The sequence below is a fragment of the Salmonella sp. SAL04196 genome (genome assembly GCF_046550835.1).
GTDB classification, from domain to species: domain Bacteria; phylum Pseudomonadota; class Gammaproteobacteria; order Enterobacterales; family Enterobacteriaceae; genus Salmonella; species Salmonella enterica.
Window position 1 is genome coordinate 403,152 of sequence record NZ_JBGDXE010000003.1, and the last position, 115,343, is coordinate 518,494.

A 115,343-nucleotide genomic window follows, 5' to 3' on the forward strand; every position below is an offset into this window, starting at 1 on the left:
GAACTTCGAATTGCTGTATGCGCGTCGGGAGATGCTGCCGCTGGTGAGTACGCATCGCACCCGTATATTTGAAGCCATTATGGCCGGAAAACCAGAAGAAGCGCGTGAAGCGTCACACCGCCATCTGGCGTTTATCGAAGAGATTATGCTGGACAGAAGCCGTGAGGAGAGCCGTCGTGAACGTGCTTTACGCCGTCTGGAACAGCGCAAGAATTAGTTTTTTCTGGCAGAACGTTAACCAGAAGATGTTGTGAATAACGCGCAAAAATGTGCGCGGCAACTAAACGCAGAACCTGTCTTATTAAGCTTTCTGACGAAAGTTTAATGGGACAGGTTCCAGATAACTCAACGTATTAGATAGATAAGGAATACCCCCATGTCAGAACGTTTCCCAAATGACGTGGATCCGATCGAAACTCGCGACTGGCTACAGGCGATCGAATCGGTCATCCGTGAAGAAGGTGTTGAGCGCGCTCAGTATCTGATTGACCAACTGCTTTCTGAAGCTCGCAAAGGCGGCGTGAAAGTCGCGGCAGGCGCAGGGGCCAGTAATTACATCAACACTATTGCCGTTGAAGACGAACCGGAATACCCGGGCAATCTGGAGCTGGAACGTCGCATTCGTTCTGCTATCCGCTGGAACGCCATCATGACCGTGCTGCGTGCGTCTAAAAAAGACCTTGAGTTGGGCGGCCACATGGCGTCCTTCCAGTCTTCCGCCACGATCTATGATGTCTGTTTCAACCATTTCTTCCGTGCGCGCAACGAACAGGATGGCGGCGACCTGGTTTACTTCCAGGGCCACATCTCTCCGGGCATCTACGCTCGCGCGTTCCTGGAAGGTCGTCTGACCCAGGAACAGATGGATAACTTCCGTCAGGAAGTTCACGGCAATGGCCTCTCTTCCTATCCGCACCCGAAACTGATGCCGGAATTCTGGCAGTTCCCGACCGTCTCTATGGGGCTGGGCCCAATCGGTGCTATCTACCAGGCGAAATTCCTGAAATATCTGGAACACCGTGGCCTGAAAGATACCTCTAAACAGACCGTTTACGCCTTCCTCGGCGACGGCGAGATGGATGAGCCGGAATCCAAAGGCGCGATCACCATCGCCACCCGTGAAAAACTGGACAACCTGGTCTTTGTTATCAACTGTAACCTGCAGCGTCTTGACGGCCCGGTCACCGGTAACGGCAAGATTGTTAACGAACTGGAAGGCATCTTTGCAGGTGCTGGCTGGAACGTTATCAAAGTCATGTGGGGCGGTCGTTGGGATGAACTGCTGCGTAAAGACACCAGCGGTAAACTGATCCAGCTGATGAACGAAACCGTTGACGGCGACTACCAGACCTTCAAATCCAAAGACGGCGCTTACGTACGTGAGCACTTCTTCGGTAAATATCCGGAAACCGCAGCCCTGGTGGCCGACTGGACCGATGACCAGATTTGGGCGCTGAACCGTGGTGGTCACGATCCGAAGAAAGTCTACGCGGCACTGAAAAAAGCGCAGGAAACCAAAGGCAAAGCGACGGTAATCCTGGCCCATACCATTAAAGGTTACGGCATGGGCGACACCGCGGAAGGTAAAAACATCGCTCACCAGGTTAAGAAAATGAACATGGACGGCGTGCGTTACGTCCGCGATCGTTTCAACGTGCCGGTTGCCGATGCTGATCTCGAAAAACTGCCGTACATTACCTTCCCGGAGGGTTCTGAAGAACACAAATACCTGCATGAACGTCGTCAGGCGCTGCATGGCTACCTGCCAAGCCGTCAGCCGAACTTCACCGAGAAGTTAGAGCTGCCTCAACTTTCAGATTTCGGCGCGCTGCTGGAAGAGCAAAGCAAAGAGATTTCCACCACTATCGCTTTCGTGCGTGCTCTGAACGTGATGCTGAAGAACAAGTCGATCAAAGATCGCCTGGTACCGATTATCGCCGACGAAGCGCGTACTTTCGGTATGGAAGGTCTGTTCCGTCAGATTGGTATTTACAGCCCGAATGGTCAGCAGTACACCCCGCAGGACCGTGAGCAGGTTGCTTACTACAAAGAAGACGAGAAAGGCCAGATTCTGCAGGAAGGGATCAACGAGCTGGGCGCAGGCGCATCCTGGCTGGCTGCGGCGACCTCTTACAGCACCAACGATCTGCCGATGATCCCGTTCTACATCTACTACTCCATGTTCGGGTTCCAGCGTATCGGCGACCTGTGCTGGCAGGCTGGCGACCAGCAGGCTCGCGGCTTCCTGATCGGCGGGACTTCCGGTCGTACAACGCTGAACGGCGAAGGTCTGCAGCACGAAGATGGTCACAGCCACATTCAGTCGCTGACTATCCCGAACTGTATCTCTTACGACCCGGCTTACGCTTACGAAGTGGCTGTCATCATGCATGATGGTCTGGAGCGTATGTACGGTGAGAAACAAGAGAACGTTTACTACTACATCACCACGCTGAACGAAAACTACCACATGCCGGCCATGCCAGCAGGTGCCGAGGAAGGTATCCGTAAAGGTATCTACAAACTCGAAACCCTCGAAGGTAGCAAAGGTAAAGTTCAGCTGCTGGGCTCCGGTTCTATCCTGCGTCACGTGCGTGAAGCGGCACAGATCCTGGCGAACGACTACGGCGTAGGTTCTGACGTGTACAGCGTAACCTCCTTCACCGAACTGGCGCGTGATGGTCAGGATTGTGAGCGCTGGAACATGCTGCACCCGCTGGAAACCCCGCGCGTACCGTACATCGCTCAGGTGATGAACGACGCTCCGGCTGTAGCATCTACTGACTATATGAAACTGTTCGCCGAGCAGGTTCGTACTTACGTACCGGCTGACGACTATCGCGTACTGGGTACGGATGGCTTCGGTCGTTCCGACAGCCGTGAGAACCTGCGTCACCACTTCGAAGTTGATGCTTCTTATGTGGTTGTTGCAGCGCTGGGCGAACTGGCTAAACGTGGCGAAATCGACAAGAAAGTGGTAGCGGATGCGATTACCAAATTCAACATCGATGCAGATAAAGTTAACCCGCGTCTGGCGTAAGAGGTAAAAGAATAATGGCTATCGAAATCAAAGTACCGGACATCGGGACAGATGAAGTTGAAATCACCGAGATTCTGGTCAAAGTGGGCGACAAAGTGGAAGCTGAACAGTCGCTGATCACCGTAGAAGGCGACAAAGCCTCTATGGAAGTCCCGTCTCCGCAGGCTGGCGTCGTGAAAGAGATCAAAGTCTCTGTCGGCGACAAAACCGAGACCGGTGCACTTATCATGATTTTCGATTCCGCCGACGGTGCAGCTGACGCTGCACCTGCTAAGGCAGAAGAGAAGAAAGAAGCGGCGCCGGCAGCAGCACCTGCTGCGGCAGCGGCGAAAGACGTTCACGTTCCGGATATCGGCAGTGACGAAGTTGAAGTGACTGAAGTGATGGTGAAAGTGGGCGACACCGTTGAAGCTGAACAGTCGCTGATCACCGTCGAAGGTGACAAGGCCTCTATGGAAGTGCCGGCGCCGTTCGCGGGCACCGTGAAAGAGATCAAAGTGAACACCGGTGATAAAGTGTCTACCGGCTCACTGATTATGGTCTTCGAAGTGGCGGGCGCAGCGCCTGCCGCAGCACCAGCGAAAGCGGAGGCCGCTCCGGCTGCGGCTGCTCCAGCAGCAGCGACGGGCGTGAAAGACGTTAACGTACCGGACATCGGCGGCGACGAAGTTGAAGTCACCGAAGTGATGGTCAAAGTCGGCGATAAAGTTGCCGCTGAACAGTCGCTGATCACCGTGGAAGGCGACAAAGCCTCCATGGAAGTGCCTGCGCCGTTCGCGGGCACCGTGAAAGAAATCAAAATCAGCACCGGCGATAAAGTGAAAACCGGTTCTCTGATTATGGTCTTCGAAGTAGAAGGCGCAGCGCCTGCGGCCGCTCCGGCTAAACAGGAAGCGGCGGCGCCGGCTCCGGCGGCGAAATCTGAGAAGCCTGCTGCCCCGGCTGCCAAAGCGGAAGGCAAGTCTGAGTTCGCTGAAAACGACGCTTACGTTCACGCTACCCCGCTGATTCGCCGCCTGGCGCGCGAGTTTGGCGTCAACCTGGCGAAAGTGAAAGGCACCGGTCGTAAAGGTCGTATTCTGCGCGAAGACGTTCAGGCGTACGTGAAAGATGCTATCAAACGCGCGGAAGCTGCGCCGGCTGCTGCGGGCGGCGGTATCCCGGGTATGCTGCCGTGGCCGAAAGTGGACTTCAGCAAGTTTGGTGAAGTTGAAGAAGTGGAACTGGGCCGTATCCAGAAAATCTCTGGCGCGAACCTGAGCCGTAACTGGGTGATGATCCCGCACGTTACGCACTTCGACAAAACCGATATCACCGATCTGGAAGCGTTCCGTAAACAGCAGAACGCCGAAGCTGAGAAGCGCAAACTGGATGTGAAATACACGCCAGTGGTCTTCATCATGAAAGCGGTTGCCGCTGCTCTGGAACAGATGCCGCGCTTCAACAGCTCTCTGTCCGAAGACGGTCAGCGTCTGACCCTGAAAAAATACATCAACATCGGCGTGGCGGTTGATACCCCGAATGGCCTGGTGGTTCCGGTCTTTAAAGACGTGAATAAGAAGAGCGTGACCGAGCTGTCTCGTGAACTGACCACCATCTCCAAAAAAGCGCGTGATGGTAAGCTGACCGCTGGCGAAATGCAGGGTGGTTGCTTCACTATCTCCAGCATCGGCGGCCTGGGAACTACCCACTTTGCGCCGATTGTCAACGCGCCGGAAGTGGCTATCCTCGGCGTTTCTAAGTCGGCGATGGAACCGGTGTGGAATGGGAAAGAGTTTGTGCCGCGTCTGATGATGCCTATCTCTCTTTCTTTCGACCACCGTGTGATCGATGGTGCTGATGGTGCGCGTTTCATTACCATTATCAACAATATGTTGTCTGACATTCGCCGTCTGGTGATGTAAGCGAAAAAGCCGGCCCGACGGCCGGCTTTTTTTTGATAATCTCATGGAGTTTGTGAGGTTATTAGCGAAAGCGATAATTCGTGATCCGTTTGTTGTTTCAAAATTGTTAACAATTTTGTAAGATACGGGCGGATAGAACGACCCGGTGGATGATGGGCGATCAAGTACCCCGGACCGCCGGATACAAATAAAGAGGTCATGATGAGTACTGAAATCAAAACTCAGGTCGTGGTACTTGGGGCGGGCCCGGCAGGCTATTCTGCCGCTTTCCGTTGCGCTGATTTAGGTCTGGAAACCGTAATTGTAGAACGTTACAGCACCCTTGGCGGTGTTTGTCTGAACGTCGGCTGTATCCCTTCTAAAGCGCTGCTGCACGTAGCAAAAGTTATCGAAGAAGCCAAAGCGCTGGCTGAACACGGTATCGTCTTCGGTGAGCCGAAAACCGATATCGACAAGATTCGTACCTGGAAAGAGAAAGTGATCACGCAGCTGACCGGCGGTCTGGCGGGTATGGCCAAAGGCCGTAAGGTGAAAGTGGTCAACGGTCTGGGTAAATTCACCGGGGCGAACACCCTGGAAGTTGAAGGCGAAAACGGCAAAACCGTGATCAACTTCGACAACGCGATCATCGCGGCAGGTTCTCGTCCGATCCAATTACCGTTTATTCCGCATGAAGACCCGCGCGTATGGGATTCTACCGACGCTCTGGAACTGAAAGAAGTGCCGAAGCGTATGCTGGTCATGGGCGGCGGTATCATCGGTCTGGAAATGGGTACCGTATACCACGCGCTGGGTTCAGAGATTGACGTGGTTGAAATGTTCGATCAGGTTATCCCGGCGGCTGATAAAGACATCGTTAAAGTCTTCACCAAGCGCATCAGCAAGAAATTCAACCTGATGCTGGAAACCAAAGTAACTGCCGTTGAAGCGAAAGAAGACGGTATCTACGTTTCGATGGAAGGCAAAAAAGCCCCGGCTGAAGCGCAGCGCTATGATGCGGTTCTGGTGGCGATCGGTCGTGTGCCGAACGGTAAAAACCTCGACGCGGGCAAAGCAGGCGTGGAAGTTGACGACCGTGGCTTTATCCGCGTCGACAAACAGCTGCGCACCAACGTGCCGCACATCTTCGCTATCGGCGATATCGTCGGTCAGCCGATGCTGGCGCATAAAGGCGTTCACGAAGGCCACGTTGCCGCTGAAGTTATCGCCGGGAAGAAACACTACTTCGATCCGAAGGTTATCCCGTCTATCGCGTACACCGAGCCAGAAGTGGCATGGGTTGGCCTGACCGAGAAAGAAGCGAAAGAAAAAGGCATCAGCTATGAAACCGCCACCTTCCCGTGGGCAGCTTCTGGCCGTGCTATCGCTTCTGACTGCGCAGACGGTATGACCAAACTGATTTTCGACAAAGAATCTCACCGCGTGATCGGCGGGGCGATTGTCGGCACCAACGGCGGCGAGCTGCTGGGTGAAATCGGTCTGGCGATCGAAATGGGCTGTGACGCGGAAGACATCGCGCTGACCATTCATGCGCACCCGACTCTGCATGAGTCCGTGGGCCTGGCGGCGGAAATCTTCGAAGGTAGCATTACTGACCTGCCGAACCCGAAAGCGAAGAAGAAATAATCTTCTGTAGGTGGCAATGCGCCATTCGACACAGAAAAGCGGCTTTACAGCCGCTTTTTTTATGCATGGCAAATCAGATGTGTCAAATGATGGCGAAGGATAACGAAACCGCAAAATTTATCTTTTCCGCAGCAGTGCGCTTTTCAAACCTTATGCCGTCGGTAGTGCCTTTGTCAGTCATTTTCGACCAACTAATTGTTTCATAAGAAATACCTCTCCTTACTTTGTCATCACCCTGAAATTAGTAACGCTATAAAATAATAGCGAGCTAATTATGAGGTTTGATATATGAAACTTTTTCTGACAACAGCAGCGCTAACCGCGACGTTGATCTCCGGCATGGCATTTGCCAGCGATCCCGTCATCCCCTGGGCGACTAACAGCGGCGGTACGGAAAGTACGCATATTGCGGCAATGGGCGAGGATTTGAATGCGCAGCATCAGCAGATCACCCACACGCATGAAGGCGTATGGGCGGCCAATTCCGGCAGCATTCAGGCTGATGAAGCCGCGCTGACCAGCAACAAGCCGCCGGTACAAGGCCACCCGGAATTAATGCCGCATCAGGGCTAATGATCATGGCCTGGCGATAACGCCAGGCGCTTACGGGTTATTCGGCGACCTGCCACTGCGCGTCTGGCGCAAAACGCGTGATAGCCTGAACTTTACTCTCCGTCTCTTTGCCTAAATCCGCCTGATAAATACGATCGTCCTGGTTGACCATAAAACTCATCACCCCGGTTTCGCCGTAATGCATCGGCCAGGCCAGAAGCGCCGCGCCGTGACCGTCGTTATCGCTGATAATACGGAAATGGTAGCCGTGGTAACCCTCATCTGGCGCTGCGGGGCTAAAGTTTGGGCCTAAGGGACTGGGGGCGTCGCCTGCTTTGGTTGGCCAGTACAGGCCATCTTTTTGGCCTTCGCTACTGATTATCCTGTGCGCCCAGCGATGGTTTTGTAAGTAATAGTCCTGCTGCGCATCAACGTAAGCATGCATAGCCTGTAAGGTAGAAAGTTCATTTCGCCCAATAGTACGGGTGAGGATCTCATTCCCGGCTGCCGCCATATCAAAGCGCCAGCCGCCAGCCTCTTTCACCATGGGCACCGGGAGCTGCCAGTCTTCTCGTCCGACATTCAGGTGCGCCGTATTGTCTTTTTGTACAATGCGATGGCCTTCGCGCCAGTCACGGTTGAAGCGGGCCACGGCCTCGGGATCGGCGCCTTCCGGCGGCAGAAATTGCCGCCAGTCATCGCCCAGTAGCGCGGTAAGCTGCGTTTCGTTTTTTCCGGCTACCGCCGCGGCGAAGGCGCTGGCGGCCGCTTCCGGGGAGGGGAACCGTTCCTGCGCGTAGCCCAGCAAGGGTAACGACAGTAACAGAGCGCTTAACATAACCTTTTTCATTATCTGCTCCGGTTAACGGCGATGAAATTCATGATGTTCAGAAAAATGTTCCCGCGCGGCGGCGTGTTGCTCGGTGTTTAAGTGGCTGCCGCGACGGCTTTCCAGGCCGCGTAGCTGTTGCGATTGCCATGACGGCGATCGACTGTCGTTCCCGCTAAACACATTGGCGTGCATATTCTGGCGAAATGCCTGACGCTGCTGCGGCGTAGAGGATGCGATCCGCTGATGCGCCGCGTTACGCTGTTGCTGCGATAAGGGATGCTGCTGCGTCTGGGATTTCAGCGTCGCGCTATGCTGCTGCGCCGTCTGTCGACGCGCGCTGTCATACTGATTGTCATAACCGCGATAATTATTACGCCGGGCTATCTGATTTAATTGTTGTGAGGCCGCTTTACGCTGGGCATCGCGGGTGCCTGGCGCTGGCAAAGAAGCGTTCGCTGTATGGCTGCGCTGTTGGAATTGCGTCATGGCCGTCTGGCGCTGACTGTCGCGAGACACTGGCGCTTGCTGCGTTGCGCTTAACCCGCCGCTAACATTGGTGGGATGGAACCGTTGCGCAACGGTATTATTCGGATAGGGGACGCCATTGCGCCAGGCGGGATTATGCTGCCAGCCCATCGTTTGGCCCGGCAGGTTTTGCCCGGATATCCGGTTGAAATTATTGACATTGATATTGATATTATCGCCATTGTGTTGATAACCGTTACCACCATGATGGTAATCATCATCATGATGGTCGTCGTCATGGTGGTGATGATCGTCGTCATCCCAGTCTATGCTGCTGAACAACGCATAGGTGGTGGCGACGCCCAGACTATAACCAAAACCTTTAACAAAACTATCGGCAAACTGCTGTCCCGGAGGGGGCGGTAAATACACCGGCGGATAAGCGGTATTGGGCCAGGCGCCATACACCGTCGCGGGGTTATAGTTCGGCACGTACACCACCTGCGGATTCGCGGGTTCAATTTTGATGACGGTCGACGGTGTCGCTGGCGTACTGGCGGATGTGGTGGTTGTCGTCGTGACGGCGCTAGAAGCGCTGGACTTCGGCACGCTGGTGACGGTTTGCTGCGGCGTTGATTTTAGCGAACCGGTTTGTTGAGCGAGCAGACGCAACCTTTGCACCGCATCCATCACATCCTGTGGCTGGGCTAAGAACGCATCGCCCAGGTTTTGCACCCATTGCGGATTCTCGCCCATAAGCGCCATCAACTGGGGAAAGGCGACCAGCGATTTGACGCTGGGATCCCACGGTTGGCTGGCCACCGCCTGAATAGCGGCATCGCCCTGCAGCGTGGGGTTATCTCGCGACCACTGGACGGCCTGAACCACGTTCGCCGGGTAGGTGGAGGCCATGAGCACCTGCGAAAGCAGGGCATCGGGATAAAGCGCGACAGGCGCGACCCATTGATCGATTTGCGCAGTGGTAAAGGTCGTTTTCGCGACAGGCGCGGGCACAGCGGTCTGCGTTGGCTCAGGGGCGGGAGCCGCCGCCTGCGCGGGCGCTTCGGGAGCGCGGCTTTTAACATACAGTACGCCCGAAGCGGCAAATAACCCGGCACTGCAGACAAGGGCAATGAGATGGGGTTTAAAGGGCAACGTCATTTTATCTCTCCCGATTCCAGAGAATCGCTATGGTCATTATGCCTGCCGCCGACGGGGTGCAGTTTCGCGTGAGTATAAAGGGACGATAGTTTAATTTTTAGCTAATGTTGGGATCGATAACGTTACGTGACGATCAAAGCACGAAATGAGGTAAGCATTTATGGCTGTAGCTCCCGTCTCAGTAGAGCATTAGACCATCCTTAACGATTCAGCCACTTTTTTATGTTGCTTTTTTGTAAACAGATTAACACTTAAAGAAAATCCTGTTATTGTGCCTTATGCGGTACCGGGCATTTACCCTACTAACTACTGTCTCACAGGAGCGTGAAGAGAATCGCCCATCAACAAAAGCGCCGCATTATGACAATGAGAGCGAGGAGATATCGTCGTGCTAGAAGAATACCGTAAGCACGTAGCTGAGCGTGCTGCCCAGGGGATTGTGCCAAAACCTTTAGACGCAACCCAAATGGCTGCGCTTGTCGAGCTGCTGAAGACCCCGCCTGTGGGCGAAGAAGAATTCCTGTTAGACCTGTTGATCAACCGCGTTCCTCCTGGCGTAGATGAAGCCGCTTATGTTAAAGCCGGTTTTCTCGCTGCTGTCGCGAAAGGCGACACCACCTCCCCGCTGGTCTCCCCAGAAAAAGCCATTGAACTGCTGGGCACCATGCAGGGTGGTTACAACATTCATCCGCTGATTGATGCGCTGGACGATGCGAAACTGGCGCCGATTGCGGCCAAAGCGCTGTCCCACACCCTGCTGATGTTCGATAACTTCTACGACGTAGAAGAGAAAGCCAAAGCGGGCAACGAATATGCCAAACAGGTGATGCAATCCTGGGCCGACGCCGAATGGTTCCTGAGCCGTCCGCCGCTGGCGGAAAAAATCACCGTCACTGTTTTCAAAGTGACCGGCGAAACGAATACCGACGATCTCTCTCCGGCGCCGGATGCGTGGTCGAGACCGGATATCCCGTTACATGCGCAGGCGATGCTGAAAAACGCCCGTGAAGGCATTGAGCCGGATCAGCCAGGCGTTGTTGGCCCCATCAAACAAATCGAAGCATTGCAGAAAAAAGGCTACCCGCTGGCCTACGTGGGTGACGTGGTGGGCACCGGTTCTTCCCGTAAATCCGCGACCAACTCCGTGCTGTGGTTCATGGGCGATGACATCCCGAACGTGCCGAACAAGCGCGGCGGCGGTCTGTGCCTCGGCGGCAAAATTGCGCCTATCTTCTTTAACACTATGGAAGATGCGGGCGCACTGCCGATTGAAGTTGACGTTTCTAACCTGAATATGGGCGATGTGATTGACGTCTACCCGTACAAAGGCGAAGTGCGCAACCACGAAACCGACGAGCTACTGGCAACCTTCGAACTGAAAACCGACGTGCTGATCGACGAAGTGCGTGCCGGTGGCCGTATTCCGCTGATCATCGGCCGTGGCCTGACCACCAAAGCGCGTGAAGCGCTGGGTCTGCCGCACTCTGATGTATTCCGTCAGGCAAAAGACGTGGCGGAAAGCAGCCGTGGCTTCTCGCTGGCGCAGAAAATGGTCGGTCGCGCCTGCGGCGTGAAAGGTATCCGTCCGGGCGCATACTGCGAACCGAAAATGACCTCCGTCGGTTCTCAGGATACTACTGGCCCGATGACCCGCGATGAGCTGAAAGACCTGGCCTGTCTGGGATTCTCCGCCGATCTGGTCATGCAGTCGTTCTGTCACACCGCAGCCTATCCGAAGCCGGTTGACGTCACCACGCACCACACGCTGCCGGACTTCATTATGAACCGTGGCGGTGTCTCTCTGCGTCCGGGCGATGGCGTTATCCACTCCTGGCTGAACCGTATGCTGCTGCCGGACACCGTGGGGACCGGCGGTGACTCCCATACCCGTTTCCCGATTGGTATCTCTTTCCCGGCGGGATCTGGCCTGGTGGCGTTTGCCGCCGCGACCGGCGTGATGCCGCTGGATATGCCGGAATCCGTGCTGGTGCGCTTCAAAGGCAAAATGCAGCCGGGCATCACCCTGCGCGATCTGGTACACGCCATTCCGCTGTACGCCATCAAACAGGGCCTGCTGACCGTTGAGAAGAAAGGCAAGAAAAACATCTTCTCTGGCCGCATTCTGGAAATTGAAGGTCTGCCGGATCTGAAAGTTGAGCAGGCATTTGAGCTGACCGATGCGTCCGCCGAGCGTTCCGCGGCAGGCTGTACCATCAAGCTGAACAAAGAGCCGATCATTGAATACCTGACCTCCAACATCGTCCTGCTGAAGTGGATGATTGCGGAAGGCTACGGCGACCGTCGTACGCTGGAACGTCGTATTCAGGGTATGGAAAAATGGCTGGCGGACCCGCAACTGCTGGAAGCCGATGCCGACGCGGAATACGCGGCAGTGATCGACATCGATCTGGCGGATATCAAAGAGCCAATCCTGTGTGCGCCGAACGATCCGGACGACGCGCGTCTGCTGTCTGACGTGCAGGGCGAGAAGATCGACGAAGTGTTCATCGGCTCCTGCATGACCAACATCGGCCACTTCCGTGCCGCCGGTAAGCTGCTGGATAACCATAAAGGCCAGTTGCCAACCCGCCTGTGGGTAGCGCCGCCAACCCGTATGGACGCCGCGCAGCTCACCGAAGAAGGTTACTACAGTGTGTTCGGTAAGAGCGGTGCGCGTATTGAGATCCCTGGTTGTTCCCTGTGTATGGGTAACCAGGCGCGTGTGGCTGACGGTGCGACGGTGGTCTCTACCTCTACCCGTAACTTCCCGAACCGTTTAGGTACCGGTGCGAACGTCTTCCTGGCTTCTGCGGAGCTGGCGGCGGTGGCGGCGCTGATCGGCAAACTGCCGACGCCGGAAGAGTACCAGACCTTTGTGGCGCAGGTGGATAAGACGGCGGTGGATACTTACCGTTACCTGAACTTCGACCAGCTCTCTCAGTACACTGAGAAAGCGGACGGCGTGATTTTCCAGACTGCGGTTTAATTTGCCTGACGGGGTCAGGCTTACCATGCCTACGCCTCTTATTGCCCGGTGGCGGCTACGCTTACCGGGCCTACAACACCCATCGCAACTGCGGTGGGTTTTTATTTTCATTCCGCCTGCTGTTCCCGCTTTTTTTCTTCTCCGCTGCTGCGATAATGACTGTAAGGGCTTTGCAGAGGAAAACAATTATGGATTACGAATTTCTGCGCGACGTTACCGGAGGGGTAAAAGTACGAATGTCGATGGGCCACGAGGTGGTCGGTCACTGGTTTAATGAAGAGGTTAAAGACAATCTCTCGCTACTGGATGAAGTAGAACAAGCCGCGCGTACGGTCAAAGGCAGCGAACGCTCCTGGCAACGAGCAGGGCATGAATACACGATCTGGATGGACGGCGAAGAGGTGATGATTCGCGCCAATCAGCTGGATTTTTCCGGCGATGAGATGGAAGAGGGGATGAGTTATTACGATGAAGAGAGTTTATCCCTGTGCGGCATGGAGGATTTTCTGCGGGTCGTCGCCGCGTATCGGGAATTCGTCAGTAAAGCCTGACCCTCTCTTCGTTATTGTCCCGCAACGCCAGTCGACGGACAGTTGGGGGCGTAGTGGAAACGAAATCACCACACATTCCAGCCGGGAGTATCCCGGCTTTTTTATTGCAGAATGATTTTTTGATTTTTATTAATCATTTTAAAACTGTGATCTGACGCGTTTGTGATCTTAATTTGATTGAATATAATCGTTATGATTTTATTCAATCACAACAAGCAACAGGCGGTAAGACCATGAACATCAAAAAAGCAATAGAGCGCGTACCCGGCGGCATGATGGTCGTACCGCTCGTTATTGGCGCAGTCATTAACACCTTCGCTCCACAGGCGCTTGATATCGGCGGTTTTACCACCGCCTTATTTAAAAACGGCGCGGCGCCGCTGATTGGCGCTTTTCTGCTGTGTATGGGAGCCGGTATCAGTGTGAAAGCCGCACCCCAGGCGCTATTGCAGGGCGGGACGATTACGCTCACTAAGTTGCTTGTCGCCATCGGGATTGGCCTGGGCGTGGAGCATCTTTTCGGCGCGGAGGGTATTTTTGGCCTGAGCGGCGTGGCGATTATCGCGGCGATGAGCAATTCGAATGGCGGACTTTATGCTGCGCTGGTAGGTGAGTTCGGCAATGAGCGCGACGTCGGCGCTATCTCTATTTTGTCTCTTAATGATGGCCCTTTCTTTACGATGATTGCGCTGGGCGCGGCAGGGATGGCGAACATTCCCATTATGGCGCTGGTGGCGGTGCTGGTTCCGTTGGTTGTCGGCATGATCCTCGGCAATCTTGATCCTCATATGCGCGATTTTTTGACCAAAGGCGGCCCGCTGCTCATTCCTTTCTTTGCTTTTGCGCTGGGGGCGGGCATCAACCTGGAAATGTTACTGCAAGGCGGACTTGCCGGAATTCTGCTCGGCGTGCTGACAACGTTTGTTGGCGGTTTCTTTAATATCCGCGCAGATCGTCTGGTTGGCGGAACTGGCATTGCCGGGGCGGCGGCCTCCAGCACCGCGGGTAATGCCGTTGCGACGCCGCTGGCTATTGCGCAGGCCGACCCTTCGCTCGCCGAGGTGGCCGCTGCTGCCGCTCCGCTGATTGCCGCCTCGGTGATCACCACGGCAATCCTGACGCCAGTGTTGACCTCCTGGGTTGCGAAAAAACAGGCGCGTCAGGCTTCTTTGGAGAAAAACGCATGAAAATGATAGTCATCGCCGACGATTTTACCGGATCGAATGATACCGGCGTCCAGTTGGCGAAGAAGGGGGCGAGAACGGAAGTCATGTTGAGCGCGTCGCAAAAACCGTCCCGCCGCGCCGATGTGTTAGTCATTAACACCGAAAGCCGGGCGATGCCCGCAGATCAGGCGGCATCTGCCGTTTATGCCGCGCTTTCCCCGTGGTGTGAGACATCGCCAGCGCCGCTGGTGTACAAAAAAATCGACTCTACATTTCGCGGCAATATCGGAGCCGAAGTGACGGCGGCTATGCGCGCCAGTCAGCGAAAACTGGCCGTTATCGCCGCCGCGATCCCTGCGGCTGGACGCACGACGCTTGAAGGAAAATGTCTGGTTAATGGCGTCCCGTTACTGGAAACCGAATTTGCCAGCGATCCGAAAACGCCCATTGTCTCTTCCCGTATTGCCGAGATAGTGGCGTTGCAAAGTGAGATCCCTGTGTATGAAGTCTTTTTGCAGGATGTTCGACGCGGTGGGTTAAGCGCCTTACTTACGGCTTATGCGGCTGAGGGCGAAGGGATTATCGTCGTGGATGCGGTGGAAGAGCGGGACCTGACGTTGATTGCGCAAGCAGCGTGTGAACAACCGTCGATGCCGCTGCTCGTCGGCGCCGCTGGTCTGGCGAATGCGTTGCCGGTTGAACTTTTTATGCAAGACCGGCAGCGGCTGCCGGTACTGGTGGTGGCCGGTTCGATGAGCGAAGCCACGCGACGTCAGGTGGATAATGCGCTGTGCCGGGGACGTGCGGAGGTCGTGGATATCGATGCCGCGCGCATGGTGTCGGATCGCGCGGAGCAGGAAATCGCGTCTGTCGTAGAGCAGGCCTGCGCGCTGTTAAGTCAGCATCGACATACGATTTTACGCACCAGCCGTCGCGCAGAAGATCGACAGTTAATCGACGCGTTGTGCGAAAAATCCGCGATGAGCCGTCAGCAATTGGGCGAGCGACTGAGCCAGCGGCTTGGCGTCGTCACGTTAAACATTATCGGGCAGGCGCGGATTGGCGGGCTGTTTCTGACCGGCGGCGATATCGCTACCGCCGTCGCCGGCGCACTTGGCGCTGAAGGTTATCGCATTCAGAGCGAGGTGGCGCCCTGTATTCCCTGTGGAACGTTTGTAAACAGCGAAATTGACGATCTGCCGGTCATTACCAAAGCGGGCGGATTCGGTTCAGACAGTACGTTGTGTGACGCGCTTTATTATATTGAGGAGATGTATTGTGGAGACTAAAACCGTTGCCATTACTATGGGCGATCCCGCGGGCATTGGGCCGGAAATTATTGTTAAAGCGCTAAGCGAAGACGGTCTCAACGGCGCGCCGCTGGTGGTTATTGGATGCCTCGCAACGTTGAAACGTTTACAGGCGAAGGGCATCACGCCGAACGTCGAGTTACGGGCCATTGAACGGGTTGCCGAAGCGCGTTTTGCGCCCGGCATCATTCATGTGATTGATGAGCCGCTGGCGCAGCCGGAGGCGCTGGAGGCCGGGAAAGTTCAGGCGCAGGCGGGGGATTTAGCGTATCGCTGCGTGAAGCGCGCCACCGAGTTAGCGTTACGGGGCGACGTACAGGCTATCGCTACCGCGCCGCTGAATAAAGAGGCGCTGCACCTGGCAGGGCACAACTATCCGGGCCATACCGAGCTGCTTGCGACCCTGACCCATAGCCGTGATTACGCGATGGTACTTTACACCGATAAACTAAAAGTGATTCACGTTTCAACGCATATCGCGCTGCGAAAATTCCTTGATACGTTAAGTACCACGCGTGTCGAAACGGTGATTGGTATTGCTGATACTTTCCTCAAGCGTGTGGGTTACGTTAAACCGCGTATCGCCGTGGCAGGCGTGAATCCTCATGCGGGCGAGAATGGCCTGTTTGGCGATGAAGAGACGCGTATCCTGACGCCAGCCATTACCGATGCCCGCGCAAAAGGTATGGACGTTTATGGGCCATGCCCGCCGGATACTGTATTTCTCCAGGCTTATGAGGGGCAATATGATATGGTGGTGGCGATGTATCATGACCAGGGGCATATCCCGTTGAAATTGCTTGGATTTTATGATGGTGTGAATATCACCGCGGGGCTGCCATTTATTCGGACCTCTGCCGATCATGGCACCGCATTTGATATCGCCTGGACGGGAAAAGCAAAATCTGAGAGCATGGCCGTATCGATCAAACTGGCAATGCAACTGGCATAATTCCCTGTTATGAAAGGACAACACCGTCTGGATCTCATTGTGGCGTATCTGAAAAACCATACGCTGGTTACGGTAGAACAGCTGGTTGAGGCGGTTGACGCATCACCAGCCACTATCCGTCGCGATTTGATCAAGCTGGATGAGCAGGGTGTGATCAGCCGTAGTCATGGCGGCGTGGCGCTGCGGCGTTTTGAACCCGCCCAGCCCACCACCAATGAAAAACAACTGCGATCGCCCGCTGAAAAACGGGCGATCGCACGCGTTGCCGCATCGCTGGTGAATGCTGGCGATGCCGTCGTGCTGGATGCCGGTACGACAATGATGGAGCTGGCGAAATGCTTAACCCATCTTCCGCTGCGGGTCATCACCGTCGATCTGCATATTGCGCTGTTTTTAGCTGAGTTCCGGCAAATTGAAGTGACGATTGTCGGCGGTCGTATCGATGACAGCAGTCAGTCCTGTATCGGTGAGCATGGGCGTAAGCTGTTGCGCAGCGTTTATCCGAACATCGCGTTTATGAGCTGTAATTCATGGGGGGTAAAAACGGGCGTGACGACCCCAACGGAAGATAAGGCCGGGCTTAAACAGGAGATTATTGCTAATGCGCAGCGCAAAGTGTTGCTGGCGGACAGCAGTAAGTATGGCGTGCATTCGCTCTTTAATGTGGTGCCGCTTGAGCGCTTTAATGATGTGATTACCGACGTCAATCTGCCGCCGTCAGCGCAGGTTGAACTGAAAGGGCGCGCTTTTGCGCTAACGCTGGTGCAGCCGGAGTGACAGCGCCGTCAGGCGCTGCCAGTGGTGAATCAGACCGCAGAAATATTGCGGCCGTAGTAAATCTCGCGCATCTCTTTCCACAGCGCGGCGGTGATCTCCTGGCGTTCGGTTTCAGTGAGATCTTCCGGTTTGGTGTGAAACATGTAGTGCTTAAGATCGAACTCTTTAAGCAGCATCTTGGTATGGAAAATATTTTCCTGATACACATTTACGTCCACCATGTCATACAGCGACTTCATATCTTCCGACATAAAATTCTGAATAGAATTAATCTCATGATCGATAAAGTGCTTCATACCGTTGACGTCGCGGGTAAAGCCGCGCACGCGGTAATCGATGGTGACAATATCGGACTCTAACTGGTGGATCAGGTAATTGAGCGCTTTTAGCGGTGAAATCACCCCGCAGGTTGACACTTCGATGTCGGCGCGAAAGGTGCAAAGCCCGCCTTCCGGATGGCTTTCCGGATAGGTATGCACACAGATATGGCTCTTATCGAGGTGCGCCACCACGGTTTCCGGCAGCGGGCCGGGATGTTCGGTTTGATCGATAAGTTTCGGGTCGATCGGCTCTTCGCTCACCAGAATCGTGACGCTGGCGCCCTGGGGTTCATAATCCTGACGGGCGATGTTCAGGATGTTCGCGCCGATAATGGAGCATGTCTCCGACAGGATCTCGGTCAGTCGGTTGGCGTTATAGAGTTCATCGATATAGGCGATATAGCCATCGCGCTCTTCTGCGGTTTTGGCGTAGCAGATATCGTAAATACAAAAACTCAGGCTTTTCGTCAGATTGTTAAAGCCATGCAGTTTCAGCTTTTTCAATTTTTATCACCTCCTTAACGTCACTGTGCGGACAGTGCGTCATGTAGATATTGCGGTAGCGCAAATGCAGCGGCATGAATAGCCGGGTTGTAATAGCGACATTTGAGGCCGGCGGCATGAAAACGCGCCTGAATAATTTCGCTCGACAGGTGACGAAGAGCGTCGTTGTCCGTCGCCCAGGCGAAGGTCATGATGCCGCCGTAATAGGTCGGAATCGCCGCCTGGTAGAAGCCGACATCGCTGAAGTAATGACTCAGCTTGCGGTGGCTGTCGAGCGCTTCATCCTGTTGCAGGAAGCACACGCCGTTCTGGGCGACAAAAATGCCGCCCGGATTCAGGCAACGCTTACAGCCTTCATAAAAGGCGGAGGTAAACAGGCTTTCGCCGGGGCCTATCGGATCGGTACAGTCGGAAATGATCACATCAAAGGTCTGATGGGTCTGATTGACGAAATTCACGCCGTCGTCGATTACCAGCGTAAAGCGCGGATCGTCGTAGCTGCCGGCATTGTGGTTGGGTAAATACTGGCGGCAAAACGAGACTACGCCAGCGTCTATCTCCACCATGGTGATGGTTTCGACGTTTTTATGCCGGGTAACTTCACGTAGCATTGCGCCGTCGCCGCCGCCGATAATCAGAACGTGTTTCGCATGACCGTGCGCCAGCAGCGGGACGTGGGTCATCATTTCATGATAAATAAACTCGTCGCGTTCGGTGGTCTGTACCACGCCGTCCAGCGCCATCACGCGGCCAAAAGCGGCGTTTTCAAAGATGATTAAATCCTGGTGATCGGTTTTTTCATGATACAGAACGTTGTCTACGGCAAAGTATTGACCAAACTGGTCGTGTAGCGTTTCATGCCACATCGTATTTTCGGCCATTGGCTGATACCTCCATTGTTAACACCCGTAAAAAAAGGGCGCAACATCATAGCTAACAATGACCGTGGATGCACGGTCATTATTTCAGCAATAGGATCGCGGAGGATTATTTAACGTAGGCTAACAGGCTCAGAGAATCGCGGGCCAGAGCTTTGCATTTTTTAGCGACCGGAATACCGATGCCGCTAAGATCGCGGTAGCTGTCTTCGCCCAACGATTTCATATCGAAGGTGTCGTAGTTACTCAGGTCCCACTGATTTTGCTGGGCGAAAAAGACCAGCGCACGGCGAATCTGACTGTTGGGTAAATTTTGGTAACCACAGTCATTTTTCAGAAAAACGAAAACCGCCGTTAAATCGGCCATATCTTCAGCTTCGGATTCAGTAAGCGCATAGCTATTTGCGCATAAGGCCATCAGGCTGCCAAACAACACGGGTCTGAAAAACGTCTTCATTGCTTCTACCACGGCATCAGGGAAAGTCAACGTTAGCATACTGAGAACGTAGCGACGACTTTTATTATCAGGATTGGTCGCGGCGTTTTCATTCTTATTGTATTGCTGTCAGGAATGGTAAAGACGTGTTGCTGGCTTGACCTTCCCGTTAGGGCAGGGTCTAAGCTTAGACACCCGCCTGTTCATTATAAGGAAATGATTATGTTACGCCGTGATTTCTTAAAATATTCAGTGGCGCTGGGGGTTGCATCAGCGCTGCCGCTGTGGAGCCGCGCCGCTTTTGCCGCCGAACGTCCCGCGTTGCCTATTCCTGACCTGTTAACGGCAGATGCGAGCAACCGTATGCAGTTAATTGTTAAAGCCGGACAGTCGACATTCGCCGGTAAGAACGCGACAACCTGGGGCTACAACGGTAATTTGCTGGGGCCAGCGGTACAGCTTCACAAAGGAAAAAGTGTGACCGTTGATATCCATAACCAACTGGCCGAAGACACGACGCTTCACTGGCATGGTCTGGAGATTCCGGGCATCGTCGACGGCGGCCCGCAGGGGATTATTCCCGCAGGCGGAACCCGCACGGTGACGTTTACACCGGAGCAACGCGCCGCGACCTGCTGGATTCATCCGCATAAACACGGCAAAACCGGGCGCCAGGTGGCGATGGGCCTTGCTGGACTGGTGCTGATTGAAGATGACGAGATTCGCAAATTGCGCCTGCCGAAACAGTGGGGCATCGATGATGTGCCGGTGATCATTCAGGACAAACGCTTCTCCGCCGATGGTCAGATTGATTATCAACTGGATATTATGACCGCCGCCGTCGGCTGGTTTGGCGATACGCTGCTGACCAATGGCGCTATCTATCCGCAGCATTCTGCGCCGAAAGGCTGGCTACGTCTGCGCTTGCTAAATGGCTGTAATGCGCGTTCGCTGAATATCGCCGCCAGCGATAATCGTCCGCTTTATGTGATCGCCAGCGACGGCGGCCTGCTGGCGGAGCCGGTGAAAGTCACCGAACTGCCGTTATTAATGGGCGAGCGTTTTGAAGTGCTGGTGGATATCAGCGACGGGAAAGCCTTTGATCTGGTGACGCTGCCGGTCAGCCAGATGGGAATGGCGATCGCTCCGTTTGATAAACCGCATCCGGTGATGCGTATCCAGCCGCTGCGGATTACCGCCTCCGGTACGCTGCCGGATACGTTGACGACGATGCCTGCGTTGCCGTCGCTGGAAGGGCTAACGGTGCGCAACCTGAAACTGTCGATGGACCCGCGTCTTGATATGATGGGGATGCAAATGCTGATGAAGAAATATGGCGCTCAGGCGATGAGCGGTATGGATCATGACAGCATGAACGCGCATATGCAGGGCGGCAATATGGGGCATGGCGAGATGGATCATGGCAACATGGATCACAGCGGGATGAATCATGGCGCGATGGGCAATATGAATCACGGCGGAAAATTCGACTTCCATAACGCTAACTTTATCAACGGCCAGGTCTTCGATATGAACAAACCGATGTTCGCGGCGCAAAAAGGCCGACATGAACGTTGGGTGATTTCCGGCGTGGGCGACATGATGCTGCATCCTTTCCATATTCACGGCACGCAGTTCCGTATTCTGTCAGAGAACGGCAAAGCTCCAGCGGCGCACAGAACGGGCTGGAAGGATACGGTACGCGTTGAGGGCGGTATCAGTGAAGTGCTGGTCAAGTTCGATCACGACGCGCCGAAGGAACATGCCTATATGGCGCACTGTCATCTGTTAGAACATGAAGATACGGGAATGATGTTAGGATTTACGGTCTAATCGCTGTCTCCGACGCAGGCCGGGTAAGGCGAAGCCGCCACCCGGCATAATGCCCGGCATACGCCGGGCATTAATGGTTATTTCGCGTCGTCAGGCAAAGCATAGGCGACGATATAGTCGCCCATCTTCGTACCAAACGAACCGTGGCCTCCGGCAGAAACGACCACATACTGCTTACCGTTTACCTCATAGGTCATCGGCGTTGCCTGGCCTCCGGCGGGTAAACGTCCCTGCCACAGTTTTTCTCCGTTGCTCATGTTATAAGCGCGCAGGTAGTTGTCGGCGGTCGCGGCGATAAACAGCACGTTACCGGCGGTTGAGATTGGCCCGCCGAGCATGGGCATCCCCATGTTGAACGGCACCGGAACCGGCATCGGGAACGGCATACTGTCGCGCGGCGTCCCTATACGTTTCTTCCACACGATTTCATTGGTCTTCAGATCCAACGCGGAAATATAGCCCCAGGCCGGTTGTTTACACGGCAGGCCAAACGGCGAAAGGAACGGATTCAGCGTGACACCGAATGGTACGCCGTACTGTGGCTGAATACCTGCTTCTGTACCGGTACCTTTCGCGTCTTTCGGCGGCTCCATCGGATTACCCGGGCCGCGTGGGATCAGCTTCGAGACAAACGGCAGCGCCATCGGGTTAGCGATAGCGACCTGACGGTCTGGATCGACGGAAATACCGCCCCATTCAAACATCCCCAGGTTGCCAGGGAATACCAATGTCCCCTGCTCGGACGGCGGGGTGAAGATACCTTCATAGCGCAACTGGTGGAACATAACGCGGCACACCAGTTGGTCGAACATGGTCGCGCCCCACATATCCGCGCCGGAGAGATCTTTTTTCGGGCGGAAGGTTAAATCAGAGAACGGCTGAGTTTTGGCGACGTAATCGCCTTTTGCCGCGCCTTGTGGGACCGGTTTTTCCGGAGCGGGCACGACCAGCTCGCCATTACGTCTGTCGAGCACAAAGATATTACCGGTTTTCGCTGGCGCATAGATAACCGGAACGGTGGTACCGTTAACGGTGATATCCGCCAGCGTCGGCTGTGCCGGCAGGTCCATATCCCACAGATCGTGATGGACGGTCTGATAACTCCAGGCCAGTTTCCCGGTGGTGGCATTCAGCGCCAGGATGGAGCTGGCATAACGTTCCTGCTCCGGCGTGCGGTTACCGCCCCAGATATCCGGCGTGGTCACGCCCATCGGCAGATAGACCAGATCCAGTTTCGCATCATAGGCGGCAGGCGCCCAGGAGTTCGGCGAGTTAAAGGTAAAAGCGTGCTCATCGGCTGGAATCGCGTTCGGATCTTTCGCCCCCGGATCGAAGGCCCACAGTAGCTTACCGGTATTAACGTCAAAACCACGGATAACGCCGGACGTTTCGCGGGTAGAGAAGTTATCCGTGACCGAACCGGCAATGACGATCGTTTTATCGGTGATAATCGGCGGCGACGTCGGTTCATACAGTCCCGGCGTGGTGTCCGGCATATTGGTTTGCAGATTCAGGACGCCTTTATTGGCGAAGGTTTCACACAGCTTGCCGGTTTCGGCATTCACCGCGAAAAGGCGACCGTCATTGACCGGGAGGATAATGCGGCGCGGACAGTCGGCGATGACCTCCGGCGAGGCGGTATCCGCTTTGGCCTCATGATAAGAGACGCCGCGGCAGGTCACATGCTGGAAAGACGAATCGGTCTTCAACTGAGGATCAAAATGCCACTTCTCTTTACCGCTGGCGGCGTCCAGCGCGAACAGACGCTGGTGAGCTGTACACAGATAAAGCGTATCGCCGACTTTAATCGGGGTCACTTCGTTGGTGATTTCGCCCGGATCGTTGGGTTGTTTCAGATCGCCGGTGCGGAAGACCCACGCTTCTTTCAGTTGGTGAACGTTATCCGCAGTGATCTGTTTCAGCGGCGAATAGCGTTGGCCTTCCTGATTACGTCCATAGGCCGGCCAGTCTTCGTCGGCGATCGACGAGCTTGTTGCGACGGGCGTGGCGTCGGCGCGAAGCGTTCCGTTGATCTCCTGCGGGTCGTTGAAGCCAGCCCAGGTCAGAATGCCGCCGCTAATCAGCAGCGCCACGACCAGTGCCGCTACTGCGCCGCTGGAAGGAACCACCAGCCGATGCCAGACAAACGGCAATATTAGCCAGATGCCGAAAAACACCAGGATATCGCTACGCGGCGTGAGCGCCCAGAAGTCGAACCCGACTTCCCACACGCCCCAAATCATTGTCGCCAGCAGCAAGGCGGCATACAGCCACAGCGCGGCACGTTTACTGCGCCATAGCAATCCGGCCACAACCAGCATCACGAGGCCCGCGATGGGGTAGTACCAGGAACCGCCAATAGCAACCAGCCAGACACCTCCGATAAGAAGATACAGCCCACAAAGCGCTGCAAAGAGGGCCGTCAGCGTCACGAGTAATCGTGGCGATCGTGCGTTATTTTCTGCCATAAAAAGACACCATCCCAAATTGTTAATTTTTTAGTAGCAATTAAGTATAGGAATTAACATGTGTGATCGTCATCACAAAATGAGCTTTCTTATCAAATGCCGCGAATGAATACGTTTGCTGTTATACTGCGTGCCTTGCGCGTCAATGCGGCGTTATTAGTCACCGGCATTGAGTGATTTGTCTTTAAATCATATGGTTATAAATATGAAACATACTGTTGAAGTCATGATCCCCGAAGCGGAGATCAAAGCACGTATTGCCGAGCTGGGTCGTCAGATTACCGAACGTTATAAAGACAGCGGCAGTGAAATGGTGCTGGTAGGTCTGTTGCGTGGCTCATTTATGTTTATGGCGGACCTGTGCCGTGAAGTCCAGGTTCCTCATGAAGTCGATTTTATGACCGCCTCCAGTTATGGTAGCGGCATGTCCACCACCCGCGACGTGAAAATCCTCAAAGATCTGGATGAGGATATTCGCGGTAAAGACGTGCTGATTGTCGAAGACATTATTGATTCCGGTAATACGCTGTCGAAGGTCCGTGAAATCCTGGGCCTGCGCGAGCCGAAATCGCTGGCGATTTGTACGCTGCTGGATAAACCTTCTCGCCGCGAAGTGGACGTGCCGGTTGAGTTCGTTGGCTTTTCGATTCCGGACGAATTTGTAGTCGGTTACGGTATCGACTACGCCCAGCGTTATCGCCATCTACCGTATGTTGGTAAAGTGGTGCTGCTGGACGAGTAAGCGCAGAAATGCCGGATGGCGTCGCTAAAGCGACTTATCCGGCCTATAGCTAATGGCTTATTGGTGGGGAATGTATTTCAGACTTAGGGCAGAGATACCCTTATGATAGCCGTTCTCCAGCGTTTTTTTGTTGGTGGCGGTGACGTCAAGATCGCGCAGCAGGCCATCATTGATACTGTACGCCCAGCCGTGAATGGTCACATTCTGCCCGCGTTTCCACGCTGACTGCATAATGGTGGAATGCCCCAGGTTATAGACCTGCTCCATGACGTTCAATTCATAGAGCGCGTCCAGACGTTGCTCTTCGGGCATTTTTCCCAACAGCGAGCTATGTTTAAGCCAGATGTCGCGGATATGCAGCAACCAGTTATTAATCAAGCCCAGCTCAGGGTTTTCTACCGCAGCCTTGATACCGCCGCAACCGGAGTGGCCGCAAATGATAATATGCTCAACTTCCAGAACATCTACCGCATACTGAACCACGGAGAGACAGTTCAGATCGGTGTGAATAACCAGGTTAGCCACATTACGGTGAACAAACAATTCGCCCGGTTCAAGCCCGGTTAAACGCTCTGCGGGAACGCGGCTGTCGGAACATCCAATCCATAGAAAGCGCGGTTTTTGCGCTTGCGCCAGTTTCTCAAAAAATCCGGGGTCCTCTTCCACCAGCATTTTTGACCATAGTGCATTGTTGCTGATGAGTGTATCTATGTCTTTCATGGAAGTTAACGACCTGTAACCAAATAAGTGCGTTGGGCTAATATAGGGCAACTCCGTAGTTATTTAAACCATATATAAAGTGTAAGAACGTAAAGTAAGTGAGAATTTATGACCATTGCGCTGGAACTTCAACAACTTAAAAAAACCTATCCCGGCGGCGTTCAGGCGCTGCGCGGCATAGATTTGCAGGTCGAAGCGGGGGATTTTTACGCGCTTCTGGGGCCAAATGGAGCAGGGAAATCGACCACCATCGGTATTATCAGCTCATTGGTTAATAAAACGTCCGGGCGCGTTAACGTTTTTGGTTACGACCTGGAAAAAGACGTGGTTAACGCCAAGCGACAGCTTGGACTGGTGCCACAGGAGTTTAACTTTAACCCGTTTGAAACGGTGCAGCAGATCGTAGTGAATCAGGCCGGTTATTACGGCGTGGAACATAAAGAGGCGGTTTTACGTAGCGAAAAGTATTTAAAACAGCTCGATCTGTGGGAAAAGCGTAGTGAACGCGCGCGGATGCTGTCCGGTGGGATGAAACGCCGCCTGATGATCGCCCGCGCATTGATGCATGAACCTAAGCTATTGATTCTCGACGAGCCGACGGCGGGCGTCGATATTGAATTGCGTCGCTCGATGTGGGGATTCCTGAAAGACTTAAACGCCAAAGGCACCACGATTATTCTCACCACCCACTATCTGGAAGAGGCGGAAATGCTGTGCCGCAATATCGGTATTATTCAGCACGGTGAGCTGGTGGAAAATACCTCCATGAAAAATCTGCTTTCAAAGCTGAAATCGGAGACGTTTATTCTGGATTTAGCGCCAAAAAGCCCGCTGCCTAAGCTTGCGGGTTATCAATATCGTCTGGTGGATACCTCGACTCTGGAGGTTGAAGTGTTGCGCGAGCAGGGGGTTAACAGCGTTTTTAGCCAACTGAGCGAGCAGGGGGTTCAGGTATTAAGTATGCGTAATAAAGCCAACCGTCTGGAAGAACTGTTTGTGTCGCTGGTGCATGAAAAACAAGGAGATCGCGCATGATGCAGCTTTACTGGGTTGCCCTTAAAAGCATCTGGGCGAAAGAGATCCACCGCTTTATGCGGATCTGGGTGCAAACGCTAGTGCCGCCTGTCATCACGATGACGCTCTATTTTATTATTTTCGGTAACCTGATCGGTTCGCGCATCGGCGAAATGCATGGTTTTAGCTATATGCAATTTATTGTGCCGGGCCTGATTATGATGGCGGTTATTACTAACTCCTACGCGAATGTCGCGTCGTCATTTTTTAGCGCCAAGTTTCAGCGCAATATTGAGGAACTGCTGGTCGCGCCGGTACCAACGCACGTGATTATCGCCGGATTTGTCGGCGGCGGCGTGGCGCGCGGGCTGTGCGTGGGGATTCTGGTGACGGCGATTTCGCTCTTTTTTGTGCCTTTCCAGGTGCATTCCTGGGTATTTGTCGCGCTAACGCTGATTCTGACCGCGATTCTGTTCTCGCTGGCCGGACTGCTGAACGCCGTGTTTGCGAAAACCTTTGACGATATCAGCCTGATCCCGACCTTTGTGCTGACGCCGCTGACCTACCTCGGTGGGGTATTTTACTCGCTGACGCTGCTGCCGCCGTTCTGGCAAGGGTTGTCGCACCTGAACCCGATCGTCTACATGATCAGCGGCTTCCGCTACGGCTTCCTGGGCATCCATGATGTGCCGCTGGTCACCACATTTGGCGTACTGGTGATCTTTATCGCCGCTTTCTACCTGCTGTGCTGGTCGCTGATCCAGCGTGGGCGCGGTTTGCGCAGTTAAGTGTTGACAGGGGAGATGGGGCGTTGGGTTGCACTTCGCTTCACCCCATCTACGGGGCCGTAATATCAATGGGTTACGGGTCTGTAGGGGGAGGCTTGCTGAAACCCAACGCTTCTCTCAGCGAATCTGAATCTCCAGCGTGGCGGTAGCCTGGTATTCTCCGGTGTGGGGAACATGTCCGGTGGTATTGACCGGCGCGGCGGTGAACTCGGTGCTGCCTCTACCGTCGGCGTAATCTTCAATCGGCAATTCGGCGCTGCCGCCGGGAACGATGGTCTTATCGTATTTATCGGAAATCCGTATCCCTAAATTCTCATTGTCGGTTTTCAGGTATTCCGGGTTGTGCGGATCGGTTTCTCCATTCAATGACATTGACAGGTTGGTGCCGTCCGCCACGTTGCTACAGGTAAAGTTTACCTGAGTGGTGACGTGCGAGTTCTGCGGACTGTCGCCGAGGTGACGAATATCTTTGCCCTCAATATCCGGCAGCCTGACCTCGATAACCTGCCCGGCGTTGATGGAACAGGACTGCGGCACGGTAATGGTCCCGGACATGGTGACGTGCGCGATAGGGGGAACGGAGGGGGGAATATTATCTCCACTGCTGCCCGGCGTTTTTGATAAATAGAGATTCATGATCGTTGTTTGCGGGATCGAGATTTCTCCGACCAAAGGATGAGTAATATAAATCCTTACCGTGCCTTTATTGCCCGCCGTCATTGATTTCATTTCTGCATCGCCACAGCCGCCTGCGGAGGCATCATTATTGCTGATTGAGGAAAACGGGACGGGAATATATTCGCCAAGCTTCCCGGCTATATACGCTTCGGTACCAATTTCCAGTTTGCCTGCCACGAGGACATAGTAATCCATATGTCCGTAGTATCGCGTCTCGCTGTGCGTGCCTTTCTGTGTCAGATCGCCGGTGGTCGCAGTGAAATAGTTGTACCCGCGATAATCACTGTTATCGCAGTCGCATTTAGCCGAATATTCTCCGCCTGCTGACCAGTGCTCTTCAACGATGGTTCCCGTCTGGTTCCCATCCGTATCGGTAATGGTTTGATTAAAACTAAAAGGAAAATCATGCGTGCCGCTGGTTGGTTGACACCAGCCGCTTCCGTTGCCCATCGTTCCGTCTGCCAGCGCATGGCCTGAAAATAGCGACAACGCCAGCAGCATCCATAAATTCTTCATTGTGTTCCTCACTGGCAGACGGCGTTCGCCATCACTATGCCGTTCATATTTTTGCTGATATCCAGACGGTAATCCGCGCGGCAAGAGGCGCTTCCCCAGTTCACCAGGAGCAGGCCCTCTTCCGGCAGGCCGCTGAGGAAGACCTGGCCTTTATCGCCGACGATACTGGCCAGGTTCGCATCCTGCCCATCGACGCTTGCCGTCGCGCCAAAGGGCACGGGCTCGCCATTGCTGCGCGTCAGCGTTAACAGCGCGCGATAGCCCTTATGCGTGTCATACGCCGCGCGCACCACCGCATTACGCGTCGGGTAGACAGTCTGGTTGTTGAGTGGAATATCCACGTTGTCGGCAAACGTGCTGCTGTCGAGCGAGATATCGTAGCGATAATACGGAGTGACGTTGGGGATCACCGTATAACCCCGGAAGTCGGTGGCGACGCCGGTCTGGTTTTCAACCGAAACGCCGCTGGCACCGGGCGCTTTAATTAAAATCGCCGCGCCGGTAATTGGCTGGCTCAGGGTAATACCGTTTTCGTGCGCCAGAATGCCGCCGCTGATGCCGTAGCTGACCTGTTGGCTATCTGGCGACTGATTGTAACCGGCGTTGAGGTTGGCATAAGTGCCTTTGTAGCTGGCGTTTACCCCGCCGGAATCACCGTCTTGTGTGCTGTGGCTCTGCTGTAACGACCAGTTCAGGTTTCTGTCACGCAGCGCGGTGCCGCTAAGGGTGGTGCTGTTCACCGTAGCATCGTGCTTACGCGTGTTCAGCATATAGCTGGCGTATAGCCTGGAATCGAACACCGTAAACGGAACATGCAGCGACAGCGTGAACAGCCGATCGTTCTGGTTATAACGATCGTCGTCGTTATCATCATCGTCATTATCCGATCGGTACTGGTAGGTGTTTTTGTTATAGCTGTAGCTTAACGTATAGCTCACCGGGCCCCAGCTATTGTTGTAGTTGGCGCTCAGAGATTCCATCTGCTGCGCGCTGTGCCAGTAATCTTCTTTTACCCAACTTAGCGTTAAGGAACCGAGCGTATCGCTAATTTGCTGGTTGACTGAAGCTTCAAAACGATTATGGCGCTTGCCGTAGTTATCATAAAAATCGTCGTCCGGGTTGATCACCTCGCTCAGCGAATTGTAGTTTTCGCTGGCGTAACGATAGCCGGCCAGCGAAAACGTGGTGCCCGTACTGACGACGCCCTTGCTGTAGCGGACGCGCCAGGATTGCCCGGCTTCTTTGCGGCCATCGTCAAATTTGGCGTGCGACCAGATACCGTCCAGGGAAATGGCCCCCAGCATCTGCATATTTTGCCCGACGCCGAAGGCGACGGACTGGTATTTATCGCCGGCAATCTGGCTGCCGCCGTACAGCGTGATACCCCACGGCAGGCCGTACAGCAGGGTCGCCTGGCCGAAGTCGTCCAGCGTGTGGTTGTCGTAATCACGATATTTACCCACGGTCACGCTGTATTTTGCCCGTCCGGTGCGCTGCAGAATCGGCAGCGAAGAGTAGGGCACGATAAAATGCTGTTCGCTACCGTCGGCTTCTTTTACCGTCACGTCGTAGTCGCCGTTGCTACCGGTGGGAAACATATCGTTGATTTCAAATTCGCCCGGCGAAACGGCAGTTTGATAGGCGATATAACCGTTTTGCCGCACGATAACCTGCGCGTTTGAACGGGCGATGCCGCGAATCGTCGGGGCGTAACCACGCTGGCTGTTGGGCTGCATTTGATCGTCAGAGGTGAGCTGGAGGCCGCGAAAAGGTACGCTGTCGAACACGTCGGATGGCGTATTGCTGTCTCCGGCGGTGAACTGGCTTTTCAGCGCGATAATGTCGCGCTGTAAATAGTTATAAACGCTGTTCCAGCTACCGCTCTCGCCGTTATTTGCGCTCCAGTTACTGTAGTTGCGAAAACGCCACGGCCCGAGGTTAAAACCCGGCTGGAGAGCGAGATACTTCGATTCCGCATCGTCGGAATCCTCACTGGAACCGTACTCTTTATAGCCGCTGAAACTGTAGTTCAGCATTAGCGCGGTAATTCCCTCCTGCCACTTTTCCGGCGGCACGTAGCCGCGCGCGTTGTTGGCGATGTAGAGTTGAGGGATGCTTATCGATAATGCCTGTTGCTGAAAATCAAACTGCTGGCTGGCACCGGGGATAGCGCTGAGATCGACGCAGCTTTTTTCACTCTCCAGCGTTGGAAAAAGGTCGGTTTTGACGCCGCTATCTTTTAGTTCCTGAAGCCGTAAACAGCCCTGTAATGCCTGTTGACCGTCACTGAGCGTCGTGAGTTGAAAATCAACGTTTCGCGCGCCGATTTCTGTTTTGTTGATAATGATAGTGACGTAATAGGTGCCAGGAAGTTGGCTTTTGTCGTTATCAAATGTCGACAGATCGACGCTTGTGCGATTCGCCTGCCCATGGTGTTCAATAAATGCCGGATTGAAATAGTCGCGCGCCCATGCAACATGTGCGAACGTGCTGCCCAGCGCGATACACACAGCGCAGCGCGATAAATAAAATCCCCTGTGTTGCCCTTTGCGCATCGGCACTCTCATCCCTGTCACTCTTCTCAAGGCGTTTGTTTATGTTCGGGGCCAGTACCGCCAAAATCGTTGATGATAGACCAGGCGATCGGGCCGCTGGCGGCGGCAGGCAGCGTGTACTGCGCGTTGCCGAAAGGCGCCACATAGCGCGGGGCTTTTACTTTTTGACTGCCAACGGAAAGGGTGGCGAAGTTCATATAATAGGGCGTGGGGTTCTTCACGGTGAGCGTGCGACCCTGACGCGACCACGTTAACCGATCGGCAACCTCTTCTGGCTTTTGGGTTAACGCTTTTGGCCGGTAAATCAGCTTAAATTCCGCTTTAACGGCCAGCATGAGCGTATTGTGCTTATTGTCCGGATTGCTGCTGGGAATCGATTTAATATCCAGCCAGTACAGCGACTCGCGATCTTCCGGCAAATTGCCGCCGGTACGGATAATTCGCAGTACGTTCTTTTGCCCGCCATTAAGGCGAAAAAGCGGCGGGGTGACCATAAACGGCGCATCGCCGATCGCCCCGGTTTCGCTGATCGATTGCGCCCAGGACTGAATTAAATAGGGAACGTTGTCGCTATTGCTTATCGATATGGATGCATCTTTGGCATCGCCGTGAAAAATAACCCGCGTTGTGCCGATGTTTATCCCTGCGGCATGCGCCAGCGAACCGCACAACAGGCAACAAAGCAACCCTGCTTTAGCCAATGAATTCATTGATGACCTCAATAAATAAATGGGCCAGCCGACGCTGGCCGCCAGGATCAGTTATATTGCAGATAGAATGTTGCGCTTGCATCGACATTTCCCGACCCAACGGGAACCGCGGTGGCGATATAGCGGGCGGTGAAAGGCATTGAGAGTGTCGTCACCCCCTCTTCTGTAGGGAGCGCGACTGCGGAAGACCATGCCTGAAGATCGTTAAAGGTCACTGGCGTACTGTCACCCGTTTTATCAAGAATTTGCACGCCAATATTCTGAGCATCAGCCTCATTTTTCAGGATGGTCGCATCGGTTCCGTCGAGCGTACCTTCAAAGCGCGCCTGTACATTGCTGTAGATGTTTGCGTCGCAGTTTTCGAGATCGATGGTGAAGCCTTTATCCCCTGCCGTTTGCCCTGCGGCAGTAAAAAGAGAGGCAAATTCGTTCTGTAATGTTACCTCTATTAATACTGAATCCGTTTTTACCGTACAGGCGTTTTGCTGAATGAGGCCGGTGATATGTACGGTGCCGTCTTTAGCGGCGTCTGCCAGCGCGGCGGGGGAGAGGGTGATGGCAGCCAGTGCCACAGCGAGTGTTTTTAAGGTGAGTTTCATTATCTTTGATCCTTTAAGATATTATAAATATTGACATAGTAGCAATATTTATTGTGTGGAAAGTTATTGTTCTTTTTATTCCCGAATGAGTAAATATGATGTTCGATGATTTTTGCGGCGCGAAGAAAAATTCAGAATACATAAATATAAAATATTTATAATATATATTTTATTGATTGTTTCGGTGGATATTTATTTAAGAATTGCCGTGATTATACTTTCAATGGGCCAGATTCTATGAAGGCTGCGAACATTTTTAAAAATAATGCAAATTTTTTTGAATAAAAAATGATCGTGGTCATAGAGTGTTGTTGGCCAAAAAAACATGCTGACATGCTGGATTGGAGCTCAATGGAGGAGAAGTTATGCTGGGATGGGTGATTACCTGCCATGACGATCGCGCACAGGATATGCTTGATCGCCTGGAGAGAAAAAATGGTCCGCTGGCGCAATGCCGGGCGGTCAATTTTTGGCGCGGCGTGAGCTCAAACATGTTGAGCCGTATGATGTGTGATGCCCTCCATGCCACCGACTCCGGTGAAGGCGTGATATTTTTAACCGACATTTCCGGCGCGGCGCCTTATCGTGTAGCGTCGCTGATGAGCCATAAACATTCTCAATGTGAAGTTATTTCAGGTGTCAGCTATTCATTGATAGAGGAAATGCTTCCTTTGCGAGAGTCGATGAGCAGTTCAGCATTTCGCGACCAGATTGTCGCGCTTGGCGCGCCGGATGTCACCAGTCTCTGGCATCAGCAGCAGAAAAACCCGCCTTTTGTATTGCTACATGATTTGTATGAGTTTTGATCAATACCATTGACGACGCTTTTGCTACAATAACGGCGTTTTTTCGCCTCGGTTATGATATATGGTTATGCGCGTTGTTCTTATCTTGCTGTTCTTTTTCTCCGGTAATGTGTTGGCTGCCTTGCCCGCTCGTTATATGCAAACGACGAAAGACGCCGCCATCTGGTCGCAGATTGGCGATAAAATGGTGACCGTAGGGAATATCCGCGCCGGACAAATTCTTTCCGTAACGCCTGTTGCGGCTGATTATTATGCCTTTAAATTCGGCTTCGGCGAGGGGTTTATCGATAAAGACCATCTGGAACCTGTGCAGGGAAAACAAAAAGTGGAAGATGGCCTGGGCGATCTTAACAAGCCGCTCAGCAATCAGAATCTGGTGACCTGGAAGGACACGCCGGTGTATAACGCGCCGGACATCAGTAGCGCCCCGTTTGGCGTATTGGTGGACAACTTGCGTTACCCCATTATTAGTAAGCTGAAAGGCAGGCTACATCAAACCTGGTATCAGATCCGTATTGGCGACAGGCTGGCTTATGTCAGCGCCATGGATGCGCAGGAAGACAACGGCATTCCGATTTTGACCTATCATCACATCTTACGTGATGAAGAGAATACCCGTTTTCGCCATACGTCCACCACGACTTCGGTTCGGGCATTCAGCAACCAAATGACCTGGCTTCGCGATCGCGGCTATGCCACGTTGACGATGTACCAACTGGAGGATTACATCCATAACCGCGCGAATTTCCCGGCGCGCGCGGTGGCTATCACCTTTGATGATGGCCTTAAATCGGTGAGTCGCTATGCGTATCCGGTATTAAAGCAGTACGATATGAAAGCGACGGCATTTATTATTTCATCGCGTATTAAGCGCCATCCGCAAAAATGGAATCCCAGGTCGCTGCAATTTATGAGCGTGTCCGAATTGCGCAAGATAAGCGATGTTTTTGATTTTCAGTCGCATACTCACTTTTTACATCGGGTAGATGGGCATCGTCGTCCGATTTTATATAGCCGCAGCTACCATAATATTCTGTTTGATTTTGAACGTTCGCGGCGGGCGCTCGCACAGTTTACTCCGCACGTATTTTATCTTTCTTATCCCTTTGGCGGCTATAACGCGACCGCGATCAAAGCAGCAAAAGACGCCGGTTTCCATCTGGCGGTCACCACGGTGAGAGGGAAGGTGAAGCCGGGAGATAATCCGATGCTGCTCAAAAGGCTGTATATTTTACGCACGGATTCGCTGGAAACCATGTCGCGGCTGATCAGCAACCAGCCGCAGGGGTAAGGACTATCAGGCAACCTGGACCGGAATGGCTTTCGCGGTACGCTTCATTTCGTTGTCGCCTTCAAAGTAGGCCACTTTCGGCCGCCATGTCCGGGCTTCTTCATCAGACATGGTGACGAAGCTGGCGATAATCACAATGTCGCCAACCTCAGCGCAGTGCGCCGCCGCGCCGTTCACCGAGATGATTCTGGAGCCGCGTTCAGCCGCAATCGCATAGGTTGAGAAACGTTTCCCATTGGTCACGTTCCAGATATCAATCGCTTCGTTTTCCAGAATACCGGAGGCATCGAGGAAATCCTGGTCAATGGCACAGGAACCTTCGTAGTGCAGGTCCGCCTGCGTGACTTTTACGCGGTGGAGCTTGCCTTGCAGCATGGTGCGAATCATAACATCTATACCCTGTCGTTTATCTTGACTAAGCAGGCGCTTGTGGCCTGCTTTGGAAATTCTCAGGCAGTATTGCCCGATTTTTAACCCCTGTCTACTGGGCTAATGTAACGCTTTGATTATCGATCAGACGCGCCTGACCCAGCCAGGCGGCGGCCAGAATCACGGCGCGTTTGCTGGTTTCCGTCAGTTCCAGCAGCGTGTCGGCATCACGGATTTGAATGTCGTCGGCACGGAAGCCTTTTTCATTCAATTCCTGTTCGGCAATGGCAATAATCTCTTGCAGCTCACGATTACCCGCAATCAGTTTTTCAGCGATGCTATTCATCACGTTGTGTAGACCTGGCGCAATTTTGCGCTGCTCTGCGGTCAGATAACTGTTACGTGAGCTGAGCGCCAGGCCGTCTTTGGCGCGGATAATCGGCACGCCGACGATCTCAATGTCATAACTCATATCCGCCACCATTTTGCGAATCAGCGCCAGTTGCTGGAAATCTTTCTCGCCAAAGCAGGCGATATCCGGCTGGATCAGGTTGAACAGCTTGCTGACGATGGTCGAGACGCCGCGGAAGTGGCCCGGACGGCTGGCGCCTTCCAGCATGGTGGAGAGGCCGGGAACATCAACGTACGTCTGGCCTTCCAGCCCCTGCGGGTAAATTTCCTCAACGGCTGGCGCAAAGACATAATCGACTTTGCGCTTGTTCAGCTTTTCACAGTCTTCCTGCAGCGTGCGCGGATAACGCACCAGATCGTCCGGCCGGTCAAACTGCATCGGATTGACGAAAATGCTGACGAACACCACATCAGCCCGGGCTTTTGCCTCATCGACCAGCTTCATATGACCGTCGTGCAGATTGCCCATGGTGGGAACCAGTGCGACGCGTTTGCCTTCCTGACGCAGACGACGGATATGCTGGCGCAGCAGCGGCAGGGTTTCAATGATTAGCACAACAAGACTCCTTGAGTTGCCTGATGATCCTGCCCGATGGCGCTGCGCTTATCAGGCCTACATCCGTTGAGGATCTGTAGGCCGGATAAGACGCGTCGCGTCGCCATCCGGCACGGTTAGAAAAATTAGTGAAAGCTGTGTTCTTCGCCCGGATAAACGCCGGACTCTACTTCAGCTATATACTGCCGTACAGCTGCGCGCATGTCGCCCGTTTCGGCAAGGAAATTTTTCGCAAATTTAGGGATATGGCCGCCGGTGATGCCGAACGCGTCGTGCATTACCAGGATCTGCCCGTCGGTAACGTTGCCCGCGCCGATGCCGATCACCGGAATCGACAGTGCTTCCGTGACGCGCTTCGCCAGTTCAACCGGCACGCATTCCAGCACCAGCAGCTGTGCGCCCGCCGCTTCTAAGGCCAGCGCGTCATCCAGCAGCACTTGTCCAGCGTCGCCGCGCCCCTGAATTTTATAGCCGCCGAAGATATTCACCGACTGCGGCGTCAGCCCAAGATGGCCGCACACCGGTACGGCGCGTTCGGTGAGCATTTTCACCGTATCAACCAGCCAGGCGCCGCCTTCGATCTTGACCATATTGGCCCCGGCGCGCATCACGATGGCCGCGTTTTCAAACGCCTGTTCCGGCGTGGCATAAGCCATAAACGGCAGGTCGGAGAGCAGCAGGCAGTTCGGCGCGCCACGGCGAACGGCGCGGGTATGGTAGGCGATATCTTCCACGGTGACCGGCAGGGTGGAGTCGTGCCCCTGAATTGTCATGCCCAGGGAATCGCCCACCAGCATCACGTTGATGCCTTCATCGGCGAACAGTTTGGCAAAGCTATAGTCGTAGGCGGTGATTGTCGCGAAGCGCTTCTTTTCCTGTTTGCATTTTTGCAGCAGTGAGATAGTGGTGGGTTTGCTCATAACCTCTCCGGCCATAATATTGATGAATAGAATGGCCGCATTGTAGGGGAATGATCGAAGAAAGTGTTAGCGCTTTGTGGGAAAGGAAAAAACCGGCAGAGGAGGTCTGCCGGAATAAACATCAGGGATAAGTAATGGTGAATTTACCCGTAGCTTTGAATTTTCCTGGGGTTATCGCTTTGTTACCATCCTGTTTCAGGGTCGCCTGGAAATTCATTACCTGCTCAGCATTCCCAATTTCGCTATTTTCGTAATCCGGGGAATTAGTAAAAGAATAAATAGAACTGCTGATGTTTGGCTTAAGTAAGGTCCAGTCAGCAGGGCTGTTTGGATTTTTCTCCCCTTCGATCATAACACCAATGCCACCAGCCGCTTCACTGCCGGTAAGTGTATTACCGAGCAAGGTGTTATCCTGCCCTCCTACCGTTGCAGAACTTAACGTAACATTCAATTCTTTAACGTAAGCGCAATTACTGAGCTTTATGGAAAATTTGCGGTTAATGGTATTCGCCGAAATGTCTTTGGCATTCTGTTCCCCAAATGGGACCGTTGAATTTGTTACCCCATCGCCTGTGACCGCATTGGCCTGGCAAGTAGGATAGTTAATCGTCAACTGATTTGGTGCTATATCGTAATATACATTATATGAGCCTGAGAAGGCTGGTGATGAAGCAAATTGATAATCATACGATTGTTCTTTTCGTAGCGAGACAGATAACGAAGTTGCTCCGGCAGGATTAAAAGAGTCATCAATATACAAATGATATTTAACCCACAGAACAATACCGCCTAATCCAAAATAGGTCCAGTTGGTTGGCCTCTGACAGAGTTCGAAACGACCATCCTTTGGCATGATATTTGTTAAATCAAATTTTTTTGCGCCGGACGTTTCTCCGTTGCTCCAGTTTACCCAGAATTTTTCATTCCAGTATTGGCCGCCAAAGTTGATGCTGGTGACTTCGATACCCATGTACATACCAGGAGTATTAGTTTCCCATAACATATTACCGTTGTAGGTTTTACCGGAGTTCTTGTAGCCATGATACAGTGTCAGGACATGGTTATCGCCATCTTTGTTACAACTTAGCCCAGTACCGGGGTCGAGTTCTGTCGCATCATTCGATACGGAGATTTCACGCAGCCCTGAGCCGTTATGAATAGCTATTGGATTAAGCATGTTTTTGGGCGCATAGGATTTTGTAAAATCCTGCATCGCTCCCCATACGTTTCCCCCTTCATTCTTTGTATATTGGCCTACATATAGTGACCAGCCATACGAAGGCGTCACAAAAGAAACGAAAGATAACAGTAATAATGATATGATTTTAATGACACTCTTTAGTCTTTGAGTGTTTAATAGCGTCAGTCGGTGATCGCATTTTGTTATCATAATAGTTAACTGGTCCTCACGTTATTCGTATTCAACATTTACCAGCACGCGGCTGCTGAGTTTGCCGGGGACGACCACGTCGTTACTGAGGACTTTCTGCATCCGGGCATAAAACGTCCATGAGGTATCGCTGTATGTCGTCGCGGCAAAGGTTGCCCGCGAGGAGCCATCGGTGTTCAGAACGTTATGGCGGGGTGACTCGGTGGTAAAAATCACTACGCCGACGTTGGAGGCACCGTCTGTGCTGGTCGCTAAATCATTGGCAAACACCTGCTTATTACCGGTAACGAACTGCCCGCTCTGTGGTAAGAAGTTAAACGTGACGTTCGTGATTGCGCCGCCGCTAACCGGGCAGCTTATCAACTTAATCAGAAATTCCTTGCCGCCCCCGTAGTCCGTTTCCGCCGTGATGCCATCGGCGAAGTAACTCGGCCCGACGGTCGCTAAACTGACTGTACCATTACCGTCAATTTCAATCTGGCAGGTATCTTTCTGCACGGTGGCGGTAAAATCCACGTTGGTGTCGGCATACAGCGGCGCGATAAACAGGGCTGTTGCCAGCCCTGAAAATAACGTGGCGAGCGTGAGTCTGCGCAAACGTCTCATTGGTATCACCATTACTGGTAAGTGATGGTGAAGGTGGTGGGGGAATAGAAGTCACCTGCTGTTAGCGCAGTGATTGCATAACCGGTAACCGGCACCATGCGAGCGCTTAACGGATAATCAACCGGTGTGGTTGAACTTGCACTGCTCAGATCAATCTCTTGCGCATTTTTGTTACGGCAGTGGAACTGGACGCTGTTAGAACCTTCCGGGGTATCTGTTGTCCAGAGTTCAACTGCGGTTCTCTGCGCTTTAGACGTCGCTGTGGAGGCGTTGGCAAATTCTGCGTTAGTCGAATCGTTGCCTGCGCAACCTGCATCTCTTGGCGCAATGACCAAAGAGGCTTTTTTATCTTTTAATCCCGCGCAGTCACTGAAGCGCAGTTTAAAGCTTTTGACTTTTGTTTTGGCAAAAACTTCCGAAATGTAGACGTTGCCAAATGCGATGGTATCGGTGGCGGTTTCACCGTCCAGCACCGATGCGGAGCAGGTTCCCGCCGTGATGTTGGCATTTACCGTTAAGTCCAGGCTGGCGGTGCCATCGGCCTGCGTCATTGTTGATACGCCCGCGGTCATGGTCGCCAGTGCGCCTAAGATTACGCCGCGCAATACTTGCTTTTTCATTATCATCGTCCCTGTTATTGATAAGTGAAGTTAAACGTAGCGGTAGAGCTGAAGGCACCCATGGTACCCGCGCCGTCGGTCAGTTCACGCAGCGCAACCGTCATCTCTACTTCGTTTGCTGTGCGCTCGTCGTCAGTCCAGGTAATTGAACCGGAGCCTGGCGTGAAATAGGTTTCATCGGTGGTGCTCTTACGCTTAAAGCCCATACCAATATTGCTGGCCGCATCGGACGCCGCAGACTGGTTTTTAATAAAGTTGCCGCTGGCATCCGCAGAGCTGCCGAGTGCGGTGGTAATTTTCGTCAGGGCGGCACTGCAATCTTTCGCCACAAACTTAAAGTTTTTCTGCGATTCCGCTGATTTTTTTATGATTTTATCCAACCCGACATCGCCGACATTCAGCGTATAGCCGCTGGTAGCATCACCCGATACGTTCGAGCCATCTAACGCCGCAATCGACATGCTGCACGTCGTGGCCAGCACGGTAGCGGTAAAGTCAACGTTGATATCTTCCGCCTGACTGGTCAGTGGAAATATCATCGCGAGCACAGAGGCTGCTAAAAGGTGCTTATTCCTTCTCATTGTCTATTCCATTTGATTTAAGGTTATTAACACGACAGGTTACGTGGTCTAACAGTAAGGTCTGGCTGGACCCTACCGTTTGTTGCGTTGCAGGCAACGCAAAGGTTGCTGAACAAGTTGCTGGCTGGTTTTCTTCAAACCAACGTACTGAGAGTTCGCCCGCATCGCTGATACCGCGAACAAAAGCCTGTCCGCCCTGGCCCATGTTGCCGATCTGCACATCGTTCTCGTAGATTTCTGCGCCAAACGGCAGAGCTTTGCCGTCATTGCGGGACATGTTAAGAATGACCGAGCGTCCCTGGTCGGTTTCAAAACTGGCTAAGACCACCGCGCCATCGCGCGGCACCAGAGTTGCGCTGGTGCTCTTAAGCTCAACGTCGTTTTCCAGTGTGTCGATATCGACATTGACCAGGTTTTCTCTGTAGGCGGAAAGCGAGTTTGTCGCGCCGTAGCCCCAGCGATCGATGGTGCTGTTGCCACCATTGATGCGTGCGCCTTTCGCGCCGGGGGCTTTTACCAGCACGATGGCATCGCTATTACCGAAGTTATCGTTAGTGAACGTCAGGCCGCCGCCATGCAGGACAAAGCCCCCGTTTGTCGCGAGCGAATATTGTCGGCTGCTATCGTTATTGGCAGAGGCTGAGGCCGAAATATCTCCCCACGGGGATTGATAGCTGGCATAGCCGCCGATATCAGAGATGCTCTTACCCTCTTTCTGCATGGTATAACCCGTATTTACGCTATAGTTCAGCATATTGTCTTTGCTGCTACCGCTACTGTTCATGCTCAGGTTATGGCCACCGTTAAAGTCCGTCCGCATCTGCGTGGAGAGGGTGTTAAAACCGGAACGGCGACTCTCCCCGCCAAGCAGGTTGGCGAGCGGAATACTCAGGTTGATATAGAGCGAATCATCTTTTTTACCGTCTTCATCCCAGGTGCGTTGCAGGTTGACGCTCATGCTGCCCCATGAGAAGCCTTTGCCGTAGCCCAGCGTATAATCGCTGCGGCTGTCGCCCGTCGCCCAGTAATCTGTCCAGGAGCCTGAGAGATAAAAGGAACCGTAATCCGTTTCGCCATACTGTAACGGCTGGCTGATGCTGAGGGTGAGCTGGTTTTTCAGGCGCGCAAAGTTATTCATGGTGTTGCGCTGGTCGTCATCCCCATATTTCGCTTCGTCGATCAACTGAAGCGCATCGTTCAGCCCCAGATAATTCTGGGTTGAATAGCGGTAGGCCGCCACGTTAAACGAGGTATCAGTGGCTTCAATCAGCTTGTTCCACGTTAAGCGGTAGCTCTGCCCCTGATAGGTTTTATCGTCAGGGATCTCCGTGCGGGAGTGGGTGACGTCCAGCGCGATGGCGCCAAACGGCGTGTTGAGGCCCATGCCGAGCAACCCCGCCAGGTAGTGATTATCGGTAGCCTGAACGCCAGTATAGGCGGTCAGATAGTTGTTCAAACCGTAATAGTAGGTACCCTGCGCGACATACGGATTATCGTGAAGATCGTCGTCATTCACTTCCCCGGCGCTGACATCCCAGCGCCCGACGCCGGGTTTTTGCATCTGCATTACCGAGGAGAAGGGCTGGCTAAAGGTACGCTTGCTGCCGTCGGCCTCTTCGATAGTGACGATGAGGTCGCTCCCGTAGCCAGAAGGGCTGAGATCGTTAATCTCGAACGGACCTGGCGGCACCGTTGATTCATAAATTTTGTAGCCGCCCTGGGTAATGGTGACTTTGGCGTTGGTATTGGCGACGCCGCGGATCACAGGGGCGTAGTTGGCAAGCTGTGACGGTAGCATACGGGAGTCACTGTACAGACGCACCCCGCGAATGCTGACCGAGTCGAAAGTCTCGCCAGTGGTGTACGCCTCGCCTAACATCAGTTGCGAGCGCAGCGCAGTGAGATCGCGCTGGATGTAGCGGTTCTGAAAATCGAAGTTACTGCCGCTGTTATTGTTCCAGTTATAGTTACCGTTGGCGCGAAAACGCCATGCTCCGAGGTTAATACCGGTATTGAAAGCGGCGTACATATTGTCGTTATCGACACCGTGATTGGTATTGTGATAGCCGTTAATGTTGTAGGAGAGGAGCGCGGCCGGGATTCCGTTTTCCCATAGCGACGGTTCCACATAGCCGTCATAACTTTTGTTAATCCATGCCTGAGGCACGACGATATCCAGGCGCTGGTCGCCCATATCAAACGTCACGCTGGATTGTTCAATCAGCGCTGGCAGGTTTAAGCAATCGCTGCTCTCGTCGTCGCCTTTCTTCAAAATGGCTTTTTCGCCGACGTTTTGCGGCGACTTAATGTGTAGCTGCGCCAGATTTTTCATGGTCAGGCAGGCCTCGGCGCTTTTTTTGCCGATATCGATAAACGGGATGGTCTGGCTGGCGACGGCCTTCTCATTGACAAACACTCTCACGGTGTACGTTCCCGCTGGCGTGGGGTTGCCATTAGAATAGCGGCTGACATCAATAGACGTAGCGCCATCGCCCATCAGAAATGTGCTGTCGTATTCAACGATGTCCGCAGCCAGGCCGGGCTGACTGTAAAACAACGCACAGCACATCGCGAGCAACGTCTTTTTTGGCATGGTCCTGGTTGTGGAAACGTTTTGCACCGTCTTTTTCATCCTGCTTTGTGATAACGTCATTACAGTGAAGCTGAGCCAGCGATGATGCCGCCGTAGTCATTAATGGACTGGAATTCCAGTTTGCCTGCGCTGGCGTTTTGCAGTCCTTTCACCGTGAAGGCGGCTTTGCCAAAGGGGGCAACCATGGTCGCGTCGACGTCATAGCGTTTTCCGCCGCTGGTGTAGGTGGCAGAGTTAAAGGAGACGTAATACGGAGTCGGGTTATCGGCGCGAAGAACGGCATGGCCCTGTTCGCTGGCGACCTGCCATTTCAGCTGTTTTGCCGCTTCTGCCGGGGCGCCCGGTAAACCCGTCGGGCGATAAAATAGTTTGATGCGGGTGCGAAACGCCAACTGGAGCAAATTCTTATTTTCTTCCTGGTTGGTATTTGCCTTCGGTGGAACTTCCAGCACGTTGAACCAGAAAACGCTTTCGCGATCTTTCGGTAGCGATTCTGTGGCGGTATACATAATTTTTATCGACTGCCCGCGCTTAGGTTCTATTCGTGATACCGGCGGCGTGGCGGCGAAGGGCGCTTTAATACTGCCCGGCTCGGCATTATCATTGCCGAGATCTATCCAGTTCTGAACTAATAATGGGCTTTTACCTTTATTTTCCAGACGCACGCTGACATCTTTTTTATTTGCATCATAAATAATACGCGTGCCAGAAATAATAATATCGGCCTGGCTGGCAGAGCTAAATAATGCCCCGGTCAGAGCGATAGCAGACAAAGTAAACTTTAAAGAGTGAGACATAAGCCGTCCTTGCTGTATTGAATATCCGAAACAGGGTAAGTAGCGCCGAAATTTGCTACTACCCTGCAATGTGCATCGTCTGTAATACTGTCTGTTAAAGACAGCGAGACTGATGACAAACACCGAAGCTGAATAAATGTTGGGTTTTATTTAACCCGTAAAAATTAACTCATTTATATTCATTGAGTTATTGGTTTTATGGGGCAAGACGCAGCCCAACATTAAACAGCACCAATAGCGTTGTCAGCAATCTGAGAGGCGACTATTACTCGTAAGTAAAGGTATAAATCGCATTGGTAGAGACCAGACCGGTTGTCACGCTGGCACCTGCATCAGACGATTTCACGTAAGACGCTTTAAAGTTGTAGGTTGCGATACCGTTGGTAAAGCTTTCTTCCATCGTGTTAGAAGGATCGTTGATTTTCACCAGCGAGAGAGCGTTGGCATCGTCAACATGGTGAACCGCGATATCAACCGCTTTCGCCGCCTCGATACCGCTGCGGGTCAGCGTTTCGTCGTTATCCAGGGTGCCCTTCGTATTGCTAAAAGAGGAGGACATCGTCAGATGTGATTTCACCAGGCCTGCGCCAGCATCGGAGCAGTCGATAATGATGGAGAAATCTTCTGCGTTTACACCTGCGGTGCTGTTTTGAACTTCTGCGGTAACATCGCTAACGTGTGCGGTTTTCAGAGTAACCGTACCGTCGATATTGCTATTACCAACAGCGGAGCTGACGACTTTTTTACAGGTTTCAGCGCTGACCAGACCTTCAAAATTAATACGACCACCTTCGACAGCCATAACGGAAGAAGAGCCTAAAGCCATAAATACGGCTGTTGCCAGGAGAACTTTTTTCATACTTGCATCCTTACAAAATGAGATAAATGTACCACTTCAATAAGATTAAAGAGGGACGGCATATTCTATGCATATATTTCATTATGTAAAATAACGAAATATTATATGTTTGTTTAAAAGATATTTGTGGTGAATTTTTTTTCAAAAGCAAAAATGCTGATTAGGTTTATATGTTTTTTAATGATGTTTAAAAACAAGATAGTACATTAAATCTGCAAAAAAAGCGGCTTTAGGGGGAGAGGGATGTTAATGAATTCACTGAATCAATTTAATAATTTTACATATAAATGACATTCATTTTTGCTAAACAATCTTTTAAGTGAAAATAACGATTGGATTTATTCCATTAATTAGTGAGCGAAGTAATAATACAGGTTTCTTAAAAATAATATTAATTAAAAATTACCAGTATGCTGGTGCGGGGGTATGTTGATGAACAAGCTGCGTCAGCGCGACGCCATCGTCGGGGAAGCGCAGTTTTGGAGCGATCTCAAACAGCGGCCACAGCATAAAGCCGCGGTTTTTCATGTCGTAGTGCGGAACCGTCAGACGGTCGGTGTTAATCACTTCATCGCCAAACAGCATAATGTCGAGGTCCAGCGTGCGCGGCCCCCAGCGTTCCGCTTTGCGCACCCGGCCCTGTTGCAGCTCAATGCGCTGGGTATGGTTAAGCAATTCTTCGGGGATGAGGGCGGTATCCAGCGCCACCGCGGCGTTCAGGTAATCGGGCTGATCCTGTGGGCCAAGCGGCGGCGTGCGGTAAAACGAAGAAACCGCAACGATACGGCTATCGGGAATGTTGGCGATAGCCTTCAGGGCGGCATTGACCTGCTCCAGCGGAGAGGCCAGATTACTGCCAAGCGCGATATACGCGATCGTCATACGGTGCCCTCGCGGCGCGGCGCGCGTTTGCGCGGACGTGAACGGCGGCGGCGTGGAGCAGGATCGTCGTCCAGCTCGTTGAGCATCCCTTTTTGTTCCGGCGGCGCGGAAGCCTGAAACTCGGCCCACCACTGCGCCAGACGTTGCAGCTCAGTATTATTTTCCACCTGAGCGCGCAGCTCCAGCAAATCAAACGCGGCGCGGAATTTAGGATGTTCCATCAGCTTCCAGGCGCGTTTGCCCTGACGACGGGACATCCGTAACTGAAGCTGCCAAATATCACGGGTAAGCGTGGTCAGACGTTTCGGGATCGCCAGCGAACGGCAGGCTTCATCCAGCACGTCATTCATGGCCAGCGCGAAAGCGTCGTAATAGGCCAGACCGCTCTCCTGAGCGATTTTTTGCGCCATTTCCAGCAGCGGATACCAGAACATGGCGGCAAACAAAAATGCCGGATTAACGCGCATTTCGTTACGGATGCGGTTATCCGTATTCTTCAATACCAGCGCAATGATGCGTTCCATTGCGCTGTCGCCGTTTTCGGTGAAATAACGCGTAATGGTAGGAAACAACGGCTGGAAGAGGTGGTATTCCCGCAGTTGTTGATAGGTTTCAAAACCGTTCCCCGCCTGCAACAGCTTCAGCGACTCTTCGAACAGGCGCGCGGGAGGAATGTCGTTTAGCAAGGTTGCCAGACGCGGGATTGGCTCAGCCGTTTCAGGGCTGATACGCATATTGAGCTTCGCAGCGAAACGCACGGCGCGCAGCATTCGAACCGGATCTTCGCGGTAGCGCGTTTCCGGATTGCCGATCAGGCGAATCACGCCTTCTTGCAGATCCTGCATCCCGCCGACGTAATCGCGCACGGTAAAATCCGCTACGCTGTAGTAAAGGCTGTTGATGGTGAAATCGCGGCGCTGGGCATCTTCTTCGATAGAGCCGAAGATATTATCGCGCAGCAGCATACCGTTTTGCCCACGCTGGGAGGTCGTACGGTCGCTTTCACTGCCTTCATGATGACCACGAAACGTTGCCACTTCGATAATTTCCGGGCCAAACATCACGTGAGCCAGGCGGAAACGACGCCCCACCAGACGGCAATTGCGGAATAATTTCCGTACCTGATCCGGTGTTGCGTTGGTGGTCACGTCGAAATCCTTCGGCTTTTTGCCGAGCAGGAGATCGCGGACGCCGCCGCCGACCAGGTAGGCTTCATAGCCCGCTTTGTTCAGCCTGTACAGTACCTTGAGGGCATTTTCACTGATATCTTTGCGGGAGATAGCGTGCTGTTCACGCGGGATAATCGTCATATGTGGACGGGCGACGGCTTGTTCTGCCTCGCTCTCCTCGCGGCTTAACACCTTACGGCAAAAATTAGCGACTCGGGTAAAAATAGCGCACCTCGGTAGTGTCATACATTAATAAGATCAACTTACTCTATGTCTTTCGCATTACGGCAGACGGGCGTAAGAGAACAACGCGACCTGGGCTGTAAGCATCATTAACGCCGCAGCAATGCGAAAGACGATGAGCAAAAATAGCGGCTAATCATAGCTCAGCGAGACGCATTTGAGAATGCCGGATTTACATTAGCCGATGTGGGTACGGCTGCAAGCCTCCAGTGCTCCACCGCAAAGCGTAGCAACTCCTCAACAGACATCTCCTGCCACGCTACGACGGCGCGTTGGCCTAAAAAGCGCAATGCCTGGATCAGTACCGGGCGCGGATCGCCTGTCGCAAGCGCAGGGGCATGATTTTGCTTGGAAAGTTTAGCGCCTTGTTCGTTGAGCGCCAGCGGAAGGTGCACGTAACCTGGCGCACGCCAGCCAAACTGTTTATACAGCGAAAGTTGTCGGACAGTGGGTTCGATTAAATCTGCGCCGCGGACGATCTCCGTCACTCCCTGAAAATGATCGTCGACCACCACGGCCAGATTATAAGCAAACAGTCCGTCGCGGCGGTGGATAATAAAATCTTCGCTCGCCAGCTGTGGGTCAGCCTGAATATCGCCGCGCAAGGCATCATGGAAACGCATCACCGGATGCTGCTGTTTAATTCTGACGGCGGCATTCTCCGGCCCGTGGTATAACGTCCGGCAATGGCCGTCGTAAATACCGCCCAGACGTTGAATGCGCGAGCGGGGGCAAGTGCAGTAGTAGCTCAGTCCCTGCTCGTGAAGCCAGGCCAGCGCCTCGCGATAAGCCTCATGACGCTGTGATTGCCATAAGACCTCGCCATCCCAGTGCAGGCCGTAATGTTCCAGCTGGCGCAGAATGGTCGCTGCGGCACCGGGAACTTCACGTGGGGGGTCGATATCCTCTATGCGAACGCGCCAAATTCCGCGTTGCGCACGGGCTTGTAAATAGCTGCCGAGGGCGGCGATTAACGAGCCGAAATGCAGTTCGCCGGATGGCGACGGCGCGAAACGGCCAATATAGTGTGAGTCAGTCATGCTGCGGGCAATAAAGAATAAGGCGGGAAAACTCCCGCCTGTCATAAATAGGGTAGAAACGAACGGGATTAACCCGCCATCTGTTTTTCGCGAATTTCAGCCAGCGTTTTGCAGTCGATGCACAGATCGGCTGTTGGACGCGCTTCCAGGCGGCGGATACCAATCTCCACCCCGCAGGACTCGCAATAACCGAAGTCTTCATCTTCCACTTTCTTCAGCGTCTTCTCGATCTTTTTGATCAGTTTGCGCTCACGGTCACGATTACGTAACTCCAGGCTAAACTCCTCTTCCTGCGCGGCGCGATCGACCGGATCGGGGAAGTTGGCGGCTTCGTCCTGCATGTGCGTCACAGTGCGATCGACTTCATCCCGGAGTTGATTACGCCATGCTTCAAGAATACGCTTGAAGTGCGATAGCTGGGCTTCGTTCATATACTCTTCGCCCGGTTTCTCCTGGTACGGCTCCACCCCAGCGATGGCGAGAATACTCAGGGACGATGTTTTACGGTTTTGCCCTTCTTGCATGTTGCTTCTCCTTAACACGCACTATCGATCCCCATGTTCGGGGGAAAATCAGGTCGCTATAAATAGCAGATGCTTTTCCGGATAGCAATTATCTAAACGTAACACTTGACAACCCTGTGAGGAAAAGCGTATTTACGCACGCGGCCAGAATACTTAATAATCAGGCTGTTATTCCACTACAACGTTATGGGTACTGGTTCGTTCAGTTCCATTTTTTGGGCTGAAAGTTCTGCTTTATAAGCTAAAACTTCCACGCCTTTATTCTGAGCCTCGCTCAATAGCTGCGCGTATTTTATATCGATATGACGTGCGGGTGAAAAACGTGTAATGGCGGAGTGCAGCACCGCGAACACCACCACCGCGCGATGACCTGCCGCCGCAACGCCCATCAACTCCCGAAGATGTTTTTGCCCTCGTTCGGTGATGGCGTCGGGAAAATAACCGTTTTCTTTTTCCGCTAACGTGACCGATTTCACTTCAATATAGCAGTCCGGGCGGAAATCTGCCTGTAACATAAAATCTATACGGCTGCGCTCGGCGCCATATTTGACTTCACTTTTCAGAATATTGTACCCCGCCAGCGCCGGCAGGCGATTCTCCTGAATCGCTTCTTTCGTTAGCTGGTTCGCCCGCAGCGTATTCACGCAAATGAATGCGCCGGATTGCGTTTCAGTCAATTCCCAGGTATGCGGATATTTGCGTTTAGTATTTTCTGATGTCGAATACCAGACGGTATCGCCTGGCGTGGCGCAGCCGGTCATTGCGCCGGTATTAGGACAGTGCAGCGTAAGCGTCGTACCGTCAGGGGTGATCACATCGGCTAAAAAACGTTTATAGCGCTGAATCAACGTAGCGCGTTGTAAAGGGGGGGAGAATAGCATCGACATTCCTTCATTATTATTCGCCCAGCGTCCAGCGCTGCAGCTCGGCATAGCGGGTACGGCCTTGCCCATACGAAGAGGCGTAAAGCGCAAATGACGTGACCGGAAATGACCAGCAAAAGCCCGGCGGCGGGATAGCCACCGTATGGCTGGCGTCGCGCAGCAGCGTAATATGCGGGTGAAAAGGCTGCGGGCTTTGGTAACAACCGCTGCGGGCGGCCTGCGCGCGCAGCATATTAGCCAACTGCAACAACCCGCGCGGCGGCTGGCGCATCCCCAGCCACACCACGCGTGAACGCAGCCACTGACCGGCGTCATCCAGATGTAGCGTAAAGCCCGGCTGGCGAATTCGTCCGGCCAGTTGCGCAAGCGCGCGCTGCTTATCGTTACTGACGTCGCCTAAAAAGGCCAGCGTCAGGTGCAGGTTCGCCGCTGCGACGGGGCGTCCGTCTTCAGACGCAAAATGAGCGGCGCGCCAGGCGATAATTTGCGTGCGCGCGTCGTCGGGTAAGTCAATCGCAAAAAACAGCCGTTTTGGCTCAGACATAGGGATACTCGGTTATGGATTAACACGATGCTACAATGCGGCGCAAAGAAAGTTAACCCCGTGGAGCCGTTTGTGACGTCATTGCCCGTTGCCGCCGTATTGCCTGAATTGTTGACAGCCCTAAAAACCGCGCCGCAGGTTTTGTTGTCCGCGCCTACCGGGGCGGGGAAATCCACCTGGCTGCCGTTGCAACTCCTGCAACTCCTGCAACAAGGTCCGGTTGCTGGAAAAATCCTCCTGCTTGAACCGCGTCGTCTGGCGGCGCGTAATGTCGCGCAGCGTCTGGCGGAAGCGTTGAATGAAAAGCCTGGCGAAACGGTAGGTTACCGGATGCGCGCGCAAAGCTGCGTGGGGCCGCGTACCCGGCTGGAAGTAGTGACAGAAGGCGTATTGACTAGAATGATTCAGCGCGATCCCGAATTACGCGGCGTGGGGCTGGTGATACTGGATGAGTTTCATGAGCGCAGTTTACAGGCGGATTTAGCGTTGGCGCTGTTGCTGGACATCCAGCAAGGGCTTCGTGACGATCTCAGGCTGTTAATCATGTCTGCGACGCTGGATAACGACAGGCTCTGTCAGAGACTGCCTGATGCGCCGACGATCGTCTCGGAGGGGCGCGCGTTCCCGGTAGAGCGACGTTATCAGCCGCTCGCGGCGCATTTGCGTTTTGATGAAGCCGTCGCGATGGCGACAGCGGAACTGCTGCGCCATGAAAACGGTTCGCTGCTGCTATTTTTACCCGGCGTAGGCGAAATACAGCGCGTTCATGAACATCTGGCGTCGCGGGTAGGGAGTGATGTCCTGCTTTGTCCGCTGTATGGCGCATTGTCTCTGGAAGCGCAACGCAAAGCGATTGTTCCCGCACCCGCCGGGATGCGTAAAGTGGTGTTGGCGACTAACATTGCCGAAACCAGTTTGACGATTGAAGGGATTCGTCTGGTCGTCGATAGCGCTCAGGAGCGCGTGGCGCGATTCGATGCGCGAACGGGACTGACGCGGCTGGTTACGCAGCGTATCAGTCAGGCGTCAATGACGCAGCGCGCGGGGCGCGCCGGACGACTGGCGCCGGGTATCTGTTTACATCTGCTGGCAAAAGAACAGGCGGAGCGGGCGGCGGCGCAAAGCGATCCGGAAATCTTACACAGCGACCTCTCCGGTTTGTTGATGGAGGTGTTGCAGTGGGGATGTCACGATCCGGCATCGCTTTTCTGGCTGGACAGGCCGCCGGAGGTGAATCTTCAGGCCGCCCGCCGTTTATTATTGATGTTAGGCGCGCTGGAGGGCGAGCGGTTAAGCGCGCGGGGGCGGAAAATGGCGGCAATGGGTAACGATCCGCGCCTGGCGGCGATGTTAGTCAACGCCGGCGAGGGCGATAGCGCCGCCACCGCCGCCATGCTCGCGGCCATCCTTGAGGACCCGCCGCGCGGCGGCGGTACGGATTTAAGCGTGCTATTTTCGCGGCGACAGCCGGGCTGGCAGCAGCGTAGCCAGCAGCTTTTAAAACGGCTGCAGGTGCGTAATGGCGAGCCGGATAGCGCGCTTATTATGCCGCTATTGGCCAGAGCGTTTAGCGACCGCATCGCGCGGCGTCGTGGTCAGGAAGGGCGCTATCAGTTAGCCAATGGTATGGGCGCGATGCTAGATGCGGATGACGCGTTGGGACGTCATGAATGGCTGATCGCGCCGCTGTTGCTGCAAGGTAGCGCCTCGCCGGACGCCCGAATATTGTTGGCGCAGCCGCTGGATATTGCCTCGCTGATTCAGGCGTGTCCTGATTTACTGCGCCAGTCTGACACGGTTGAATGGGACGAAGCGCAGGGAACGTTGAAAGCGTGGCGCAGAATGCGTATTGGACAGTTGACGGTTAACGTTCAGCCACTGGCGAAGCCGTCTGAAGAGGAGCTTCATCAGGCGATGCTGAACGGCATCCGCGATAAAGGTCTGGCCGTCCTTAACTGGACGCCGGAAGCGGAGCAGTTCCGTCTGCGTCTGCACTGTGCGGCGAAATGGCTGCCGGAATATGACTGGCCTGCCGTGGATGAGGCGTCGCTGCTGGCGACTCTGGAAAACTGGTTGCTGCCGCACGTGACAGGCGTACAGTCGTTACGGAGTCTGAAATCTCTGAATGTGACTCAGGCGTTACGGGGACTGCTTGACTATGCCATGCTGCAACGTCTGGATAGTGAACTGCCTGGGCATTACACTGTGCCGACGGGAAGCCGAATAACGATTCGTTATCATGAAGATAACCCGCCCGCTCTGGCGGTCAGAATGCAGGAAATGTTTGGCGAAGCGAAGACTCCAACCATCGCTCAGGGCCGCGTGCCGCTGGTGCTGGAGCTGCTTTCGCCTGCGCAGCGACCGCTACAGATTACGCGCGATTTAAGCGCTTTCTGGCAGGGGGCGTATCGAGAAGTGCAAAAAGAGATGAAGGGCCGTTACCCCAAACATGTCTGGCCGGACGATCCGGCGAATACGGCCCCAACGCGGCGCACGAAGAAGTATTCGTGACGTGTTATACGTTGCCTCCAGGCCGGATAAGGCGTTAATCGCCATCCGGCAAAAGGGTAAATTGAGAGATTTCTTCTTCTGTCGTCTGGCGGAAGAATAGAGAATCGGGCCTTTGCGCCTGTATGTTGCGGAGAAAAAGCATGGCGGGGAATGACCGCGAGCCGATTGGACGTAAGGGGAAACCGTCACGTCCTGTGAAACAAAAGGTGAGCCGTCGTCGGCAGCATGACGACGATTATGATGATGACTATGAGGATGAAGAACCGATGCCGCGTAAAGGTAAGGGCAAAGGGCGTAAGCCTCGTGGCAAGCGCGGCTGGCTGTGGCTATTGCTAAAACTGTTTATCGTTTTTGTGGTGCTGTTCGCCATTTACGGCGTCTATCTGGATCAAAAAATCCGCAGCCGTATTGATGGCAAGGTCTGGCAGCTTCCGGCGGCGGTATATGGCCGGATGGTGAACCTTGAGCCAGACATGCCTGTCAGCAAAAACGAGATGGTGAAATTGCTGGAAGCGACGCAGTATCGTCTGGTGACGAAGATGACCCGTCCCGGCGAATTTACCGTGCAGGCCAATAGCATTGAGATGATCCGTCGTCCGTTTGACTTCCCGGACAGCAAAGAAGGGCAGGTGCGCGCGCGGCTGACGTTCAGTGACGGGCGTCTGGAAACCATCGTCAATCTGGATAACAACCGCCAGTTTGGCTTCTTCCGTCTCGATCCGCGGCTTATCACCATGCTTTCTTCGCCAAATGGCGAGCAGCGTTTATTCGTCCCGCGCAGCGGTTTCCCGGATCTGCTGGTCGATACGCTGTTGGCGACGGAAGACCGTCATTTCTATGAGCATGATGGCATTAGTCTTTACTCTATCGGGCGTGCGGTGCTGGCCAACCTGACGGCGGGACGCACGGTGCAGGGGGCCAGTACGCTAACCCAGCAGCTGGTGAAGAACCTGTTCCTCTCCAGCGAAAGATCATACTGGCGTAAAGCGAATGAAGCCTACATGGCGCTGATCATGGATGCCCGTTACAGTAAAGATCGTATTCTTGAGCTGTACATGAACGAGGTCTACCTCGGTCAAAGCGGGGACAATGAAATTCGCGGTTTTCCGCTGGCGAGCCTGTATTACTTTGGTCGTCCGGTAGAGGAACTGAGCCTCGATCAGCAGGCGTTACTGGTTGGGATGGTTAAAGGGGCGTCGATTTATAACCCGTGGCGCAACCCGAAACTGGCGCTGGAGCGTCGTAACCTGGTGTTACGCCTGTTACAGCAGCAGAAAATCATCGATCAGGAACTCTATGACATGCTGAGCGCGCGTCCGCTTGGCGTACAGCCGCGCGGCGGCGTTATTTCACCGCAGCCAGCGTTTATGCAGATGGTTCGTCAGGAACTGCAGGCGAAGCTGGGGGATAAAATTAAAGATCTCTCCGGCGTGAAGATCTTCACCACCTTTGACTCCGTGGCGCAGGATGCCGCAGAAAAAGCCGTTGTCGAAGGCATTCCGGCGTTGAAGAAACAGCGTAAATTGAGCGATCTGGAAACCGCGATGGTGGTAGTGGATCGCTTTAGCGGCGAGGTGCGCGCGATGGTTGGCGGGGCGGAGCCGCAGTATGCCGGCTATAACCGTGCCATGCAGGCGCGCCGTTCCATCGGGTCGCTGGCGAAACCGGCGACCTATCTGACCGCGTTAAGTCAGCCGAACTTATACCGTCTGAACACCTGGATTGCCGATGCGCCGATTTCTCTGCGCCAGCCGAATGGTCAGGTCTGGTCGCCGCAGAACGACGATCGTCGCTACAGCGAAAGCGGGAAAGTGATGCTGGTGGATGCGTTAACTCGCTCAATGAACGTACCGACGGTCAATCTGGGGATGGCGTTAGGTTTACCGGCGGTAACCGATACCTGGACGAAGCTCGGCGTGCCGAAAGATCAGCTCAATCCGGTTCCGGCTATGCTGTTAGGAGCGCTGAACCTGACGCCGATCGAAGTGGCGCAGGCGTTCCAGACTATCGCCAGCGGCGGAAATCGCGCGCCGTTATCAGCGCTGCGTTCGGTTATTGCGGAAGATGGTAAGGTGCTGTACCAAAGTTATCCGCAAGCTGAACGCGCTGTACCGGCACAGGCGGCTTACCTGACGCTCTGGACAATGCAGCAGGTCGTCCAGCGTGGTACGGGGCGTCAGCTTGGCGCGAAATATCCGGGTCTGCATCTGGCGGGTAAAACCGGGACGACAAACAACAATGTCGATACCTGGTTTGCCGGTATCGACGGCAGCCAGGTGACTATCACCTGGGTAGGCCGTGATAACAACCAGCCGACGAAATTGTACGGCGCCAGCGGCGCGATGGCGATTTACCAGCGCTATCTGGCGAACCAGACGCCGACGCCTTTAGTTCTGACGCCGCCGGAAGATGTGGTGGATATGGGCGTTGATTACGACGGTAATTTTGTCTGTAGCGGCGGTATGCGCACTCTGCCGGTCTGGACGGACGATCCAAACACGCTGTGCCAGCAGGGCGAGATGATGCAGCAGCAACAGCAGCCGTCAGGCAATCCGTTCGATCAGTCGTCTCAGCCGCAGCAGCCTGCGCAGCAACAGCCGCCGAAAGAAGAGAAGAGCGACGGCGTTGCCGGCTGGATTAAGGAGATGTTCGGCGGCAATTAATCACGGTAATAGTGCCGGGTGGCGCTGTGGTTACCCGGTCTACACCGTTACGACTCCATTACGCGCGACGTAGGCCGAATAAGATGCTTACGTCGCCATCCGGCAAATCCCCTATAAATAACATTTCAGTCTAATTTATTAACCCTTCCTTTTCATCTGGTTGTTTCTTAACCCCTTAGTTTTCGTAGGGCCGCGTATCGCTTGCCATTGCGACGATATTTCGCCTATCATGCTGCGGTTATAATAATAATTATCGTTTACGTTATCATTCACTTTCATCAGAGATATACCAATGGCGCGTCTTAAAACTGCTCAGCCAAACTCCTCACTGCGTAAAATCGCAGTTGTAGTAGCCACAGCGGTTAGCGGCATGTCTGTCTATGCACAGGCGGCGGTTCAACCGAAAGAAGAAACCATTACCGTAACCGCAGCGCCTGCCGCGCAGGAAAGCGCCTGGGGACCGGCGGCAACCATCGCTGCAAGACAATCCGCCACGGCAACCAAAACGGACACGCCGATTCAAAAGGTGCCGCAGTCTATTTCCGTTGTTACCGCCGAAGAGATGGCGTTGCATCAGCCAAAGTCGGTTAAAGAAGCGTTGAGTTATACCCCTGGCGTTGCCGTGGGCACTCGTGGCGCGTCCAATACTTACGACTACCTGATCATTCGCGGTTTCGCCGCTGATGGCCAAAGCCAGAATAACTATCTGAATGGCCTGAAAATGCAGGGCAACTTCTATAATGATGCGGTGATAGACCCTTATATGCTGGAACGCGCGGAAGTGATGCGTGGTCCGGTTTCCGTTCTGTACGGGAAAAGTAGCCCTGGCGGTTTGCTGAATATGGTTAGCAAGCGTCCGACGACGGAGCCGCTGAAAGAAATTCAGTTCAAGATGGGTACTGACAGTCTGTTCCAGACTGGTTTTGACTTCAGCGACGCGCTGGATGAAGAGGGCGTATATTCGTATCGTTTGACCGGTCTGGCTCGTTCCGCCAATGCGCAGCAGGATCGCGCGGAAGAGCAGCGCTATGCGATTGCGCCAGCGTTCACCTGGCGTCCGGATGACAAGACAAACTTTACGTTTCTCTCTTACTTCCAGAATGAACCAGAGACGGGTTACTACGGCTGGCTGCCGAAAGAGGGAACGGTTGAGCCGCTGCCAAACGGTAAACGTCTGCCAACAGATTTCAACGAAGGGGCGAAAAACAATACCTATTCTCGTAATGAGAAGATGGTAGGGTACAGCTTCGATCATGAATTCAACGACACCTTTACCGTGCGCCAGAATTTGCGCTATGCCGAGAATAAAGTCTCGCAAAATAGCGTCTATGGTTACGGCGTTTGTTCCGATCCGGCAAACAGTTACAGCAAGCAGTGCGCGGCATTAGCGCCAGCGGACAAAGGTCATTATCTGGCTCGTAAATATGTTGTTGACGATGAGAAACTGCAAAACTTCTCCGTTGATACTCAGTTGCAAAGTAAATTTGCCACCGGTGAGGTGGATCACACGCTGCTGACCGGCGTCGACTTTATGCGTATGCGTAATGATATCAATGCCTGGTTTGGCTACGACGACTCCGTACCTCTGCTTGACCTCTATAACCCGGTGTACACTGATTTCGACTTTGCTTCGCGAGATCCAGCAACATCCGGCCCGTACCAGATTTTGAATAAGCAAAAGCAAACGGGTCTGTACGTCCAGGACCAGGCACAGTGGGATAAAGTCCTGGTAACATTGGGTGGGCGTTATGACTGGGCCGATCAAGAGTCTCTGAATCGCACTACTGGCATCACATCTAAACGTGATGATAAGCAGTTTACCTGGCGTGGTGGTGTTAACTATCTGTTTGATAATGGAATAACGCCTTACTTCAGTTATAGTGAGTCGTTTGAGCCGGCTTCACAGACGGGAGAGAACGGGAAAATATTTGCACCTTCGAAAGGTAAGCAGTATGAAGCGGGGGTTAAATATGTACCGAATGATCGGCCGATAGTCATTACCGGTGCGGTCTATCAGTTGACCAAAACCAACAACCTGATGGCTGATCCGGCGGGGTCTTTCTTCTCGGTTGAAGGCGGTGAAATTCGCGCCCGCGGCGTGGAATTAGAAGCGAAAGCGGCGCTTTCTGCAAGCATCAACGTCGTGGGTTCTTACACCTATACTGACGCCGAATACACGACGGATACGACTTATAAAGGTAATACTCCAGCACAGGTACCAAAGCATATGGCGTCGTTGTGGGGCGATTACACTTTCTTTGATGGTCCATTGTCCGGTTTAACGCTGGGGACTGGCGGGCGTTTCACGGGGTCAAGCTATGGCGATCCGGCAAACTCCTTTAAAGTAGGGAGTTATACGGTTGTCGATGCATTGGTACGTTATGACCTTGCGCGCGTAGGCATGGCAGGCTCCAACGTTGCCCTTCATGTCAATAATCTGCTCGACCGCGAATACGTCGCCAGCTGCTTCCAGACCTACGGCTGTTTCTGGGGCGCAGAACGTCAGGTCGTTGCAACGGCAACCTTCCGTTTCTAATTTCTTTTTGGGCACGGCTTGCCGTGCCCGTTTTACAAGTTGGCTGCGATGCAGGAAAACCACATTCATTCCGATACCACCTTTGCGCTGCGAAGCGTCGCCTTTCGTGTGCCGGGCCGCACGCTTTTACACCCTCTCTCGTTAACGTTTCCCGCAGGTCGCGTCACCGGACTTATCGGCCATAATGGTTCCGGTAAATCCACGCTGTTAAAAATGCTGGGCCGCCATCAGCCGCCTTCCGAAGGGGATATTCTGCTCGACAATCAGCCGCTGGCGAGCTGGAGCAGCAAGGCGTTTGCCCGCAAAGTTGCCTATCTGCCTCAACAATTGCCGCAGGCGGAAGGAATGACGGTGCGCGAACTGGTAGCGATTGGCCGCTATCCGTGGCACGGCGCGCTGGGGCGCTTTGGCGTCGCGGACCGGGAAAAAGTAGACGAGGCGATTACGCTGGTCGGCTTAAAACTGCTGGCGCATCGTCTGGTAGACAGTCTTTCCGGCGGCGAGCGCCAGCGCGCGTGGATTGCCATGCTGGTCGCGCAGGACAGCCGTTGTCTGCTGCTGGATGAGCCGACGTCAGCGCTGGATATCGCCCATCAGGTTGACGTGCTGGCGCTGGTGCATCGTTTAAGCCAGCAGCGCGGGCTGACGGTGGTTGCGGTGCTGCACGATATCAACATGGCGGCCCGCTACTGTGATTATTTAGTCGCGCTACGCGGCGGTGAAATGATTGCGCAAGGAACGCCTGCGGAACTGATGCGCAGTGACACGCTGGAGCAGATTTACGGTATCCCGATGGGTATCCTTCCGCATCCAGCGGGCGCGGCACCTGTGAGTTTTGTGTATTAATGCGTGATTTATATCCTCTTACTCGCCGCCGTTTATTAACGGCGATGGCGCTCTCGCCGCTGCTGTGGCAAATGAATACGGCGCAGGCTGCCGCTATCGATCCCCGCCGGATTGTGGCGCTGGAGTGGCTGCCGGTTGAGCTGCTGCTGGCGCTCGGTATTACGCCTTATGGCGTGGCGGACGTGCCAAATTATAAGCTGTGGGTTAGCGAACCGCCGTTGCCGGATTCGGTGATTGATGTGGGTCTTCGTACTGAACCCAATCTCGAACTGCTGACAGAGATGAAGCCGTCGTTTATGGTCTGGTCGGCAGGTTACGGACCCTCGCCGGAAAAATTGGCGCGGATCGCGCCGGGGCGCGGGTTCGATTTTAGCGACGGCAAAAAGCCGCTGGCGGTGGCCCGACGCTCGCTGGTTGAACTGGCGCAGACGCTGAATCTGGAAGCTGCGGCAGAAAAACATCTGGCGCAATACGATCGCTTCATCGCCAGCCAGAAGCCGCATTTTATCCGCCGCGGGGGGCGTCCGTTACTGATGACGACGCTTATCGATCCACGGCATATGCTGGTGCTCGGCCCGAATTGCCTGTTCCAGGAGGTGCTGGACGAGTATGGCATTGTCAATGCCTGGCAGGGTGAAACCAACTTTTGGGGCAGTACGGCGGTCAGCATCGATCGGCTGGCGATGTATAAAGAAGCGGATGTGATCTGCTTCGATCACGGGAATAGCACCGATATGAACGCGCTGATGGCAACGCCGCTGTGGCAGGCCATGCCGTTTGTCCGCGCCGGGCGCTTTCACCGGGTGCCCGCCGTTTGGTTCTATGGCGCGACCCTCTCCACGATGCATTTTGTCCGCATCCTGGATAACGTGTTGGGAGGCAAAGCGTGAGCAGAAAACGTGAAATACCGGAGGGCGGCGCGAAAAGCGCCTTATCCGACCTACGGTTCGGGCGCTTTGTAGGCCGGATAAGGCGAAGCCGCCATCCGGCGTTGCTGTTATTGGCGCTGTTTGTTGCCGCTTGCTGGCTAACATGGGGTAACTTCTCCGTTGCGCTACCGCGCAGTCAGTGGCAACAGGCTATCTGGTCACCGGATATCGACATCATTGAGCAGATGATTTTTCATTACAGCCTGTTGCCAAGACTGGCGATTTCGCTGCTGGTGGGCGCGGGGCTTGGGCTGGTAGGCGTCCTGTTCCAGCAAGTATTGCGTAACCCGCTGGCGGAACCGACCACGCTGGGCGTGGCGACCGGCGCGCAATTGGGGATCACGGTGACTACGCTATGGGCGATTCCCGGCGCGCTGGCGACGCAGTTTGCCGCCCTGACGGGAGCCTGTATCGTCGGCGCGCTGGTGTTCGGCGTGGCGTGGGGCAAACGTCTGTCGCCAGTGACCCTGATCCTCGCCGGGCTGGTGGTTAGCCTCTATTGTGGCGCAATCAACCAGTTACTGGTGATTTTCCACCACGATCAGTTGCAAAGCATGTTTTTATGGAGCACCGGAACGCTGACGCAAACCGACTGGAGCGGCGTGCAGCGTCTGTGGCCGCAGTTGCTGGGCGGTGTGATGCTCACGTTATTGTTGTTACGCCCGATGACGCTGATGGGGCTGGATGACGGCGTTGCGCGTAATCTGGGGCTGGCGCTGTCTTTAGCGCGTCTGGCGGCGCTGTCGCTGGCGATTGTGTTGAGCGCGCTGCTGGTCAACGCGGTGGGCATTATCGGTTTTATCGGCCTGTTTGCGCCGCTGCTGGCGAAAATGCTTGGCGCAAGATGTCTGCTGGCGCGCCTGATGCTGGCGCCGCTCATTGGGGCGCTTATTTTGTGGCTATCCGATCAGATTATCCTTTGGCTCACCCGCGTATGGATGGAAGTTTCCACCGGTTCAGTGACGGCGCTAATCGGCGCGCCGCTGCTCCTGTGGCTGCTGCCGCGGCTTAAAAGCATGAGCACGCCGGATATGAACGCCAGCGATCGTGTGGCGGCGGAACGTCGGCATGTCCTCGCTTTTGCCGTTGCCGGTGGCGCGCTCCTGCTACTGGCAACATGGGTCGCGCTCTCTTTTGGTCGCGACGCGCACGGCTGGACGTGGGCGAGCGGAACGCTGCTTGAGGAACTGATGCCGTGGCGCTGGCCGCGGATACTGGCGGCGTTAATGGCGGGCGTCATGCTGGCGGTGGCGGGCTGCATTATTCAGCGTCTGACCGGTAATCCAATGGCCAGTCCGGAAGTGCTGGGGATCAGTTCCGGAGCCGCGTTTGGCGTGGTGTTGATGCTGTTTTTGGTGCCGGGGAATGCCTTCGGTTGGCTACTGCCCGCCGGAAGCCTGGGCGCGGCGGCGACACTGCTGATTATTATGTTAGCCGCCGGACGCGGCGGTTTCTCGCCACAACGGATGTTGCTGGCGGGGATGGCGCTCAGCACCGCGTTTACCATGCTGCTAATGATGCTCCAGGCGAGCGGCGACCCGCGGATGGCGGAAGTGTTGACCTGGATCGCAGGATCTACCTATAACGCCACTGGCGGGCAGGTTACGCGAACCGCGATCGTGATGGTGATTTTGCTGGCAATTGTGCCGTTGTGTCGCCGCTGGTTAACGATTTTGCCACTGGGCGGCGATGCCGCGCGCGCGGTGGGCATGGCGCTTACGCCGTCGCGTATCGCGCTGCTGGCGTTGGCGGCTTGTTTGACGGCAACTGCGACGATGACCATTGGGCCGCTGAGTTTCGTTGGACTGATGGCGCCGCATATTGCGCGGATGCTCGGTTTTCGCCGGACGATGCCGCATATGGTCATCTCGGCGCTGGCAGGGGGCGTTTTACTGGTCTTTGCCGACTGGTGCGGCAGGATGGCGCTATTTCCGTATCAGATCCCGGCGGGACTGCTTTCAAGCTTTATTGGCGCGCCGTACTTTATCTATTTGCTACGTAAACAGAGCCGCTGAGTTTGCCGGATGGCGGCATAAATGCCTTATCCGGCCTACGGCGTAGAATGTAGGCCGGGTAATCGTCACCCGGCAATTCATCCTTTACAATTTCGCAAACACCCGGCGCGCGGCGTCAATAGTACTATTAATGTCGTCCATGCTGTGTGCGACCGACATAAAACCCGCCTCAAACGCCGATGGCGCCAGATACACGCCTTCCTCCAGCATCAGGTGGAAGAAACGCTTAAAGCGTTCAACGTCGCACGCCATCACGTCCTGATAGCAGGTTACGCTCTCAGCGTCGGTGAAGAAAATCCCGAACATGCCGCCGACGTGGTTGACGACCAGCGGAATATTCGCTTCTTCGGCAGCTTCCAGCAAACCTTCCGCCAGACGGGTGGTGAGCTCATCCAGCGTTTCATGAATGCCGGGCTGGGCGACTTCATTCAGGCAGGCGAAACCGGCCGCCATCGCAATCGGGTTGCCGGAAAGGGTGCCCGCCTGGTAAACCGGGCCCGTCGGCGCCAGCGCATCCATTACATCGCGACGACCGCCAAACGCGCCTACCGGCATCCCGCCGCCGATGATTTTACCCAGACAGGTCAGGTCCGGCACGACGCCGTAGTAATCCTGGGCTCCGGCCAGCGCTACGCGAAAACCGGTCATCACTTCGTCGATAATCAGCAGCGCGCCGAACTCATCGCACAAGGCGCGCAGACCTGGCAGGAATTCCGGCAGCGGCGGGACGCAGTTCATATTGCCCGCCACCGGCTCGACGATGATACAGGCGATTTCCTGCGGATATTGTTCAAACGCCGCGCGCACTGACGCCAGATCGTTATAAGTGCAGGTCAGCGTATGTTTCGCGAAATCTGCCGGCACGCCCGGTGAGTTCGGCTGACCGAGCGTCAGCGCGCCAGAACCGGCTTTGACCAGCAGACAGTCTGCGTGGCCGTGGTAGCAGCCTTCGAATTTGATAATCTTATCGCGGCCAGTAAAACCACGCGCCAGGCGAATAGCGCTCATGGTCGCTTCGGTACCGGAGTTCACCATGCGCACCATGTCCATGGTCGGCACCAGGTTGGTGACCAGTTCCGCCATTTTCACTTCCATTTCGGTTGGCGCGCCGAAGCTTAAACCGCGCTCCGCAGCTTCGATCACCGCATTGCGGATAGCCGGGTGGTTATGCCCCAGTACCATTGGCCCCCAGGAACCGACATAGTCGATATACGCTTTGCCATCGACATCGTACAGATACGCGCCGTCCGCTTTTTCGATAAACAGCGGGGTGCCGCCCACGCCAGTGAAGGCGCGAACAGGGGAGTTCACACCGCCGGGGATCAGCTCGCGGGCCGCGCTATAGAGATTTTCAGACTTACTCATGGAAAGATTCCTGGTTCGTAGAAAAAGTGAATACCCGCTATTCTAAGTTATTCAGAGAAGGTTATGAAAGTTTTACGCATTTGAAACAATACGATTTGCAGGGGATTTTCACGGCGTTGGCGAGTAGAATGCCGACTTTAGATTTGTATTACCAATTAATGATCTTCTGATGAAAACAGACACTTCCACCTTTTTAGCTCAGCAAATTGTGCGCTTACGGCGCAGAGATCAGATTCGCCGGTTAATGCAGCGGGATAAAACGCCGCTGGCCATCCTGTTCATGGCGGCCGTTGTCGGCACGCTTACCGGACTGGTTGGCGTCGCCTTTGAAAAGGCGGTTTCCTGGGTACAAAACATGCGCATTGGCGCGCTGGTTCAGGTCGCGGACCATGCGTTTTTGCTTTGGCCGCTGGCCTTTATCCTTTCGGCGTTACTGGCGATGGTCGGCTACTTTTTGGTACGAAAATTTGCGCCGGAAGCCGGCGGCTCGGGTATCCCGGAAATTGAAGGCGCGCTGGAGGAGTTACGTCCGGTGCGCTGGTGGCGCGTGTTGCCGGTGAAGTTTATCGGCGGGATGGGGACGTTGGGCGCAGGAATGGTATTAGGGCGCGAAGGGCCAACGGTACAAATCGGGGGCAACCTGGGGCGCATGGTGCTGGATGTTTTTCGTATGCGCAGCGCCGAAGCGCGGCATACGTTGCTGGCGACCGGCGCGGCGGCGGGGCTCTCTGCGGCGTTTAACGCGCCGCTGGCAGGTATCCTGTTTATTATTGAAGAGATGCGCCCGCAGTTTCGCTACAACCTGATTTCGATTAAAGCGGTGTTTACCGGCGTCATCATGTCGAGCATTGTGTTCCGCATATTTAACGGCGAAGCGCCGATTATTGAAGTCGGCAAACTGTCTGATGCGCCGGTTAACACGCTGTGGTTATACCTTATCCTCGGTATTATTTTTGGCTGCGTCGGGCCGGTATTTAATTCGTTGGTGCTGCGTACCCAGGATATGTTTCAGCGCTTTCATGGCGGCGAAATTAAAAAATGGGTGCTTATGGGCGGCGCGATCGGCGGCCTGTGCGGTATTCTGGGGTTGATTGAGCCGGAAGCGGCAGGCGGCGGATTTAACCTTATTCCTATCGCCGCGGCAGGTAATTTTAGCGTCGGGCTACTGCTGTTCATCTTTATTACCCGGGTGGTCACGACGCTGCTTTGCTTTTCTTCCGGCGCGCCGGGGGGCATTTTCGCCCCGATGCTGGCGCTGGGAACGCTGCTTGGTACGGCCTTCGGTATGGCGGCGGCAGTGCTTTTTCCGCAGTATCACCTGGAGGCCGGTACCTTTGCGATTGCCGGGATGGGGGCGCTGATGGCGGCGTCGGTGCGCGCCCCGCTGACGGGGATTGTGCTGGTGCTGGAGATGACCGATAACTACCAGCTCATTTTGCCAATGATTATCACCTGTCTTGGCGCGACACTATTAGCCCAGTTTTTGGGCGGGAAACCGTTATACTCAACCATCCTGGCGCGCACTCTGGCGAAGCAGGATGCGGAACAGGCGGCGAAAAACCAGAATGCGCCTGCGGGCGAGAATACTTGAACGAATTACCAGGGTATTAGATAATGACTGCCAATATTGGGTGAAAATTTATCCAATTACCGATGTCGTTTGGAGCAAAATATGAGTGATGACGTAGCGCTGCCGCTGCAGTTTACCGACGCAGCAGCGAATAAAGTAAAAAGTCTTATCGCTGACGAAGATAATCCGAATCTGAAACTGCGCGTGTATATCACCGGCGGTGGTTGCAGCGGCTTCCAGTATGGTTTTACCTTTGACGATCAGGTGAACGAAGGGGATATGACCATCGAAAAACAGGGCGTTGGCCTGGTGGTTGACCCGATGAGTTTGCAGTATCTGGTGGGTGGTTCGGTGGATTATACCGAAGGTCTGGAAGGTTCCCGCTTCATTGTAACCAACCCGAATGCGAAAAGTACCTGCGGGTGTGGCTCTTCCTTCAGCATTTGATTGCTGTTCGTTGTGCCGGATGGCGACGCGAGCGTCTTATCCGGCCTACAACATCTTTCCTGTAGGCCCGATAAGCGTAGCGCCATCGGGCAAAACAATATCAACGTCCGTTTTCATCCAGTGCAAACGTCGGCAATTTCAAATGCCAGCGAATGGCCGCCAGCCGAATGAACAGCGTGACGACCATACCCATCATGCTGGCGCTTTCCAGCGGTACTGAAAACGTATAAAACGCGGTGGCGTGAACAATCCCGCCGATAATACAGGCCGTGGCATAGATTTCGGTGCGTAGGATCATGGGAATCTCGCGTGCCAGAACATCGCGAATAATCCCGCCGCCGACGCCGGTAATCACGCCCATACAGACTGCCACTAATGGCCCCGTTTCAGCGAGGAAGGCTTTATTCACCCCAATGCCGACAAACACCGCCAGCCCGACCGCATCCAGTACCGGCAACATCCATTTCGGCAGACGTCTTGGCTGGCGAACCAGCAGGATGGTCAGCATACTGGTGACCATGGCGACGACCAAATCGGTAGGATCTTTAACCCAGAATACCGGGCCGTTATCCAGCGCCATATCGCGGATTGTCCCGCCGCCGACGGCAGTAACGACGCCGAGCACCAGGACGCCGAACGGGTCCATACGTAATTTCCCGGCCAGCAACACGCCAGAGATAGCAAATACAGCCGTGCCTACAATATCCAGCCAATAGACGAGCATTGTCGAATCCCCACTGGGAGCCTGGTAAGACAGGCTCTAATTCACCTGTGAAAGCGCATTACAGAGTTGTTTTGCGGCGAGGATAATACGCGGGCTTGCGCGTTCAAACCAGTCGCTGTTAAGCGGAATAACCGGAATTTTTAGCAGGTTTCCCCAGTATTGTTCAATTTTGAGAATTTCGCCCGCTTTTCCGGCCACGATAATAGCCTGGGGATGCCTTGCCAGCACCTGCTCACGGCTGACTTGCGGCCACGGCACGCGGCTGTCAGCAAAGACGTTTTCTCCGCCGCAGGTCGTCAAAACCTGATGTTGAATAGACCCTTTACCACTGGTAAACAGAGGATTCATGCCAAACTGAAGAAAGACGCGCTTTTTAGCTTTACCGGCATACTCGGCGTTGAGCGCGGCGTACTCGTTTAGCAATGTCTGCGCTGCCTGCTGAGCCTTTTCCGGCTGCGGGCTCCAGGCGGCCAGTTGACGGAGCGTGTCGGCGATCTGTTCGATGGTTACCGCGTCCACCCACATGACCTTAATACCTAATGACGTCAGTTGGTTTACCTGGCGTTCCGCATTACCGCCGCGCCAGGCGACGACCAGATCCGGCTTCAGCGCCACAATGCGTTCCAGATTCATTCCCTGCCAGGTAGAGACCTGTTCTATTTTTTGCGCTTCGGGCGGGTAGTCGGAATAGCTGCTGACGCCAACGGGCGTAATCCCGGCGGCAAAAGCGAGCTCCGTATTGGCGGGAGAGAGGGTAATGACGCGCGGCGCAGCGTAAAGCCACACCGGGAGCGTAAGCAGCAGGGCGACCAGCGCCCTGAACATTTGCTTAGCCATGCGCCAGTTTCTGTACCAGCGTCTCGACCATCAGAGTCGACTGTTTCGCCGCCACCGCGAGGAATTCGTCAAAGCTGAGGTGCGATTGCTGATCGGCCACGTCAGAAATAGCGCGTACCACCACGAACGGCACGTTGAAGTTATAGCAGACGTGTGCGATAGCGGTGGCTTCCATCTCTACGGCGACCGCGTCGGGGAAGTTATGCCGAATTTTTGCCAGCCCGACGGAGCCGTTAATAAACGCGTCGCCGCTAACAATAAGGCCGCGTACCGCGTTCAGATTCAGCTCTCTGATGCAGGATTCCGCGGCGGCGATCAGTTTATCATCGGCCTTAAATCCGGCCGGACAGCCCGGTAATTGCCCGTATTCATAGCCGAAAGCGGTCACATCAGCGTCGTGGTAACGCGCTTCGTCAGAGACGACGATATCGCCGACCTTCAGCGTGGACGCCAGACCGCCTGCGGAACCGGTATTGATGATCACGTCCGGTTTGCAGTGCTCCAGAAGCAACGTTGCGCCCAGCGCCGCCGCGACTTTACCGATACCAGATTTCAGCAACGCCACTTCGGTGCCGTTCAACTGGCCGGTGTAAATTTCGCAGCCGCCCAGAGTAATCGTCTGACGGTTGTCAATTTTGTCACGCAGCAGCGTAACTTCTTCTTCCATTGCGCCAATGATGCCGATTTTCATAGATTTACTCGCGATAAGTCAGTTTTGAGGGCATAGTTTATCATGCGCTTATGGGGAAGCGCATTTCTCAGGCGGGGAGAGGATATGGCATCGATCGATTTCCGAAATAAAATTAACTGGCATCGTCGTTATCGTTCACCGCAGGGCGTAAAGACGGAACATGAGATCCTGCGGATTTTTGAAAGCGATCGCGGGCGGATTATCAACTCTCCGGCTATACGCCGTTTGCAGCAAAAAACGCAGGTTTTCCCGCTGGAGCGCAATGCCGCGGTGCGTACTCGCCTGACGCATTCGATGGAGGTGCAGCAGGTAGGGCGTTATATCGCGAAAGAGATTTTAAGCCGCCTGAAAGAGCAAAACCGACTGGAGGAGTACGGTCTGGATGCGCTGACCGGTCCCTTTGAAAGTATTGTGGAAATGGCCTGCCTGATGCACGACATCGGTAATCCGCCGTTCGGTCATTTTGGCGAGGCGGCGATCAATGACTGGTTTCGTCAGCGGCTGCATCCGGAAGATGCGGAAAGTCAGCCGCTCACGCATGATCGCTGTGTGGTTTCCTCGCTACGGTTACAGGAAGGCGAAGAAAATCTGAACGATATTCGCCGCAAGGTACGTCAGGATATCTGCCATTTTGAAGGCAATGCACAGGGAATTCGTCTGGTACATACGCTCATGCGGATGAATCTTACCTGGGCGCAGGTTGGCGGAATTTTAAAATATACCCGTCCGGCATGGTGGCGAGGGCCGGTGCCGGATTCCCATCGCTATTTAATGAAGAAACCGGGCTATTATCTTTCTGAAGAGAAGTATATTGCGAGGTTACGTAAAGAACTGCAGTTAGCGCCTTACAGTCGCTTTCCATTAACGTGGATTATGGAAGCCGCAGATGATATTTCTTATTGTGTTGCCGATCTTGAAGACGCGGTAGAGAAAAGAATCTTTAGCGTTGAGCAGCTTTACCACCATTTATATCACGCGTGGGGCCACCATGAGAAGGATTCGCTGTTTGAGCTGGTGGTAGGAAATGCGTGGGAAAAATCACGCGCCAATACATTAAGCCGCAGTACCGAAGATCAGTTTTTTATGTATTTACGGGTAAATACATTAAATAAACTGGTGCCCTATGCCGCTCAGCGTTTTATTGATAATTTGCCGCAGATTTTTGCCGGTACCTTCAATCAGGCGTTGCTGGAAGATGCCAGCGGTTTTAGCCGCCTGCTTGAACTCTATAAGAATGTGGCGGTTGAACATGTGTTTAGCCATCCGGATGTAGAACAGCTTGAACTACAGGGATACCGGGTGATCAGCGGGTTATTAGATATCTATCAGCCGCTATTAAGTTTGTCGCTTAACGACTTTCGCGAGCTGGTGGAAAAAGAACGGTTGAAACGCTTCCCCATAGAATCGCGCTTATTTCAGAAACTTTCTACGCGCCATCGTTTGGCCTACGTGGAAGTCGTCAGTAAATTACCTACGGATTCGGCGGAGTACCCGGTACTGGAATATTATTATCGCTGTCGGTTGATTCAGGATTATATCAGCGGGATGACTGACCTTTACGCATGGGATGAATATCGGCGTTTGATGGCGGTCGAACAGTAAATGGACTTTTGTAAAGATGGACAATAAATTTTTACTTTTTCCAGAAACTTTGTTCCGGAACTTCGCGTTATAAAATGAATCTGACGTACACAGCAATTTTGCGTTACCTGTTAATCGAGATTGAAACACATGAAAAAAACCACATTAGCAATGAGTGCACTGGCTCTGAGTTTAGGTTTGGCATTGTCGCCTCTGTCTGCCACGGCGGCTGAAACGTCCTCTTCAGCAATGACTGCCCAGCAGATGCCAAGCCTGGCACCGATGCTCGAAAAAGTGATGCCATCGGTGGTCAGTATTAATGTAGAAGGTAGCACCACGGTGAATACGCCGCGTATGCCGCGTAATTTCCAGCAGTTCTTTGGCGATGACTCCCCGTTCTGCCAGGACGGTTCTCCGTTCCAGAATTCTCCGTTCTGCCAGGGCGGCGGTAACGGCGGCAACGGCGGTCAACAACAGAAATTCATGGCGCTGGGCTCCGGCGTAATTATTGACGCCGCAAAGGGCTACGTCGTTACCAACAACCACGTGGTTGATAACGCCAGCGTGATTAAAGTACAGCTTAGCGATGGACGTAAATTCGATGCTAAAGTGGTGGGCAAAGATCCACGTTCTGATATCGCGCTGATTCAAATTCAGAATCCGAAGAACCTGACGGCGATTAAGCTGGCGGACTCCGACGCGCTGCGCGTGGGGGATTATACCGTCGCTATTGGTAACCCGTTTGGTCTGGGCGAAACGGTGACGTCAGGTATCGTTTCGGCGCTGGGGCGTAGCGGCCTGAACGTAGAAAATTACGAGAACTTTATTCAGACCGACGCCGCGATTAACCGCGGTAACTCCGGCGGCGCGCTGGTGAACCTGAACGGTGAGCTGATCGGTATTAACACCGCGATTCTGGCGCCGGACGGCGGCAACATCGGTATCGGCTTCGCTATCCCCAGTAACATGGTGAAAAACCTGACGTCGCAGATGGTGGAATACGGCCAGGTGAAACGCGGCGAACTGGGGATCATGGGGACTGAGCTGAATTCCGAATTGGCGAAAGCGATGAAAGTCGACGCCCAGCGTGGCGCGTTCGTCAGCCAGGTGATGCCGAATTCGTCCGCGGCGAAAGCGGGTATCAAAGCCGGGGATGTCATTACCTCGCTGAACGGTAAACCGATCAGCAGCTTTGCGGCGCTGCGCGCTCAGGTCGGCACTATGCCGGTCGGCAGCAAAATCAGCCTCGGTCTGCTGCGTGAAGGTAAAGCGATTACGGTTAATCTGGAACTGCAGCAGAGCAGCCAGAGTCAGGTTGATTCCAGCACCATCTTCAGCGGGATTGAAGGCGCTGAAATGAGCAATAAAGGCCAGGATAAAGGCGTTGTGGTGAGCAGCGTGAAAGCGAATTCACCCGCCGCGCAAATTGGCCTCAAAAAAGGCGATGTCATTATCGGCGCTAACCAGCAGCCGGTGAAAAATATCGCCGAGCTGCGTAAAATTCTCGACAGCAAGCCGTCGGTGCTGGCGCTGAATATTCAGCGTGGTGATAGTTCTATTTATTTGCTGATGCAGTAATCACCTTTGTCCCCTTCCGCCATGGAAGGGGGCAACACTTTTCTGTGAAACCCCCCACAACTCCATACTTATTTGCACCGTTTTGTGCATTTGCACAATGTCGAGACTTGTCATCTTCCTTATGCTTGTGCTCTGCTCACAGGAGGGATTTATGGCTGGCTGGCATCTTGATACCAAAATGGCGCAGGATATCGTGGCGCGCACTATGCGCATCATCGATACCAATATCAACGTAATGGATGCCCGCGGGCGTATTATCGGCAGCGGCGATCGGGAACGTATTGGTGAATTGCACGAAGGCGCGCTGTTAGTGCTGTCGCAGGGCCGGGTTGTGGATATCGACGACGCCGTGGCGCGACACCTGCACGGGGTACGTCAGGGGATTAATCTTCCCTTACGCCTTGAGGGCGAAATTGTCGGCGTGATCGGTCTCACCGGCGAACCAGAGCATCTGCGTAAATATGGCGAACTGGTGTGTATGACTGCCGAAATGATGCTGGAGCAGTCGCGGTTAATGCACCTTTTGGCGCAGGATAGCCGTTTGCGCGAAGAGCTGGTGATGAACCTGATTCAGGCCGAAGAAAATACGCCGGCGCTGGTGGAATGGGCGCAGCGTTTGGGGATCGATTTGAACCAGCCACGTGTGGCGGCGGTGGTGGAAGTCGATAGCGGCCAGCTTGGCGTCGATAGCGCAATGGCGGAACTTCAGCAGTTGCAGAATGCGCTTACCACGCCGGAGCGTAACAACCTGATAGCCATTGTGTCTCTCACCGAGATGGTGGTGCTCAAACCCGCTTTAAACTCGTTTGGTCGTTGGGATGCTGAAGATCATCGTAAGCGCGTAGAGCAGCTTATCTCGCGAATGAAAGAGAATGGTCAGCTACGTTTTCGCGTGGCGCTGGGCAATTACTTTACCGGGCCGGGCAGTATTGCACGCTCATACCGCACGGCGCGCACCACGATGATGGTCGGCAAACAGCGGATGCCAGAAAGCCGCAGCTATTTTTATCAGGATTTGATGCTGCCGGTTCTGTTAGATAGCCTGCGTGGCGGCTGGCAGGCCAATGAGCTGGCGCGCCCGCTGGTAAAACTCAAAGCGATGGATAACAACGGATTATTACGTCGGACGCTGACGGCGTGGTTTCGCCATAATGTCCAGCCGCTGGCGACCTCTAAGGCGCTGTTTATTCATCGTAACACGCTGGAATATCGGCTAAATCGTATTTCGGAACTGACCGGGCTGGATTTGGGAAATTTTGACGATCGGCTGTTGCTGTATGTGGCGCTACAACTGGATGAACAGCGTTAAGTCCGGCGGCGCTTCGCTGACCAGACCAGGGGACTTGGGCGAAGTAGTAGGCCGGATTAGGCAAAACCGCCATTCGACAACGTAATCTCACAGCGCCCGAAGACGCTGTGATGGGGTGGGGTTAATTCGTGGTCAGGCGCTGCAATCCCCGCGCCGTGACCTGCCAGATCACGTGTTGCGGCTGCGGCCAGCTTTCGCCATTGAGCGGGTTGCGGATAACCGACTGGTCTGCGCCCTCGGCATGAAAGACCTCAATCGTATAATCCTCATCCAGCCCGCAGACGTCAGTATAGCCGCCAAGCTGCACCGAACCTTTTATCGACTGACGGTAAACCACCGTACCGCGCGTATTATAAATCGTCACTGCCGCATATTCCGTTGCGAAGTCGCTATGCGGCGCAATTGGGTATGCGGTAAAGATAAATTGTTGCGCACGGATGTCTATTTCCATACTGGCAAAACCATTTTCTTCCTTGCCAATAAGCTGCCAGCTGAATTTATCGCCATATAATGCGGCAGCATCGGAGGTATTTTTCTCTTCCGTTTGTTCCGGTGAGTCGACCTCCAGCCCATCGCTCACCACGCGCCAGCGGTTGTGTTTTTTCAGCGTGACGTTTTGCCCGGTCGTTTCATTGATGGCGCTGCAACGGTAAGGTTCGTCATGGAAGAGCTCAATGTACATTCCCGCTTGCAAAACAACCGTATCGCTATCGGCTGGATAGTGGGTGATGCCATCATAATGACGGCTATAGATAACCTCGCCGGACTCCTCCTTCACCGTGAGCGTGCTGTATGTCGCGGTATAGTAAGGATGAGGCTGATCGGCCTGTGTTTCTATTGTCATGCGCTGTTGCCGATTATCGTAAGCAAGCTGGCAAAACGTTCTGTCGCCTTGTCCGCGTAACTGCAACGTCACGCCTTTACCGATGCCTTCGCCCGGCTCGCTGTTATCCGCCGGCAGCACATCAACGCTGTCGCGCATTAACGCGCTACGGGTCGGCTCTTCAATGTGGGAGAGCATCAGCCAGAGATCGTTTTTGCAAGCGGCATAAGGTTGCGCCATTAATGAAGGGCAGGCGCGGATAGCATCTGCGCGATGGATAAACATAGCCTGGAGATCTGCGACAGGATCGTTGTTGAGCGAAAAATGATAAAGCCCTTCGCTATCAAGACGCAGTAACTGATATTTCGTCGACGAGACCAATGTCAGATAGCCCGGCGAGGCTTTCAGGCGGCCAGGCTCGGCATGATAAAGATAAAGGTGGTAGTGGTCGCTAAACGGCACCACAATTTTTCCGGTGGCGCAGTTTGTTCCGTTCATCTTACGTTCAAAAACCTTTTCGCCGCTGGCGGTTAACACCGTTATGCTGGCGTATAACGTATTCGCGAAGTAGCTGTGCGGCGTGGCGTTCGTGATATCCAGAACTAATTGTCTGGCCTCATGATCCACGGCTAAACGGGCGAAGGGCATGTCACCGTAGCCGAGGAAAATCAACTGCTCGTTATGCGCGGCGCTGTCCTGCAAGGCGGTGAAATTAACGGTAAGTGCGTTTTCCCCTTCGCGGATAACCACATAGTCCGTGTCCGGGCGGTATTTCTGCGATCGCCCTTTGGGCAGGGTGAGATGGTAAATGCCAATGGGCAGGGGAGTTAACGTGAGCGTACTGTCGTTGACGGGCAATGTATATGTGCTGCCGGCGTTGTCGTGTAGCGTTAAGACGCGTCCATAAAGTTGCTCCGGCTGATCGATATTCAGCGTTAGCGTGAGCGTTCCCGTTTTGTTCAGCGCCGCCAGCTCGGCGTTTTCAACCAGCCAGACAAAAGAGTCCAGCCCTAACTGTTGGCGCGCGCTTTCCCATTCGCGCTCCGGCAGCAGATCGTAAAGCGGCCAGACGGGTTTTACCGCCTGTGCGGCGATCTGCTCGCGGGTGAACGCATCGACCGGTAAGCCGCACAGCTGAATAAACGGCGCGACGTCATAACCTGAGGCTGTGGCGATGGCGTCCGCCAGCAGATCGGTCAGGCGATGCTCGCAGGGCAAAAAGTTTTCGTCAGCACCCAGCTCGCGGTAGTTCTGGTTAAACACCCGGAAGGCTTCTGTTCCGCCTTTAAATAACATCAGCATCAGAAATTGCAGGCGGGGGCGGACGCCCCAGGCGCTAACCGGCGTGCGATTCCGCAGATAGGTAATGAATTGCAATTCCTGCTCAGACTGCCGTCCGTAATTGTAGAGCCAGCCGTCGGTATAAAGATGGTTCCCCTGGTTCAGATTAAGCTGCTGGAAAAACGCGGCGTAAATGTTGTTCCACACCTCACCGACTGGCAGGTCGACGTCATTCATAAAGACGCCCTGATAGCCGTGACCGATTTCATGCAGAATCGTCCACTGCGTGGCGACATTATCGATCCACCCCTGGCTTAATGTTGCAGCCGTTTGCGCGCACCACCAGGGGAGATAATAAGCCGCGCCGACGCCGTGTTTATCCGCTTTAATAAAATAGCGGTTAGCGACATTTTGATTAAGCGGCGAAGCAGGGCTATCGCTGAGACCAGTCCAGTCATTATAGGCGTCGATCACTCGCGTATAGTAGGCATCCAGCGCGGTGATACCGGCGTTGATGACATTAGCGCGATCCGCCCAGGGCAGCAGAAAACGCACGCGGTCCAGTTCCAGCAGGGCAAAAGGCGACGCCTGTTCTTCCCAGGTCTGGAAAAAAGCGTCTTCGGATTGCCCCTTACGCCAGTGTGGCAAATTTTTATTGCTGGTTGGCTGTCGGTAGATCACCGAAAACTCGCCGCCCTGCGCAAAAAAGAGGGTATCAATAAAGGGAACGGAATCGACCGTTGTGCTGATCGTTTGCCAGTTGCCGTTCAGCGTAAGCGATTTCTCACACGCTGAGTCATTGCACAGCAGACGGAGTCTGGCGTTACCGGCGTTGTTATTTGGCTGGCGGATTTGCAGCTGCGTATTCGCTGGCAGAATAAATCCCAGCACCTGGCGGTCGTGCTCGCGCCCCTTTTCAAATTTGATGTTATCCAGTCCGGGGGCCGCAGGCAGCGAATAACATGTTAGCGTGATTTCCTGAGTCATATAACCTCCATAAATAGGGAGGATGAACATAGCTTTTTATTTTTATTAATAAATACAGCAGGATAACGAAATGATATGTATTGAGCCGCTGTGAGGCATAGTGATGAAAAATGGTGGTAGCCGTGAGGTGGATGAGAGGGAGCAGCAGAGTGAGAGGGGCCCGAAATGAAGCCCCGGCAGCTTTTTTATTTGCGGGTAAGCTTGTCCAGATCGGCTTCGATTTCACTGATCTTATTCGCGACGACGCTTTCCAGGTGGCGCAAGTCGTCGAGGATCTTACGTTTGAGATCGAGTTCTGAGCGGTCGCGCTGGCAGATTTGGTCCAGCTCGTCAATCACATAGCGTAGGTTAGGGCTAATCTCCTGTACTTCTTTATAACCCTGACCGATGCCATCGGCCACCACCGTTTTACGCTGGCGTGGATACTTAAACTTCACGCTTTTAGCAAAGAATTCACCTCTATCCTTTTGAAAATAGATTTTCAGGATATCGTTATTGGCTTCTTGCCGCAGGCTGTAACGATCGATTTCCTCAGGATTGGTAATGCCCAGACTTTTTAGATTGTCATACATAGCGGTATCCTTCATCACACTATAACTTTTGAATAATTAACGAAAAGTTGGTTTTTCGCCACCAATGGATACAAAAAAAGCGCGGTTGATCGCAGAAGACGTCTCGGCAACGTCATGAGTAAAAGGGCGGTGGTTATTGATAGTTTAAGTAATTCAACGCGATATTCCGTTTATAGAGAAAGCGTTTGAGGTCAGTGTGGAAAATTGACCGGAGGTAGTGGTCGATAACCTTGAGAGGCGGAGTCTATGTCCGGAACGTATAATGCTACTATTCGCCGGGTGGTGATTTCCGCCTGGATAGGAAACTCCATTGAATATTATGATTTTCTATTATACGGCCTGGCAAGCGCGCTGGTATTTGGCCCGCTTTTTTTCCCTGGCGCCAGCCCATTGACTGCAACGTTATCTTCTTTTGCCAGTTTCGGCGTGGGATTTATTTCCCGGCCGCTGGGCGCGCTATTTTTTGGCAACAGGGGAGATACGCTTGGGCGTAAAAACACGTTATTAATCACGTTAGGGGGGATGGGCGCGGTCACGTTTCTCATCGGTTGCCTGCCTTCTTACGCCAGTATTGGCGCGCTGGCGCCTGCCTTACTGGTTATTCTGCGTTTTCTGCAGGGATTTATGGTTGGAGGCGAATGGGGAGGCGCCATGTTAATGGTCGTGGAATATGCTGCTGGAAAGCACCGGGGGCGGTTAAGCGCGCTATCGCAAACAGGAGGACTCACGGGACAATTATTGGCGACAGGCGCATTTATAGTCGTGACCCAATTACCGAAGGAGGCGTTGTTATTGTGGGGATGGCGTATTCCTTTTCTGCTCAGTGCGCTTTTGGTGCTGCCTGGATTATATATGCGTCATCGTCTGGATGAGACGCCTGTCTTCCGTGCGTTTAAAAAGCAGCAGGCCATTAATCATAGGCAGCAAAAAGAAGAAAGGCCGGTGGTCAAAGTGGTACGAGAGCAATGGCGCAGCATTTTGCTGATTATAATTCTACGTTTTGCGGAAAGCGTTCCCTTTTTTCTTGCCACCGTCTTCGCGGTTTCCTGGGCGACGACGCAGCTTGGGATTGCCAGCCTGACTATTCTGTACATTGTAATGTTCACCTGTCTGCTGGCGTATCCCATGCACGTGCTATTTGGCATCATGTCGGATCGGCGTGGCTGCCGTCAGGTGTATATTTTCGGCGCGCTTTTTGTCGCGGCAATGGCTTTTCCCTTTTTCTGGCTGCTGGAAAGCCGTTCGCTCATACTGATGACAATGGGCTACGTTCTGCTTATTAACATTGGTCATAATTCACTGAATGCCGTGCAACCTTCTTTTTTCGCCGGACTGTTTCATCCGCCTGTACGCTACAGCGGTTCATCAATTGGCGCTCAGTTGGGGGCGGTTGTGGCAGGGGGATTCACGCCGTTTATCGCTAAAGCGTTAAGCGCAGTCTATGATAACAGTTGGACTTTGGTTGCCGGTTATGTCGTTTTGACTGCGTTGGCTTCGGCATTTGCGGCAAAGATTGCGCCGGAAACCGTGTTACCGCATTCGCCGTAATGCAAAGGGGGGCTGTCGCCCCCGCTTTTCACTCGCTTAATCAATAGTGCGCAGTAATTCGTTAATGCCCACTTTGCCACGCGTTTTGGCGTCGACTTTTTTCACGATCACCGCGCAGTACAAACTGTACTTACCGTCTTTTGACGGCAGGTTGCCGGAAACGACCACGGAGCCCGCCGGTACGCGGCCATAGTGAACTTCACCGGTTTCGCGATCGTAGATTTTGGTGCTCTGGCCGAGGTATACCCCCATGGAAATGACGGAACCTTCTTCGACAATGACGCCTTCCACGACTTCAGAACGCGCGCCAATAAAGCAGTTGTCTTCAATGATGGTCGGGTTAGCCTGCAGCGGCTCCAGTACGCCGCCGATACCCACGCCGCCGGAAAGGTGAACATTTTTACCAATCTGCGCGCAGGAACCCACCGTCGCCCAGGTATCAACCATGGTGCCTTCGTCAACGTAGGCGCCGATGTTAACGTAAGACGGCATCAGCACGGTGTTGCGGGCGATAAATGCGCCCTGACGAACGGCTGCAGGCGGAACGACGCGGAAGCCTTCTTTCTGAAAACGCGCTTCGTCGTAATCAGCGAATTTCATCGGGACTTTATCGAAGTAGCGGCTTTCCGCACCGTCGATAACCTGGTTATCGTTAATACGGAAAGAGAGCAGAACCGCTTTCTTCAACCACTGGTGAGTGACCCACTGACCGTCGATTTTTTCTGCGACACGCAGCGCGCCGGAATCAAGTAGAGAAATGACCTGGTTTACCGCCTCTCGGGTCACGGTATCTACATTAACCGGCGTAATATCGGCGCGGCGCTCAAAAGCGGTCTCAATAACGTTCTGTAACTGCTGCATTGTTAAACTCTTTCATATAAATAAACACACTACCCTTTATCGTTTGGATTGAGGGCCGCTGTCAACCGTTGTTGCACCTCAAGTTGCAGCACATTATTAAGTGCGCGCCGATCCGCTGTGGCGATTATGAATAAATCTTCTACTCGTTCACCAATGGTTGTAATTCGGGCGCCATGAAGCGAAATTCCCAGATCGGCAAAAATTTGTCCGACCCTGGCCAGCAGACCAGGTTGATCGAGCGCGATCAATTCCATGAATGATTTTCTGTCGGTATGGGTGGGCAAAAAATTGACTTCCGTTTCGACCGTAAAGTGCCGTAACTTTGCCGGTTGCCGACGCGGCTGCGGCGGCTGCCAGCTACGCTGCGTAATGGTCTGTTCAAGACCGGTGCGAATAACGTCATGGCGATCCGCCGCCAGCGGGCTGCCGTCTGGTTCCAGAACGATAAACGTATCCATTGCCATGCCGTCGCGAGTGGTAAAGATCTGCGCGTCATGGACGCTTAAATTACGCCTGTCCAGCTCGGCGCAGACGGCGGCAAACAGATAGGGTCTGTCCGGACTCCAGATAAAAATTTCGGTTCCGCCGCGCGTGGCTTGCGGACTGAGCAACACTAACGGTTGGCTCAGATCGTGCTGCAATAAATGGCGTGCGTGCCAGGCGAGCTGATTTGGACTATGACGAACAAAATAGTTAGCGCGACAGCGGGTCCAGATTTTGTGCAGCGCGGCTTCATCAATATTGTCCATTCGCAGCAGCGCCAGCGCCTGAAGCTGATGGTGACGCACGCGCTCACGCATATCCGGCGTATTTTGCATTCCACGTCTGAGCTGTTTTTCAGTGGCGAAGTACAGCTCGCGCAGCAGGCTCTGTTTCCAGCTATTCCACAAGGTTTCGTTGGTCGCGCAGATGTCCGCGACGGTCAGGCAGACCAGAAAACGCAGCCGTGTTTCGGTTTGCACCTCTTCGGCAAACTGCTTGATGACTTCCGGATCCTGGATGTCGCGGCGCTGGGCGGTGACTGACATCAGCAGGTGTTGGCGCACCAGCCAGGCGACCAGTTGCGTTTCGCGTGAGTTCAAACCGTGCAGTTCGGCGAAGGTGAGTATATCCTGCGCGCCCAGTACCGAATGGTCGCCGCCGCGTCCTTTCGCAATATCGTGGAACAGCGCGGCGATCAGGATCAGTTCCGGATGGGGAAGCCGCGGCCAGAGATCGACGCATAGCGGATGGCGCTGGCGCGTCTCTTCTTTCGCGAAGCTCTCCAGTTTGAGCATTACGCGGATGGTGTGTTCATCCACCGTGTATGCGTGGAACAGGTCAAACTGCATTTGTCCGACGATGTGCGACCACTGCGGCATATAAGCCCACAGTACGCTGTGGCGATGCATAGGCAGCAGGCCGCGGCTGACCGCGCCGGGATGGCGCAGCATACTAAGAAACAGAGTGCGCGCCTCCGGGATGTAACACAGCGGTTGGCTCAGGTGGCGGCGGGCGTGGCGCAAGTGGCGTAACGTCGTAGAGTAGATGCCGGTGATCGCGCTATTGCGCACCATCATATAAAACATGCGCAGGATCGCTTGCGGTTCGCGGATAAACAGCGTGTCGTCACGCAGATCAATGAGCGTGCCGCGCAGTTGAAACTCATCGTCAACAGGACGTGGTTTTTCATCCGCAGGCAGCGCCAGAATCGCCTCGTCAAATAGCTGAAGCAGCATCTGATTAAGTTCGCTCACCCGGCGCGTAACTCGGAAGTAGTCTTTCATCATCCGCTCAACCGGATCATTGCCCTCGCCGCTGTAGTTAAGGCGTTGAGCGACGCTTAACTGGCGGTCGAACAGCAGGCGGTTATCGTAGCGGCTGACCACCAGATGTAGCGCAAAGCGAATGCGCCACAGGATATGCAGGCACTCGTTGAGTTCCGCGCGCTCTGCGGGGGTTAAAAAGCCGAATCCCACCATCTCATCGAGCGAGGTAGCGCCGAAGTGACGTCGGGCGACCCACTGCAATGTATGGATATCGCGCAGGCCGCCGGGGCTGCTTTTAATATCCGGCTCCAGATTATAGCTGGTACCGTGATAGCGCTGGTGGCGCTGGTTCTGCTCTTCTACTTTGGCGGCGTAAAATTTGTCGGACGGCCAAAAACCTTCGCTGAAAATATGTTTTTGCAGTGCCAGAAACAGAGCAACATCACCGATCAGCAGGCGCGTTTCGATGAGGTTTGTCGCAACGGTTAAATCAGACAGACCTTCCAGCAGACACTCTTCCAGCGTACGTACGCTATGCCCGACATCCAGCTTGACGTCCCATAATAAAGTCAGCAGCTCGCCGACCTTTTGTGCCTGTTCATCGGGCAGCTTTTTGCGGCTTAAAATGAGCAGATCAATATCGGAAAGCGGATGCAGTTCGCCGCGTCCATAGCCGCCGACGGCGACCAGCGCCAGATCGGCAATCTGACCGAAACCGGCCTCAATCCACAGGCGTTGCAACAACTGGTCGATAAATTCGGTTCGGGCTTCAATAAGCTGTTCAGCACAAATGCCGCTGTCAAATGCCTCGCCCAGCCAGTGTTGAAAGATGTCGATGCGGGCTTTGATACCGGCGACGGTCAGTTCAGCGCGCGGCCAGACGCCAGGGTTTTGCGGCTGGTCAGGGAGGGTGGGGAGTGCGGTATTCGCGTGCTGTTCAGGAAGAGTATTCATATGCGCCACCCATTAAAAAGCCGGATAATGGCGTGAACGCCTTATCCGGCCTACGTATTTACTCTTCATCCTTCAAGTTGCTTCTACGTTGGCTGCGCTCGTTCACTCCAGTCACGTACTTATGTACGCTCCTGAAGATTCACTCTCTTGCCGCCTTGAGGCAACTCGAATGATTTTGAGTAAAGGTGTAATTTGTAGGCCTGATAAGATGCGAAGGCATCGCCATCAGGCAAAACATTATTCGTCGTGTGTGATGCTCGCCGGGATGGTGTCATCTTTACGCAGCGTCAGAATTTCACAGCCGTTTTCCGTTACCACAATAGTATGCTCGTACTGAGCAGACAAGCTGCGGTCTTTGGTTTTTACCGTCCAGCCGTCTTTCATGGTGCGGATACGGTAATCCCCGGCGTTCAGCATCGGTTCAATGGTAAAGGTCATGCCAGGCTGCAACACGACGCCGCCATCGTCTGCATCATAATGCAGCACCTGCGGTTCTTCATGGAAGCCGCGACCAATACCGTGTCCGCAGTATTCACGTACCACGGAGAAACCTTCGCCTTCGGCATATTTCTGGATGGCGGCGCCAATGGTGCGCAGGCGGATGCCCGGTTTCACCATTTTGATGCCCAGATACAGGCTCTCTTGCGTGACGCGGCACAGACGCTCGCCCAGAATGGTCGGTTTGCCGACGATAAACATCTTCGAGGTATCGCCGTGGAATTCATCTTTAATCACGGTCACGTCGATGTTGACGATATCACCATCTTTCAGATGTTTAGCGTCATCCGGAATGCCGTGGCACACCACTTCATTAATAGAGATACAGACGGATTTCGGATAGCCGTGGTAGCCGAGGCAGGCGGAGATCGCGTGTTGTTCGTTAACGATGTAATCGTTACAGATACGGTCCAGTTCGCCGGTGGTGACGCCCGGTTTGATATACGGTTCGATCATTTCCAGCACTTCGGCTGCCAGACGGCCCGCGACGCGCATTTTTTCGATGTCTTCAGATGTCTTGATTGAGATAGCCATGAATTCTGTCCATCAGTGCCGATGATTTCGGCAATAATTGTGTAAGTGCTGACAATGGTATCAGTCAGGGGTGTACCCTGCCAAATTGAGAATCATTCTGAACTTCGCCTTTCGTGCCACAAGTGCGTTGGCGACATTTTTTCACCCCAGTCACTTACTGGCCGTAAGCTCCAGGGGATGCAAAAATTTGCCGCCTGCTTGTAACACGAAATTCATCGTTCAATTCAGCACTGAGTGCCAACAATTATTGGTGTCGGTGGCGTATTTGTGGTATAAAGCGCGCCGGACTTCCGATCCATTCGAAGACTACACACGATGGACGGGAGCGACAAATCTCACTTTGTGTAACAACACACACGTATCGGCACATATTCCGGGGTGCCCTTTGGGGTCGGTAATATGGGATACGTGGAGGCATAACCCCAACTTAATCTATAGAGGTTTTAAATCATGGCAACTGTTTCCATGCGCGATATGCTCAAGGCTGGTGTTCACTTTGGTCACCAGACCCGTTACTGGAACCCGAAAATGAAGCCGTTCATCTTCGGCGCGCGTAACAAAGTTCACATCATCAACCTTGAGAAAACTGTACCGATGTTCAACGAAGCTCTGGCTGAACTGAACAAGATCTCTGCTCGTAAAGGTAAAATCCTTTTCGTTGGTACTAAACGCGCTGCAAGCGAAGCGGTGAAAGAAGCTGCTAACAGCTGCGACCAGTTCTTCGTGAACCATCGCTGGCTGGGCGGTATGCTGACTAACTGGAAAACAGTTCGTCAGTCCATCAAACGTCTGAAAGACCTGGAAACTCAGTCTCAGGACGGTACTTTCGAAAAGCTGACCAAGAAAGAAGCGCTGATGCGTACTCGTGAGCTTGAGAAACTGGAAAACAGCCTGGGCGGTATCAAAGACATGGGCGGTCTGCCGGACGCTCTGTTCGTTATCGATGCTGACCACGAGCACATTGCTATCAAAGAAGCGAACAACCTGGGTATCCCGGTATTTGCTATCGTTGATACCAACTCTGATCCGGACGGCGTTGACTTCGTTATCCCGGGTAACGATGACGCAATCCGTGCTGTTAGCCTGTACCTGGGCGCTGTCGCTGCAACCGTTCGTGAAGGCCGTTCTCAGGATCTGGCTTCCCAGGCGGAAGAAAGCTTCGTAGAAGCCGAGTAATAAGGCTTGATAACTCCCTAAAATAGTTCGAGTTGCAGGAAGGCGGCAAGCTCGAGAATTCCCGGGAGCTTACATCAGTAAGTGACCGGGATGAGCGAGTGAAGGCAACGCACCTGCGGCTCGAAATATGAAGGGGAGAGCCCTTATAGACCAGGTAGTATCACGTTTGGTTAGGGGGCCTGTATATGGCCCCCTTTTTCACTTTTATATCTGTGCGGTTTGATGCCGGGCAGATCAAATCTTTCGAGGATTTTAGAATGGCTGAAATTACCGCATCCCTGGTAAAAGAGCTGCGTGAGCGTACTGGCGCAGGCATGATGGATTGCAAAAAAGCGCTGACTGAAGCGAATGGCGACATTGAGCTGGCAATCGAAAACATGCGTAAGTCCGGCGCTATCAAAGCGGCGAAAAAAGCAGGCAACGTGGCTGCTGACGGCGTAATCAAAACCAAAATCGACGGTAACGTCGCTTTCATTCTGGAAGTTAACTGCCAGACTGACTTCGTGGCTAAAGATGCTGGCTTCCAGGCATTTGCTGACAAAGTGCTGGACGCCGCTGTTGCTGGCAAAATCACTGACGTAGAAGTCCTGAAAGCGCAGTTCGAAGAAGAGCGCGTTGCTCTGGTAGCGAAAATTGGCGAGAACATCAACATTCGTCGCGTAGCTTCCCTGGAAGGCGACGTTCTGGGTTCTTACCAGCACGGTGCGCGCATCGGCGTTCTGGTTGCTGCTAAAGGCGCTGACGAAGAGCTGGTTAAACAGCTGGCGATGCACGTTGCGGCAAGCAAGCCGGAATTCGTTAAGCCGGAAGACGTGTCTGCTGACGTGGTAGAGAAAGAGTACCAGGTACAGCTGGACATCGCGATGCAGTCCGGTAAGCCGAAAGAAATCGCAGAGAAAATGGTTGAAGGCCGCATGAAGAAATTCACCGGCGAAGTTTCTCTGACTGGTCAGCCTTTCGTCATGGAACCGAGCAAATCTGTTGGCCAACTGCTGAAAGAGCACAACGCTGACGTGACTGGCTTCATCCGCTTTGAAGTGGGCGAAGGCATTGAGAAAGTCGAGACTGACTTTGCAGCAGAAGTTGCTGCGATGTCTAAGCAGTCCTGATTTTCCTGAGGAGCCGCCTGAGGGCGGCTTCTTTTTGCGCCTCTCTTGTAAAATCAGCCGACGCTTGGCGTCTGCGCTGAAATGCGACGTACAATGTCGCCGGAATTAACTCATATCAATCGTTGACAGTCTCAGGAAAGAAACATGGCTACCAATGCAAAACCCGTCTATAAACGCATTCTGCTTAAATTAAGCGGCGAAGCTCTGCAGGGTACGGAAGGCTTCGGTATTGATGCAAGCATACTGGATCGTATGGCTCAGGAGATCAAAGAACTGGTTGAACTGGGTATTCAGGTTGGTGTGGTGATTGGCGGTGGTAACCTGTTCCGTGGCGCAGGTCTGGCAAAAGCGGGGATGAACCGCGTTGTGGGCGACCACATGGGCATGTTGGCCACCGTCATGAACGGCCTGGCAATGCGTGATGCGCTTCACCGCGCCTATGTGAACGCCCGCCTGATGTCGGCAATTCCTTTAAACGGCGTATGCGACAACTACAGTTGGGCCGAGGCTATTAGCCTGCTGCGTAATAACCGTGTTGTGATTCTGTCTGCAGGTACGGGTAACCCGTTCTTCACTACCGACTCTGCGGCCTGTCTGCGCGGGATCGAAATTGAAGCGGATGTCGTACTGAAAGCGACCAAAGTGGATGGCGTATTCACTGCCGATCCGGCAAAAGATCCTTCCGCGACCATGTACGATCAGCTGACCTACAGCGAAGTGCTGGATAAAGAGCTGAAAGTGATGGATCTGGCGGCGTTCACGCTGGCTCGTGACCACAAACTGCCGATTCGTGTTTTCAACATGAACAAACCGGGCGCGCTGCGTCGTGTGGTGATGGGCGAAAAAGAAGGGACGTTAATCACGGAATAATTCCCGTGAGCGCCAAATACGGGTAAGATTCTGTTCTATTGACGGGTCTTATTACCTGGCAGAAATTAAACGAGACTATACTTAGCACATCTTTGTATTGTGTGACCGTCTGGTCTGACTGAGACTAGTTTTCAAGGATTCGTAACGTGATTAGCGATATCAGAAAAGATGCTGAAGTACGCATGGAAAAATGCGTTGAAGCGTTCAAAACCCAAATCAGCAAAGTGCGCACGGGTCGTGCTTCTCCCAGCCTGCTGGATGGTATTGTCGTAGAATACTATGGCACTCCGACCCCGCTGCGCCAGTTGGCAAGCGTAACGGTAGAAGACTCCCGTACCTTAAAAATTAACGTGTTTGACCGTTCTATGGGGCCAGCCGTTGAAAAAGCGATCATGGCGTCAGACCTCGGTTTGAATCCAAGCTCTGCGGGCACCGACATTCGCGTTCCGCTGCCGCCGCTGACCGAAGAACGTCGTAAAGATCTGACGAAAATTGTCCGTGGCGAAGCGGAGCAGGCGCGTGTCGCCGTTCGTAACGTCCGCCGTGATGCGAACGATAAAGTAAAAGCTCTGCTGAAAGATAAAGCGATCAGTGAAGATGACGATCGTCGCTCTCAGGAAGAAGTACAGAAAATGACCGACGCGGCAATTAAGAAAGTGGATGCGGCGTTGGCAGATAAAGAAGCAGAACTGATGCAGTTCTGATTGATCTGTACGCAGATATAAACTCATTCCACCGCTAAACCTGGCGGATGAGTGGTGTACAAAGCGCCGCGCAGAAGACATTATCAGGTCTCCTGTGCGGCGTTTTGCTTTTTATTCCGTTTCAACACTTCTGGACGTTTCATGAAGCAATTAACCATTCTGGGCTCGACCGGCTCTATTGGTTGCAGCACACTGGACGTGGTGCGCCATAATCCTGATAGCTTCCGCGTTATCGCGCTGGTGGCGGGTAAAAATGTCGCCCGCATGGCGGAGCAGTGCCTGGAATTCTCGCCGCGTTATGCCGTGATGGACGATACGTCGAGCGCAGAACAGCTCAAAATAATGCTTCAGCAGCATGGCAGCCGCACCGAGGTTCTGAGCGGTCAGCAGGCTGCCTGTGAGATGGCGGCGCTTGATGAGGTCGGGCATGTGATGGCGGCCATTGTGGGCGCGGCTGGTTTACTGCCGACCCTGGCGGCGATTCGCGCAGGGAAGACGATTCTGCTGGCGAATAAAGAATCGCTGGTGACCTGCGGGCGGCTGTTTATGGACGAAGTAAAACGCAGCAACGCCCGGCTTTTACCCGTCGATAGCGAACATAACGCGATTTTTCAGAGTTTGCCGCAATCTATTCAGCATAATCTGGGATACGCTGACCTTGAGCAAAATGGTGTAACGTCGATTTTGCTTACCGGGTCTGGTGGCCCGTTTCGTGAAACGCCAATGTGCGATCTGGCAGCGATGACGCCGGATCAGGCATGTCGTCATCCGAACTGGTCGATGGGGCGGAAAATCTCCGTCGACTCCGCCACCATGATGAATAAAGGTCTGGAATACATTGAAGCGCGTTGGTTATTTAATGCCAGCGCACGTCAGATGGAAGTGTTGATCCATCCGCAATCGGTCATTCATTCGATGGTGCGTTATCAGGACGGCAGCGTCCTGGCGCAGCTTGGAGAACCTGACATGCGTACGCCTATTGCGCATACGATGGCATGGCCGAATCGCGTCGCGTCCGGCGCGCAGCCGCTCGATTTTTGCAAACTCAGCGCGCTGACGTTTAGCGCGCCAGATTATCAGCGTTATCCATGCCTGAAGCTGGCGATGGAGGCGTTTGAGCAAGGTCAGGCGGCAACGACGGCGCTCAATGCGGCAAACGAAATCACCGTTGCCGCGTTTCTGGCGCAACAGATTCGTTTTACCGATATCGCCGGGCTCAATTTAGCGGTGCTGGAGAGGATGGATTTACAGGAACCGGCAAGCGTTGAGGACGTATTGCAGGTTGACGCCATCGCGCGTGAAGTAGCCAGAAAACAAGTGATACGGCTCTCACGCTGACGATTATCCCGCGACAGAAGATCGTGCTATTTGTTAGCGTTGGGCTTCGGTGATATAGTCTGCGCCACCTGATCGCAGGTTTTTGGCTTTTTTCGGTCAGGTTAGCCGTGGTTTTACACGGCTTTTTTGTGGATACACAAAATCATTCAGGACGCATCGGGACGGCAGGCGAATACGTTCCCGGCGTGCGCAGACAGCGCACGACAGGGGCGATGACGCGCAGCCATCCGCGAAGCGGACCGAAGAGAATGTGTATAAAGGCTTCAGTATTCCTGAGTACCGCTAAATCCTTTCAGGGACAAAAAACGCGTTATGTTGTCTGCAACTCAACCAGTAAGCGAAAATTTGCCAGCGCATGGCTGCCGTCATGTTGCAATAATTATGGATGGCAATGGTCGCTGGGCGAAAAAGCAAGGGAAGATCCGGGCCTTTGGGCATAAAGCCGGGGCGAAGTCCGTCCGGCGAGCGGTCTCTTTTGCTGCCAATAACGGTATTGATGCGTTAACGCTGTATGCCTTTAGTAGTGAAAACTGGAACCGACCGGCGCAGGAAGTGAGCGCGTTAATGGAGCTGTTTGTGTGGGCGCTGGATAGCGAAGTCAAAAGCCTGCACCGCCATAACGTTCGCCTGCGTATTATCGGCGATATCAGCCGATTCAACTCACGTTTACAAGAACGTATTCGCAAATCAGAAGCGCTTACCGCCCATAATACGGGTCTAACGCTGAATATCGCTGCGAATTACGGCGGACGTTGGGATATTGTCCAGGGAGTCCGACAACTGGCGGAACAGGTGCAGGCTGGAGTGCTGCGCCCCGATCAGATTGATGAAGAGAGACTAGGCCAGCAAATCTGTATGCATGAGCTGGCGCCTGTGGATTTAGTAATTAGGACTGGGGGAGAGCATCGCATTAGTAACTTTTTGCTTTGGCAAATTGCCTATGCCGAACTTTACTTTACGGATGTTCTTTGGCCCGATTTCGATGAACAAGACTTTGAAGGTGCGCTGCATGCCTTTGCTAATCGAGAGCGTCGTTTCGGCGGTACCGAGCCTGGTGATGACAAAGCCTGATGGGGGTTGCTTTTGCTGAAGTATCGCCTGATTTCTGCTTTTGTGTTAATACCCGCGGTCATCGCTGCGCTTTTTTTATTGCCGCCGGTGGGGTTCGCCATTATTACGCTGGTTGTCTGTATGCTGGCCGCGTGGGAATGGGGACAGTTAAGCGGTTTCGCCGCGCGTTCACAGCGGGTTTGGCTGGCGGTGCTGTGTGGTCTGTTATTGGCGCTGATGCTATTTTTGTTGCCTGAGTATCATCACAACATTCGTCAACCGCTGGTTGAGATGTCGCTTTGGGCATCGTTAGGATGGTGGGTTGTCGCGCTACTGCTGGTGCTATTTTATCCCGGTTCGGCGGCAATCTGGCGCAACTCAAAAACATTGCGTCTCATTTTCGGTTTGTTAACTATTGTGCCATTTTTCTGGGGAATGCTGGCGCTGCGCGCCTGGCACTATGACGAGAATCATTACAGTGGCGCAATATGGCTACTCTATGTCATGATCCTGGTCTGGGGAGCGGACTCTGGCGCGTATATGTTTGGTAAATTATTTGGCAAACATAAGCTGGCGCCGAAGGTTTCCCCGGGTAAAACCTGGCAAGGGTTTATCGGCGGGCTTGCTACGGCTGCCGTGATCTCATGGGGTTACGGTATGTGGGCGAATCTGAATGTTGCGCCTGTTATCTTGCTGATTTGCTCTGTGGTGGCGGCTCTGGCTTCTGTACTGGGCGACCTCACCGAGAGTATGTTTAAGCGCGAAGCAGGAATTAAGGATAGCGGCCACTTGATTCCAGGCCATGGCGGCATTCTGGACCGAATTGACAGCCTGACGGCTGCCGTACCGGTCTTTGCTTGCCTGTTGTTACTGGTGTTCAGGACGCTCTAACGGAAGGTTTTATGCTGAGTATTCTCTGGAATCTGGCTGCATTCATCATCGCACTGGGCGTGCTGATCACTGTGCATGAATTTGGTCATTTCTGGGTTGCCCGGCGCTGCGGTGTGCGAGTTGAGCGCTTTTCCATCGGTTTTGGCAAAGCGCTCTGGCGTCGTACCGATCGGTACGGCACCGAGTATGTCATCGCCCTGATCCCGCTGGGCGGCTACGTCAAAATGCTGGATGAACGCGCCGAACCGGTAGCGCCAGAATTGCGTCGTCACGCCTTCAATAACAAAACGGTGGGCCAGCGCGCCGCAATTATTGCCGCAGGTCCGGTTGCGAACTTCATTTTTGCTATCTTTGCTTACTGGCTGGTCTTTATCATCGGCGTCCCTGGCGTTCGTCCGGTCATTGGCGAAATAACGCCCAACTCGATTGCTGCGCAGGCGCAAATTGCGCCTGGTACGGAACTTAAAGCCGTTGATGGTATCGAAACCCCTGATTGGGATGCCGTGCGTTTACAACTGGTGTCCAAAATTGGCGATCAGCAGACGACGGTGAGCGTCGCGCCGTTTGGCAGCGACCAGCGGCAGGACAAAACGCTTGATTTACGTCACTGGGCATTTGAGCCTGATAAGCAAGATCCTGTATCTTCTTTAGGGATTCGGCCCCGCGGGCCACAGATTGAACCGGTACTGTCAGAAGTGCAGGCGAATTCCGCAGCCAGTAAAGCGGGTTTGCAAGCGGGCGACAGGATCGTTAAAGTCGATGGTCAGCCGTTAACGCAGTGGATGAAATTCGTGACGTTTGTACGCGATAATCCCGGTAAGCCGTTAGCGTTAGAGATTGAAAGGCAGGGGAGCGCCTTGTCGTTGACGTTAACGCCGGATACGAAATCGGTTAACGGAAAGGCGGAAGGGTTTGCAGGCGTGGTGCCTAAAATTATTCCTCTGCCGGAAGAGTACAAGACTATACGCCAGTATGGGCCTTTTAGCGCCATCCTCGAAGCCACGGATAAGACGTGGCAGTTGATGAAGCTGACGGTCAGTATGCTGGGTAAATTGATAACCGGTGATGTGAAACTGAACAACCTCAGTGGGCCGATTTCTATCGCTCAGGGGGCTGGGATGTCAGCGGAGTTCGGGGTGATTTATTACCTGATGTTCCTTGCGCTAATCAGCGTGAACTTAGGGATAATTAACCTGTTTCCGCTGCCCGTTCTTGACGGGGGTCATCTGCTGTTCCTGGCGATTGAAAAGCTTAAGGGCGGGCCGGTATCCGAGCGGGTTCAAGACTTTAGTTATCGCATTGGCTCGATTTTGCTGGTGTTGTTAATGGGGCTTGCACTTTTCAATGATTTCTCTCGGTTGTAAGAGAGTTAGTTAGGAAGAACGCATAATAACGATGGCGATGAAAAAGTTGCTCATAGCGTCGCTGCTGTTCAGCAGCGCCACCGTATACGGTGCTGAAGGGTTCGTAGTGAAGGACATTCATTTCGAAGGCCTGCAGCGAGTCGCCGTTGGTGCGGCTCTCCTCAGTATGCCGGTGCGCACAGGCGACACGGTTAATGATGAAGATATCAGTAACACCATTCGCGCTCTGTTCGCCACCGGCAACTTTGAGGACGTCCGCGTCCTGCGCGATGGTAATACCCTTCTGGTTCAGGTAAAAGAACGTCCGACCATTGCCAGCATCACTTTCTCCGGGAACAAGTCGGTGAAAGATGACATGCTCAAGCAAAACCTCGAAGCGTCTGGCGTACGTGTTGGCGAGTCTCTGGATCGCACCACGCTGTCTGATATCGAAAAAGGTCTGGAAGACTTTTACTATAGCGTAGGTAAATACAGCGCCAGCGTTAAGGCGGTCGTCACGCCGCTGCCGCGCAACCGTGTTGATCTTAAACTGGTGTTCCAGGAGGGCGTATCGGCGAAGATCCAACAGATCAACATCGTCGGTAACCATGCCTTTAGCACCGAAGAACTCATTTCTCATTTCCAGTTGCGTGACGAAGTGCCGTGGTGGAACGTCGTCGGCGATCGTAAATACCAGAAACAGAAGCTGGCGGGCGACCTTGAAACCTTGCGCAGCTACTATCTGGATCGCGGCTACGCGCGTTTCAATATTGACTCCACGCAAGTGAGTCTGACGCCGGATAAGAAAGGGATCTACATCACCGTCAATATCACCGAAGGCGATCAGTACAAGCTTTCCGGGGTTCAGGTAAGCGGTAACCTGGCCGGACATTCCGCTGAAATTGAGAACCTGACGAAAATTGAACCGGGCGAGCTCTATAACGGCACCAAAGTGACCAAAATGGAAGATGACATCAAAAAGCTTCTGGGTCGCTATGGTTACGCCTATCCGCGCGTGCAGTCACAGCCTGAAATTAACGATGCTGACAAAACCGTAAAACTGCGCGTGAACGTCGATGCGGGCAACCGTTTCTACGTGCGTAAGATCCGCTTTGAAGGCAACGATACCTCAAAAGATTCCGTTCTGCGCCGTGAAATGCGCCAGATGGAAGGGGCGTGGCTGGGCAGCGACCTGGTTGACCAGGGTAAAGAGCGTCTGAACCGTCTCGGCTTCTTTGAAACCGTCGACACCGACACGCAGCGCGTTCCGGGTAGCCCGGATCAGGTTGATGTGGTGTACAAGGTGAAAGAGCGTAATACCGGTAGCTTCAACTTCGGTATCGGTTACGGTACAGAAAGCGGCGTGAGCTTCCAGGCCGGCGTTCAGCAGGACAACTGGTTAGGTACCGGTTATTCCGTGGGGATTAACGGCACCAAAAACGACTACCAGACCTACAGCGAACTGTCCGTTACTAACCCATACTTTACCGTTGACGGCGTGAGCCTCGGTGGTCGTATCTTCTATAACGACTTCCAGGCGGACGATGCGGATCTATCCGACTATACCAACAAGAGTTACGGTACGGATGTGACGCTTGGCTTCCCCATCAACGAGTACAACACGTTGCGTGCTGGTTTAGGGTATGTGCATAACTCCCTGTCCAATATGGAACCGCAGGTTGCAATGTGGCGTTATCTGGCATCAATGGGTCAGTATCCGAGTACTAATGATCAGGATAATAGTTTTAGCACTGATGACTTCACCTTTAACTACGGCTGGACCTACAACAAACTAGACCGTGGTTACTTCCCGACGGAAGGTACGCGTATCAACCTGACGGGTAAGGTGACGATTCCGGGATCGGATAACGAATACTATAAAGCGACGTTGGATACCGCGACCTATGTACCGATCGATAACGATCATAAGTGGGTCATTCTGGGCCGTACCCGCTTTGGTTATGGCGATGGTTTAGGCGGTAAAGAAATGCCGTTCTATGAGAACTTCTATGCCGGTGGTTCCAGTACCGTTCGTGGCTTCCAGTCCAATACCATTGGTCCTAAGGCGGTCTATTATCCCTATAACCCTAAAAATTACGATGCTGATGAAGACTACGATTGCGCGACGCAGGACGGCGCAAAAGATATGTGTAAGTCGGATGATGCGGTAGGGGGTAACGCGATGGCGGTCGCCAGCCTGGAATTTATCACGCCGACGCCGTTTATCAGCGAGAAATATGCTAATTCGGTCCGTACTTCTTTCTTCTGGGATATGGGGACCGTCTGGGATACTAACTGGGATTCCAGCCAGTATTCTGGTTATCCGGACTACAGCGATCCGAGCAACATCCGTATGTCCGCGGGTATCGCATTACAATGGATGTCCCCATTGGGGCCGTTGGTCTTCTCCTACGCCCAGCCGTTTAAAAAGTACGATGGAGACAAAGCCGAGCAGTTCCAGTTTAACATTGGTAAAACCTGGTAATTGTTCACTGCAAAGGAATGCATTGGTAGTGTAGCGATGACTTTTGGCGATGCCCTCAGGGATAGCCAGGCCACGCAAAGAGCTGTACCTTCGGGTGCAAATGGGATGGTAAGGAGTTTATTGTGAAAAAGTGGTTATTAGCTGCAGGTCTTGGTTTGGCGATGGTAACGTCCGCACAGGCTGCTGACAAAATTGCAATCGTCAACATGGGTAATCTGTTCCAACAGGTTGCGCAGAAGACGGGTGTATCCAATACACTGGAAAACGAATTTAAAGGCCGTGCGGCTGAACTGCAAAAAATGGAAACTGATCTGCAATCTAAAATGCAGCGTCTGCAATCCATGAAAGCAGGTAGCGATCGTACTAAGCTGGAAAAAGACGTGATGTCTCAGCGCCAGACTTTCGCGCAAAAAGCGCAGGCTTTTGAGAAAGATCGCGCTCGTCGTTCCAACGAAGAACGCAACAAACTGGTGACTCGTATCCAGACTGCAGTGAAAAAAGTGGCTAACGACCAGAGTATCGATCTGGTGGTAGACGCAAACACCGTTGCTTACAACAGCAGCGATGTGAAAGACATCACCGCTGACGTACTGAAACAGGTTAAATAAGTAATGCCTTCAATTCGACTGGCTGACTTAGCAGAACAGTTGGATGCAGAATTACACGGTGATGGCGATATCGTCATCACCGGCGTTGCGTCCATGCAATCTGCAACAACAGGCCACATTACGTTTATGGTAAATCCTAAGTACCGTGAACACTTAGGTTTATGCCAGGCTTCTGCGGTTGTCATGACGCAGGACGATCTTCCTTTTGCTAAGAGCGCGGCGCTGGTAGTTAAAAATCCCTACCTGACCTACGCGCGCATGGCGCAAATTTTAGATACTACGCCGCAGCCCGCGCAGAATATCGCGCCAAGCGCCGTGATTGATGCGACGGCAACGCTGGGTAGCAATGTTTCAGTCGGCGCGAATGCGGTGATTGAATCTGGCGTACAACTGGGCGATAACGTGGTTATCGGCGCAGGCTGTTTCGTCGGAAAAAATAGCAAAATCGGGGCGGGTTCACGCTTGTGGGCGAACGTAACGATTTACCACGACATTCAGATCGGTGAGAATTGCCTGATCCAGTCCAGTACGGTGATCGGCGCGGACGGTTTTGGCTACGCTAACGATCGTGGCAACTGGGTGAAGATCCCACAACTGGGCCGGGTCATTATTGGCGATCGTGTCGAGATCGGCGCTTGTACCACCATTGACCGTGGCGCGTTGGATGATACTGTTATTGGCAATGGCGTGATTATTGATAATCAGTGCCAGATTGCACATAACGTCGTGATTGGCGACAATACGGCAGTTGCCGGTGGCGTCATTATGGCGGGTAGCCTGAAGATTGGCCGTTACTGCATGATTGGCGGCGCCAGCGTGATCAATGGGCATATGGAAATATGCGACAAAGTCACGGTAACTGGCATGGGTATGGTGATGCGTCCCATCACGGAACCGGGCGTCTACTCCTCAGGCATTCCGCTGCAACCCAACAAAGTATGGCGTAAAACTGCTGCACTGGTGATGAACATTGATGATATGAGCAAGCGTCTCAAAGCGATTGAGCGCAAGGTTAATCAACAAGACTAACGTTCCGCCTTGTAGTTGCCATTCTTTTCCGGCCTGTCACATTCATACGATTGCGGCAGGCCGTGTTATTATTGCCTTTTTGTATATTTGGACAGGAAGAGTATTTTGACTACTAACACTCATACTCTGCAGATTGAAGAGATTTTAGAGCTTCTGCCGCACCGTTTTCCGTTTTTACTGGTCGATCGCGTGCTGGACTTTGAAGAAGGTCGTTTTCTGCGTGCGGTGAAAAATGTCTCCGTCAACGAGCCGTTTTTCCAGGGGCATTTCCCGGGCAAACCGATTTTGCCAGGCGTGTTGATTCTGGAAGCGATGGCGCAGGCAACCGGTATTCTGGCGTTTAAAAGCGTTGGTAAACTGGAACCTGGCGAACTGTATTATTTCGCGGGTATTGATGAAGCGCGCTTTAAGCGTCCGGTGGTGCCAGGCGATCAGATGATCATGGAAGTCACTTTCGAGAAAACGCGCCGTGGCCTGACCCGCTTTAAAGGGGTTGCGCTGGTCGACGGTAAAGTTGTGTGCGAAGCAACCATGATGTGTGCTCGTAGCCGGGAGGCCTGATTCGTGATTGATAAATCCGCCTTTATTCATCCTACCGCCATTGTGGAAGACGGCGCTGTAATTGGCGCTAATGCCCACATTGGTCCCTTTTGTATTGTTGGGCCGCAGGTCGAAATTGGTGAGGGAACCGTACTGAAGTCTCATGTGGTCGTGAATGGTCAAACCAAAATCGGCCGCGACAACGAGATTTATCAGTTTGCCTCTATCGGTGAAGTGAACCAGGATCTGAAATATGCGGGTGAGCCGACCCGTGTGGAAATTGGCGATCGTAACCGCATCCGCGAAAGCGTCACCATTCATCGTGGTACAGTGCAGGGCGGTGGGTTGACGAAGGTGGGTAGCGATAACCTGCTGATGATCAATGCGCATGTCGCACATGATTGTACGGTAGGTAATCGCTGTATCCTCGCCAACAACGCCACGCTGGCGGGGCACGTATCAGTCGATGATTTTGCGATCATCGGCGGTATGACGGCAGTTCATCAATTCTGCATTATCGGTGCGCATGTGATGGTCGGCGGCTGCTCCGGCGTGGCTCAGGATGTCCCTCCGTATGTGATTGCGCAGGGTAACCATGCGACGCCGTTCGGGGTAAATATCGAAGGGCTGAAGCGTCGCGGCTTTAGCCGTGAAGGGCTGGTGGCGATTCGTAATGCCTACAAACTGTTGTACCGCAGTGGTAAAACGCTCGACGAAGCGAAGCTGGAAATCGCTGAACTTGCTGAAAAGCATCCGGAAGTGAAGGCGTTTACCGAGTTCTTTGAGCGTTCAACGCGCGGTCCGATTCGTTAATGGCGGCACAGCGTCCTTTAACGATTGCCCTGGTCGCCGGTGAAACGTCCGGCGATATTCTTGGCGCAGGCTTAATTCGTGCGCTGAAAGCGCGCGTACCCAACGCCCGCTTTGTGGGCGTTGCGGGGCCGCGTATGCAGGCCGAAGGGTGTGAAGCCTGGTACGAAATGGAAGAGCTGGCGGTCATGGGCATTGTTGAAGTGCTCGGTCGTTTACGCCGTTTGTTGCATATCCGCGCCGATCTGACCCGTCGTTTTACCGAACTCAAGCCCGATGTCTTTGTCGGGATTGATGCCCCTGATTTCAACATTACCCTCGAAGGTAATCTGAAAAAACAAGGGATTAAGACCATTCATTATGTCAGCCCGTCTGTTTGGGCCTGGCGACAGAAACGCGTTTTCAAAATAGGCAGATCCACCCATATGGTGTTGGCTTTTCTGCCTTTCGAAAAAGCGTTTTACGATAAATTTAACGTCCCGTGCCGCTTTATCGGTCACACCATGGCGGATGCAATGCCGCTGGACCCGGATAAAAATGCGGCGCGCGACGTGCTGGGTATCCCGCATGACGCCCATTGTCTGGCGCTACTGCCAGGTAGCCGTGGCGCGGAAGTGGAAATGCTCAGCGCCGACTTCCTGAAAACCGCACAATTGCTGCGACAGCGCTATCCCGATCTGGAAGTGGTCGTGCCGCTGGTAAACGCGAAACGCCGCGAGCAGTTTGAAAAAATTAAAGCGGAGGTTGCGCCGGATCTCGCCGTTCATTTGCTGGACGGCATGGCGCGCGAGGCGATGATCGCCAGCGACGCGGCTCTGCTGGCCTCGGGTACGGCGGCACTGGAGTGTATGCTGGCAAAATGCCCGATGGTAGTGGGGTATCGTATGAAGCCCTTCACTTTCTGGCTGGCGAAACGTCTGGTAAAAACGGAGTATGTGTCTTTGCCTAACCTGCTGGCGGGAAGAGAATTAGTCAAAGAGCTGTTGCAGGAAGAGTGCGAACCGCAAAAACTCGCCGAAGCGCTGTTGCCGCTACTGGCGAACGGTAAAACCAGCCATGCGATGCACGATACCTTCCGTGAATTGCATCAGCAGATCCGCTGTAATGCCGATGAGCAGGCGGCAGATGCCGTCCTGGAGTTAGCACAATGATCGAATTTGTTTATCCACACACCCATTTAGTGGCGGGGGTGGATGAAGTGGGCCGTGGCCCGCTGGTGGGCGCCGTAGTGACCGCCGCCGTGATCCTCGATCCGGCTCGTCCGATCGTCGGTCTGAATGATTCCAAAAAATTGTCTGAAAAGCGTCGTCTGTCATTGTATGACGAGATTAAAGAAAAGGCGTTAAGCTGGAGTCTGGGACGCGCGGAAGCGCATGAAATTGATGAGCTGAATATTTTGCACGCCACCATGCTCGCCATGCAGCGCGCTGTCGCTGGTCTGCATATTGCGCCAGAATATGTGCTGATCGACGGCAATCGCTGTCCGGCGCTGCCTGTGCCGTCAATGGCCGTGGTGAAAGGCGACAGCCGCGTGGCGGAGATTAGTGCGGCGTCTATTCTGGCGAAAGTCACCCGCGACGCAGAAATGGCGGCGCTGGATATCGTTTTTCCTCAGTATGGCTTTGCGCAGCACAAAGGCTATCCAACCGCTTTTCATCTGGAAAAGTTGGCACAGTATGGCGCGACGGCGCACCACCGACGCAGTTTTGCGCCTGTTAAACGCGCTCTGGGACTTGTGTCCTGATTCTTGTATCGAGAAATCTGAAGATGTCTGAACCACGTTTCGTTCACCTGCGGGTGCACAGCGACTACTCTATGATTGATGGGCTGGCGAAGACCGGGCCGCTGGTGAAAAAGGCGGCCTCATTAGGTATGCCTGCGCTGGCGATCACCGATTTTACCAACCTCTGCGGTCTGGTGAAGTTCTACGGAGCGGGTCATGGCGCGGGCATTAAACCCATCGTCGGGGCGGACTTTAACGTTCACAACGAACTGCTGGGAGATGAGCTGACTCATCTGACGGTACTGGCGGCGAATAATACGGGATACCAGAACCTGACGTTGCTGATCTCGAAAGCGTATCAGCGCGGCTACGGCGCGGCAGGCCCGATTATCGAGCGCGACTGGCTGGTAGAGCTTAAAGAAGGTTTGATCCTGCTTTCCGGCGGGCGCATGGGCGACGTAGGCCGCTGTCTGCTACGCGGCAACCAGGCGCTGGTGGAGGAGTGCGTTGCTTTCTATGAAGCGCATTTTCCCGATCGCTACTTTCTGGAACTGATCCGTACCGGCAGACAGGATGAAGAGACCTATCTCCATGCTGCGGTTGAACTGGCTGAGGCACGTGGTTTGCCGGTTGTCGCGACAAACGATGTCCGTTTTCTTGAAAGCGATGATTTTGACGCCCATGAAATTCGTGTCGCGATCCACGACGGTTTCACGCTTGACGATCCTAAGCGTCCGCGCAATTACTCGCCGCAGCAATATATGCGCAGCATCGATGAGATGTGCGAACTGTTCGCCGATATTCCGGAGGCGCTGGAAAATACGGTGGAGATTGCCAAACGCTGCAACGTAACGGTGCGTCTGGGTGAATATTTCCTGCCGCAGTTCCCGACCGGCGATATGACCACCGAAGATTATCTGGTCAAAAAATCGAAAGAGGGGCTCGAAGAACGTCTGGCTTTCCTGTTTCCGGACGAAGAAGAGCGCAAAAAGCGTCGCCCGGAATATGACGAGCGTCTGGATATTGAACTACAAGTTATCAACCAGATGGGGTTCCCTGGCTACTTCCTCATCGTGATGGAGTTTATCCAGTGGTCAAAAGATAACGGCGTGCCGGTAGGGCCGGGACGTGGCTCCGGGGCCGGTTCGCTGGTGGCCTACGCGCTGAAAATTACCGACCTTGATCCGCTGGAATTTGACCTGCTGTTCGAACGTTTCCTGAACCCGGAACGTGTCTCGATGCCTGACTTCGACGTTGACTTCTGTATGGAGAAACGCGACCAGGTGATTGAGCACGTCGCAGACATGTACGGGCGTGATGCGGTATCGCAAATTATCACCTTCGGTACGATGGCGGCGAAAGCCGTTATCCGCGATGTGGGCCGCGTGCTGGGGCATCCGTACGGTTTTGTCGATCGTATCTCGAAGCTGGTGCCGCCCGATCCGGGCATGACGCTGGCAAAAGCCTTTGAAGCGGAACCGCAACTGCCGGAAATTTACGAGGCGGATGAAGAGGTCAGAGCGCTGATCGATATGGCGCGTAAGCTTGAAGGCGTCACGCGTAACGCCGGTAAACACGCTGGCGGCGTGGTCATCGCGCCGACCAAAATTACCGACTTTGCGCCGCTGTACTGCGATGAAGAGGGCAAGCATCCGGTTACCCAGTTTGATAAAAGCGACGTGGAATATGCCGGGCTGGTGAAGTTCGACTTCCTCGGTTTGCGTACGCTGACCATCATCAACTGGGCGCTGGAGATGATCAACAAGCGGCGCGAGAAAAACGGCGAGCCGCCGCTGGATATCGCCGCCATTCCGCTGGACGATAAAAAAAGCTTCGACATGCTGCAGCGCTCGGAAACCACGGCGGTCTTCCAGCTTGAATCGCGCGGTATGAAAGACCTGATCAAGCGTCTGCAGCCGGACTGCTTTGAAGATATGATCGCGCTGGTGGCCCTGTTCCGTCCCGGTCCGTTGCAGTCCGGGATGGTAGATAACTTTATCGACCGTAAGCACGGTCGTGAAGAACTCTCTTACCCGGACGTTCAGTGGCAGCATGAAAGCCTGAAGCCGGTACTGGAGCCGACCTACGGCATCATTCTGTATCAGGAACAGGTGATGCAGATTGCCCAGGTACTTTCCGGGTATACTCTCGGCGGCGCGGATATGCTGCGTCGTGCGATGGGTAAGAAAAAGCCGGAAGAGATGGCCAAACAGCGTTCCGTTTTTGAAGAGGGCGCGAAAAAGAACGGTATCGACGGCGAACTGGCGATGAAAATCTTTGACCTGGTGGAGAAATTCGCCGGTTACGGGTTTAACAAATCGCACTCCGCCGCTTATGCGCTGGTTTCTTACCAGACGCTATGGCTAAAGGCGCACTATCCGGCTGAATTTATGGCGGCGGTGATGACTGCCGATATGGACAACACCGAGAAGGTCGTCGGCCTGGTGGACGAGTGCTGGCGGATGGGACTGAAAATTCTGCCGCCGGATATTAACTCCGGATTGTACCATTTCCACGTTAACGATGAGGGCGAGATCGTCTACGGCATCGGCGCGATCAAAGGCGTCGGCGAAGGGCCGATCGAAGCGATCATCGACGCGCGTAATCAGGGCGGCTATTTCCGCGAGCTGTTTGATCTGTGCGCGCGGACCGACACCAAAAAGCTCAACCGCCGGGTGCTGGAAAAGCTGATCATGTCCGGGGCGTTCGACCGCCTGGGGCCGCACCGCGCCGCGCTGATGAACTCATTGGGCGATGCGCTGAAAGCCGCCGACCAGCACGCCAAAGCGGAAGCTATCGGTCAGGCGGATATGTTCGGCGTACTGGCGGAAGAGCCGGAGCAAATCGAGCAATCCTATGCCAGCTGCCAGCCGTGGCCGGAGCAGGTGGTGTTAGATGGGGAACGTGAAACGTTGGGGCTGTACCTGACGGGCCACCCTATCAATCAGTATTTAAAAGAAATTGAGCGCTATGTCGGCGGGGTAAGGCTCAAAGACATGCATCCGACAGAACGTGGTAAAGTCACCACGGCTGCGGGGCTCGTGATTGCCGCAAGGGTTATGGTCACCAAGCGCGGCAATCGTATCGGCATCTGTACGCTGGATGACCGTTCCGGGCGTCTGGAAGTGATGTTATTTACCGACGCGCTGGATAAATACCAGCAGTTGCTGGAAAAAGACCGCATACTTATCGTCAGCGGACAGGTCAGCTTTGATGACTTCAGCGGGGGGCTTAAAATGACCGCCCGCGAAGTGATGGATATTGACGAAGCTCGCGAAAAATACGCTCGCGGGCTTGCTATCTCGCTGACGGACAGGCAAATTGATGACCAGCTTTTAAACCGACTCCGTCAGTCTCTGGAACCCCACCGCTCGGGGACCATTCCAGTACATCTCTACTATCAGAGGGCGGATGCGCGTGCGCGGCTGCGTTTTGGCGCAACGTGGCGTGTCTCTCCGAGCGATCGTTTACTTAACGATCTGCGTGGCCTCATTGGTTCGGAGCAGGTGGAACTGGAGTTTGACTAATACAGGAATACTATGAGTCTGAATTTCCTTGATTTTGAACAGCCGATAGCAGAGCTGGAAGCGAAAATCGATTCTCTGACTGCGGTAAGCCGCCAGGATGAGAAACTGGATATTAATATCGATGAAGAAGTCCATCGCCTGCGCGAAAAAAGCGTAGAACTGACGCGCAAAATCTTCGCCGATCTCGGCGCATGGCAGGTAGCCCAACTGGCGCGCCATCCGCAGCGTCCGTACACCCTGGATTATGTCCGTCTGGCGTTTGATGAGTTTGATGAGCTGGCGGGCGATCGCGCCTATGCGGATGACAAAGCCATCGTCGGCGGTATCGCGCGTCTGGAAGGGCGACCGGTGATGATCATTGGTCATCAGAAGGGTCGTGAAACCAAAGAAAAAATTCGTCGTAACTTTGGCATGCCAGCGCCGGAAGGCTACCGCAAAGCGCTGCGCCTGATGGAAATGGCTGAACGCTTCAACATGCCGATTATCACCTTCATCGACACCCCGGGCGCTTACCCAGGCGTGGGCGCGGAAGAGCGTGGTCAGTCTGAAGCTATCGCCCGCAACCTGCGTGAGATGTCTCGTCTGAACGTACCGGTCATCTGCACCGTGATTGGCGAAGGCGGCTCCGGCGGCGCATTGGCGATTGGCGTGGGTGATAAAGTGAATATGCTGCAATACAGCACCTATTCCGTTATCTCCCCGGAAGGTTGCGCCTCTATTTTGTGGAAGAGCGCCGACAAAGCGCCATTGGCTGCTGAAGCGATGGGCATCATCGCGCCGCGTCTGAAAGAGCTGAAGCTAATCGATTCCATCATTCCGGAGCCGCTGGGCGGCGCGCACCGTAATCCGGAAGCGATGGCGGCGTCGCTAAAAGCGCAGCTGCTGGAAGATTTAGCCGATCTCGATGTGTTAAGCACCGATGATTTAAAAAACCGTCGTTACCAGCGTTTGATGAGCTACGGTTACGCCTAATCATTTACCTCATTTTTCCCAGGAGGCCGGATAATCCGGCCTCTTTTTTTTGGACGAGGAAAAATGAGACGCCGATGAGTTGATGTGATTAAACGCAACGGCATGTTCTCCCTGACACTGTAGCAACTGCCAGGCGTGTGGCCAGGGCAGGCAGTGAACTACCCTTCAAGGAGAAAATTATGGGATTGCAAAAAACACTGGCGCTCAGCGCCGTGGCGGCAGGAATCATGTTGAGCTTATCCGGTGCGCAGGCCGCGCCGCTGCTTAGCAGTAGTGAGCCAATGACCATTAACGCCAGCGATCTGGCGGCGAAAGAAAAAGCGCTGACGGATTTTCCGTTAATGGAGGCAGTGAAATCCTCTATCCAGACGTTGGATAACAGCGCGGTCGAACAAATCGAACCGGGGCGCGCCGCTAACCCGGCAAACGTAAAACGCGTTGAAAGTATTCTGAAAGAGGCCGACTGGGATTATCTGTTCCCGATGCGCGCGCCGGAATATACTTACTCTAACTTCCTGAAAGCGATAGGTAAATTCCCGGCGGTTTGTGGTACCTACACCGATGGACGCGATAGCGACGCTATCTGCCGTAAAACCCTGGCTACTATGTTTGCGCATTTTGCCCAGGAGACGGGCGGTCACGAAAGCTGGCGTGACATTCCGGAATGGCGTCAGGCGCTGGTCTATCTGCGCGAAGTCGGCTGGACAGAAGGGCAGAAAGGCGGCTACAACGGCGAATGTAACCCGGATGTATGGCAGGGCCAGACCTGGCCGTGCGGTAAAGATAAGGACGGCGATTTCCTCAGCTATTTTGGTCGCGGGGCAAAACAGCTTTCTTATAACTACAACTATGGGCCTTTCTCTGACGCGATGTATGGCGACGTTCGCCCTCTACTGGATAAACCCGAGCTGGTGGCGGATACCTGGATGAACCTGGCGAGCGCCGTCTTCTTCTTTGTGTATCCGCAGCCGCCGAAGCCGTCTATGCTACATGTGATTGACGGTACCTGGCAGCCAAACGATCGCGATAAAGCAAACGGCCTGGTATCAGGTTTCGGCGTCACCATTCAGATCATCAATGGCGGCGTGGAGTGCGGCGGCGCAGATGAGAATGCGCAGTCGCTTAACCGTATCGCCTACTACAAAGAGTTTGCCAACTACCTGAAAGTGCCGGTGCCGGCGGACGAAGTGTTGGGCTGTAAAAAGATGAAGCAGTTCGATGAAGGCGGCGCTGGCGCGTTACCGATCTATTGGGAACAAGACTGGGGCTGGAGCGCCGATACTGCGGACGGTAAAACCTATTCCTGCCAGTTAGTGGGATATCAGACGCCGTATACCGCCTTTAAAGAGGGTGACTACACGAAATGTGTACAGCATTATTTCAACGTTAATGTCGTCGATGATAACGGAACCACTGAACCGGATGTCACGCCAACTCCGGCGCCAGTGACGGATGAAAACGTGGCGCCAGTCGCGCGCATTGCCGGGCCGGTCGGGGCGGTGGAAGCCGGTAGCCCGGTTTCACTCAGCGCGGAAGGATCGACCGACGCGAATGGCGACAAGCTCACCTATACCTGGATGTCGCAGGATGGCAAAACGCTGAGCGGCCAGGATAAAGCCGTTGTGATTTTCAACGCGCCGGATGTCACTCAGAACACCCAGTATGTGGTGAATCTGACCGTTAGCGACGGTACGCTCTCCAGCACTGCGGTTTATACGCTGAATGTGAAAGCGAAGGTCGCCGCTGCGGATGACGAAGATAAGACCGCCAGCTACCCTGCCTGGAGCAGCAGCCAGAAATGGAATCCGGGCGACATCGTTAACAGTAATGGCGCATTGTACCAGTGCAAACCGTTCCCGGAAGGCTCATGGTGTAATGTTGCGCCTGCCTACTATGAGCCCGGCGTAGGGATTGCCTGGGCCGATGCATGGAACGCATTGTAATAAGATAAATCCTGTCGGTGCTTTGCATCGGCAGGATTGTTACTATGCTTATCTCAGGTTTTTTCAGGAGAAAGCATGAACATCATCGCCATTATGGGGCCGCACGGGGTTTATTATAAAGATGAACCCATCAAGGAGCTTGAGCGTGCATTACAATCCCTGGGATTTCAAATTATCTGGCCGCAAAATAGCGTTGACTTGTTGAAGTTTATTGAACATAACCCGCGCATCTGCGGCGTTATTTTTGACTGGGATGAATACAGTCTCGACCTTTGTAGCGAAATCAACCAGCTAAATGAATACCTTCCTCTCTATGCCTTTATCAATACCAACTCCACGCTGGACGTTAGCGTTCACGATATGCGCATGGCGCTGTGGTTTTTTGAGTATGCATTGGGGCTGGCTGAAGATATCGCGACGCGCATTCATCAATATACAAACGAATATCTCGATAATATTACGCCGCCGTTTACCAAAGCGCTGTTTACCTACGCCAAAGAAGGAAAATATACCTTTTGTACGCCGGGTCATATGGCGGGAACGGCGTATCAGAAAAGCCCGCCAGGCTGTCTGTTTTATGACTTTTTTGGCGGCAATACCTTAAAGGCCGATGTGTCGATTTCGGTGACTGAACTGGGATCGCTGCTGGATCACACCGGGCCGCATCTGGAAGCGGAAGAGTATATCGCCCGTACTTTTGGCGCCGAGCAGAGTTATATGGTGACGAACGGTACGTCGACCTCGAATAAAATTGTCGGTATGTATGCCGCGCCTGCGGGAAGTACGCTACTTATTGATCGTAATTGCCATAAATCGCTGGCGCATTTGCTGATGATGAGCGATGTGGTGCCTCTCTGGTTGAAGCCGACGCGCAATGCGCTCGGTATTCTTGGCGGTATTCCTAAGCGTGAATTTACCCGCGACAGCATTGCGCGTAAGGTGGCGGAAACCGCGCAGGCGCAATGGCCGGTTCATGCGGTTATCACCAATTCGACTTACGATGGTCTGCTGTATAACACTAACTGGATCAAGCAGATGCTGGACGTTCCCTCGATCCATTTTGATTCCGCCTGGGTACCCTATACCCATTTCCATCCGATCTACCAGGGGAAAAGCGGGATGAGCGGCGATCGGGTGCCCGGAAAAGTGATTTTCGAAACGCAATCCACCCATAAAATGCTGGCGGCTTTTTCGCAGGCATCGCTTATTCATATCAAAGGGGAATATGACGAAGAGACGTTTAACGAAGCGTTTATGATGCACACTTCCACATCGCCGAGCTATCCCATTGTCGCCTCTATCGAGACCGCGGCGGCGATGCTGCGCGGCAATCCAGGGAAAAGATTGATTAATCGTTCGGTGGAGCGGGCGCTCCATTTTCGTAAAGAGGTACAGCGGTTACGTGAAGAGTCCGATAGCTGGTTCTTTGATATCTGGCAGCCGGAAGAGGTTGATGAGGCCGAATGCTGGCCGGTCACGCCGGGAGAAACCTGGCATGGCTTCACCGATGCTGATGACGATCATATGTTCCTCGATCCGGTTAAGGTGACAATCCTGACGCCGGGGATGGATGAACAGGGCAACATGAGCGAAGAGGGGATACCCGCCGCGCTGGTGGCGAAGTTCCTTGATGAGCGAGGCGTGGTGGTGGAAAAAACCGGGCCGTATAATTTGCTGTTTTTGTTCAGCATAGGGATTGATAAGACCCGTGCGATGGGGCTGCTGCGCGGGCTGACGGAATTTAAACGGGCCTACGATCTTAACCTGCGCGTCAAAAATATGTTGCCGGATCTGTATGCGGAAGATCCGGATTTTTATCGCAATATGCGCATTCAGGATCTGGCGCAGGGGATCCATAAACTGATCCGCCAGCACGATCTTCCGGGGCTGATGTTGCGGGCGTTCGAGGTTTTACCGGAGATGATCATGACCCCGCACCAGGCCTGGCAGCGTCAGATCAAAGGCGAGGTGGAAACCGTGGCGCTCGATCAACTGCCAGGGCGCGTTTCCGCGAATATGATCCTGCCTTATCCGCCAGGCGTTCCGCTGTTGATGCCCGGCGAGAGGATCACGCAACAGAGTCGGGCCGTGCTCGATTTTCTGCTAATGCTCTGCTCGATTGGCCAGCATTATCCCGGTTTTGAAACGGATATTCACGGCGCGAAACGGAATGAAGACGGGGTGTACCAGGTACGAGTCTTAAAACACGCCTGTTAGCTTGCCTGACGGGAATGTGACGAGTAACGTACTGATAATCAATAAAGGAGACGCTATGCTGGGATTAAAACAGGTTCATCACATCGCGATCATTGCGACAGACTATGCGGTGAGCAAGGCGTTTTACTGCGATATTCTGGGGTTCGATCTGTTAAGCGAAGTCTGGCGGGAAGAGCGTGACTCGTGGAAGGGCGATTTGGCGCTAAACGGGCAGTATGTGATTGAGCTTTTCTCTTTTCCCTTCCCTCCGGCGCGTCCAAGCCGACCTGAAGCCTGCGGCCTGCGCCATCTGGCTTTCAGCGTGGAAAATGTGGAAAACGCCGTTGCGCATCTGGAAAAGCATCAGGTTAAGTGCGAACCGATACGCATCGATCCGTATACCGGGAAGCGCTTTACTTTTTTCAACGATCCGGACGGTTTACCGCTTGAGCTGTATGAGCAGTAAGGCTTGTCATTAAGACGCTCGCCAGGTAACGTTGCCGGGCTAAGTCACTATAAGCATGGATCATGACCACTCTCACGTTGAATACCTCGTTACTCTCTTCTCGCCGTATTCTGGCTGCCTTTAGCGGCGGCCTGGATTCTACGGTGCTGTTGCATCAACTGGTGTTGTGGCGAGAACGCCACCCTGACGTTACGCTGCGTGCTATCCATATTCATCACGGTTTAAGCCCTCATGCTGATAGCTGGGTGCGGCATTGCGAAACCGTATGCGAACGCTGGCAGGTTCCGCTGGTAGTGAAGCGGGTGACGCTGGCGGATAATGGCCTGGGTATCGAGGCCCATGCGCGTGAAGCGCGCTACCGGGCATTCGCACAGACGCTATTGCCTGGCGAAGTGCTGGCAACCGCGCAGCACCTTGACGATCAATGTGAAACATTCCTGCTGGCGTTAAAGCGCGGCAGCGGTCCGGCCGGACTTTCCGCGATGGGAGAACGCTCGCCTTTTGCCGGAACTCTGCTTCTTCGCCCGCTGTTGAGAGAAACGCGGAAGACGCTGGAACAGTGGGCTGTGCATCATGGCTTATGCTGGATTGAAGATGAAAGCAATCAGGATGACGCCTACGATCGCAATTTTTTACGCCTGCGCGCGCTTCCGCTGTTGCAGCAGCGCTGGCCGCATTTTCCTGCGGCGGTAGCCCGTAGCGCGACGCTCTGCGCCGAGCAAGAAAGGCTGCTGGACGAGCTTCTGGCCAGCGATCTTACGGACTGTATCACGACGGAGGGAACATTGCGGCTCTCTCCATTAATGTCGATGAGCGATGTACGGCGGGCGGCGATTTTGCGTCGCTGGCTGGCGATGCGTAATGCGCCGATGCCCTCTCGCGACGCGCTGGAACGTATCTGGCAGGAGGTGGCGCTGGCGCGCGACGATGCCTCTCCCTGTTTACGCTTTGGCGATCACGAGATTCGCCGTTATCAGTCGCAACTGTGGTGGATTAAATCCGTGGCCGGACAACACGAAACGACGGTCGCCTGGCCCGTCTGGCAAACACCGCTGGCGCTGCCTGCCGGCTTAGGGACGGTACAGCTCGTTCCTGGGGGCGAACTGCGCCGACCGCGAGAGGAAGAATCCGTCAGCATTCGTTTTAAAGCGCCAGGCGTGTTACATATTGTCGGGCGTAACGGCGGACGTAAATTAAAGAAAATCTGGCAGGAGCAGGGGATCCCGCCCTGGCGACGAGATACCACGCCGCTGTTGTTTTACGGCGAAACGCTGATTGCGGCTGCGGGTGTTTTTGTGACGCGTGAGGGAGCAGCAGAAGATAAAGAAGGGGTGAGTCTGGTTTGGCATGCCTGATGGCGCTGCGCTTATCAGGCCTACGTATCGCATGGAACGTAGGCCGGATAAGGTGCTTGCACCGCCATCCGGCAACAAAATACTCAGGATTCGCTAACTACCACGGTACCAATTTCCGGGTGGCTGAAACTGGCGATTTTATCGAGACGAAGTTCACAAGACTCGCCGGAAATCTCGGCAAGCAGATACTCTACGTTTTTACGTAAGATCAAATCGTTCGCTTTTGCCTGCAAAACCTCGCCATCTTTTAACGTTAGCGTCAGTATTAAATGATGCATGCAGGCAAGCTCAAGACTATCGTAGTCATCGCAATTAATGGGTTGATACGTTTCATTCATTGACATAATCGCTCACCAGTAAGTTCGCGGCAGCATAAGCTGCCTTTTCCCTGACCGACTCTGAAAGGGCGCTATCTGCCGCCACTTCATTAAGCACTTTCAATACACAACCCAGCGCATCCGGGACATACCCTAAGTCTCCGCTGGCGATTTCCGCATACCGCTTGCGTACTAACTCACAATATTTTTCCACATGCCCTCCTGTCAGCATTCTGACTTAACCGTGGATGCAAGTCTAAGCCTACGAAGTTAAATCTTGTTTAGCAAGGTGACTATACCATACTCATTTGCGCAATATCAGCGCCTGACGCGAGTGGGTAAAAGATTCGTTAACAGCCTTTTAGCGCGGTTTTCGCTACAATGGGCGCCTGATTCGAAAGGAGTTTTCTCATGGCGCTTAAAGCGACAATTTATAAAGCCGTCGTCAATGTGGCTGACCTTGATCGCAACCGGTTTCTGGATGCGGCATTGACGCTGGCGCGTCACCCTTCTGAAACGCAGGAGCGCATGATGCTGCGCCTGTTGGCATGGATAAAATATGCTGATGAACGGTTGCAGTTTACACGCGGGCTCAGCGCGGAAGATGAGCCGGAGGCCTGGCTGCGCAACGATCATCTGGGCATCGATCTCTGGATAGAGCTGGGGCTGCCGGATGAGCGCCGTATTAAGAAAGCCTGTACTCAGGCGAGCGACGTCGCGCTCTTTGCTTATAACTCCCGGGCGGCGCAAATCTGGTGGCAGCAGCATCTAAGCAAGTGCGCGCAGTTCGCTAACCTGTCCGTCTGGTATCTGGATGACGGGCAACTGGCGCAACTCAGTGAATTTGCCGATCGTACCATGACGCTACAGGCGACGATTCAGGACGGCGCAATCTGGCTTTCTGATGCTCGGAATAATCTGGAAATACAGCTAACCGCCTGGCAACAGCCCTCATGATTGCCATCTCCCGGACGGTCTCCATAGCCGATAATGAGCTGGAAATTACGGCCATTCGCGCGCAGGGCGCGGGTGGTCAGCACGTAAATAAGACCTCTAGCGCGATTCATTTGCGCTTTGACATTCGGGCCTCTGGCCTGCCAGAGTATTACAAACAGCGTTTGCTGACGGCCAGCCACCATCTGATAAGCGATGATGGCGTCATTATCATTAAGGCGCAGGAGTTCCGGAGCCAGGAGCTCAACCGGGAAGCGGCTATCGCCAGGCTGGTTGCCGTCATAAAAGAATTAACCGCAGAGCAGAAAAGCCGTCGCGCAACCCGTCCGACGCGTGCCTCGAAAGAGCGCCGTTTGTCCTCAAAGGCGCAAAAATCTTCTGTAAAGGCGCTTCGCGGCAAAGTTCGTCGTCCACTGGATTGACGGGCAGGAATAGCAATTTCATAAGGATTTTATGGTGAGAACAGCAATATTGTCAGTAGCGGCAGCCTGTACGCTATTTGCATTGATAGGGTGTAATAACCGTGCGGAAGTTGACGCCCTGCAACCTGCGCAGGCGGCGGAATTAAAACCCATGCAGCAAAGCTGGCGCGGCGTGCTGCCCTGTGCGGATTGTGAAGGTATTGAAACGTCACTGTTTCTGGAAAAAGACGGCACATGGGTGATGAACGAGCGTTATCAGGGCGTGCGCGAAGAACCTTCCTCTTTTGCGTCATACGGTACCTGGGCGCGGACGGCGGATAAACTGGTGTTAACCGACAGCAATGGCGAGAAATCGTATTATCGCGCGAAAGGCAATGCGCTGGAGATGCTCGACAGAGAAGGCAATCCGGTGGCTTCGCAGCTTAATTATACGCTTGTGCCTGTTACCGCCAGCCTGCCGGTAACGCCAATGCCGTTGCGTGGTATGTATGTATACAGGGCCGATGCGGCGACCTTTACCGATTGTGCGACCGGAAAACGGCTGCCGGTCGCCAGTAACGCCCAGCTTGAGCGCGGCTATCTGACGGCGAAAGGTGAAGCGGAAAAACCGGTGCTGCTGACGGTAGAAGGGCATTTTGTGTTTGCTGCGAACCCGGACACGGGCGAGCCGGTAAAAATGCTAATAGCCGATAAAAACGCGAAGTTTGCGCCGGGTAAAGATTGCACTCACTAATAAAAGGCCTCGCAGGATGCGAGGCCTTTACATATCTGCCGGGTGGCGCCGGGCAATCCCAACAAAATGTCGTTTAGCCTTTAATCGCCTTGACCAGATAATCAACGATATCGCCGGTTTTAATCAGCGATTTTTCACCGCTGCGACGGTATTTATACTCAATATCGTCGTTATCCAGGTTGCGATCGCCAATCACGATAGTATGTGGAATACCAATCAGCTCCATATCGGCAAACATCACGCCCGGGCGCTCTTTACGGTCGTCCATCAGCACTTCAATGCCCTGCGCGCGCAATTCGCTGTACAGCTTTTCCGCCAGCTCCTGCACACGGAAGGATTTGTGCATATTCATCGGCAGAATAGCGACCTGGAAAGGCGCAATGGCGTCAGGCCATACAATGCCGCGCTCGTCAAAGTTCTGCTCGATAGCCGCGGCAACGACACGTGTTACGCCGATACCATAGCAGCCCATTGTCAGGATCTGGTTACGGCCATCTTCACCCTGAACGGAGGCTTTCAGCGCTTCTGAGTACTTGGTACCTAACTGGAAGATGTGACCCACTTCGATACCGCGTTTGATAAGCAACGTTCCCTGACCATCCGGACTCGGATCGCCGGCGACTACGTTACGGATGTCGGCAACAACAGGCGTCGCCACATCGCGATCCCAGTTAATACCAAAGTAGTGTTTACCGTCGATGTTGGCGCCAGCGGCAAAATCGCTCATGGCGGCAACGGTACGATCGATGATGACCGGAATCGGCATATTGACCGGGCCGAGGGAGCCAGGGCCGGCATTAATCACGGCGCGAATCTCTTCTTCGGTAGCGAAGGTCAGCGGGCTGGCAACGTGCGGCAGTTTTTCCGCTTTAACTTCATTCAGTTCATGATCGCCGCGAACCAGCAGAGCCACCAGCGGAGACTTGCTGTCTTTCACCGCTTTCACCAGCAGCGTTTTTACCGTTTTTTCAATTGGCAGGTTGAATTGTTCCACCAGCTCCGCGATGGTTTTGGCATTTGGCGTATCGACCAGAGTCATTTCCTGCGTCGCCGCTGCGCGCGGCGTTTGCGGCGCGATAGCTTCTGCCAGTTCAATGTTAGCCGCGTAATCAGAAACATCAGAGAAAACGATATCGTCTTCGCCGCTTTGCGCCAGCACCTGGAATTCATGCGAGGCGTTGCCGCCGATAGAACCGGTATCGGCCTGTACCGCGCGGAAATCCAGCCCCATACGGCTGAAGATACGGCTATACGCGGCGTACATGGCGTCATAGGTTTCCTGCAACGACTCCTGAGAGGTGTGGAAAGAGTAAGCATCTTTCATCAGGAATTCGCGCGAACGCATCACGCCAAAGCGCGGACGCACTTCATCACGGAATTTGGTCTGGATTTGGAAGAAGTTCAGCGGCAACTGCTTATAAGAGCTGAGTTCATTACGCACCAGATCGGTGATAACTTCTTCGTGGGTCGGGCCGAGTACGAACGGACGCTCGCCACGGTCGACAAAACGCAGCAGTTCCGGACCGTACTGTTCCCAACGACCACTCTCTTGCCACAGGTCGGCTGGCTGAACGACTGGCATCGACACCTCGATAGCACCGGCGTTGTTCATCTCTTCACGCACGATGTTTTCGACTTTTTTCAGGACGCGCAGGCCGGTCGGCAGCCAGGTATATAACCCGGAGGCGAGCTTGCGGATCATCCCGGCGCGCAGCATCAGCTGGTGGCTGATAACCTCGGCGTCGGCAGGTGTCTCCTTCAGAGTGGAGAGCAGGTATTGGCTAGTACGCATGTTGTTACGGTTCCAGTTGAACGATCGAACAGGCTCAATGTGAGCCTGATACAAAAAAAGTGATTTAGTTTACCAGCGTGCAAGAGATGTCAAAAGAGAAGGGCGTGAAATTACCGTGGTTCCAGCGCAAACACTTCAAATCCAGTGCTAACCACACGCCAGCGCACGTTAAAATCATGCAGCCAGACGGCATAGGTTTTGCCCGTCTCTTCACCCTTACGATAAGCCGGGCGAGGATCTTGCGCCAGCACATCGCAAATAAATGTCCGTAGCTGCGGATAACGCCTTTCCAGCGTCGTAAGCTGTTGAGCCACCTCAGCGGTAAAACTCACGGGCATTTCAGCTATCGGCGCCTGTTGCGCATAGCTGGCGGCGGCGTCCGGTAAGGCCTCGGCAAACGGTAAATACGGTTTGATATCCACCACCGGCGTGCCATCCACCAGATCCAGACTGCCTAATTTCAGAATTACGCTCTCTTTCCGGCACTCGATACCTTTTAGCGCAACGAGCGACATGCCAATCGGATTGGGGCGGAACGTGGAGCGCGTGGCAAAAACGCCCATTCTGGCGTTACCGCCAAGACGGGGCGGACGAACTGTTGGCCGCCAGCCGCCGTCCATCGTCTGATGAAAAACGAAAAGCACCCACAAATGGCTGAACGCCTCCAGGCCGCGAACGGCATCGGCCTGGTTGTAAGGCGCTATCAGATGCAGTTCGCCGCAGGCGCTTTTGACCAGACCAGGCTGGCGCGGAACGGCGAATTTTTCTTTATAGGGGGAGCGAATAACGCCGATTTGTTCAAACTGAAAGCTGCTCATTTCGCCGAAATATTCAGGGCGGACCCGATACAAACCGCCTGACGGTAGCAGCCTGGCGTGCCGCTGGTAATTTCACAGCTGTGCAGCAGGACGGCGTTGGCTTTCATTTTAGATGCATTAATCTGCATACGCTTGCGCGCAGTTGGAATGTTAGGCGGAGAGTCTTGATTTGTCGCCTGGCAGGATTCGCCGCTAACTTCGCCAAGATCGCGGAAAGGTTTGCCGACTAAGTCTTCAGCATTGGTGTAAATCCTGACGGGAGCGGCACGCGGCGCTTTAGGTTTCTCCGGCTCCGCTTTTGGCGGGGTTGCGGTGCTTTGAACGGGTTCAACAGGGGATCTGCTTAGCATGGAACAACCGCCCAGCATGAGTGCCAATAAACAGATCGGTAAAGCACGCATAATATTTCCTCAATGAATGTTCTAATTGCCAGATATTGAATCAGGAGCTTGCATAAATGACAAGACGGGCAATAGCCCGTCCTGAATAATATTACAGATTGTGGAATCAGCCTAAAACTTACCAGCCTTTCACCGCGCCGCCATTAAAAACTTTATTTGCGGCTTCGTACACTTCATCAGACTGGTAAGCCTGAACGAATTTTTTCACATTCTCGGCGTCTTTGTTATCTTCACGCGTCACGATCAGGTTAACGTACGGAGAATCTTTATCTTCAACGAAGATACCGTCTTTCGCTGGCGTCAGGCCAATCTGGCTGGCGTAAGTCGTATTAATGACCGCTAACGCGATCTGCGCGTCATCCAGCGAACGCGGCAACTGCGGCGCTTCCAGCTCAACAATTTTCAGATTTTTCGGGTTTTCCACGATATCCAGCGAGGTAGGAAGCAGACCGACGCCGTCTTTCAGTTTAATCAGCCCTACTTTTTGCAGCAGCAGCAGGGAACGACCAAGGTTGGTCGGGTCGTTAGGCACAGCGACCTGGGAACCGTCCTTGAGCTCATCCAGTGATTTGATTTTTTTGGAATATCCTGCAATGGGATAGACAAAAGTCTTACCTACAGAAACCAGTTTGTAGCCGCGATCTTTGATTTGCTGATCCAGATACGGTTTGTGCTGGAAGGCATTGGCATCGATATCGCCTTTGCTCAGCGCTTCATTAGGCAGAACATAATCATTAAAGGTCACCAATTCCACGTCCAGGCCGTATTTTTCTTTCGCGACTTTCTGCGCGACTTCGGCAACTTGCTGCTCTGCGCCAACGATTACGCCGACTTTAATATGGTTCGGATCTTTTTCATCCTGACCGCAACCCGCAAGTGCCAGAGAACCAATCAGAGCACCCACTGCCGCAAAGGTTTTGAATTTGAACGCCATGCTTATTTCCTTAATGAGTATTTGTGTTGTGTTTAACGTTACTTATGCGTGACAGCCCTGACGATGCGATCGCCGGATAACTGAATTAAATAAACCAGAACGACAAGTAATACCAGCACCGTATTCATCACGGTAGCATTGTATCCAATATAACCGTACTGATAGCCGATTTGACCGAGGCCGCCTGCGCCGACGGCACCGCCCATTGCGGAGTAACCGACCAGGGTGATCAGTGTAATGGTTGCCGCATTCACCAGACCAGGCAGCGCTTCCGGTAAAAGGATTTTACGTACAATTTGCAGCGGCGTGGCGCCCATCGCTCGCGAGGCCTCAATCAGCCCGGCAGGGATCTCTAACAACGCATTTTCCACCATACGGGCGATAAAAGGCGCGGCGCCGACGGTCAGCGGTACAATCGCGGCCTGCAAACCAATGGAGGTGCCGACAATTATTCGGGTAAAAGGAATCATCCACACCAGCAGGATGATAAAGGGAATCGAGCGGAAAATATTGACCACCGCAGAGAGGGAGCGATACAGCCTGGCGTTCTCCATAATCTGCCCCGGGCGCGTAACATACAGCAATACGCCAACCGGCAGGCCAATCACGAAACCGAAGAAACCGGAGACAAAGGTCATCGCCAACGTTTCCCAAACGCCACGAACCAGTAACCACATCATTGCCTCAGACATAACCCAGTACCTCTACTTTCACATGGTGATCCTGCAGCCAGGCAATTGCGGCTTGCGTCTCTTCTTGTGTGCCGTGCATTTCCGTTAGCATAATGCCGAACTTCACACCGCCCGCGTAATCCATCTGCGCGCTGATAATATTATTGTTCACGTTGAAACGACGCGCGGTTTCAGAAAGCAGCGGGGCATCCACAGACTGCCCGGTGAATTCCATGCGCAGCATCGGCACGCTGTCAGTTTCCGGCGACGCTTTCAAACGCGCCTGGTAATCTTCCGGAATGTCCAGATGCAGAGTGGACTGAATAAACTTCTGCGCCAGCGGCGTTTTAGGATGCGAGAAGACTTCGCTGACCGTATCCTGCTCAATAAGCTCGCCATTACTGATAACGGCAACGCAGTCGCAGATACGTTTCACGACATCCATTTCATGAGTGATAAGCAGAATCGTCAACCCCAAACGACGGTTGATATCTTTCAGCAATTCCAGAATCGAACGGGTCGTCGCAGGATCAAGCGCGCTGGTGGCTTCATCGCACAGCAATACTTTTGGATTACTGGCTAACGCGCGGGCAATCGCGACACGCTGTTTCTGACCGCCGGAAAGATTTGCCGGATAGCTGTCGTGCTTGTCGCCAAGACCGACTAAATCCAGCAGCTCTGTGACACGGCGTTTGATCTCTTCCTTTGGTGTGTTATCCAGTTCCAGCGGCAACGCGACGTTGCCAAACACGGTACGGGAAGAGAGCAGGTTAAAATGTTGGAAAATCATGCCGATTTGACGGCGAGCTTTGGTCAACTCAGATTCTGAAAGCGTTGTCAGCTCCTGACCGCCGACCTGAACGCTGCCTTCGGTTGGGCGTTCAAGTAAATTAACGCAGCGGATAAGCGTACTTTTACCGGCACCGGAGGCGCCAATGACGCCATAAATCTGCCCGGCAGGGACGTGCAGGCTGACATTATTTAGCGCCTGAATGGTGCGCGTCCCCTGCTGGAACACTTTGGTAATATTCGAAAGTTTAATCATTGGTTATTTATTATCGTAATTAAGTTAGCCGTGGCATTTTCGTCTGTCTAATACGGTCAACGCCGTCAACAGAATGGATGTTAAGGCATCCAGACGTCTAAATCAATCAGGCTTTATACGATGAGCACTTTCTTGCCTGCTGAAACATGCGATACTAGCGCCACTTGCTTTACTCAGGAGCTATAAAAGGTGGCAAAGTCTGTACCCGCAATTTTTCTCGACCGTGACGGCACCATTAATGTGGATCACGGCTACGTACATGAAATCGATGCATTTGAGTTTATAGACGGTGTTATTGACGCGATGCGCGAGCTAAAAAAAATGGGCTATGCGCTGGTGGTGGTGACGAACCAGTCCGGAATCGCGCGCGGCAAATTCACCGAGGCGCAGTTTGAAACGTTAACCGAATGGATGGACTGGTCGTTGGCGGATCGCGATGTTGATTTGGACGGCATCTATTATTGTCCTCACCATCCGCAGGGCAGCATAGAAGAGTTCCGTCAGGTATGTGATTGCCGCAAGCCGCATCCAGGAATGCTTATCTC

General features: G+C 53.7%; 98 protein-coding genes (2 of these 98 cut by a window edge). 54 read left to right on the forward strand and 44 right to left on the reverse strand.

Features of this window, described 5'->3' with window-relative positions; all coding sequences use genetic code 11:
- The 5 genes from pdhR to ACLJPE_RS14690 all read left to right on the forward strand — a co-directional run.
- On the forward strand, positions 1 to 217 hold the 3' end of the coding sequence (gene pdhR / locus ACLJPE_RS14670; RefSeq protein WP_000331771.1) for a pyruvate dehydrogenase complex transcriptional repressor PdhR. The gene continues 548 nt to the left of window position 1, outside the view; only the last 217 of its 765 coding nucleotides appear in the window; its start codon lies off the left edge, out of view; it ends in the stop codon at positions 215 to 217.
- A 159-nt stretch (positions 218 to 376) separates the two neighbouring features.
- Positions 377 to 3,040, forward strand: coding sequence for a pyruvate dehydrogenase (acetyl-transferring), homodimeric type (aceE, locus tag ACLJPE_RS14675; RefSeq protein ID WP_001527458.1), 2,664 nt, complete (start codon positions 377 to 379; stop codon positions 3,038 to 3,040).
- A 14-nt stretch (positions 3,041 to 3,054) separates the two neighbouring features.
- Positions 3,055 to 4,944, forward strand: a complete 1,890-nt coding sequence (gene aceF, locus ACLJPE_RS14680; RefSeq protein ID WP_000963592.1) for a pyruvate dehydrogenase complex dihydrolipoyllysine-residue acetyltransferase — start codon at positions 3,055 to 3,057, stop codon at positions 4,942 to 4,944.
- 201 nt (positions 4,945 to 5,145) lie between these two features.
- Positions 5,146 to 6,570 carry a dihydrolipoyl dehydrogenase gene (lpdA, locus tag ACLJPE_RS14685; protein ID WP_001529952.1) on the forward strand — a complete coding sequence of 475 codons (1,425 nt, stop codon included), beginning with the start codon at positions 5,146 to 5,148 and terminating at the stop codon, positions 6,568 to 6,570.
- A 288-nt stretch (positions 6,571 to 6,858) separates the two neighbouring features.
- The gene (locus tag ACLJPE_RS14690) at positions 6,859 to 7,143 is read left to right on the forward strand and encodes an outer membrane protein (RefSeq protein ID WP_000765363.1); all 285 of its coding nucleotides are present in this window, start codon (positions 6,859 to 6,861) and stop codon (positions 7,141 to 7,143) included.
- A 37-nt stretch (positions 7,144 to 7,180) separates the two neighbouring features.
- Here ACLJPE_RS14690 and ACLJPE_RS14695 read toward each other — a convergent pair whose 3' ends face one another.
- Positions 7,181 to 7,972 (reverse strand): DUF2950 family protein, encoded by a 792-nt coding sequence (locus tag ACLJPE_RS14695; RefSeq protein ID WP_000757447.1) that lies wholly within the window; start codon positions 7,970 to 7,972, stop codon positions 7,181 to 7,183.
- A 12-nt stretch (positions 7,973 to 7,984) separates the two neighbouring features.
- Positions 7,985 to 9,580 carry a DUF3300 domain-containing protein gene (locus ACLJPE_RS14700; protein WP_000174512.1) on the reverse strand — a complete coding sequence of 532 codons (1,596 nt, stop codon included), beginning with the start codon at positions 9,578 to 9,580 and terminating at the stop codon, positions 7,985 to 7,987.
- 388 nt (positions 9,581 to 9,968) lie between these two features.
- On the opposite strand from ACLJPE_RS14700, the gene acnB reads away from it, so the two are divergent.
- The 6 genes from acnB to ACLJPE_RS14730 all read left to right on the forward strand — a co-directional run bounded on the left by acnB (position 9,969) and on the right by ACLJPE_RS14730 (position 17,322).
- Positions 9,969 to 12,566, forward strand: coding sequence for a bifunctional aconitate hydratase 2/2-methylisocitrate dehydratase (gene acnB / locus ACLJPE_RS14705; protein ID WP_000888949.1), 2,598 nt, complete (start codon positions 9,969 to 9,971; stop codon positions 12,564 to 12,566).
- Between the two features lie 188 nt (positions 12,567 to 12,754).
- Positions 12,755 to 13,117, forward strand: a complete 363-nt coding sequence (yacL, locus tag ACLJPE_RS14710) for a protein YacL (RefSeq protein WP_000384308.1) — start codon at positions 12,755 to 12,757, stop codon at positions 13,115 to 13,117.
- 233 nt (positions 13,118 to 13,350) lie between these two features.
- Positions 13,351 to 14,304, forward strand: a complete 954-nt coding sequence (locus ACLJPE_RS14715; protein ID WP_001022084.1) for a 2-keto-3-deoxygluconate permease 1 — start codon at positions 13,351 to 13,353, stop codon at positions 14,302 to 14,304.
- Complete coding sequence (gene dtnK / locus ACLJPE_RS14720; RefSeq protein WP_023213693.1) at positions 14,301 to 15,572, forward strand: D-threonate kinase; 1,272 nt, start codon at positions 14,301 to 14,303, stop codon at positions 15,570 to 15,572. The genes ACLJPE_RS14715 and dtnK overlap by 4 nt, the downstream gene beginning before the upstream one ends.
- Positions 15,562 to 16,545 carry a D-threonate 4-phosphate dehydrogenase gene (locus tag ACLJPE_RS14725; RefSeq protein WP_000448749.1) on the forward strand — a complete coding sequence of 328 codons (984 nt, stop codon included), beginning with the start codon at positions 15,562 to 15,564 and terminating at the stop codon, positions 16,543 to 16,545. Before dtnK ends, ACLJPE_RS14725 begins: the two co-directional genes overlap by 11 nt.
- Positions 16,546 to 16,554: 9 nt before the next feature.
- On the forward strand, positions 16,555 to 17,322 hold the full coding sequence (locus ACLJPE_RS14730; protein ID WP_000678255.1) for a DeoR/GlpR family DNA-binding transcription regulator: 768 nt from the start codon (positions 16,555 to 16,557) through the stop codon (positions 17,320 to 17,322).
- A gap of 29 nt (positions 17,323 to 17,351) precedes the next feature.
- On the opposite strand, the gene speD is transcribed toward ACLJPE_RS14730, so the two are convergent.
- The 3 genes from speD to ACLJPE_RS14745 all read right to left on the reverse strand — a co-directional run bounded on the left by speD (position 17,352) and on the right by ACLJPE_RS14745 (position 19,481).
- Positions 17,352 to 18,146, reverse strand: coding sequence for an adenosylmethionine decarboxylase (gene speD, locus ACLJPE_RS14735; protein ID WP_000734276.1), 795 nt, complete (start codon positions 18,144 to 18,146; stop codon positions 17,352 to 17,354).
- Positions 18,147 to 18,166: 20 nt separating this feature from the next.
- Positions 18,167 to 19,027, reverse strand: a complete 861-nt coding sequence (gene speE, locus ACLJPE_RS14740) for a polyamine aminopropyltransferase (RefSeq protein WP_000829968.1) — start codon at positions 19,025 to 19,027, stop codon at positions 18,167 to 18,169.
- 106 nt (positions 19,028 to 19,133) lie between these two features.
- Positions 19,134 to 19,481, reverse strand: a complete 348-nt coding sequence (locus tag ACLJPE_RS14745) for a YacC family pilotin-like protein (protein WP_000846613.1) — start codon at positions 19,479 to 19,481, stop codon at positions 19,134 to 19,136.
- Positions 19,482 to 19,682: 201 nt separating this feature from the next.
- Here ACLJPE_RS14745 and cueO point away from each other — a divergent pair, with 201 nt between their 5' ends.
- The gene (gene cueO, locus ACLJPE_RS14750; protein WP_000946047.1) at positions 19,683 to 21,293 is read left to right on the forward strand and encodes a multicopper oxidase CueO; all 1,611 of its coding nucleotides are present in this window, start codon (positions 19,683 to 19,685) and stop codon (positions 21,291 to 21,293) included.
- 77 nt (positions 21,294 to 21,370) lie between these two features.
- On the opposite strand, the gene ACLJPE_RS14755 is transcribed toward cueO, so the two are convergent.
- Positions 21,371 to 23,761, reverse strand: coding sequence for a glucose/quinate/shikimate family membrane-bound PQQ-dependent dehydrogenase (locus ACLJPE_RS14755; protein ID WP_023209227.1), 2,391 nt, complete (start codon positions 23,759 to 23,761; stop codon positions 21,371 to 21,373).
- 205 nt (positions 23,762 to 23,966) lie between these two features.
- Here ACLJPE_RS14755 and hpt point away from each other — a divergent pair, with 205 nt between their 5' ends.
- Positions 23,967 to 24,503, forward strand: a complete 537-nt coding sequence (hpt, locus tag ACLJPE_RS14760) for a hypoxanthine phosphoribosyltransferase (RefSeq protein ID WP_000683342.1) — start codon at positions 23,967 to 23,969, stop codon at positions 24,501 to 24,503.
- Positions 24,504 to 24,560: 57 nt separating this feature from the next.
- On the opposite strand, the gene can is transcribed toward hpt, so the two are convergent.
- The gene (can, locus tag ACLJPE_RS14765) at positions 24,561 to 25,223 is read right to left on the reverse strand and encodes a carbonate dehydratase (protein WP_000651590.1); all 663 of its coding nucleotides are present in this window, start codon (positions 25,221 to 25,223) and stop codon (positions 24,561 to 24,563) included.
- A 108-nt stretch (positions 25,224 to 25,331) separates the two neighbouring features.
- Here can and ACLJPE_RS14770 point away from each other — a divergent pair, with 108 nt between their 5' ends.
- Positions 25,332 to 26,258, forward strand: a complete 927-nt coding sequence (locus ACLJPE_RS14770; RefSeq protein ID WP_001523220.1) for an ABC transporter ATP-binding protein — start codon at positions 25,332 to 25,334, stop codon at positions 26,256 to 26,258.
- Positions 26,255 to 27,025, forward strand: a complete 771-nt coding sequence (locus ACLJPE_RS14775) for an ABC transporter permease (protein ID WP_000983418.1) — start codon at positions 26,255 to 26,257, stop codon at positions 27,023 to 27,025. The genes ACLJPE_RS14770 and ACLJPE_RS14775 overlap by 4 nt, the downstream gene beginning before the upstream one ends.
- Before the next feature lie 117 nt (positions 27,026 to 27,142).
- Here the strand turns inward: ACLJPE_RS14775 and ACLJPE_RS14780 are convergent, their stop codons facing one another.
- Genes ACLJPE_RS14780 through ACLJPE_RS14795 form a run of 4 tightly spaced genes read right to left on the reverse strand, consistent with a single transcriptional unit; the run spans position 27,143 to position 32,083 of the window.
- A complete protein-coding gene (locus tag ACLJPE_RS14780) occupies positions 27,143 to 28,219 on the reverse strand; it encodes a fimbrial protein (protein WP_000794035.1) in 1,077 nt (358 codons plus the stop codon).
- An 8-nt stretch (positions 28,220 to 28,227) separates the two neighbouring features.
- Positions 28,228 to 30,774: a fimbrial outer membrane usher protein gene (locus ACLJPE_RS14785; RefSeq protein ID WP_039513852.1), complete on the reverse strand. Its 2,547-nt coding sequence runs from the start codon at positions 30,772 to 30,774 to the stop codon at positions 28,228 to 28,230.
- Positions 30,775 to 30,800: 26 nt separating this feature from the next.
- The gene (stiB, locus tag ACLJPE_RS14790) at positions 30,801 to 31,484 is read right to left on the reverse strand and encodes a fimbrial biogenesis chaperone StiB (RefSeq protein WP_023212435.1); all 684 of its coding nucleotides are present in this window, start codon (positions 31,482 to 31,484) and stop codon (positions 30,801 to 30,803) included.
- A gap of 47 nt (positions 31,485 to 31,531) precedes the next feature.
- Positions 31,532 to 32,083, reverse strand: coding sequence for a fimbrial protein (locus tag ACLJPE_RS14795; RefSeq protein WP_039513848.1), 552 nt, complete (start codon positions 32,081 to 32,083; stop codon positions 31,532 to 31,534).
- Between the two features lie 365 nt (positions 32,084 to 32,448).
- Between ACLJPE_RS14795 and ACLJPE_RS14800 the strand changes: the two genes are divergently transcribed.
- Positions 32,449 to 32,889, forward strand: a complete 441-nt coding sequence (locus tag ACLJPE_RS14800; RefSeq protein ID WP_000901969.1) for a PTS sugar transporter subunit IIA — start codon at positions 32,449 to 32,451, stop codon at positions 32,887 to 32,889.
- Positions 32,890 to 32,950: 61 nt separating this feature from the next.
- The gene (locus tag ACLJPE_RS14805) at positions 32,951 to 34,180 is read left to right on the forward strand and encodes a polysaccharide deacetylase family protein (RefSeq protein WP_000245326.1); all 1,230 of its coding nucleotides are present in this window, start codon (positions 32,951 to 32,953) and stop codon (positions 34,178 to 34,180) included.
- A 6-nt stretch (positions 34,181 to 34,186) separates the two neighbouring features.
- On the opposite strand, the gene panD is transcribed toward ACLJPE_RS14805, so the two are convergent.
- The 16 genes from panD to thpR all read right to left on the reverse strand — a co-directional run bounded on the left by panD (position 34,187) and on the right by thpR (position 49,168).
- Positions 34,187 to 34,567, reverse strand: a complete 381-nt coding sequence (gene panD / locus ACLJPE_RS14810) for an aspartate 1-decarboxylase (protein ID WP_000621526.1) — start codon at positions 34,565 to 34,567, stop codon at positions 34,187 to 34,189.
- Between the two features lie 94 nt (positions 34,568 to 34,661).
- On the reverse strand, positions 34,662 to 35,516 hold the full coding sequence (panC, locus tag ACLJPE_RS14815; RefSeq protein WP_000905340.1) for a pantoate--beta-alanine ligase: 855 nt from the start codon (positions 35,514 to 35,516) through the stop codon (positions 34,662 to 34,664).
- 125 nt (positions 35,517 to 35,641) lie between these two features.
- Positions 35,642 to 36,436, reverse strand: coding sequence for a 3-methyl-2-oxobutanoate hydroxymethyltransferase (gene panB / locus ACLJPE_RS14820; protein ID WP_000043005.1), 795 nt, complete (start codon positions 36,434 to 36,436; stop codon positions 35,642 to 35,644).
- Positions 36,437 to 36,557: 121 nt separating this feature from the next.
- On the reverse strand, positions 36,558 to 37,826 hold the full coding sequence (locus ACLJPE_RS14825) for a fimbrial-like adhesin (RefSeq protein WP_072035434.1): 1,269 nt from the start codon (positions 37,824 to 37,826) through the stop codon (positions 36,558 to 36,560).
- A 21-nt stretch (positions 37,827 to 37,847) separates the two neighbouring features.
- Positions 37,848 to 38,432, reverse strand: coding sequence for a fimbrial-like protein (locus ACLJPE_RS14830; protein WP_001253713.1), 585 nt, complete (start codon positions 38,430 to 38,432; stop codon positions 37,848 to 37,850).
- Between the two features lie 11 nt (positions 38,433 to 38,443).
- Positions 38,444 to 39,052 carry a fimbrial protein StaE gene (gene staE, locus ACLJPE_RS14835; protein WP_039513842.1) on the reverse strand — a complete coding sequence of 203 codons (609 nt, stop codon included), beginning with the start codon at positions 39,050 to 39,052 and terminating at the stop codon, positions 38,444 to 38,446.
- A 14-nt stretch (positions 39,053 to 39,066) separates the two neighbouring features.
- Positions 39,067 to 39,633, reverse strand: coding sequence for a fimbrial protein (locus ACLJPE_RS14840; RefSeq protein WP_001549988.1), 567 nt, complete (start codon positions 39,631 to 39,633; stop codon positions 39,067 to 39,069).
- Complete coding sequence (locus tag ACLJPE_RS14845) at positions 39,620 to 42,226, reverse strand: outer membrane usher protein (RefSeq protein ID WP_039513839.1); 2,607 nt, start codon at positions 42,224 to 42,226, stop codon at positions 39,620 to 39,622. The genes ACLJPE_RS14840 and ACLJPE_RS14845 overlap by 14 nt, the downstream gene beginning before the upstream one ends.
- Positions 42,227 to 42,285: 59 nt before the next feature.
- Positions 42,286 to 43,023, reverse strand: a complete 738-nt coding sequence (locus ACLJPE_RS14850) for a fimbrial chaperone (protein WP_000019793.1) — start codon at positions 43,021 to 43,023, stop codon at positions 42,286 to 42,288.
- A 265-nt stretch (positions 43,024 to 43,288) separates the two neighbouring features.
- Positions 43,289 to 43,882 carry a fimbrial protein gene (locus tag ACLJPE_RS14855; protein WP_000756783.1) on the reverse strand — a complete coding sequence of 198 codons (594 nt, stop codon included), beginning with the start codon at positions 43,880 to 43,882 and terminating at the stop codon, positions 43,289 to 43,291.
- Positions 43,883 to 44,284: 402 nt separating this feature from the next.
- On the reverse strand, positions 44,285 to 44,764 hold the full coding sequence (folK, locus tag ACLJPE_RS14860; RefSeq protein ID WP_000150781.1) for a 2-amino-4-hydroxy-6-hydroxymethyldihydropteridine diphosphokinase: 480 nt from the start codon (positions 44,762 to 44,764) through the stop codon (positions 44,285 to 44,287).
- The gene (gene pcnB, locus ACLJPE_RS14865) at positions 44,761 to 46,158 is read right to left on the reverse strand and encodes a polynucleotide adenylyltransferase PcnB (protein WP_204100804.1); all 1,398 of its coding nucleotides are present in this window, start codon (positions 46,156 to 46,158) and stop codon (positions 44,761 to 44,763) included. The genes folK and pcnB overlap by 4 nt, the downstream gene beginning before the upstream one ends.
- 161 nt (positions 46,159 to 46,319) lie before the next feature.
- Complete coding sequence (gene gluQRS / locus ACLJPE_RS14870) at positions 46,320 to 47,216, reverse strand: tRNA glutamyl-Q(34) synthetase GluQRS (RefSeq protein ID WP_024134219.1); 897 nt, start codon at positions 47,214 to 47,216, stop codon at positions 46,320 to 46,322.
- A gap of 68 nt (positions 47,217 to 47,284) precedes the next feature.
- Positions 47,285 to 47,740, reverse strand: coding sequence for an RNA polymerase-binding protein DksA (dksA, locus tag ACLJPE_RS14875; RefSeq protein ID WP_001155232.1), 456 nt, complete (start codon positions 47,738 to 47,740; stop codon positions 47,285 to 47,287).
- A 176-nt stretch (positions 47,741 to 47,916) separates the two neighbouring features.
- A complete protein-coding gene (sfsA, locus tag ACLJPE_RS14880; RefSeq protein ID WP_000899412.1) occupies positions 47,917 to 48,621 on the reverse strand; it encodes a DNA/RNA nuclease SfsA in 705 nt (234 codons plus the stop codon).
- Between the two features lie 16 nt (positions 48,622 to 48,637).
- Positions 48,638 to 49,168, reverse strand: a complete 531-nt coding sequence (gene thpR, locus ACLJPE_RS14885) for an RNA 2',3'-cyclic phosphodiesterase (RefSeq protein ID WP_001294186.1) — start codon at positions 49,166 to 49,168, stop codon at positions 48,638 to 48,640.
- A gap of 72 nt (positions 49,169 to 49,240) precedes the next feature.
- Here thpR and hrpB point away from each other — a divergent pair, with 72 nt between their 5' ends.
- The 6 genes from hrpB to fhuB all read left to right on the forward strand — a co-directional run bounded on the left by hrpB (position 49,241) and on the right by fhuB (position 60,668).
- The gene (hrpB, locus tag ACLJPE_RS14890) at positions 49,241 to 51,679 is read left to right on the forward strand and encodes an ATP-dependent helicase HrpB (RefSeq protein WP_039513892.1); all 2,439 of its coding nucleotides are present in this window, start codon (positions 49,241 to 49,243) and stop codon (positions 51,677 to 51,679) included.
- A 140-nt stretch (positions 51,680 to 51,819) separates the two neighbouring features.
- The gene (gene mrcB, locus ACLJPE_RS14895) at positions 51,820 to 54,342 is read left to right on the forward strand and encodes a bifunctional glycosyl transferase/transpeptidase (protein ID WP_000918127.1); all 2,523 of its coding nucleotides are present in this window, start codon (positions 51,820 to 51,822) and stop codon (positions 54,340 to 54,342) included.
- A gap of 292 nt (positions 54,343 to 54,634) precedes the next feature.
- Entirely contained in the window at positions 54,635 to 56,878 is a 2,244-nt protein-coding gene (fhuA, locus tag ACLJPE_RS14900) for a ferrichrome porin FhuA (RefSeq protein ID WP_023197096.1), read from the forward strand.
- Positions 56,879 to 56,926: 48 nt separating this feature from the next.
- Positions 56,927 to 57,724: a Fe3+-hydroxamate ABC transporter ATP-binding protein FhuC gene (fhuC, locus tag ACLJPE_RS14905; RefSeq protein ID WP_001157202.1), complete on the forward strand. Its 798-nt coding sequence runs from the start codon at positions 56,927 to 56,929 to the stop codon at positions 57,722 to 57,724.
- Complete coding sequence (fhuD, locus tag ACLJPE_RS14910; protein ID WP_001205358.1) at positions 57,724 to 58,614, forward strand: Fe(3+)-hydroxamate ABC transporter substrate-binding protein FhuD; 891 nt, start codon at positions 57,724 to 57,726, stop codon at positions 58,612 to 58,614. Before fhuC ends, fhuD begins: the two co-directional genes overlap by 1 nt.
- A gap of 14 nt (positions 58,615 to 58,628) precedes the next feature.
- The gene (fhuB, locus tag ACLJPE_RS14915) at positions 58,629 to 60,668 is read left to right on the forward strand and encodes a Fe(3+)-hydroxamate ABC transporter permease FhuB (RefSeq protein WP_114050536.1); all 2,040 of its coding nucleotides are present in this window, start codon (positions 58,629 to 58,631) and stop codon (positions 60,666 to 60,668) included.
- A gap of 84 nt (positions 60,669 to 60,752) precedes the next feature.
- Here the strand turns inward: fhuB and hemL are convergent, their stop codons facing one another.
- On the reverse strand, positions 60,753 to 62,033 hold the full coding sequence (gene hemL / locus ACLJPE_RS14920) for a glutamate-1-semialdehyde 2,1-aminomutase (protein ID WP_000045251.1): 1,281 nt from the start codon (positions 62,031 to 62,033) through the stop codon (positions 60,753 to 60,755).
- 169 nt (positions 62,034 to 62,202) lie between these two features.
- On the opposite strand from hemL, the gene clcA reads away from it, so the two are divergent.
- Together clcA and erpA are read left to right on the forward strand one after the other, a co-directional pair.
- Entirely contained in the window at positions 62,203 to 63,624 is a 1,422-nt protein-coding gene (clcA, locus tag ACLJPE_RS14925) for a H(+)/Cl(-) exchange transporter ClcA (protein ID WP_000845430.1), read from the forward strand.
- Positions 63,625 to 63,705: 81 nt separating this feature from the next.
- The gene (erpA, locus tag ACLJPE_RS14930; RefSeq protein ID WP_001278668.1) at positions 63,706 to 64,050 is read left to right on the forward strand and encodes an iron-sulfur cluster insertion protein ErpA; all 345 of its coding nucleotides are present in this window, start codon (positions 63,706 to 63,708) and stop codon (positions 64,048 to 64,050) included.
- 100 nt (positions 64,051 to 64,150) lie between these two features.
- On the opposite strand, the gene ACLJPE_RS14935 is transcribed toward erpA, so the two are convergent.
- From ACLJPE_RS14935 to mtnN, 3 genes are read right to left on the reverse strand one after another with little or no spacing between them, the layout of a single operon-like run.
- Complete coding sequence (locus ACLJPE_RS14935) at positions 64,151 to 64,774, reverse strand: TRIC cation channel family protein (RefSeq protein ID WP_000964234.1); 624 nt, start codon at positions 64,772 to 64,774, stop codon at positions 64,151 to 64,153.
- A 36-nt stretch (positions 64,775 to 64,810) separates the two neighbouring features.
- Positions 64,811 to 65,611, reverse strand: a complete 801-nt coding sequence (gene btuF, locus ACLJPE_RS14940; protein WP_001118843.1) for a vitamin B12 ABC transporter substrate-binding protein BtuF — start codon at positions 65,609 to 65,611, stop codon at positions 64,811 to 64,813.
- On the reverse strand, positions 65,604 to 66,302 hold the full coding sequence (gene mtnN / locus ACLJPE_RS14945) for a 5'-methylthioadenosine/S-adenosylhomocysteine nucleosidase (RefSeq protein WP_000689822.1): 699 nt from the start codon (positions 66,300 to 66,302) through the stop codon (positions 65,604 to 65,606). The genes btuF and mtnN overlap by 8 nt, the downstream gene beginning before the upstream one ends.
- 84 nt (positions 66,303 to 66,386) lie before the next feature.
- Here mtnN and dgt point away from each other — a divergent pair, with 84 nt between their 5' ends.
- The 3 genes from dgt (at position 66,387) to cdaR (ending at position 70,770) form a co-directional block, all read left to right on the forward strand.
- On the forward strand, positions 66,387 to 67,904 hold the full coding sequence (dgt, locus tag ACLJPE_RS14950; protein WP_000146450.1) for a dGTPase: 1,518 nt from the start codon (positions 66,387 to 66,389) through the stop codon (positions 67,902 to 67,904).
- 129 nt (positions 67,905 to 68,033) lie between these two features.
- Positions 68,034 to 69,461, forward strand: coding sequence for a serine endoprotease DegP (degP, locus tag ACLJPE_RS14955; RefSeq protein ID WP_000753958.1), 1,428 nt, complete (start codon positions 68,034 to 68,036; stop codon positions 69,459 to 69,461).
- Positions 69,462 to 69,612: 151 nt separating this feature from the next.
- Complete coding sequence (cdaR, locus tag ACLJPE_RS14960) at positions 69,613 to 70,770, forward strand: DNA-binding transcriptional regulator CdaR (protein WP_000929420.1); 1,158 nt, start codon at positions 69,613 to 69,615, stop codon at positions 70,768 to 70,770.
- Positions 70,771 to 70,891: 121 nt separating this feature from the next.
- On the opposite strand, the gene ACLJPE_RS14965 is transcribed toward cdaR, so the two are convergent.
- Together ACLJPE_RS14965 and ACLJPE_RS14970 are read right to left on the reverse strand one after the other, a co-directional pair.
- Complete coding sequence (locus ACLJPE_RS14965) at positions 70,892 to 73,861, reverse strand: putative mucin/carbohydrate-binding domain-containing protein (protein ID WP_039513827.1); 2,970 nt, start codon at positions 73,859 to 73,861, stop codon at positions 70,892 to 70,894.
- 185 nt (positions 73,862 to 74,046) lie between these two features.
- Positions 74,047 to 74,433 (reverse strand): DUF3461 family protein, encoded by a 387-nt coding sequence (locus ACLJPE_RS14970; protein WP_000272193.1) that lies wholly within the window; start codon positions 74,431 to 74,433, stop codon positions 74,047 to 74,049.
- 246 nt (positions 74,434 to 74,679) lie between these two features.
- Here ACLJPE_RS14970 and ACLJPE_RS14975 point away from each other — a divergent pair, with 246 nt between their 5' ends.
- The gene (locus ACLJPE_RS14975; protein ID WP_000017177.1) at positions 74,680 to 75,981 is read left to right on the forward strand and encodes an MFS transporter; all 1,302 of its coding nucleotides are present in this window, start codon (positions 74,680 to 74,682) and stop codon (positions 75,979 to 75,981) included.
- A gap of 36 nt (positions 75,982 to 76,017) precedes the next feature.
- Here ACLJPE_RS14975 and dapD read toward each other — a convergent pair whose 3' ends face one another.
- The 3 genes from dapD to map form a co-directional block, all read right to left on the reverse strand.
- Positions 76,018 to 76,842, reverse strand: coding sequence for a 2,3,4,5-tetrahydropyridine-2,6-dicarboxylate N-succinyltransferase (dapD, locus tag ACLJPE_RS14980; protein WP_001186676.1), 825 nt, complete (start codon positions 76,840 to 76,842; stop codon positions 76,018 to 76,020).
- A 29-nt stretch (positions 76,843 to 76,871) separates the two neighbouring features.
- Complete coding sequence (gene glnD / locus ACLJPE_RS14985) at positions 76,872 to 79,544, reverse strand: bifunctional uridylyltransferase/uridylyl-removing protein GlnD (protein ID WP_039513824.1); 2,673 nt, start codon at positions 79,542 to 79,544, stop codon at positions 76,872 to 76,874.
- A 237-nt stretch (positions 79,545 to 79,781) separates the two neighbouring features.
- Positions 79,782 to 80,576, reverse strand: coding sequence for a type I methionyl aminopeptidase (gene map / locus ACLJPE_RS14990; RefSeq protein ID WP_039513821.1), 795 nt, complete (start codon positions 80,574 to 80,576; stop codon positions 79,782 to 79,784).
- Positions 80,577 to 81,026: 450 nt separating this feature from the next.
- On the opposite strand from map, the gene rpsB reads away from it, so the two are divergent.
- The 21 genes from rpsB (at position 81,027) to tilS (ending at position 106,711) form a co-directional block, all read left to right on the forward strand.
- Positions 81,027 to 81,752 carry a 30S ribosomal protein S2 gene (rpsB, locus tag ACLJPE_RS14995; RefSeq protein ID WP_000246886.1) on the forward strand — a complete coding sequence of 242 codons (726 nt, stop codon included), beginning with the start codon at positions 81,027 to 81,029 and terminating at the stop codon, positions 81,750 to 81,752.
- Positions 81,753 to 82,009: 257 nt separating this feature from the next.
- Positions 82,010 to 82,861 carry a translation elongation factor Ts gene (gene tsf / locus ACLJPE_RS15000; protein ID WP_000808106.1) on the forward strand — a complete coding sequence of 284 codons (852 nt, stop codon included), beginning with the start codon at positions 82,010 to 82,012 and terminating at the stop codon, positions 82,859 to 82,861.
- A gap of 144 nt (positions 82,862 to 83,005) precedes the next feature.
- Positions 83,006 to 83,731, forward strand: a complete 726-nt coding sequence (gene pyrH, locus ACLJPE_RS15005; protein WP_000224567.1) for a UMP kinase — start codon at positions 83,006 to 83,008, stop codon at positions 83,729 to 83,731.
- A gap of 146 nt (positions 83,732 to 83,877) precedes the next feature.
- Positions 83,878 to 84,435, forward strand: a complete 558-nt coding sequence (gene frr, locus ACLJPE_RS15010) for a ribosome recycling factor (RefSeq protein WP_000622423.1) — start codon at positions 83,878 to 83,880, stop codon at positions 84,433 to 84,435.
- Positions 84,436 to 84,576: 141 nt separating this feature from the next.
- Positions 84,577 to 85,773 carry a 1-deoxy-D-xylulose-5-phosphate reductoisomerase gene (gene ispC, locus ACLJPE_RS15015; RefSeq protein WP_000811899.1) on the forward strand — a complete coding sequence of 399 codons (1,197 nt, stop codon included), beginning with the start codon at positions 84,577 to 84,579 and terminating at the stop codon, positions 85,771 to 85,773.
- A 312-nt stretch (positions 85,774 to 86,085) separates the two neighbouring features.
- Positions 86,086 to 86,844 (forward strand): (2E,6E)-farnesyl-diphosphate-specific ditrans,polycis-undecaprenyl-diphosphate synthase, encoded by a 759-nt coding sequence (gene ispU / locus ACLJPE_RS15020; protein ID WP_000947413.1) that lies wholly within the window; start codon positions 86,086 to 86,088, stop codon positions 86,842 to 86,844.
- Positions 86,845 to 86,856: 12 nt separating this feature from the next.
- Positions 86,857 to 87,714 (forward strand): phosphatidate cytidylyltransferase, encoded by an 858-nt coding sequence (cdsA, locus tag ACLJPE_RS15025; RefSeq protein WP_000922422.1) that lies wholly within the window; start codon positions 86,857 to 86,859, stop codon positions 87,712 to 87,714.
- Positions 87,715 to 87,725: 11 nt separating this feature from the next.
- Entirely contained in the window at positions 87,726 to 89,078 is a 1,353-nt protein-coding gene (gene rseP / locus ACLJPE_RS15030) for a sigma E protease regulator RseP (RefSeq protein ID WP_000949017.1), read from the forward strand.
- A gap of 31 nt (positions 89,079 to 89,109) precedes the next feature.
- A complete protein-coding gene (gene bamA, locus ACLJPE_RS15035) occupies positions 89,110 to 91,542 on the forward strand; it encodes an outer membrane protein assembly factor BamA (protein ID WP_001240936.1) in 2,433 nt (810 codons plus the stop codon).
- 122 nt (positions 91,543 to 91,664) lie between these two features.
- Positions 91,665 to 92,150: a molecular chaperone Skp gene (gene skp / locus ACLJPE_RS15040; protein ID WP_000758966.1), complete on the forward strand. Its 486-nt coding sequence runs from the start codon at positions 91,665 to 91,667 to the stop codon at positions 92,148 to 92,150.
- 3 nt (positions 92,151 to 92,153) lie between these two features.
- The gene (gene lpxD / locus ACLJPE_RS15045) at positions 92,154 to 93,179 is read left to right on the forward strand and encodes a UDP-3-O-(3-hydroxymyristoyl)glucosamine N-acyltransferase (protein ID WP_001139265.1); all 1,026 of its coding nucleotides are present in this window, start codon (positions 92,154 to 92,156) and stop codon (positions 93,177 to 93,179) included.
- 105 nt (positions 93,180 to 93,284) lie between these two features.
- Positions 93,285 to 93,740 carry a 3-hydroxyacyl-ACP dehydratase FabZ gene (gene fabZ, locus ACLJPE_RS15050; protein ID WP_000210741.1) on the forward strand — a complete coding sequence of 152 codons (456 nt, stop codon included), beginning with the start codon at positions 93,285 to 93,287 and terminating at the stop codon, positions 93,738 to 93,740.
- 3 nt (positions 93,741 to 93,743) lie between these two features.
- Complete coding sequence (lpxA, locus tag ACLJPE_RS15055) at positions 93,744 to 94,532, forward strand: acyl-ACP--UDP-N-acetylglucosamine O-acyltransferase (protein WP_000565950.1); 789 nt, start codon at positions 93,744 to 93,746, stop codon at positions 94,530 to 94,532.
- Entirely contained in the window at positions 94,532 to 95,680 is a 1,149-nt protein-coding gene (lpxB, locus tag ACLJPE_RS15060; protein ID WP_000741216.1) for a lipid-A-disaccharide synthase, read from the forward strand. Before lpxA ends, lpxB begins: the two co-directional genes overlap by 1 nt.
- Complete coding sequence (gene rnhB / locus ACLJPE_RS15065; RefSeq protein ID WP_000569411.1) at positions 95,677 to 96,273, forward strand: ribonuclease HII; 597 nt, start codon at positions 95,677 to 95,679, stop codon at positions 96,271 to 96,273. Before lpxB ends, rnhB begins: the two co-directional genes overlap by 4 nt.
- A gap of 23 nt (positions 96,274 to 96,296) precedes the next feature.
- Positions 96,297 to 99,779 carry a DNA polymerase III subunit alpha gene (dnaE, locus tag ACLJPE_RS15070; protein ID WP_001294832.1) on the forward strand — a complete coding sequence of 1,161 codons (3,483 nt, stop codon included), beginning with the start codon at positions 96,297 to 96,299 and terminating at the stop codon, positions 99,777 to 99,779.
- Positions 99,780 to 99,791: 12 nt separating this feature from the next.
- The gene (gene accA, locus ACLJPE_RS15075; protein WP_000055753.1) at positions 99,792 to 100,751 is read left to right on the forward strand and encodes an acetyl-CoA carboxylase carboxyl transferase subunit alpha; all 960 of its coding nucleotides are present in this window, start codon (positions 99,792 to 99,794) and stop codon (positions 100,749 to 100,751) included.
- Between the two features lie 179 nt (positions 100,752 to 100,930).
- Positions 100,931 to 102,694 (forward strand): chitinase, encoded by a 1,764-nt coding sequence (locus tag ACLJPE_RS15080; RefSeq protein ID WP_039513817.1) that lies wholly within the window; start codon positions 100,931 to 100,933, stop codon positions 102,692 to 102,694.
- Between the two features lie 75 nt (positions 102,695 to 102,769).
- Positions 102,770 to 104,911 (forward strand): lysine decarboxylase LdcC, encoded by a 2,142-nt coding sequence (gene ldcC, locus ACLJPE_RS15085; protein WP_001021044.1) that lies wholly within the window; start codon positions 102,770 to 102,772, stop codon positions 104,909 to 104,911.
- 55 nt (positions 104,912 to 104,966) lie between these two features.
- Positions 104,967 to 105,356, forward strand: a complete 390-nt coding sequence (locus ACLJPE_RS15090; protein WP_000901088.1) for a VOC family protein — start codon at positions 104,967 to 104,969, stop codon at positions 105,354 to 105,356.
- Between the two features lie 62 nt (positions 105,357 to 105,418).
- The gene (gene tilS / locus ACLJPE_RS15095) at positions 105,419 to 106,711 is read left to right on the forward strand and encodes a tRNA lysidine(34) synthetase TilS (RefSeq protein WP_039513814.1); all 1,293 of its coding nucleotides are present in this window, start codon (positions 105,419 to 105,421) and stop codon (positions 106,709 to 106,711) included.
- Between the two features lie 83 nt (positions 106,712 to 106,794).
- On the opposite strand, the gene rof is transcribed toward tilS, so the two are convergent.
- Both rof and ACLJPE_RS15105 read right to left on the reverse strand, forming a co-directional pair.
- Positions 106,795 to 107,055 (reverse strand): Rho-binding antiterminator, encoded by a 261-nt coding sequence (gene rof / locus ACLJPE_RS15100; protein ID WP_000062329.1) that lies wholly within the window; start codon positions 107,053 to 107,055, stop codon positions 106,795 to 106,797.
- A complete protein-coding gene (locus tag ACLJPE_RS15105) occupies positions 107,042 to 107,242 on the reverse strand; it encodes a YaeP family protein (protein ID WP_001518678.1) in 201 nt (66 codons plus the stop codon). The genes rof and ACLJPE_RS15105 overlap by 14 nt, the downstream gene beginning before the upstream one ends.
- A gap of 197 nt (positions 107,243 to 107,439) precedes the next feature.
- Here ACLJPE_RS15105 and ACLJPE_RS15110 point away from each other — a divergent pair, with 197 nt between their 5' ends.
- From ACLJPE_RS15110 to nlpE, 3 genes are read left to right on the forward strand one after another with little or no spacing between them, the layout of a single operon-like run.
- The gene (locus ACLJPE_RS15110; protein WP_001602272.1) at positions 107,440 to 107,985 is read left to right on the forward strand and encodes a YaeQ family protein; all 546 of its coding nucleotides are present in this window, start codon (positions 107,440 to 107,442) and stop codon (positions 107,983 to 107,985) included.
- On the forward strand, positions 107,982 to 108,404 hold the full coding sequence (gene arfB, locus ACLJPE_RS15115; protein WP_000560527.1) for an alternative ribosome rescue aminoacyl-tRNA hydrolase ArfB: 423 nt from the start codon (positions 107,982 to 107,984) through the stop codon (positions 108,402 to 108,404). The genes ACLJPE_RS15110 and arfB overlap by 4 nt, the downstream gene beginning before the upstream one ends.
- Before the next feature lie 31 nt (positions 108,405 to 108,435).
- Entirely contained in the window at positions 108,436 to 109,137 is a 702-nt protein-coding gene (gene nlpE / locus ACLJPE_RS15120) for an envelope stress response activation lipoprotein NlpE (RefSeq protein ID WP_000252576.1), read from the forward strand.
- Between the two features lie 73 nt (positions 109,138 to 109,210).
- On the opposite strand, the gene proS is transcribed toward nlpE, so the two are convergent.
- From proS to metN, 6 genes are all read right to left on the reverse strand, one after another.
- Positions 109,211 to 110,929 carry a proline--tRNA ligase gene (gene proS, locus ACLJPE_RS15125; RefSeq protein WP_001260683.1) on the reverse strand — a complete coding sequence of 573 codons (1,719 nt, stop codon included), beginning with the start codon at positions 110,927 to 110,929 and terminating at the stop codon, positions 109,211 to 109,213.
- Between the two features lie 110 nt (positions 110,930 to 111,039).
- The gene (gene tsaA / locus ACLJPE_RS15130; protein WP_000093989.1) at positions 111,040 to 111,747 is read right to left on the reverse strand and encodes a tRNA (N6-threonylcarbamoyladenosine(37)-N6)-methyltransferase TrmO; all 708 of its coding nucleotides are present in this window, start codon (positions 111,745 to 111,747) and stop codon (positions 111,040 to 111,042) included.
- Positions 111,744 to 112,148, reverse strand: coding sequence for an Rcs stress response system protein RcsF (gene rcsF, locus ACLJPE_RS15135; RefSeq protein ID WP_001202315.1), 405 nt, complete (start codon positions 112,146 to 112,148; stop codon positions 111,744 to 111,746). Before rcsF ends, tsaA begins: the two co-directional genes overlap by 4 nt.
- Before the next feature lie 118 nt (positions 112,149 to 112,266).
- Positions 112,267 to 113,082, reverse strand: a complete 816-nt coding sequence (metQ, locus tag ACLJPE_RS15140) for a methionine ABC transporter substrate-binding lipoprotein MetQ (RefSeq protein ID WP_000874215.1) — start codon at positions 113,080 to 113,082, stop codon at positions 112,267 to 112,269.
- Positions 113,083 to 113,120: 38 nt separating this feature from the next.
- On the reverse strand, positions 113,121 to 113,774 hold the full coding sequence (locus ACLJPE_RS15145; protein ID WP_001287486.1) for a methionine ABC transporter permease MetI: 654 nt from the start codon (positions 113,772 to 113,774) through the stop codon (positions 113,121 to 113,123).
- Complete coding sequence (gene metN / locus ACLJPE_RS15150; protein ID WP_000594021.1) at positions 113,767 to 114,798, reverse strand: methionine ABC transporter ATP-binding protein MetN; 1,032 nt, start codon at positions 114,796 to 114,798, stop codon at positions 113,767 to 113,769. Before metN ends, ACLJPE_RS15145 begins: the two co-directional genes overlap by 8 nt.
- Positions 114,799 to 114,987: 189 nt before the next feature.
- On the opposite strand from metN, the gene gmhB reads away from it, so the two are divergent.
- Positions 114,988 to 115,343 carry the 5' portion of a D-glycero-beta-D-manno-heptose 1,7-bisphosphate 7-phosphatase gene (gmhB, locus tag ACLJPE_RS15155; RefSeq protein ID WP_001140160.1) on the forward strand. It continues 211 nt past the right edge of the window, so 356 of the gene's 567 nt are visible here — the first part of the coding sequence; it begins with the start codon at positions 114,988 to 114,990; its stop codon lies off the right edge, out of view.

What these genes read in the sequence shown, in the direction of transcription:
- aceE (WP_001527458.1), top strand. Translation starts at nt 377, where the DNA reads ATGTCAGAACGTTTCCCAAATGACGTGGATCCGATCGAAACTCGCGAC.
- aceF (WP_000963592.1), top strand. Translation starts at nt 3,055, where the DNA reads ATGGCTATCGAAATCAAAGTACCGGACATCGGGACAGATGAAGTTGAA.
- lpdA (WP_001529952.1), top strand. Translation starts at nt 5,146, where the DNA reads ATGAGTACTGAAATCAAAACTCAGGTCGTGGTACTTGGGGCGGGCCCG.
- ACLJPE_RS14690 (WP_000765363.1), top strand. Translation starts at nt 6,859, where the DNA reads ATGAAACTTTTTCTGACAACAGCAGCGCTAACCGCGACGTTGATCTCC.
- ACLJPE_RS14695 (WP_000757447.1), bottom strand. Translation starts at nt 7,972, where the DNA reads ATGAAAAAGGTTATGTTAAGCGCTCTGTTACTGTCGTTACCCTTGCTG.
- ACLJPE_RS14700 (WP_000174512.1), bottom strand. Translation starts at nt 9,580, where the DNA reads ATGACGTTGCCCTTTAAACCCCATCTCATTGCCCTTGTCTGCAGTGCC.
- yacL (WP_000384308.1), top strand. Translation starts at nt 12,755, where the DNA reads ATGGATTACGAATTTCTGCGCGACGTTACCGGAGGGGTAAAAGTACGA.
- ACLJPE_RS14715 (WP_001022084.1), top strand. Translation starts at nt 13,351, where the DNA reads ATGAACATCAAAAAAGCAATAGAGCGCGTACCCGGCGGCATGATGGTC.
- dtnK (WP_023213693.1), top strand. Translation starts at nt 14,301, where the DNA reads ATGAAAATGATAGTCATCGCCGACGATTTTACCGGATCGAATGATACC.
- ACLJPE_RS14730 (WP_000678255.1), top strand. Translation starts at nt 16,555, where the DNA reads ATGAAAGGACAACACCGTCTGGATCTCATTGTGGCGTATCTGAAAAAC.
- speE (WP_000829968.1), bottom strand. Translation starts at nt 19,027, where the DNA reads ATGGCCGAAAATACGATGTGGCATGAAACGCTACACGACCAGTTTGGT.
- ACLJPE_RS14745 (WP_000846613.1), bottom strand. Translation starts at nt 19,481, where the DNA reads ATGAAGACGTTTTTCAGACCCGTGTTGTTTGGCAGCCTGATGGCCTTA.
- cueO (WP_000946047.1), top strand. Translation starts at nt 19,683, where the DNA reads ATGTTACGCCGTGATTTCTTAAAATATTCAGTGGCGCTGGGGGTTGCA.
- ACLJPE_RS14755 (WP_023209227.1), bottom strand. Translation starts at nt 23,761, where the DNA reads ATGGCAGAAAATAACGCACGATCGCCACGATTACTCGTGACGCTGACG.
- hpt (WP_000683342.1), top strand. Translation starts at nt 23,967, where the DNA reads ATGAAACATACTGTTGAAGTCATGATCCCCGAAGCGGAGATCAAAGCA.
- can (WP_000651590.1), bottom strand. Translation starts at nt 25,223, where the DNA reads ATGAAAGACATAGATACACTCATCAGCAACAATGCACTATGGTCAAAA.
- ACLJPE_RS14770 (WP_001523220.1), top strand. Translation starts at nt 25,332, where the DNA reads ATGACCATTGCGCTGGAACTTCAACAACTTAAAAAAACCTATCCCGGC.
- ACLJPE_RS14775 (WP_000983418.1), top strand. Translation starts at nt 26,255, where the DNA reads ATGATGCAGCTTTACTGGGTTGCCCTTAAAAGCATCTGGGCGAAAGAG.
- ACLJPE_RS14780 (WP_000794035.1), bottom strand. Translation starts at nt 28,219, where the DNA reads ATGAAGAATTTATGGATGCTGCTGGCGTTGTCGCTATTTTCAGGCCAT.
- ACLJPE_RS14785 (WP_039513852.1), bottom strand. Translation starts at nt 30,774, where the DNA reads ATGCGCAAAGGGCAACACAGGGGATTTTATTTATCGCGCTGCGCTGTG.
- stiB (WP_023212435.1), bottom strand. Translation starts at nt 31,484, where the DNA reads ATGAATTCATTGGCTAAAGCAGGGTTGCTTTGTTGCCTGTTGTGCGGT.
- ACLJPE_RS14795 (WP_039513848.1), bottom strand. Translation starts at nt 32,083, where the DNA reads ATGAAACTCACCTTAAAAACACTCGCTGTGGCACTGGCTGCCATCACC.
- ACLJPE_RS14800 (WP_000901969.1), top strand. Translation starts at nt 32,449, where the DNA reads ATGCTGGGATGGGTGATTACCTGCCATGACGATCGCGCACAGGATATG.
- ACLJPE_RS14805 (WP_000245326.1), top strand. Translation starts at nt 32,951, where the DNA reads ATGGTTATGCGCGTTGTTCTTATCTTGCTGTTCTTTTTCTCCGGTAAT.
- panD (WP_000621526.1), bottom strand. Translation starts at nt 34,567, where the DNA reads ATGATTCGCACCATGCTGCAAGGCAAGCTCCACCGCGTAAAAGTCACG.
- panB (WP_000043005.1), bottom strand. Translation starts at nt 36,436, where the DNA reads ATGAGCAAACCCACCACTATCTCACTGCTGCAAAAATGCAAACAGGAA.
- ACLJPE_RS14825 (WP_072035434.1), bottom strand. Translation starts at nt 37,826, where the DNA reads ATGATAACAAAATGCGATCACCGACTGACGCTATTAAACACTCAAAGA.
- ACLJPE_RS14830 (WP_001253713.1), bottom strand. Translation starts at nt 38,432, where the DNA reads ATGAGACGTTTGCGCAGACTCACGCTCGCCACGTTATTTTCAGGGCTG.
- staE (WP_039513842.1), bottom strand. Translation starts at nt 39,052, where the DNA reads ATGAAAAAGCAAGTATTGCGCGGCGTAATCTTAGGCGCACTGGCGACC.
- ACLJPE_RS14840 (WP_001549988.1), bottom strand. Translation starts at nt 39,633, where the DNA reads ATGAGAAGGAATAAGCACCTTTTAGCAGCCTCTGTGCTCGCGATGATA.
- ACLJPE_RS14845 (WP_039513839.1), bottom strand. Translation starts at nt 42,226, where the DNA reads ATGCCAAAAAAGACGTTGCTCGCGATGTGCTGTGCGTTGTTTTACAGT.
- ACLJPE_RS14850 (WP_000019793.1), bottom strand. Translation starts at nt 43,023, where the DNA reads ATGTCTCACTCTTTAAAGTTTACTTTGTCTGCTATCGCTCTGACCGGG.
- ACLJPE_RS14855 (WP_000756783.1), bottom strand. Translation starts at nt 43,882, where the DNA reads ATGAAAAAAGTTCTCCTGGCAACAGCCGTATTTATGGCTTTAGGCTCT.
- folK (WP_000150781.1), bottom strand. Translation starts at nt 44,764, where the DNA reads ATGACGATCGCGTATATCGCGCTTGGCAGTAATCTGGCCTCTCCGCTG.
- gluQRS (WP_024134219.1), bottom strand. Translation starts at nt 47,216, where the DNA reads ATGACTGACTCACACTATATTGGCCGTTTCGCGCCGTCGCCATCCGGC.
- dksA (WP_001155232.1), bottom strand. Translation starts at nt 47,740, where the DNA reads ATGCAAGAAGGGCAAAACCGTAAAACATCGTCCCTGAGTATTCTCGCC.
- sfsA (WP_000899412.1), bottom strand. Translation starts at nt 48,621, where the DNA reads ATGCTATTCTCCCCCCCTTTACAACGCGCTACGTTGATTCAGCGCTAT.
- thpR (WP_001294186.1), bottom strand. Translation starts at nt 49,168, where the DNA reads ATGTCTGAGCCAAAACGGCTGTTTTTTGCGATTGACTTACCCGACGAC.
- mrcB (WP_000918127.1), top strand. Translation starts at nt 51,820, where the DNA reads ATGGCGGGGAATGACCGCGAGCCGATTGGACGTAAGGGGAAACCGTCA.
- fhuA (WP_023197096.1), top strand. Translation starts at nt 54,635, where the DNA reads ATGGCGCGTCTTAAAACTGCTCAGCCAAACTCCTCACTGCGTAAAATC.
- fhuC (WP_001157202.1), top strand. Translation starts at nt 56,927, where the DNA reads ATGCAGGAAAACCACATTCATTCCGATACCACCTTTGCGCTGCGAAGC.
- fhuD (WP_001205358.1), top strand. Translation starts at nt 57,724, where the DNA reads ATGCGTGATTTATATCCTCTTACTCGCCGCCGTTTATTAACGGCGATG.
- hemL (WP_000045251.1), bottom strand. Translation starts at nt 62,033, where the DNA reads ATGAGTAAGTCTGAAAATCTCTATAGCGCGGCCCGCGAGCTGATCCCC.
- clcA (WP_000845430.1), top strand. Translation starts at nt 62,203, where the DNA reads ATGAAAACAGACACTTCCACCTTTTTAGCTCAGCAAATTGTGCGCTTA.
- erpA (WP_001278668.1), top strand. Translation starts at nt 63,706, where the DNA reads ATGAGTGATGACGTAGCGCTGCCGCTGCAGTTTACCGACGCAGCAGCG.
- ACLJPE_RS14935 (WP_000964234.1), bottom strand. Translation starts at nt 64,774, where the DNA reads ATGCTCGTCTATTGGCTGGATATTGTAGGCACGGCTGTATTTGCTATC.
- btuF (WP_001118843.1), bottom strand. Translation starts at nt 65,611, where the DNA reads ATGGCTAAGCAAATGTTCAGGGCGCTGGTCGCCCTGCTGCTTACGCTC.
- mtnN (WP_000689822.1), bottom strand. Translation starts at nt 66,302, where the DNA reads ATGAAAATCGGCATCATTGGCGCAATGGAAGAAGAAGTTACGCTGCTG.
- dgt (WP_000146450.1), top strand. Translation starts at nt 66,387, where the DNA reads ATGGCATCGATCGATTTCCGAAATAAAATTAACTGGCATCGTCGTTAT.
- degP (WP_000753958.1), top strand. Translation starts at nt 68,034, where the DNA reads ATGAAAAAAACCACATTAGCAATGAGTGCACTGGCTCTGAGTTTAGGT.
- cdaR (WP_000929420.1), top strand. Translation starts at nt 69,613, where the DNA reads ATGGCTGGCTGGCATCTTGATACCAAAATGGCGCAGGATATCGTGGCG.
- ACLJPE_RS14965 (WP_039513827.1), bottom strand. Translation starts at nt 73,861, where the DNA reads ATGACTCAGGAAATCACGCTAACATGTTATTCGCTGCCTGCGGCCCCC.
- ACLJPE_RS14970 (WP_000272193.1), bottom strand. Translation starts at nt 74,433, where the DNA reads ATGTATGACAATCTAAAAAGTCTGGGCATTACCAATCCTGAGGAAATC.
- ACLJPE_RS14975 (WP_000017177.1), top strand. Translation starts at nt 74,680, where the DNA reads ATGTCCGGAACGTATAATGCTACTATTCGCCGGGTGGTGATTTCCGCC.
- dapD (WP_001186676.1), bottom strand. Translation starts at nt 76,842, where the DNA reads ATGCAGCAGTTACAGAACGTTATTGAGACCGCTTTTGAGCGCCGCGCC.
- glnD (WP_039513824.1), bottom strand. Translation starts at nt 79,544, where the DNA reads ATGAATACTCTTCCTGAACAGCACGCGAATACCGCACTCCCCACCCTC.
- map (WP_039513821.1), bottom strand. Translation starts at nt 80,576, where the DNA reads ATGGCTATCTCAATCAAGACATCTGAAGACATCGAAAAAATGCGCGTC.
- rpsB (WP_000246886.1), top strand. Translation starts at nt 81,027, where the DNA reads ATGGCAACTGTTTCCATGCGCGATATGCTCAAGGCTGGTGTTCACTTT.
- tsf (WP_000808106.1), top strand. Translation starts at nt 82,010, where the DNA reads ATGGCTGAAATTACCGCATCCCTGGTAAAAGAGCTGCGTGAGCGTACT.
- pyrH (WP_000224567.1), top strand. Translation starts at nt 83,006, where the DNA reads ATGGCTACCAATGCAAAACCCGTCTATAAACGCATTCTGCTTAAATTA.
- ispC (WP_000811899.1), top strand. Translation starts at nt 84,577, where the DNA reads ATGAAGCAATTAACCATTCTGGGCTCGACCGGCTCTATTGGTTGCAGC.
- ispU (WP_000947413.1), top strand. Translation starts at nt 86,086, where the DNA reads ATGTTGTCTGCAACTCAACCAGTAAGCGAAAATTTGCCAGCGCATGGC.
- rseP (WP_000949017.1), top strand. Translation starts at nt 87,726, where the DNA reads ATGCTGAGTATTCTCTGGAATCTGGCTGCATTCATCATCGCACTGGGC.
- bamA (WP_001240936.1), top strand. Translation starts at nt 89,110, where the DNA reads ATGGCGATGAAAAAGTTGCTCATAGCGTCGCTGCTGTTCAGCAGCGCC.
- lpxD (WP_001139265.1), top strand. Translation starts at nt 92,154, where the DNA reads ATGCCTTCAATTCGACTGGCTGACTTAGCAGAACAGTTGGATGCAGAA.
- lpxB (WP_000741216.1), top strand. Translation starts at nt 94,532, where the DNA reads ATGGCGGCACAGCGTCCTTTAACGATTGCCCTGGTCGCCGGTGAAACG.
- rnhB (WP_000569411.1), top strand. Translation starts at nt 95,677, where the DNA reads ATGATCGAATTTGTTTATCCACACACCCATTTAGTGGCGGGGGTGGAT.
- dnaE (WP_001294832.1), top strand. Translation starts at nt 96,297, where the DNA reads ATGTCTGAACCACGTTTCGTTCACCTGCGGGTGCACAGCGACTACTCT.
- accA (WP_000055753.1), top strand. Translation starts at nt 99,792, where the DNA reads ATGAGTCTGAATTTCCTTGATTTTGAACAGCCGATAGCAGAGCTGGAA.
- ACLJPE_RS15080 (WP_039513817.1), top strand. Translation starts at nt 100,931, where the DNA reads ATGGGATTGCAAAAAACACTGGCGCTCAGCGCCGTGGCGGCAGGAATC.
- ldcC (WP_001021044.1), top strand. Translation starts at nt 102,770, where the DNA reads ATGAACATCATCGCCATTATGGGGCCGCACGGGGTTTATTATAAAGAT.
- ACLJPE_RS15090 (WP_000901088.1), top strand. Translation starts at nt 104,967, where the DNA reads ATGCTGGGATTAAAACAGGTTCATCACATCGCGATCATTGCGACAGAC.
- tilS (WP_039513814.1), top strand. Translation starts at nt 105,419, where the DNA reads ATGACCACTCTCACGTTGAATACCTCGTTACTCTCTTCTCGCCGTATT.
- rof (WP_000062329.1), bottom strand. Translation starts at nt 107,055, where the DNA reads ATGTCAATGAATGAAACGTATCAACCCATTAATTGCGATGACTACGAT.
- ACLJPE_RS15110 (WP_001602272.1), top strand. Translation starts at nt 107,440, where the DNA reads ATGGCGCTTAAAGCGACAATTTATAAAGCCGTCGTCAATGTGGCTGAC.
- arfB (WP_000560527.1), top strand. Translation starts at nt 107,982, where the DNA reads ATGATTGCCATCTCCCGGACGGTCTCCATAGCCGATAATGAGCTGGAA.
- nlpE (WP_000252576.1), top strand. Translation starts at nt 108,436, where the DNA reads ATGGTGAGAACAGCAATATTGTCAGTAGCGGCAGCCTGTACGCTATTT.
- proS (WP_001260683.1), bottom strand. Translation starts at nt 110,929, where the DNA reads ATGCGTACTAGCCAATACCTGCTCTCCACTCTGAAGGAGACACCTGCC.
- tsaA (WP_000093989.1), bottom strand. Translation starts at nt 111,747, where the DNA reads ATGAGCAGCTTTCAGTTTGAACAAATCGGCGTTATTCGCTCCCCCTAT.
- rcsF (WP_001202315.1), bottom strand. Translation starts at nt 112,148, where the DNA reads ATGCGTGCTTTACCGATCTGTTTATTGGCACTCATGCTGGGCGGTTGT.
- metQ (WP_000874215.1), bottom strand. Translation starts at nt 113,082, where the DNA reads ATGGCGTTCAAATTCAAAACCTTTGCGGCAGTGGGTGCTCTGATTGGT.
- ACLJPE_RS15145 (WP_001287486.1), bottom strand. Translation starts at nt 113,774, where the DNA reads ATGTCTGAGGCAATGATGTGGTTACTGGTTCGTGGCGTTTGGGAAACG.
- metN (WP_000594021.1), bottom strand. Translation starts at nt 114,798, where the DNA reads ATGATTAAACTTTCGAATATTACCAAAGTGTTCCAGCAGGGGACGCGC.